Here is a 100055-nt window from a genome sequence, read left to right as displayed (position 1 = left end):
GCCCCGCGGCCTTTCGGGAAAGCCGTTGCCCCCACCCAACCCTCCCCCAGCGGGGCTGGGGGAGGGCTCGAGGAACGTTACCCGACGATCATCTCGGTCCACTTCTGGTTCAGCCAGTCCGACTTGGTCTGGTAGAGGTCGTAGCGCGGGATGATCGGCGGAAGATCCGACGAGACCGACGCGAACTCCTTGTCGGTCAGGTCGGTGGCGGCGCGGTCGATGGTCGGCGCGGTGCCGACCTTGCGCGACAGCAGCGCCTGGATCGACGGCTGGCACATGTAGTCGACGAAGACGTGCGCGAGATCGCCCGCCTTGGACGCCTTGGTCACCGCCCAGCTGCCGGAATCGGTGATGCCGCCCTCCTTGGGGAAGGTGGAGCGCACCGGGTGGCCGTCCGCCGCGGCGAGGCCGGTGACGTCGTGGTAGTACTGGCCCATCGGGATCTCGCCGGACTTCAGCGCCGCCTCGAACTGCGCCTCGTCGCGGTACCAGAGCTTCACGTTCTTCTTCAGCTCCGCCAGCTTCTTGAAGCAGTCGAGCTGGCCCTGCTCGGTGTCCAGGTGCTTGGTGCCGCCGAAGAAGGTCGCCGCCGTCACCTCCAGCAGGAACGAGTTGCTGACCAGCGCCAGCAGGCCCAGCTTGTCCTTGTTGGCGGGATCCCACAGCGCCGCCCAGCTGTCGGGCGCCTGCGGGTAGGCCTTGGTGTTGGTGACCAGCGTGATGTACCAGGACACCGCGCCGACGCCGGCCACCCGGCCGTCCGGGTACTTGTTGATCAGGTGCGGCTTCACCTTGGCGGCGTTCGGCAGCCGGCCCATGTCGAAGGGCGCCCACAGGTCGGCCGCCATGCCCTTGAGGATCGCCACCTGCGACATCATCGAGACGTCGGCCGGCGCCTGCCGGGCGCGCGCAGCCTGCTCCAGCTGCACCAGCCACGCCTCGCCGGTCGGCTCGGCCACCGACTCCACGGCGATGCCCGTCGCCTTGGTGAAGTCGGGAAAGATGTGCTTGTCGAAGGAATCCTTGAAGTAGCCGCCGTACACGCCGACCTTCAGCGACTTCGCCTGGGCCCGGACGATGCCGGGAAAGCCGACCGTCGCCGCCGCCGCCAGGGCGCCGGCCCCCGCCAGCACCGTGCGCCGCCCCACACCCGCGCTGTTCCTCATCGCTCTTCTCCCTCTCCCGAATTGGCCGGCATGGTTCGTCGCGCAAACCGTATGCCCACCCGTGAATTAGAAGACGCTTTGGCGCGCGCAAAAATACCGAAATTCGGTATTTTGCTTCGACGTCTGTCGAAGTAAGGCCTATGACTGCCCCCGCCGGGGGCCCGGGACCGCGCGAGGGGGAGCGTGACCATGAGCCGGATGCAGCTGGAAACCGTCGATCTGCGCCTTCTGCGCATGTTCATGACCATCGTCGAGGCCGGCGGCTTTACTGCGGCGCAGGGCGAACTGAACCTCTCGCTGTCCACCATCTCCACCCATTTCGCCGACCTGGAGGGGCGCCTGGGCGTGCGGCTGTGCCGGCGCGGGCGTTCGGGCTTCCAGCTCACCGCCGAGGGGCAGGCGGTGTACGACGAGCTGCGCCGGGTGTTCGACACGCTGGAGCGATTCGGCGCGCGGGTGCGCGGCCTGCGCGACCGGATGACCGGGACGCTCAGCATCGGGCTGGTGGACAACACGCTGACCGACCCGCAGGCGCCGCTGGAGCGCGTCTTCGCCCGCTTCTCCGACGCGGCGCCCGAGGTGTCGCTGACCATCAACACCCGTCCGCCCAACGAGCTGCTGCGCGACGTCATCGCCGGCCAGCTGCACCTCGCCGTCGCCAGCTTCCCGCGCATCGTGCCCGGCCTGTCGTACCAGGACCTGTACCAGGAGACGAACCACTTCTACGTCGGCCGGGGCCACCCGCTGTTCGCCGTTCCCGATACCGCCATCGACCTGGACGAGGTGCGCCGGCACTGGCTGGTGGCGCGCAGCTACTGGGGCTCGCGCGACCTGAAGATCTTCGCCATCAGCGCGCCGCACGCCACCGTCAGCGACATGGAGGGGGCGGCGCGGCTGATCCTGTCCGGGCGCTACCTCGGCTACCTGCCGGACCATTACGCCGCGCCCTTCGTGCAGGCCGGCCGGATGCGCGCGCTGCTGCCGCGGCAGCTGTCCTACCAGGCGCCGTTCCAGGTCGCCTTCCACGCCGACCGCACCCGCAGCCCGGCCGTGGAGCTGTTCATCACCGTGGTGAAGGAGGAGTTGGCGCGGCCGACACCGTGACGGCGAGGGCCGCGAGCGCCACCACGAGGGGGGCGAACGAGACCTGGAGGACCGTATCCCACCCGTAGGCGGTCAGCAGGCCCCCGGACGCGAAGGAGCCCAAGGCCATGGTCCCGAACACGAGGAAGTCGTTGAGCGACTGCACCCGCGTCCGCTCCTCGGGCCGGTGGCACTCCAGCACGAGGGCCGACGCGCCCAGGAAGCCGAAGTTCCAGCCCACGCCCAGCAGGGTCAGGCTGAGCCAGAAATGCGCCACGTCCACCCCCGCCAGACCGACCGCGGCGGCGGCGGCGATCAGGCCCAGCCCGGCGGCCACCATGCGGCGGGCGCCGAAGCGCGTGATCAGCCGCCCGGTGAAGAAGCTCGGGGCGTACATCGCGATCACGTGCCACTGCAGGCCGAGGTTGGACGCCTCCTGCGACAGGCCGCACAGCCGCATCGCCAGCGGAGCGGCCGTCATGATGAAGTTCATGAGCAGGTAGGACACGATCCCGCAGATCACCGCGGTGAGGAAGCGGGGCTGGCGCGCGACGATGCCGATCGCGCGGCCGCCGGCCAGCTCCGCCGCCGTCGGCATCGGCAGCCGGACGCCGAGCAGGACGAGGGCGGACACGGCGGACACCGCGGCTTGCGCCAGGTAGGTGGCCGCGAACAGGTGGGGCGGCCACAGGCCCATCGTGTGGGTGACGAGCTGCGGGCCGATGACCCCGGCGAACACCCCGCCCGCCATCACGGCGGACATGGCGCGCGCCCGCCGCTCAAGGGGTGCGCAATCGGCGGCGGCGAAGCGGAACGAGAGGACCACCGCGGCGTAGGCCCCTCCGAAGATCATCGCCGCGCAGAACAGCCAGAACGCCCCCAGCACGACGCCCAGGGCGGACAGCAGGCCGACGAGGACGCCGCATGCCGTCCCCGCCAGGAACGCGGCGCGGCGCCCGTGGCGCCGGGCGATGGCCCCGGCCGGCAGGGTGCACGCCGCCATCCCCACGACGAAGATGGAGATCGGCAGGGTCGCCAGCGCCGGGCTGGGTGCCAGCGTGTTGCCGACGATGGCACCCGTCGCGTACACGACCACCGCGTTCGCGCCGGCGAGCGCCTGCGCGACGGCCAGCCGCAGGACATTGCCCAGCTCATGCGCGTACGGGGTGGCGGGCGCGAGTCCGGTCGTGGTGCCGGCTTCGGCTTGGGACATGGGGATCCTCGGCGGTGCGGTCGTCCGGGTGGTGCCGACGGGCGCGGTTGATCCAGGATTAGCGGGCATCCATCATGAACGGAAATGGTTTGTTCTCATGCATGAATGAGCGGGAGTCATGGATGCTTGACCGCCAGCTTCTTGCGATCCTGCGGGAGGTAGAGCGCCTGGGCAGCGTCACCGCCGCCGCCAGCCGGCTGAACGTCAGCCAGTCGGCGCTGAGCCACACCGTCCGCAAGTTCGAGGAGCGCGCCGGCATCGAGATCTGGATGAAGAAGGGGCGCAGCCTCCGCTTCACCCAGGCCGGAGAGCATCTGCTGGCGCTGGCCCAGCGCGTGCTGCCGCAGATCGAGCACGCCGAGCGGGTCCTGGCCGACTTCGCCTCGGGCCGGCGCGGCGCCTTGCGGGTGGGGATGGAATGCCACCCCTGCCAGAAATGGCTGATGCGGATGACGGCCGCCTACCTCGCGCGGTGGCCGGACGTGGATTTCGACGTCCGCACCGCCTTCCGCTTCGACGGTGTCGCCGCGCTGCTGGACAACGAGATCGACCTCCTGATCACCCCCGATCCGATCGAGTCGTCCGAGATTCTCTTCACGCCGGTCTTCGACTACGACCTCGTCCTGGTGGTGCATGAGTCGCATCCGCTGGCCACGCGGGATGTGGCGCTGCCGGATGACCTGCGTGGCGAAGAGCTGATCACCGTTCCCGTCAGCCTTGAGCGGCTCGATGTCTACACCCGCTTCCTCGTGCCGGCCCATTGCCGGCCGCGTCGCCACAGGACGGCGGAGACGACCGATCTGACGCTGCAACTCGTCGCCGCCGGCCGCGGAGTCACCGTCCTGCCGGATTGGCTCGTGCGAGAGGAAGGCACGGACCTGCCCATCCGCACGGTGCGCCTGGGGCCTGACGGGATCGGCAAGAGCATCCACCTGGGCATCCGCCGCGGCGAGGAAGCGGTGGACTACATGGCGGGCTTCCTGGCGCTGGCGCGGGAAACCGGACGGTAGGACGGAGCGTGCCGGCCGGGCGCCGCGACGCCGCCCCACGGGCAAACAAAAACCCGCTGATTTCGCGAGGAAATCAGCGGGTTGATTTGGTAGCAGCGGAGGGATTTGAACCCCCGACCAAGGGATTATGATTCCCCTGCTCTACCACTGAGCTACGCTGCCGTCGGGCCCGGTCGTTTCCGGCCGGGGCCGCTTACATAGGCGATCATTTTCGAGGTGTCAACACCCTGTTTCGTCAGGCTTCGGCACCCGCGATCCAACCGCCGCCGAGCACCCGGTCGCCGCGGTAGACCACGCAGGCCTGCCCCGGCGCAACGCCGTACTGCGGCTCGGCCAGCGTCACCACCGCGCCGCCGCCGTCGGCCAGCCGCAGCGTCGCCGCCGCGGGCGGCTGGGCGGAGCGCAGCTTGACCTCCACCGCCAGCTCCTCGCCCGGCGCCAGGTCGGGGCCAAGCCAGTTCACCTCGCGCACCTGCACCCGCGCGCGCGCCAGCCGGCGCCGCGGGCCGACCACGACGCGGTGGGCCGGCGCGTCGAGTCGGACGACGAACAGCGGCTCGTCCTCGCCCTTGATGCCGCCGATCCCCAGGCCCTTCCGCTGGCCCACCGTGTAGTGGACGATGCCCTCGTGCCGGCCGAGCACGCGGCCATCGACGTGCACGATCTCGCCCGGCTCGATGGCGCCGGGGCGCAGCTTCGCCACCACGTCGGCGTAGGAGCCGTCGGGGACGAAGCAGATGTCCTGGCTGTCCGGCTTCGCCGCCACCTCCAGGCCGTAGCGTTCGGCGAGGTCGCGGGTCTCCGGCTTGGTCAGGCCGCCCAGCGGGAAGCGCAGGAAGTCCAGCTGCTCCTGCGTGGTGGCGAACAGGAAATAGCTCTGGTCGCGCGCCGGATCGACGGCGCGGTGCAGCTCGGCCCCGCGCTCGCCGCCCAGGCGGCGCACGTAGTGGCCGGTCGCCAGCGCCTCGGCGCCGAGGTCGCGGGCGGTGTTCAGCAGGTCGCGGAACTTGACGCGCTGGTTGCAGCGCACGCAGGGAATCGGTGTCTCGCCGCGCAGGTAGCTGTCGGCGAAGTCGTCGATCACGTCCTGGCCGAAACGGCTCTCGTAGTCGAGCACGTAGTGCGGGATGCCGATGCGGTCGGCGACCTGGCGGGCGTCGTAGATGTCCTGCCCGGCGCAGCAGGCGCCCGGCTTCTGCACCGCCAGCCCGTGGTCGTAGAGCTGCAGCGTGACGCCGACCACGTCGTAGCCCTCTTCGCGCAGCAGCGCGGCGGTGACCGACGAATCGACGCCGCCGGACATCGCGACGACGACGCGGGTGTCCTTGGCGGGCTTGGAAAAACCGAGGGAGTTCATGGCGCCCTATATGGGCCGGCGGCGCATTTGGACAACCGCGCCGCCGGAGTCGGCCGTCAGCCCTTCATCGCGTTGCGCGTGCCGCCGGGCAGGCGCACGGTCAGGCCGTCCAGCTCCTCGGTGATGATGATCTGGCAGCCCAGGCGCGAGGTCTTGGTCAGGCCGAAGGCGAGGTCCAGCATGTCCTCCTCGTCCTCGCTCGCCTCGTTCAGCACGTCGAACCATTCCGGCTCGACGACGACGTGGCAGGTCGAGCAGGCCAGCGAGCCCTCGCAGGCGCCCTCCAGGTCCAGGCCGTGCTTGTGCGCGACCTCCAGCACGGACAGGCCGAGCGGCGCGTCCACCTCCTTGCGGGTGCCATCGGGCTGGATGAAGGTCATCTTCGGCATGGAACGGGGACTCCTCAGGCGTTCGTCTCTTACGGGGTCTTGTCGGTGAAGGCGGCGCGGCGCTCGCGCGCGGCCTCGGCGATGGCCTCCAGGTCCTCCAGCCGGGCCAGCACGCGCGCGGCGTTGCCGGTCAGCCCGGTGCGGAAGGCGATGGACAGGTCGCGGATGCACGCCTCGATGCGGTGGACCACGTCCAGCGCCACCCGGTCCACCGCCGCCGCGTCGGGAGCGGCGGCGAGGTCGCCGCGCAGGTCCATGGCGTCGGGGTCGTCGGCGGGCGACGCCGCGACGCGCTCGATGCCCAGCATCTCCAGCAGGTAGCTGGCGCGGCGGACGGGGTCGCGCAGCACCTCGTAGGCGGCGGTCATCGCCTCGGCCTGGGCGCGGGCGTGCGCCTGCTGGCGGGCGCCGCGGGCGACGAAGCGCTCGGGGTCCAGCGCCTTGGTCAGGCCGGTGTGCTGGCGGCCCAGCTGCTCCAGGTCGATGTCGAAGCGGCATTCCAGATTGAGCCGCGCGAAGTGGTCCAGCTCGCGGGGCGGCAGCACGGCGCCGCAGCCGTGGCAGAACAGCGCGCGCGCCGACACCGACCGGCTGCACAGCCAGCACGGCTGCATGTCGCCGGCGATGGTGCCGGCGATGCGAGGACCGTTGCCGTTGTCCGACTGGCTCATGCGGGCTTTCCATTGGACGCACGTGCACGGGCGGACGCCCGTTTCCGGCGCGTCATACCGGCATCGGCGGCGCGACGCAACACCGGGATGCGCCGAACGCGCCACGAAGCCATCATTGCGCAGGCCCCAGACGGCGCGCCATGGCGGTCCAGGCGGCGAGGAAGCGCCCGACATCCTCGTCCGTGCTGCCCCAGCCGAGGCTGATGCGCAGCGCCGAACCGGCCAGCGAATCGTCCGCCCCCATGGCGCGCAGCACGTGCGACGCCTTGACCTTGCCGCTGGAGCAGGCCGAGCCGGCGCTGACCGCGACCCCCGCGAGGTCGAGCGCCATCACCTGCGTCTCGCCGCCCACCCCCGGCAGCGCCAGGCAGGAGACGTTGCCCACCCGCGCCGCCTCCGCCCCCATGACGCGGGCCGCCGGGACCGCCTCCAGCGCGCGCGCCTCCAGGGAGTCGCGCAGCGCGGCGAGGTCCTGCGCCGCGGCCAGATCCTCCGCCGCCAGCGCCGCGGCGGCGCCGAAGCCGGCGATGCCCAGCAGGTTCTCGGTGCCGGCGCGGCGCCGCCGCTCCTGCCCGCCGCCGCGCAGCAGCGGCTCCGGCTCGACGCCCTCGGCCAGCAGCAGCGCGCCGACTCCGGCCGGCCCGCCGATCTTGTGCGCCGACAGCGTCAGCAGGTCGACGCCGAAGTCCGCCAGCGCCAGCGGCAGCCGTCCGGCCGCCTGCACGGCGTCGCAGTGGAGCAGCGCGCCGTGCGCATGGGCGATCCGTGCCGCCTCGGCGACCGGCTGGACGACGCCGGTCTCGTTGTTGACCAGCATCAGCGACACCAGCGCCGGGCCGGTCTCGGCCAGCAGCCGTTCCAGGGCGTCCAGATCGGCGCGCCCCTGCGAATCGACGGGAATGCGGGCGGCGTCGGGCGCGGCGGCGAGCACCGAGTCGTGCTCAATGGCGGACACGACCACCCGCCGACCGGGAAAACCGCGCAACGCCAGATTGTTGGCCTCGGTGCCACCGGCGGTGAACACCACGCGGGTCGGCGCGGCGCCGGCCAGTGCGGCGACCCTGGCCCGGGCGTCCTCGACGGCGCGCCGCACCGCGCGGCCGTGCCCGTGCACCGAGGACGGGTTGCCGGCGAGGTCGAGCGCCGCCGCCACGGCCGCCTTCACCCCCGGCTTCAGCGGCGCGGAGGCGTTGTAGTCGAGATAGACGCGGCCGTCGGAGAACATGGCGGGACTATGAGGTTCCTGTCTAAGCCCCCACGGGAGAGGGGGGAGAGCGTTGCCCGGCCCAGGGCCGAGTCACCACGAAGACTCGAAGACACGAAGGTGAGAAGCGCGAACCTGCCACCTTCGTGTCTTCGAGTCTTCGTGGTGAAAAACGCGGTCAGCGCACTGCTCCGTCCCCGTCCCCTCTCCCGCAGAGGAGAGGGGCTTCAAAGGAACGGGGCGGTCGTCACTCCGCCGCGACGGCCGGGTCGACGCGTTCGGCGCGGGCCATGATGCTGGTGCCGATGACGCGCTTCTCCACCACGTCGGCGATGGTGACCGAGCTGAGGTACATGTGGATCTGGTTGCCCAGCTCTTCCCACAGGTCGTGCGTCAGGCAGCGCGAGCGGTTGGTGCGGCAGCCCTGCGGCGTGATGTTGGCGCAGCGCGTGGTGCGGATCGGCTCGTCCACCGCCAGGATGATGTCGGACACCCGCGTGTTGTCGGCCGTGTAGGCCAGCAGGTAGCCGCCGCCGGGACCGCGCACGCTCTTCACCAGGCCGCCCTTGCGGAGCTTGGCGAACAGCTGCTCGAGGTAGGAGAGCGAGATCTCCTGCCGCTCGGCGATGTCGGCCAGGGCGACGGGGCTGCCGTTGCTGTTGGCCGCGAGGTCGACCATCGCCATCACGGCGTAGCGTCCCTTCGTGCTCAGTCTCATCTCACCACCTCTCCTTATTTCTTGTTCCGGTCCGCCGCCCGCAGCCGCCGGCCGGTTCTCAACAGGGCCCCAGCGGACCGGCGTCCGCCGCCGCGTGCTCGCGCACCCGGACGTCCGGTTCATCCTTCAGGGGCGCCATGGGCGTATCGGAGCGCTCGTGCTCCAGCTCCTCGACCCGCCGGCGCAGCGTGGCGACCTGATCGAGCAGGCCGGACAGCGCGCGCGCCACCGGATCGGGAATGTCCCCGCACGGCGTGCCGTACGGCAGGAACGTGTTGGTCTCGGCCTTGTCGCGCGGCACCACCACGCGGGCGGCGACGCCAACCATGCTGGCGCCCGCCGGCACGTCCTTCACCACCACGGCGTTGGAGCCGATGCGCGCCCCCTTCCCCACCGTGATGCCGCCCAGCACCTTGGCGCCGGCGCCGACGACGACGCCGTCCTCCAGCGTCGGGTGGCGCTTGCCGTGGTGCAGCGCGGTGCCCCCCAGGGTGACGCCGTGGTAGAGCACCACGTCGTCGCCGATCTCCGCCGTCTCGCCGATCACCACGCCCATGCCGTGGTCGATGAAGAAGCGGCGGCCGATGGTGGCGCCGGGGTGGATCTCGATGCCGGTCAGGAAGCGGGCGGCCTGCGAGAGAAAGCGCGCCAGCAGCTTCCACTCGCGGTCCCAGCAGTAATGCGCGATCCGGTGCATCAGCAGCGCGTGGAGGCCGGGATAGCACAGCACGACCTCCAGCCGCGAGCGCGCGGCCGGATCCCGTGCGATGATCCCGTCGATCTCTTCGCGAAGATGCTTGAACACCGTGTCACCCGCCGTGGTATAGTCCGCGCCCTTACCTCTCCACTTCGGTCCGAGCGACGTTCGTGCGGGGCCGATCGCGTGGGTTGCCCCGAACGTACCATCGACGCATATATGATGACCAAGCAAAACGGTCAAGAATTGTGTTGGCGAAAAACGTGGCGCCCCGTGCGAGTCCACATTAGCTTGTCCCGCGCTGGCAGGTCCCGTCCTGGCAGTCGTTCACGTCATTCGAGTTCGCGCCAGGATCGTCGCCCCAATGCCTGAAGTGATCATCAACGGTCCGGCCGGCCGACTGGAAGGTCGCTACACCCATGGCAAGGCGCAGAACGCGCCGGTCGCCCTGCTGCTTCATCCGCACCCGCAGCACGGCGGGACGATGAACAACAAGGTGGTGTTCACCCTCTTCCAGGCGTTCACCAAGCGCGGCTATTCGGCCCTGCGCTTCAATTTCCGCGGCGTCGGCCGCAGCCAGGGCAGCTACGACAAGGGCGAGGGGGAACTGGCGGACGCCGCCGCCGCGCTCGACTGGCTGCAGACCTACAACCCCAACGCGTCGCTGTGCTGGATCGCCGGCGTCTCGTTCGGCGCGTGGATCGGCATGCAGCTGCTGATGCGCCGGCCGGAGATCGACGGCTTCGTCAGCGTGTCGCCGCCGGCCAACCTGTTCGACTTCTCGTTCCTGGCGCCCTGCCCGTCGTCCGGCCTGATCGTCAACGGCGAGAAGGACGAGCACGTGCCGCAGGCCGCGGTGACCAAGCTGGTGACCAAGCTGTCGCACCAGAAGGACATCCGCATCGACCACCGCGTGGTGCCCGGCGCCAATCACTTCTTCGTGAACCGCACGGACGATCTGGCCGTGCAGGTGGACGACTATCTCGACCGCGCGCTCGGCAACCCGCTGGCGGTGGCGGAGGGGTAACGCCCCGTTCGATTTGAACACCCCAATTCCGTCATGCCCGGGCTTGTCCCGGGCATCCACGCGCTCGAACATACACAAGGGTTCGGGTCGTGGATGGCCGGGACAAGCCCGGCCATGACGATGGTGAGAGGACGTGGCCGAGCGGTCAACCGACCTTCTCGACCGTGCCGTCGAGCGCCATGATCAGCAGCTCGACGCCCAGGTCCGGGTGCTTCTCGCGGATCATCATGCCCAGCTTGCCGAGCACCTCGCCGTGCACCGCCGTCTCCTTGGCGCGGTCATCCTTCAGGTCCTGGCCGAGGAAGACCTTGTAGGCACCGCAGTCGCGGTGATCCATGACGATCACCTTCTTGATGTGGTGCAGCGTCTTGGCCACCTCGACGTGCCGCCAGAAGGTCTGGCCCCAGGTCGGCTCCTTCTCGGTGATGGCGCCCAGGCTGGCGCCGGCCAGGATGACGTGGTCGTATTTGTTGGTCATGCCGCGGCCGTCCATGTAGCGCGCGGTGTCGTCGACCAGCCGGTAGTCCATGCAGGACAGCAGCAGCGCCTCGACGTCGCCGGCCGCCGCGGCGTGCCGGATCGGCGTGGCGCTCAGCAGCATGGCGCCGCCGCCCAGCGCGGCGAGCTTCAGGAAGGTGCGGCGGTCGCCGGTGGCCGGGCGGTGGCAGGTGCAGGCGTGGTCGTGGCGGTGCATGGGCATCTCCCCTGGTGAGCAATCAGCACCACGAACGATAGCCGAGCAATCGACCTCCGCATTACCTCTTTTGCGTCAGGGACTGTGACAACGCCCGCCGGTCACCGGCACCGGCACCCCGGTGGTGGTCGGCAGGCTGAGCGGCAGGCCGAGGCGCGAGCGCACCGCCAGATAGGCGAAGGCCTGCGCCTCCAGCGCGTCGCCGTCCCAGCCCACGCTCTCCACCGGATCGACGGGCGCGCGCAGGCGGTCGCGCAGCATCTCCATCAGCGTCGCGTTGTGCCGTCCGCCGCCGGTCACCAGCCAGCGCTTCGGCGGGGCCGGCAGGTGCGGCAGCACGCGTTCCACCGCGAAGGCGGTGAAGGCGGTCAGCGTCGCCGCCCCGTCCTCCGGCGACAGGTCGCGCACCGGCGCCGGGTCGAAGGCGTCGCGGTCCAGCGACTTCGGCGCCGGCCGGTCGAAGTAGGGGTTATCGAGCAGCTCGGTCAGCGCCAGCGCGTGCACGGCGCCGCTGCGGGCCAGCTGCCCGCCCTCGTCGTAGCGCCGGCCGGTCTTCGCCAGCACCCAGTCGTCCACCAGCGCGTTGGCCGGGCCGGTGTCGCAGGCGATCACGTCGTCCTCTCCGTCGCCGATCCAGGTGACGTTGCCGACGCCGCCCAGGTTCAGCACCGCCAGCGGCTTGGGCAGTCCGGAGGCGAGCGCGCGGTGGAACAGCGGCGCCAGCGGCGCACCCTGGCCGCCCGCCCCCACGTCGGCGGTGCGGAAGTCGTGCACCACCGTGATGCCGGTGCGCTGCGCCAGCAGGGCGCCGTTGCCGATCTGCCAGGTCCGGCGCTCGTGCGGCGCGTGCAGGATGGTGTGGCCGTGGAAGCCGATGAGGTCGACGTCGGCCGCGCTCACCCCGGCCTGCGCCAGCAGATCCTTTACTGCCGCGGCGTGCGCCTCGGTCAGGTCGCGCTCGACGTCGGCGACGTCGCCCTTGCCGCCCAGGCAGGCGCGCAGCCGGGCGCGGAAGCCGTCGCCGTAGGGCGTGAAGCGGAAGGCCAGCGGCTCGACCCGGTCGACACCGTCGGTGCGCACCAGCGCCGCGTCGATGCCGTCCATGGACGTGCCGCTCATCAGGCCGACGACGGTCTGCATGCACCCTCTCCTTGCGCTATCGGGCGGCGAGCATAGCCCCCGCCGCCGGAATTGTCCGCACCGGCGTTCCGTGCTAACAGACGCGACCCTTCTCCCCGTCAGACGAAGACCGGCCATGACCACGCTGAAATCGGATTTCCTGCGCACCTTGCAGGAGCGCGGCTACATCCACCAGTGCACCGACATGGAGGGCCTGGACACCAAGGCCCAGGGGGGGCCGATCGTCGCCTATATCGGGTTCGACTGCACGGCCGACAGCCTGCACGTCGGCAGCCTGATGCAGATCATGATCCTGCGCTGGCTGCAGAAGACCGGCCACAAGCCGATCGTGCTGATGGGCGGCGGCACCACCAAGATCGGCGACCCAAGCTTCCGCGACGAGAGCCGTCCGCTGCTCGACGACGCGGCGATTCAGCGCAACATGGACGGCATCAAGAAGGTCTTCGCCAAGTACCTGACCTTCGGGGACGGCCCGACCGACGCGGTGATGGTCAACAACGCCGACTGGCTGGACGCGCTGCACTACATTCCGTTCCTGCGCGACATCGGCCGGCACTTCACCATCAACCGGATGATGAGCTTCGAGTCGGTGAAGATCCGCCTCGACCGCGAGCAGCCGCTGACGTTCCTGGAATTCAACTACATGATCCTCCAGGCCTACGACTTCATGGAGCTGTCGCGGCGCATCGGCTGCGTCCTGCAGATGGGCGGCTCCGACCAGTGGGGCAACATCGTCAACGGCGTCGAGCTGACCCGCCGCGTCGACGGCAAGGAAGTGTTCGGCCTGACCTCGCCGCTGCTGACCACCGCGTCGGGCGCCAAGATGGGCAAGACGGCGGCGGGCGCAGTGTGGCTCAACGCCGACAAGTTCAGCCCCTACGAGTTCTGGCAGTACTGGCGCAACACCGAGGACGCCGACGTCGGCCGCTTCCTGCGGCTGTTCACCGAGCTGCCGCTGGACGAGGTGGCGCGCCTGGAGGCGCTGGAGGGCGCCGGCATCAACGAGGCGAAGAAGGTGCTGGCCACCGAGGTGACCGCGCTCGCCCACGGCCGCGCGGCAGCCGAAGAGGCCGCCGAGACCGCGCGCCGCACCTTCGAGCAGGGCGCCGCGGCCGAGGGCCTGCCGACCGTCGAGGTGCCGCGCGCCGAGCTGGAGGCCGGCGTGGCCCTGGTCGACCTGTTCGTCACCGCCGGCCTGACCGCGTCGAAGGGCGAGACCCGGCGCAAGATCAAGGAAGCCGCGCTGAAGCTGAACGACGCCGCGGTGACCGACGAGGCGGCGAAGGCGACGCTGGCGGACCTGAACGCCGACGGGGCGATCAAGCTGTCGTTCGGCAAGAAGAAGCACGCGCTGGTCAAGGCCGTTTAGGTCTCCGCAGCGGGCCCCCACCCAACCCTCCCCCACTTCGCGGGGGAGGGCTTTTTGCTCCTCCCCCCGCGAAGTGGGGGGAGGCTGGGAGGGGGGCCCAGCGCCCGCACCTCCCCACCCCTCAGTTCCGATGCTCGTCCAGCCCCGGCGTCGCCGGTGCCGGCGTGTCGCCCTTGCCCCGCCCCAGGAAGAACAGGTTGCGCAGGAAGCCCGGCGCCAGCACGGCCAGCGGGTTGACCGACACGGTGGGGTCGGCCATCGGCCCCTCGACGTGCCACGTCGCGGCGAAGATGCCCTGCCCCGCCCCGCCGCTCAGCGCATCGCCCAGCAGCGGGATCTGCCCGATGATGCGGTTGATGCCGTAGACCGGCACGATGGTGCCGCGCAGGTTCGCCACGTCGGTGCCGAGGTCGATGTCGCCCTCCGCGGTCAGGCCCAGCGCGCTGCCCGACGTGCGCAGCTCCTTCAGCGTCAGCAGCCGCCCCTCCTTGCGGAAGTTGCCGGTCAGCCGGCCGAAGTGGATGCCCTTGCCGCCGCCCAGAAGCTCGGCGAAGCCGCTCGGCGAGAGGGTGTTGAGGATGCGCGCCAGCGTCGGAACGTCGACCGCCGTGTAGTCGGTCAGCTCCACCTGCCCCTCGATCACCGCGTCGGCGCGCGGCTCCACCGTGGTGCCGGTGATCTTCAGGGTGCCGCCCTGGATGCGGTCGGTGACGTCGAGCATGCGCAGCACCGTCCCGGCGTCCTGCCCGACGATCGACACCTCGTGCCGCCGCCCGGCCCCCGGCCCGCCGCCCGGCGGCCCGTAGTGCACGGTCAGCGAGCCCCTGTCCCCCGCCTTCCCCTGCGCGTCGAGCCGGTTCCACGCCACCCCGTCGTTGCGCAGGTCGGCCGTCACCTGGGTGAGCTGCCGGCCCTCGCCGAACACCACGCGGCCGAGCCGGGCGTTGATCGCCAGCGGCTTGCGCTTCGGCTCGTCGGTGCTGGAAGCGGCGCGGTTGTGCTTGAGGAAGGCTTCCAGGTCCAGGCTGTCGCCGACCACCGTCACCGCGTAGCCGCCGTCGCGCGGCATCAGCTCGCCGCGCGCGCGGGTGCGGCCGAGCGTCAGCTCGTTCACCAGGATGCGCGACAGCGTGGTGCCGCCCGGGGCCAGCTCGACCACGCCGGTGGCCTTCAGCCCGCCGCCCTCGACGCTGATGCCGTTGACCTTGGAGACCTTGTCCTTCTGGAACTCCAGCGCGAAGCGGCCGGTGCCGGCGGTGCCCGGCGGCTTGGTCCAGCCCAGCTCGGGAATGCTCAGCGTCGTCTTGCCCAGGTCCAGCGTGCCGGTCAGCGCGAGGCGCTTGGAGCGGTCCACCGTGAACACGAGGTCGGTGCCCACCGGCCCCTCGGCGTAACCGGCGGGGTCGGGGATGAAGCGGGTGAAGTCGGCGGCCGACGGCGTCGCCTTGACGGCCACGCGGGTGCGCGGCCCGCGCGCCGTGGAGTCGAAGGACTCCCGCCACTCCACGTTGGCCGGCACGCCGTCCAGCTTGGCGGTGCCCTTCACCGTCATGCCCTTGGTGGTGAGGTTCACCTCCACCGCGCCGTCGGTGGCGTCCAGACCGGCCGCCACCTTCTCGATGCCGACGCCGGTCGCCTTGCCGGTGACGCCGACCTCCACCTGCTCGACCTTCAGGTCGACCAGCAGCGGGAACTGCAGGTGCAGCTTGGCGTCCACCAGACCGGCGGTGCGGCGCGGGTCCATGTCCAGGCGCTTGGGGTATTCCAGCGGCGGGTTGTTCAGCACCGTCAGGATGGTGCGCAGCGGCCCCTGCATCGGCACGTCGATGGCGATGTGCTCCTTGCCGCCGAGGTCGCTGATGACGACGACGCCCTCGCCCAGCTTCACGTCGTCGATGCGGCCGCCCTGGGTGTGGACGGTGAAGGTCTTACCGTCGGTGGTCGCCCGCATCTTGGCGACGCCGAGCACCGGCGGCAGCGGCCGGAAATACTCGACGTCGGTTCCCTCGCCCTCCATCGCCACGTCCACCAGGGTGGGCTTGAACGCGTGGAGGTCGTCGCGCGGGGCGGCCCCGGCGAAGCGCGCCTTCGCCTCGTGCACCACGCCCTTGGACAGGTTGGTCACCACCCACTTGCGGGCGTTCGGCGACACCGGGAGCGGCCACCAGCGGTGCAGGTCGTCGAGCGGCACCCCGCGCGCCGTCGCCTCGGCCGCCACCGTCAGGTCGGGGCCGGACACGCCGACCTGCGCGCTGGCCTGCATGGTCGGTCCGCCGAGGTCGAGGGTCAGCGCCTCCAGCGACAGCCGGTCGGCGACGCGGTCGCCGGACGCACGCAGGGTGAGCGACGCGACCTCCAGCGGCGCCTCGAACACGCCCGGCAGGTCGAGGCGGCCGGCCCCGGCGGCGAGGTCGAGGCGGCCGCGGCCCGGCATGAACCGGCGGTCCAGGTCGAGGTCGACGGTGCCGGAAATCGGCAGCGTCGCCTTCGCCAGCGGCGCGAGGTCCGGCGCCAGCCCGGCCAGCGCCGCCGGCACGAGGTCGCGCAGTTCCGCCACCACGCGCGGCCCGCCGTCGCCGGGGGTGGCGGTGGCGCGCAGCTCGGCGGTGCGCCCGCCGGCCGCCAGCGTCAGCAGCCCGCTGCCGATCGGGCCGTCCGGCTCGTCCATCAGGGTGCCGCTGCCGCCCAGCTGCGCCTCGGCCAGGGCCAGCGCCATGTCCTCGACGGTCAGCTTCTTCGCGGTCAGGTCCAGCTCGCCGCGGGCGCGGGCGGAGCGCACGGCGTACGGCTCCGGCCGCACCGGCAGGCCGAGGCTGCCCGCCCCGGCGGCGAGATCGAAGCGCATCCGCGTCGGACGGAAGTCGGGATCGAGCACCGCCGCCAGCGTGCCGCTGACCGGCACGGCGGCGGCGCGCAGCGGCTCCAGCGCCGGCGCCACCTGCGCCAGCGCGGCGAGGTCGAGGTCGTCCACCCGCAGGGCCGCGGTGGTGGTGCCGTCGCCCGCCCGGTAGCCGCCGGTGGCCTCCACCGTCGTCGGCCGGCCGCCGAGGTCGAGCGTCAGCCGGGCGCGGCCGTCGATGCCGTCGTCGCCCCGGTGCAGCGCGATGTCGGCGCGCGAGGCGTGCCAGGATAGGCCGAACTGCCGGTTCTCCACCCGCAGGTCGGCGCCGACCACGGTCAGCCGGCGCAGCAGGCCCAGCGTGCGGTCTCGCGACGGCGGCCGGCGCAGCGTGTCGAGGAGGTCGGCGGTGACCTCGGTGCCGGCTTCCGGCTGCGGGGCAGCGGCGGCGCCCTCCGGCCCCGCGTCGCGCACGTCGAAGCCGTAGTGGCCGTCCCTGTGGCGGATGACGGTGAGCTGCGGCCCGAACAGATCGAGCCGCGTCGGCGCCAGCCGGCCGAGCAGCAGTTCGCGCAGCGACAGGCCGATGCCCAGCTCCGGCACCGCGGCGATCGGCGCGCCGCCATCGCCGGCGACGCGGACCTGCCGGGCACGCAGGTCGAGGATGGAGGCGCCGGTCTCCGCCTCGCCGGTCCAGCTCAGCACCAGCGAGCCGATGGTGACGTCGACGCGGGCGTCCTCGCCCTCCAGCGCGCGTTCGATGTAGGGCGCCAGCGCGTCCACGGCGACCGGCCCCTGCGCCAGCCGCCACACCAGCGCGCCCGCGCCGGCCAGCACCGCCGCGAGCAGCAGGGTCGCCAGCCAGCCGAGGATCCGGACGGTGCGGCGAATCGTCTTTCCCCTCTCCCCCCTGGGGAGAGGGTCGGGGTGAGGGGGCGCCGCGGTGCGATCGGCTTCGGTCATATTTCCCTCTCCCGTCCCAGGAAAGGGTGGCGCCGGAGGCGCCGGGTGAGGGTAAAGGCAAGGATCCTTGCAGGCACCCTCACCCTCCCGCCCCGCGGGCGGGCCCCTCCCTCTCCCCGGGGGGGAGAGGGACAATCAGCGTTGACCATGGCGGTTGAGATGCGCAGTCTGCCCGTCTGCACAAACAGTGAGCACGCCATGCCCGTCGCGTTCCCCGCCCCGTTGCCGAAGCCCTTCGACCCCGCACAGGCCCAGCTGGGCCGGGAGCGCTGGCGCGAAGAGGCGGCCAAGGGCGGGCCGGAGCTGGCGGCCTGGGCCGAGGCGTTCGCCGCCGACCCGGCCGGTGCGGCGCTGATCGACGCGGTGTGCGGCAACAGCCCGTACCTCGGCCAGTCGCTGACGCGCGAGCTGCCGTTCGTCCGCCGCACGCTGGAGGACGGCTTCGACACCGCCTTCCCCGCGCTGATGGCCGACCTGGAGCGCGACTTCGCGGCCGAGCGCGACATGGACCGGCTGATGACCGGGCTGCGCATCGCCAAGCGGCGCGCGGCGCTGCTGATCGGGTTGGCCGACATCACCGGCTCCTGGACGCTGGAGCAGGTCACCGGTTCCTTGAGCGACACCGCCGAGACAGGGCTCCGCCTCGCCGCCAACCACCTGCTGCGCAGGGCGGCGGAGGCCGGCACGCTGACGTTGCCGGATCCGGAACGTCCGTGGGAGGGGTCTGGCCTGATCGTTCTCGGCATGGGGAAACTGGGCGCGCGCGAACTCAACTATTCCAGCGATATCGACCTGATCGTGCTGTACGACGACGCCGTCGTGAAGACGGCCCAGCCGGACAACCTCGCCCGGACCTTCATCCGACTGGCGCGCGATCTGGTGCGCATTATGGATGAACGCACCCGGGACGGCTACGTCTTCCGCACCGACCTGCGCCTGCGCCCCGACCCCGGCGCCACGCCGCTGGCGGTTTCCGTCACCGCGGCCGAAATTTACTACGGCTCGGTCGGCCAGAACTGGGAGCGCGCGGCCATGATCAAGGCCCGCCCGGTCGCCGGCGACCTGGAGGCGGGCAAGGCCTTCATGCGCTTCCTGGAGCCGTTCGTCTGGCGCCGCCACCTGGACTTCGCTGCGATCCAGGACATCCACTCGATCAAGCGGCAGATCAACGCGCACAAGGGCCACCGCGAGGTGACCGTCAACGGCCACGACATCAAGGTCGGCCGCGGCGGCATCCGCGAGATCGAGTTCTTCGCCCAGACGCAGCAGCTGATCTACGGCGGCCGCGACATCCGCGTGCGCCCCTCCCCCACCCTCAAGGCCATCGAGGCGCTGTGCGAGGTCGGCCGCGTGGTGCCGGCGGCGGTGGAGGAGCTGGACCGCGCCTACCACTATCTGCGCCGGGTCGAGCACCGCATCCAGATGATCGAGGACCGGCAGACCCATCAGGTGCCGCCCGACGACCGCGGGGTCGAGCACCTCGCCCGCTTCCTCGGCTATGACGAGTCCGACGCCTTCCGCGCCGACCTGCTGGCCACCCTCGGCCTCGTCGAGGACCGCTACGCCGAGCTGTTCGAGGAGGCGCCGTCGCTGTCCTCCAACACCGGCAACCTCGTCTTCACCGGCACCGACGACGACCCCGGCACCGTCAAGACGCTGGCCGAGATGGGCTACCAGGACCCCAGCCGGGTCATCAGCGTGGTGGCGGCGTGGCACCGCGGGCGCTACCGCGCCACCCGCTCCGCCCGCGCGCGCGAGCTGCTGACCGAGCTGGTGCCCGGCCTGCTGCAGGCCTTCGCCAAGACGCCGGTGCCGGACACCGCGCTGATGAAGTTCGACGGCTTCCTGGAGAAGCTGCCGGCCGGCGTCGGCCTGTTCTCGCTGTTCTACTCCAACCCGGCGCTGCTGGAGCTGGTGGCCGAGATCATGGGCAACGCGCCGCGCATGGCCGAGGTGCTGTCGCGCAACCCGTCGCTGCTCGACGCGGTGCTGACGCCGGACTTCTTCGACGCCCTGCCCGGCCAGGACGTGCTGGCGCCGGAGTACGCCCGCGTCGTCTCCGCCGCGCGCGACTTCGAGGATTCGCTGGGGCTGGCGCGGCGCTGGACCAACGACCAGCGCTTCCGCGCCGGCATCCACATGCTGCGCAACATCACCGACGGCGACCGCTGCGGCCCGTTCCTCGCCGACCTCGCCGACGTGGTGGTGCCCGACATTGCGGCGCGCGTGCAGGAGGAGTTCGCGCGGCGGCACGGCACCGTCCCTGGCTCCGACTGGGTGATCGTCGCCATGGGCAAGCTGGGCAGCCGGCAGCTGACGCTGACCTCCGACATCGACCTGATCGTCATGTACGACTCGGCGCCCGCCGCCACCATGTCCGACGGCGCCAAGCCGCTGTCGGCCGGCGAGTACTACATCAAGCTGACGCAGCGCCTGACCAACGCCATCACCGCCCCCATGGGCGACGGCCGCCTGTACGAGGTGGACATGCGCCTGCGCCCCAGCGGCAACGCCGGGCCGCTGGCGACCTCGCTGGAGTCCTTCGTCAAGTACCAGCAGCAGGACGCCTGGACGTGGGAGCACATGGCGCTGACCCGCGCCCGCGTGCTCGGCGCCCGCACGCCCTTCGCGGAGAAGGTGGAGGCGGCGATCCGCGCCGCGCTGGTGCGCCCGCGCGACCCGGACAAGCTGCTGTGGGACGTCGCCGACATGCGCCGGCGGATCGACAAGGAGTTCGGCACCGACAACCCCTGGAACGTCAAGTACCACCGCGGCGGCCTGATCGACATCGAGTTCATCGCCCAGTACCTCCAGCTCCGCCACGCCGCGGAACAGCCGGCCGTGCTCAGCATCGGCACCGCCAACGCGCTGAAGGCGGCGGCGGCGAACGGCCTGCTGGACGCGGATGTGGCGAAGGACCTGGAGGCAACGCTGCGCCTGTGGCGCCGGGTGCAGGGGTTCCTGCGGTTGACGACCGACGGCGTGCTCGACCCGCGGCAGGTGTCGGAGACGCTGTTCGCCGGTCTGGCGCGAACCGCCTTCCCCGGAGAGGCGGCGCCGGTTGACTTCGCGGAACTCGACGCCAGAATCCGTGCGGTCGCCGCGCGGGCCCACGCCCACTTCCGCACCCTGGTGGAGGAGCCGGCGGCCAAGCTCACCCCGCCCGCCCATACCGAGGAACCCAACATACCATGACCGTAGAGGCCGGAACTCCCGCCCCCGACTTCACCATGCCGACCGACGGCGGCGGCAGCGTCACGCTGTCCGCGCTGCGCGGCAAGCCGGTGGTGCTGTACTTCTACCCGAAGGACGACACGTCCGGCTGCACCGCGCAGGCCTGCGGCTTCCGCGACCAGCTGCCCGACTTCCAGGGCGTCGACGCCACGGTGATCGGCGTGTCCAAGGACTCGGTCGCCAGCCACGACAAGTTCAAGGCCAAGTACGAGCTGCCCTTCACCCTCGCCTCCGACAAGGAGGCCGGAGTCGCCGAGGCCTACGGCGTCTGGGTCGAGAAGAGCATGTACGGCCGCAAGTACATGGGCATGGAGCGCGCCACCTTCCTGATCGACAAGGACGGCGTGGTCCGCAAGGTCTGGCGCAAGGTCAAGGTGCCGGGCCATGTGAAGGAGGTTCTGGAGGCGGTGAAAGGGCTGTAAGCCCCTCACCAACGGAAGCTTGGCCTCGGCGGGGCGGGGTATTCCCGGGATCGCTCGGACTAAACCCAACGCTTGTTTAGCAAGCAGCTTGGAATCTCTATAAAGTCCGCATGCAATGAAACGTTGGTTCGCTCCAGCGTCCCGGCAAGGAATTACCCCCATGAACGTCGCCAACATCGCCCGGCGTCTGGCTGCCGGTGAACTTCATTATGCGCTCGGCCGGTTCGAGACCGTGCGCCGCGGCTACAGCCTCGTGCGCGGCTTCGGACGCCGCCCACGCGGCGGGCCGCCGTTGGTGCCGACCTTATTCCCCCGGGTGGACGTGGCGGCGGCGGTGGAGGAGGTCCGACGGGAGTCGGTGGCCTTCGGCTTCGACCTGCCCGCCGAGGTGGTGGCCGAGCTGCAGACCTTCGCCCGCACCGCCACGCTGTACGACCGCGGCCTGCCCCGCCCCTTTCGCCACGAGGACGTGACGGACGGGCGGCTGGCCGACGGCACCCCCGCCGTCCTCGGCCTGATCCCCGAGCCCACGCAGAACGCCGCGGTCCGCCGCATCTGCAGCGACCACGTCCTGCTGGACGCCGTGGCCCAGTGCCTCGGCTACCGCCCGAAGAAGCTGATCCCGCGCCTGTTCTGGAGCTTCGCCACCCGGATGGACGAGGATGAGCGGCGCCGCCGCGGCCAGACCATCGACTGGCACTTCGACGTGCACGACTTCAACTTCTGCTCGGCCTGCTTCTACCTCAGCGACGTGACGGAGCGGACCGGGGCGCACGCGCTGGTGCGCGGCTCACACCGCGACAAGCCGCTGCGCTTCCTGGTCGGGTCCGCCAACGCGCCGCAGGACGAGGTCTTCGCCCATTTCGGCGCCGACCGCGCGATGATCATCGAAGGCCCGGCCGGCACCGGCTTCCTCGAGGACACCTCCTGCTTCCACCGCGCCATGCCGCCGCTGGAGGGCGAGCGCCTGATGATGCAGATCTGGTTCAGCTAGGATTTTCCCAAGAAACCGTCATGCCCGGGCTTGTCCCGGGCATCCACGTGCTTGAACGGTCCCAAAAGGTCCGGGTGCGTGGATGGCCGGGACAAGCCCGGCCATGACGATATGCGACGGTCAGAACTGCTCCTCGCTCAGCGCCATCACCGTGCGCTGGGCGCTGAGGATCGGCACCAGCAGGCCCTGCGTGCTCGGCAGGATCTGCTCGGCGTAGAAGCGGGCGGTGACCAGCTTGGCCTCCAGGAACGGCGCGTTGGCGCCCGGCTGGCGCAGGGACTCCAGCGCCTTGGCCGCCGCCTTCGCCATCATCCAGCCGCCGGCCACCGTGCCCCACAACCGCAAATAGTTCACCGCACCGGCCGCGGCGGCGCGGGCGTTGCCCTCCTGCTGGACGCGCACCACCCACTCCGTCGCCTGATCGAGCGTCGCCAGCGCGGTCGACAGGTTGGCGAGGATCGCCTGCATGTCGTCGCCGGGCGCGCCGTCCAACTCGGCCAGGGTGGCGCGGATCTCGGCGATGAAGGCGTTCGCCGCCGCCCCGCCGTCGCGGCCGACCTTGCGGAAGACGAGGTCGTTGGCCTGGATGCCGTTGGTGCCCTCGTAGATCGGCGTGATGCGGGCGTCGCGGTAGTGCTGCGCCGCCCCGGTCTCCTCGATGAAGCCCATGCCGCCATGCACCTGCACGCCCAGCGAGGTGACCTCGCAGCCGATGTCGGTGGACCACGCCTTGACGATCGGCGTCACCAGATCGATGCGCGCCTGCGCCGTCTTCCGCACCTCGGCGTCCTCGTGGCTGCGCGCGAGGTCGAGTTGCGTGCCGGCGTAGAGCGCGAGGGCGCGCGCCGCCTCGGTCTTGGCGCGCATCTCCAGCAGCATGCGGCGGACGTCCGGGTGGTGGATGATCGACACCGCGGGCCCGCGGGCGTCGGCGACGTCCTTGCTCTGCACGCGGGTGCGGGCGTAGTCGCGCGCCTGCTGGTAGGCGCGCTCGGCCAGCGCGATGCCCTGGATGCCGACGCCCAGGCGGGCGTTGTTCATCATGGTGAACATGTACTCCAGGCCGCGGTTCTCCTGGCCGACCAGAGTGCCGATGGCGCCGTCGTGGTCGCCGAAGGCCATGACGCAGGTCGGGCTGGCCTTGATGCCCAGCTTGTGCTCCAGGCTGGCGGCGCGGGCGTCGTTGCGGTCGCCCAGGCTGCCGTCCTCCCTGACCAGGAACTTCGGCACGATGAACAGCGAAATGCCCTTCACCCCGGCCGGAGCGTCCGGCAGGCGCGCCAGCACGAGATGGACGATGTTCTCGGCCATGTCGTGCTCGCCGTAGGTGATGAAGATCTTCTGACCCGAAATGCGATAGGTACCGTCCTCCGCCCGCACCGCGCGCGTGCGCACCGCGGCGAGGTCGGAACCGGCCTGCGGCTCGGTCAGGTTCATGGTGCCGGTCCAGGTGCCGGCGATCAGCTTGGGCAGGTAGGTCGCCTTCTGCTCGGCGCTGCCGTGCTCGGTCAGCAGGTCCACGGCGCCCTGGGTCAGCAGCGGGCACAGGCCGAAGGACAGGTTGGCGGCCTGCCACATCTCCTGCGCCGCGAACTGCACGGTCCACGGCAGTCCCTGGCCGCCGTAGTCCGGCTCGAACGGCAGGCTGCCCCAGCCGGCCTCGACGAACTGGGCGTAGGCCTCCGTCCACCCCGTCGGCGTGCGCACCACGCCGTTCTCCAGCACCGAGCCCTCCTTGTCGCCCACCGTGTTGAGCGGCGCGAGCACGCCGGAGGCGAACTTGCCGCCCTCCTCCAGGATGGCGTCCACGACGTCGGGCGTGGCGGACTCGAAGGCGGGCAGACCGGCCACGCGGTCGAAGCCGACCACCTCGTTCAGCAGGAAGCGGAAGTCGGCGACAGGGGCGGTGTAGGGGATCATGGAACGCGTGGCCCTCCCGAGACCGTGCAGGTGTTGTTCTTGTGGCCCGGCAGAATACCGCGCCGTATGGTGGTTGGCGATACGCCGTTGGCGCAGGGCCGCCAGCCCAGCGCATTACCTTTACGTAAACGTCATCAAGCGCGCAAGGGGCGAGAGAATGGATCCGGCGCTAGCGGAACTCGCAAGGCGCAACAGCTTCCGTGGGGTGATCGCGGCGGACGAGGTGCAGCACCTTGGCCTCGCGCTGCCGGACCTGCTGCCGCTGGCGGCGCGCTACGCCCGGCCGCCGGTGTCGGGCTTCTCCGTCGGCGCGGTCGCGCAGGGTCTGTCGGGCGCGGTGTACCTCGGCGCCAACATCGAGTTCCCCGGCCAGCCGCTCAACGCCTCGGTGCACGCCGAGCAGAGCGCCGTCGCCAACGCCTGGATGCACGGGGAGCGCGGGCTCTCCCTCCTGGCCGTCACCGCCGCGCCCTGCGGCCACTGCCGGCAGTTCCTGCACGAGCTGGCGCACCCGCCCACCCTGCTGCTGCCCGGCCGCGAGCCCAGCCCGCTCTCGACGTTCCTGCCCGACGCCTTCGGCCCGCATGACCTCGGCATCGCCGGCGGGCTGATGGATCCGGCCGACCACCGCCTGACCATCGACTCCGACGACCCGCTGCTGCGCGCCGCGCTGGAGGCCGCCAACGCCAGCCACGCCCCCTACACCCGCGCGTACGCCGGCGCGGCGCTGCGCACCGCGGACGGCGCGGTGGTCACCGGCCGGTACGCCGAGAACGCCGCCTTCAACCCCGGCCTGCCCCCGCTGCAATGCGCCGTGGCGTTGCTGGTGCTTTCCGGGCGCTCGCTGGACGAGGTGACCGCCGCCGCGCTGGTCGAGCACCCGGCGCCCGCCAGCCACGCCGAACCGGCCCGCGCGCTGCTCGCCCCGCTCGGCATTCCTGTCACCGTGGCGCTGGCACGCCCATTGCAAAGCTAGGGGCGAACCCCAGCAGGGATTGCCGCCATGACCTTCGCCTCCGCCATCGCCCAGTCCGCCCAGTCGGCCATCCAGGCCCAGAAGACGCCGCGCGGCCCCGCCGAGGTGGAGGCGGCGGTGCGCAACGCCAGCGCCAAGACCGGGGTCAATTTTGCCTACCTCATGGAAAAAGCTGCCACCGAGAGCGGGTTCCGCACCGACGTGAAGTCGTCCTCGTCCAGCGCCACCGGGCTCTACCAGTTCATCGACTCGACGTGGCTGACCACGCTGAAGGAGCACGGCGGCGACCACGGCCTGGGCCAGTACGCCAACGCCATCCAGACCCGCTCCGACGGCCGCCCCTACGTGTCCGACCCGGAGATGCGCAACAAGATCCTCGAGCTGCGCAAGGACCCGAACGTCTCCGCCCTCATGGCCGCCGAGTTCACCAAGGACAACCAGGACTACCTGAAGGAAAACGTCGATAAGGGCAGCATCGGCTCGACCGAGCTGTACATGGCGCACTTCCTGGGCGCGGCGGGCGCGGCGAAGTTCCTCAACGCCATGCACGACAGCCCGAACCGGCAGGCGCAGGACCTGTTCCCCGAGGCGGCGGCGGCCAACAAGGCGGTGTTCATCGACAAGGACACCGGCCGCGGCAAGACGCTGAAGGAGATTTACGACCGCTTCGCCAAGCGCTTCGACGAGATCGGCGGGTCGCCCGCGGTTTCGGCGACCGAGCGGGTGCGCCGCCAGGACATGCCGGACGGCTTCACCACGCAGATGCCGAGCGTCTCCGCCCGCACCATCGGCGGCACGCCGCTGTCGATGTACCAGATCCTGGCGCTGAACGCGCTGGAGACGCCGGACGAGGCGGAGACCAACACCATGCGCCCCGGCAACCGCAAGTCCGTCTCCCAGCCGGAACGCCACCGCATGCGCGACGAGCCGGTGCGCGGCGACCAGACGCCGGAGACGGGGTTGGGCCTCGGGCTGGGGCGGACGCCGTTCGGGCAGGCGGCGTAACAGTTACGATGGCCCCCTCCCCATCCCTCCCCCGCTTCGCGGGAGAGGGGGCTGCCGACGACGCGGCGGAGTTCCCTCCACCTCGAAGAGGGGGAGGGCTAGGGAGGGGGCAAAACCTGCCTCAGGGCAGCAGCTTCCCCGGATTCATGATCCCCTTGGGATCCACCGCCGCCTTCACCGCGCGCATCAGGTCCAGTTCCACCGGGCTCTTGATGTGCGGCATGTCGTCCTTCTTGAACCGCCCCACCCCGTGCTCGGCCGAGATGGAGCCGTCCAGCTCCAGCACGATCCCGTTGACGATGTGGGTGATCTCCTCCCAGCGGTCCATGTAGGCCGCCGTGTCGGCCCCCGCGGGCTGGCTGAGGTTGAAGTGGATGTTGCCGTCGCCGACATGGCCGAACGGCGTGACGCGGATGCCGGCGCAGGCCGCCTCGACCGCCGCGGTCGCCTTCTCCAGGAACTCGGCGACGCGGCTCACCGGGATCGACACGTCGTTCTTGATCGAGCCGCCCTCGAACTTCTGCGCCTCGACGATCGCCTCGCGGATGAACCACAGCTGGTTGGACTGGCTCTCGCTCGCCGCCAGCGTCGCGTCGGTGGCCAGCCCGGCCTCGAACGCCTCGCCCAGCGCCGCCTCGAAGTTCTCGCGGAACGCATCGGACTGCGTGCCGGCGGTCAGCTCGGTCAGCACGTACCAGGGCGACGGCTCGGACAGCGGGTCCACCGTGCCGGCGACGTGCTTGAGCGCGAATTCCAGGCAGCGGCGCGACATCAGCTCGTACGCCGCCACCGCGTCGCCCGACGCGGCGCGCAGGCGCGCCAGCAGCGCGATGGCGGACTCGGGGTCCGGTACGGCGACGAACGCCGTCTCCACCTGCCGCGGCCGCGGGTAGAGCTTCAGCACCGCGGCGGTGATGATGCCCAGCGTGCCCTCGCCGCCGATGAACAGGTGCTTGAGGTCGTAGCCAGTGTTGTTCTTGCGCAGCCGGCGCAGGCCGTTCCACACCCGCCCGTCCGGCAGCACCACCTCCAGTCCCAGCACGAGGTCGCGCATGTTGCCGTAGCGCAGCACGTTGATGCCGCCGGCGTTGGTGGAGATCAGGCCGCCGACTTGGGCTGTGCCCTCGGCCCCCAGGCTCATGGGCAGCAGGCGGTCCTGCTCCTTGGCGGCCTCCTGCGCGGTCTTCAGCACGACGCCGGCCTCGGCGGTCATGGTGTAGTTCAGCGGGTCGAGGTCGCGGATGCGGTTCATGCGCGACAGGCTCAGCACGATCTCCGTCCCCGCCTCGTAGGGGATGGAGCCGCCGACCAGCGAGGTGTTGCCACCCTGCGGCACGATGGGCTGCCCCGCCTCGGCGCAGGCCTTGACCACCGCCGCCACCTCGTCCGTGCTGGCCGGGCGCACCACCGCCGGGCTGTCGCCCTTGAAGCGCCCGCGCCACTCGGCGAGGTACGGCGCCATGTCCGCCGGCTCGGTGATCAGGCCGTTGGGGCCGACGATGGAACGGATGCGGTCGAGAAGGGCGGAGACGGTCATGGCGCGGTCCGGGATTTCGAATTCGGGCGAGCGGCAACCTACCCTCTCCCTTCCGGCATTTCCAGGCCGAGCGCTATTCGAGCCGCGCACGGTCAAGCCGCGCGCCGTAAAGGTTGCAGTCGGTGAGGTCGGCTCCTTCCAAGCGGGCCTCGCGCAGGTCCGCGTTGCGCAAGTCGGCTCCGGTCAGCGTGGCGCCGCGCAGATCGGCCGGCCAGCGCCGCCCGCTCACCCGGCCCTCGGCGTCCAGAAGTTCCATGGGGCCGAGCACGGCCGACGTGCAGCGTGCGTCCGTCAGATCCGCGGACGACAGGTTCGCTCCCAACAGGCTCGCATGGTCCAGGTCGGCACCGCGCAGGCGCGAGCCGGACAGGTTGGCCAGCGGCAGCGCGCTGTGCCGGAAGCTCGCCTTGGTCAGGCTGCAATTTCTCAGCACCGCCCCCCGCAGGTCGCAGGCATCGAAGCTCAGGCCGTCCAGCGTTTCGCCGTCGAGGCTCAACCGCTCTCCAGCGGCTCCGTTGCTGGTGATCCACAGAACGTGCCGGGTCAGCATCTCCTCGATGCGGTCCGGAAGACGGTCGCCGCTGTCGCGCGTGACGGCGCCGTACAGCTGCGCCCCCTCGAAGTCGCCGTCCGACAGGCGGACGTTCCGCAACTCGGCGTCACGCAGATCGGCGTGCCGGAACACCGCGCCCGCCGTCCGGGCGTTGTCGAGGATGGCGCCTTTCAGCTTGGCGTCGGTGAAGTCCGCACCGGACAGATCAGCGCCGCTGAGATTGGCGGCGAACAGCTTGGCCTCGCGGAAGCTCGCGCCGTGGAGCCTGGCACCGGACAGGTCGACCTGCGACAGGTCGGCTCCCTCGAAATCGGCGTCCGACAGGTCGGCACCCGCCAGCGTCGCCGGTCGGGCGCGGAGGCGGCGCTCCCGGCCCAACCAGAAAACGAGTTGGCCGGGCCGCAGGTCGGCTCCCCGCAGCACGGCGTCCGAAAGCCGTGCTCCCATCAGGTTGGCCCCCCTCAGGTCGGCGCGGCACAGGCTGGCCTGCCTCAGGTCGGCGCCCGTCAGGTTCGAGCCGAAGAGATCCGCAAGGTCGAAGACGCTTCCCGTCAGCTTGGCGGCGCTGAGGTCGGCGCCCACCAGAACGGCCCGCGACAGGGTCAGGTTGCTGAGATCCTTCGCGGACAGAGACACGCCCTTGAACGCGAACAGACGCCCGTTCGGGCGTCCGTCCAGGAACGCCTTGTGGGCAGCCGCGGCTTGCAGAAGCTCGCTGCTGGTCAGCGACGCCCTTTCCTGGACGCCGTCGGGCAGGGGATGCGCTAGATCGTTCGACGACATTGTGGCATGTGCGAGCTTGCGGCGCCGGTCCGGATCACGTCAAACGGTGTACGAACATAGCCGGGCGTCGGATCGCCGCCATGTCTATTATCTCGGCGCCGCCGCCCGCCGGAGCCTGTCGTTGATCGCCACCCCCAATCCCTCCTCCGGGATCGGCATCACGGCGATGGCGCGGACACCCGGCTTGTCGAGCGCCCGCAGGTGGTGGAAGAGGTTGGCCGCCGCCTCGTTGAGGTCGCCTTCCAGCGACAGGTTCAGCTTCTCCCGGCCGCCGCGCACGAAGCGGTCGGGGCCGAAGCTCAGCAGCGCCTCGTCGTCCTCCGCCCCCTGGGCGTTCAGGCGCACCGCGGCCCGCGGGGCGTAGTGGCTGGCCAGCTGGCCCGGCGACTTCGGCGCGTCCGGGTCGCCGGAGGAGACCAGGATCGGCCCGATCAGCCGCTCGATCTCCTCGCGCAGCACGGCGCCGGGGCGCAGCAGCACCGGCGTCTCGCCGGACAGGTCGAGCACCGTGGATTCCAGCCCGACCGGGCAGCGCCCGCCGGCCAGCACCGCGGCAACCTTCTCGCCCAGGCTCTCCACCACGTGCATCGGCGTGGTCGGGCTGACCGCGCCGGAGCGGTTGGCGCTGGGCGCGGCGATGGGCCGGCCGGCGGCCTTCAGCAGCGCCTGGCCGATGGGGTGGTTGGGAACGCGCACCGCCACGGTGTCGAGCCCGGCCGAGACCAGCAGCGACAGCCCGGCCTCGTCCCGGCGCCGCAGGACCAGCGTCAGCGGCCCGGGCCAGAACTGCTCGGCCACCGCCTCGGCGCGCTCGTCGAAGACGGCGACCCTCTCGGCCGACGCCGTGTCCGGCACGTGCACGATCAGCGGGTTGAACTGCGGCCGGCCCTTGGCGGCGAAGATCGCCGCGACGGCGGTCTCGCTGGTGGCGTCGCCGCCCAGGCCGTAGACCGTCTCGGTCGGGAAGGCGACCAGCTCGCCGGCGCGCAGCAGTGCGCCCGCCTTCTGCAGGGCGGCGGCGTTCGGATGGAGGATTTCGGGGCGTTGCGTGCTCACGGTGCGGCTTTTAAGCGGATGGGGCGGGGAAGTCAAAGCGTCCGGTTGCGCGGACTCGCCCCAACGGCTATGAGGGATGCGCGCAATTCAGAACAAAATGATGGGTGCAGGCATGGCGGGCAAGGTCTTCACCGTGGCGCAGCAGAAGGGCGGAGCCGGCAAGACCACGCTGGTGGCACACCTCGCCATCGCCTGGATGCAGTTGGGCTACAAGGTCGCCACGGTGGACATCGACCCGCAGGGCAGCCTGACCCGCTGGTTCGAGGTGCGCAGCGAGGCCACCGGCGGCGAGCCCGGCTTCACCCACGTGCAGATCACCGGCTGGCGCACCCAGGCGGAGGTGGAGAAGCTGGCCCGCGACCATGACGTTGTGGTCATCGACAGCCCGCCGCACGCCCAGACCGAGGCCCGCATCGCGGTGCGCGCCGCCAGCCTCGTCATCGCCCCGGTGCAGCCCAGCCCGATGGACCTGTGGGCGGTGCAGCCGACCCTCGACCTCGCCCGGCAGGAGAAGCGCCGGCTGTTCCTGGTGCTCAACCGCGTGCCGCCGCGCGCCAGGCTGGCCGACGAGCTGATCGCGAAGGTGCGCGACCTGGTGAACCCGCCCGACATCGAGCTGGCCGAGGCGCAGATCGGCAACCGCACCGCCTACGCCGGCACGCTGCTGACCGGCCTGTCGGTCACCGAGGCCGCCAAGCGCACGCAGGCGGCGGCGGAAATGCAGACGCTGGCGACGGAGATCCTGCGGCACGGCGCCTGACCTCAGGCCGCCCCCCGCACCGTCCGCCACGCGCTGAAGCCGATGTAGTACGCCCCTGCCGCCAGCCACACGGCGAAGGGCAGCATCGGGCGTTCCGGGTGGACGGTGACCAGCCACGCCGCCGACACCAGCCACGCCGTGGTGGCCAGCGCGTTCAGCGGCAGCAGCGCGCGCACCCGCAGCGGGTGCAGGAACTTCACCGGGATGAAGGTCAGCACGCCCAGCGTGGCGATCACCGCGGCGTTGACCGTCGGCCCCAGGCCGAGCAGCCACAGGCACAGCACCACCACGTTCCAGATCGCCGGGAAGCCGACGAAATAGTGGTCGGCGCTCTTCATCCCGGTGTTGGCGAAGCAGTACAGCGACGTCACCAGCATCCACGCCGCCCCCGGCATGGCCAGGCTGCGCGGCAGCAGGTCGAACCACACGACGAACACCGCCGGCACCAGCACGTAGGTCAGGTAGTCGATCACCAGGTCGAGCACCGCGCCGTCGATGCCCGGCAGCGCTTCCTTCACCCGCAGCGAGCGGGCGAAGGTGCCGTCGATGCCGTCCACCACCAGCGCCAGCCCGAGGAAGGTGAAGCACGCTGCCGCCTCCCCCTGCCCCGCCGCCATCAGCGCCGCGAAGCCCAGCACCGCGCCGAACGCGGTGAACCCGTGCACCGCCCAGGCGGCGAGCCGCCGGCCGGCTGAAACCGCTCTGCCCGACACCACCCTACTCCGCCGCGCGGGTGTGCGCGGCCGGCGGCCAGCCGGCGAAGGCCTCGCTCTCCTCCAGCGCGCCCGGCAGCGGGCCGCCGGTCGCCCAGTCCAGCAACTCCACCGTGTGCACGATGGGGATGCCGGTGCCGGTGGCGATCTGGGTGATGCAGCCGAGGTTGCCGGCGGCCACCGCGTCGGGCTCGGTGCTCTCGATGTTGCGCACCTTGCGGTCGCGCAGCGCCTCCGACAGCTCGGGCTGCAGCATGTTGTAGGTGCCGGCCGAGCCGCAGCAGATGTGCCCCTCGGGGACCTCGCGCACCTCGAAGCCGGCGGTGCGCAGCAGGGCGCGCGGCGGGTCCTTGATGCGCTGGCCGTGCTGCATGGAGCAGGCGGAATGGTACGCCACCACCTGCCCGGTCGGGCGCGTCGGCCCGGTCAGGCCGATCTCCGCCAGGAACTCGGTGACGTCGCGGGCGAGCGCCGCCACGCGCCTGGCGTCGGCCTCCAGCGCGTGGCCGGCGAACATGTGGCCGTAGTCCTTCACCGTGGTGCCGCAGCCGGACGCGTTGATGATGATGGCGTCCAGCCCGTTCCCGTCGATCTCCTTGACCCAGGCGGCGATGGTCTTCGCGGCGGAGCCGTGCGACAGGTCGGTCTTGCCCATGTGGTGGGTCAGCGCGCCGCAGCAGTCGGCGCCCTTCGCCACCACCACCTCGACGCCGTGGCGGTTCAGCAGGCGGATGGTCGCCTCGTTGATCTGCGGCGCCAGCACCTGCTGGGCGCAGCCGATCAGCAGCGCGACGCGCTTCGTCCGCACGCCCTCGGCCGGATGGACGCCGGGTCGGTCGACGGCGCTCGGCCCCGGCACCGACTTGGGTGCCAAGTGCAGCATGGCGCCGACGCGGCCGGGGATCAGGTTGCGGAACGGCCGCGCCACCCAGGCGCCGAGCAACGCCAGCCGGAACAGCCGCGGGTTCGGCAGCACCTTGGCCAGCAAGTTGCGCAAGTGCCGGTCGACGGGGGGGCGGGTATAGGTCTTCTCGATGTGCTCGCGCCCGCGGTCGACCAGGTGCATATAGTCCACGCCCGACGGGCAGGTGGTCATGCAGGACAGGCACGAGAGGCAGCGGTCGATGTGCTTGACCACCTTGGGCGACGGCGGCCCGCCCTTCTCGAACATGTCCTTGATCTGGTAGATCCGGCCGCGGGGCGAGTCCAACTCGTCGCCCAGCGTGATGTAGGTCGGGCACGTCGCCGTGCAGAAGCCGCAGTGCACGCATTTGCGCAGGATGCGCTCGGCCTCCTGGACTTCGGGCTTGGCGAGCTGGGCGAGGGTGAAGTTGGTCTGCATGCGTCGTTACACCATCCTGCCGAAGCCCCGCTTCCCTCGGCCGTCACTCCCGCGAAGGCGGGGATCCGGACCTTTGGCAGCGGGCCGCTGTGCGAACCCTGGATCCCCGCCTTCGCGGGGATGACGAGAAAAAAGCTACACCCCCGCGTAGATGCGGCCGGGGTTCAACAGGCGTTTGGGATCGAAGCTCTCCTTGACGCGCGCGGCGAGCGTGGCCAGGGGCTCGGGCTGCGGGTGATAGACGGGCACGGAGGCGCGCACGTCGTCCGGTGCCCGGATCAGCGTGGCGTGGCCGCCGGTGCCGTCCAGGCAGGCGCGTATGTCGGCAGCGCCGGGCACCGCCGCAACCCACAGCAGGCCGCCGCCCCAGTCGAAGTACAGGTCAGCCTCCGTGGTCTCGCGGATGGCCGCGGCGACGCGGGGGCCTTCGGTGGGCGGGACGGAGAGCTTCCACACCAGCCGCTCCGCCGGCTGGGCGAAGAACGCCACGTCCCGAATCTCACGCCACAGCGCCAGCGACTCGTCCCGCTCCAGCACCGCGTCGGCGCCCAGCTCGTCCGTCAAGGCCGCGACGCGGGCGGCGACCGACGGCCCGAAGCCTTCCAGGCGGATGCAGGTCGCCGCCCCGCCCAGCCGCGCCACCACGCCCGAGCGCGCCGCCACGGCCGCCGGCAGGTGCGCCGCGCCCGACACCTCGTGCGGGCTCTGCAAGGCCAGGGTCAGCGCACGCACCGCCTCGGAGTCGTCCCTGCCGAGCAGCACCAGCGTCCGCACGTCCTCCGGCGCCGGGAGCACCTTCAGCGTCACCTCGGTCATCGCGGTCAGCGTGCCCATGGAGCCGGCCATCAGCTTGGGCACGTCGTAGCCGGTGACGTTCTTCACCACCTTGCCGCCGCCCTTGTAGACCTCGCCGCGCCCCGACACGCCCTCGACGCCGAGGAAGTGGTCGCGCGCCGACCCCGCCTGGATGCGCCGCGGCCCGGTCAGCCCGGCGGCCAGCATGCCGCCCACCGTGCCGCCACCCGCGGGCAGTCCGTACAGCGGCCCGAGGTCCTGCGGCTCGAAGGCGAAGTGCTGGCGCCGCTCGGCCAGCATCGGCAGCACCTCGGCGAGCGGCGTGCCGGCCTTAACGGTCAGCACCAGCTCTTCCGGTTCGTAGGCCACCACGCCGGAGAGCGCGGAGAGGTCGAGCGCGTAGGCGGCCTGCACCGGGCGGCCGAGTCGGCGCTTGGTTCCGGTGCCCAGCACCTCCAGCGGCTCGCCGTTGGAGAGCGCCCATTGCACCGAGTCGGCCAGCTGGGCGGCGGTGTCAGGCTTGAAGGTCGTGATCGTCATACGGCCTCAGAACCTCGGGATGTCGGGGAACGGCAGCTTGCCGCCGGAGATGTGCAGGCGGCCCAGCTCGGCGCAGCGGTGCAGTTCGGGGAAGACCTTGCCAGGATTGAGCAGGCCGTCCGGGTCGAAGGCGCATTTCAGGCGCTGCTGCTGCTTCAGGTCGGCCTCGGCGAACTGGTGGGTCATCAGGTCGCGCTTCTCGACGCCCACCCCGTGCTCGCCGGTCAGCACGCCGCCGACATCGACGCAGAGCTTCAGGATGTCGTTGCCGAACTCCTCCGCGCGCTCCAGCTCGCCGGGATTGTTGGCGTCGTAGAGGATCAGCGGGTGCAGGTTGCCGTCGCCGGCGTGGAAGACGTTGGCGACTCGCAGCCCGTGCTTCTCCGACAGCTCGCGCATGCGCTGCAGCACCAGCGGCAGCTTCTTGCGCGGGATCGTCCCGTCCATGCAGTAATAGTCGGGGCTGATCCGGCCGACCGCCGGGAAGGCGGCCTTGCGGCCGGCCCAGAACACCAGCCGCTCCTCCTCGCTGTTGGAGACGCGGGCGTAGACCGCGCCCTTGTCCTTGGCGATCGCCTCGACCGTGCCGATCAGGTAGTCCACCTCGGCCGGCGGGCCGTCCAGCTCGACGATCAGCAGCGCCTCGACGTCGAGGGGGTAGTTGGCGTGGACGAAGTCCTCGGCGGCGTGGATGGCCGGCTTGTCCATCATCTCCATGCCGCCGGGGATGATGCCGGCGGCGATGATGGCCGCCACGCAGTCTCCGGCCTGCTCGTTGGTCGGGAAGCCCAGCAGCACGGCGCGCGCGGTGGCCGGCTTCTTCAGGATGCGCACCGTCACCTCGGTGACCACGCCTAGCAGCCCCTCGGAGCCGGTGACGATCCCCATGAGGTCGTAGCCGCCGGCCTCCAGGTGCCTGCCACCGAGGCGCAGGATGGTGCCGTCCATCAGCACCATCTCGACGCCCAGCACGTTGTTGGTGGTCAGCCCGTACTTCAGGCAGTGCACGCCGCCGGAGTTCTCGGCGATGTTGCCGCCGATGGTGCAGGCGATCTGGCTGGACGGGTCGGGCGCGTAATAGAAGCCCTTGTGCGCCACCGCGTTGGAGATGCCGAGGTTGGTCACGCCCGGCTGCGTCACGACGCAGCGGTTGTCGTAGTCGATCTCCAGGATCTTGTTGAACTTGCCCATGCCGAGCAGGATTCCGTCGGCCAGCGGCAGCGCTCCGCCCGACAGCGAGGTCCCCGCCCCGCGCGGCACGACCTTGACGCCCATCTCCTTGCAGGCCTTGAGCACCTGGGAGACCTGTTGGGTGGTGCTGGGCAGCACGACGACGAGCGGTGGCTGGCGGTAGGCGGTGAGGCCGTCGCACTCGTAGGCGCGCAGCTCGTCCTCATCGACGATCACGCCTTCGCCGGGCACGATGGCGCGCAGGCGCTCGACGATCTCGCGGCGGCGGGAAATGATTCCCGCGTCCGGGGTGGGCATCTTCATGCCAGCCCTCTCCTCCCACTTGTTTCATCAAGTGGTAACACCGGCAAAAGCGACCGGGCAAGGAAAGGATTCAGGCAAAAGCAAAGCCGCGCCGGAAACACCGGCGCGGCCTGAACACGCTCTGCTGCAGCGCGGCCGGACGAGCCGGCCGGCGGTATCAGCCCTGACGGGCCTTGAAGCGCGGGTTCTGCTTGTTGATGACGTAGACGCGGCCCTTGCGGCGAATCACGCGGCAAGCCTTGTGGCGCGTCTTCATCGACTTGAGCGAGTTCACGATCTTCATGATACGAATTCCTGGTGCTTGAGATCAGCGGCGTGTTCGTAGGGCGCGGAACATAGTGCGGTGGATCGGGCCTGTCAACGCCCGATGGCACCCGCCGGAGACTCCCCTATTCCGCCGGCTTCAGCGCGTAGAACCGGTAGCAGCGCAGCCCGTTGTCCAGCGCCGACACGCGGCGCGCCCACAGTTCGATCTCGTCCATCACCGCCACTTTGGTCTCGTGCGCCAGGGAGTACTGCTCCAGCACCTGGGTGAAGCCCTGCAGCGCGGTGAGGATCAGGTGGCGATGGGTATCGGTGATGTCCTCGGCGATGCGCAGGTCGAGGTTGCGCTGGGCGAAGGCGTTCTGCATCTGCTCCAGCGACCAGAGGTTGGGCTCCTGCGGCTCGTGTTCGGCCCAGGCGGCGACCATCGCGCGATTCGGCTTGGGGCCGAGGATGTAGTCGGTGATCAGCAGGTGGCCGCGCGGCTTCAGCGCCGCCTCGATGCCGTCGAACATCTGGTCCTTGTCGCGGACGGTGAACAGGCCCTCCTTGTAGACGATGCCGTCGACGCGCTTGGGGAAGCTGAAGCACTCGGGATCGTAGCCCTCGATGGGGGCGCGCTTGTCGAGCCCGGCCATGTGCGAGCGCTCCATCCCCGCCTTGGCGAGCAGCGGCGAGGCCTCCAGTCCGGTCACCCAGCAGCCGAACTGCTGCGCCATGGTGCGGCTGGCGCCGCCCAGCCCGGCCGAGAGGTCGAGCGCGCTCATCGCCGGGTTGAGGCCCATCGGCTTGACCAGATAGGAGATGTGCTCGGTCCCGCCCGGCGTGCTGAAGCCCTTGCCCCACAGCCGTTCCGCCACCTCGATCCGGGTGGCCGACCACAGCGGCTTGCCCCAGCGGTTCTGTCCGGCCTCCGGCGGCTTGCCGGCCGACTTGGCCGCCGAAGCGGGAGCGGACCCGGCCGCGTCCTCACCCTTGCGCCGCTTCAGCCCGGCAAGGTCGTAGCCTTCCCACCACGCGTACAGGCGGGTCTTCAGGTTGAGGGGCGGAGCGTCGCCGGACTCGGGCTTGTCGGTCATCGCACGGCGCGCTCCGGCGCGCTTGGTCAGGGGTGAGTACGATACGATGCTGACGTTACCGTAACGCCCCCGCTCAAGGCTAATCAATAGTTGTCGCACCAACCTTCGTTGCAGGGGCGGAGGCGATGTGGGTTCCGCCCGAGCGCAGCACCGCGTGGCAGGCCGGCGGCAGGTGCGGGTTGCGCGGGCGCGCCCGCTCCGGCGGGGTCTCGGTCACCGGCACCGCACGGCGCAGCCAGCCCTGCAGGTCGTCGCCGCAGCCGTCGCCGTCCGGCCGCTCGCGCTGCTCCTCGCACTGCGGGCTGCCCGGCGGACAGCTCAGCCGGACGTGCATGTGGCCGTCGTGGCCGTGCCAGGGGCGCAGCTTGCCCAGCCAGTCCCGGCTCTTCCACTCCTTGGCGCACAACTCTCGCTTGATGGTCGGGCTGACGAAGATGCGCGACACGCGCGGGTCGCTGGCGGCGATTCGGATCAGCTCCGCCTGCTTCGCCGACCAGTCCTCGGTGACGCGGCGGATGTCGTAATCGACGTACTTGATCTCCTCCAGGTGCTCGCGCGCGGCGCGGCCCATGGGCGGCAGGTCGAGGCGCAGCCAGACGTCGGCGTCCAGACCGATCTGGTGGCTAGCGTGGCCGAAACTCATCGGCCCGCCGCGCGCCTGCGACATGTCGCCGATCAGCGCGGTGCCCAGTCCGGCAACCGCCACCTTCTGGCCGAAACCCTTGAGGAACTCCACCAGCGCCGGGTGGCCGTAGTTGCGCTGCCGCGACAGGCGGATCACCTGGTACCCGGTGCCCTCCCCCGGCAGCGCCACGCCACCCGACAGGCATCCCGCTGCGTAGCCGCCGATGGCCTGCGCCACCCCCTGCGCCGGGCCGCCGGTGCGGCTCCAGGCGATGGGCGTGTAGCCGGCCGGCCCGGTGGGGCGGATCTTGGCTTTTTTCGCTTTCGCCTTGGACGCGGAGACCTTGATCGGGTGGTCGGAACGGCGCTGCTTCGCATCGGCGTCTCCCGCGGCGAGGGCCAGCGCGCACACCACCACAAGCACCCCGCCGAGCATCCGCCGCATCGCTTATCCCCCGCCGAACGCGATGGGCGGATTTAAACTTAACGTTCCTTAATGAAAGATGGAGGACACCCCCGGCGGGCGCATTTGTCACGGGCTCAATCCAGCGTCTGGCGGTAGCGCTTCAGCGCGATCACCGTGACCACCACCAGGAAAGCGGTCAGCGGCCCCAGCTCGCCCAGGATGTCGGACAGGCCGTTGCCCTTCAGCAGGATGCCGCGGACGATGCGCAGGAAGTGCGTCAGCGGCAGCACCTCGCCGATGGCCTGCGCCCACTCCGGCATGCCGCGGAACGGGAACATGAAGCCGGACAGCAGCATCGACGGCAGGAAGAAGAAGAACGACATCTGCATCGCCTGCAGCTGGTTCTTCGCCACCGTCGAGAAGGTGAAGCCGACCGCCAGGTTGGCGGCAATGAACAGGATCATCACCACCGACAGCAGCGCCAGGCTGCCGACGACGGGCACGCCGAACAGCAGCCGCGCCGCCGCCACGATGATCACCACCTGCACGTAGCCGACGCCGATGTAGGGCAGGATCTTGCCCAGCATCACCTCGAACGGGCGGACCGGCATGGCCAGCAGGTTCTCCATGGTGCCGCGCTCGCGCTCGCGCGTGACGGCCAGCGCCGTCATCATCACCATGGTCATGGTGAGGATCGTCCCCATCAGCCCGGGCACCACGTTGTACTGGGTGATGCCCTCCGGGTTGTAGCGGCGGTGGATGCGCAGCTCGACGGGATCGGGGGTGGCGCGCAGGCCGGCCAGCGGCCCGCTGAGGTCGCGGTCGAGCGCGCTGCGGGCGATCTGGGTGAGGGCACCCAGCGCGTTGGAGGTAGCGGCCGGGTCGGTGGCGTCGGCTTCCACCAGCAGCACTGGGCGGGTGCCGCGCTGCAGGTCGCGCCCGAAGCCGGCGGGGATGGTGACGGCGAACTGCACGCGGCCCTCGGACAGCAGCTCGTCCAGTTCGGCCTCGGACCGGACGGCGCGGGTCATGGCGAAGTAGCCGGAGTTGGCCATGGCGGCGACCAGCGTGCGGGCGAAGGGGCTCTCGTCGGCGGCCAGCACCGCGGCCGGCAGGCGCTTCGGGTCGGAGTTGATGGCGAAGCCGAACAGGATCAGCTGCATGATCGGGATGGCGACCATCATGGCGAAGGTCAGCCGGTCCCGCCGCATCTGGATGAACTCCTTCACCATCACCGCGACGAAGCGGCGGAAGGAAAAGCGCCCCATCATCGGCCCCTCGCCTAGCGAAAGTTGTCCGTGCTCTGGTTCATCAGGTGGATGAAGACGTCCTCCAGCGTCGGCTCCACCGCCGCGACCTGCACGCCGGGCGTGCGCTTCCAGGGATCCAGCGCCGCCCGCACCGCGGCTTCGTCGCTGCCGCTGACGTGCAGGCGGGCGCCGAAGACCGCCACCATCTCCACGCCGGGCCTGCCCTCCAGGTCGTCCGCCACGCGGGCGATGTCGGGGGCCGAGACCGCCCAGGTGCGCAGGCGCGAACCGGCGACCACCTCCTCCACCGTGCCGCGGGTCATCAGCTTGCCGTAGGCGATGTAAGCGATGCGGTGGCAGCGCTCGGCCTCGTCCATGTAGTGGGTGCTGACCAGCACGGTCAGGCCGGCGTGCGCCAGGTCGTGGATCTCGTCCCAGAACTCGCGCCTAGCCTTGGGATCGACGCCGGCGGTGGGCTCGTCGAGCAGCAGCAGCTTCGGATCGTGCAGGATGCAGGCGGCCAGCGCCACGCGCTGCTTCCAGCCGCCCGACAGCTCGCCGGCCAGCTGCCCCTTCCGGTTGGTCAGGCCCAGGCGGTCGAGCGCCTCGGCGACGCGGCGCTTGCGGTCCGGCATGCCGTACATGCGGGCGACGAAGTCCAAATTCTCGGCGATGCTGAGGTCCTCCCAGAAGCTGAACTTCTGGGTCATGTAGCCGACCTGCCGCTTGATGGCGGCGCTCTGCGTCCGGATGTCGAGGCCGAGGCAGGTGCCCTCCCCGGCGTCGGGGGTGAGCAGGCCGCACAGCATGCGGATGGTCGTCGTCTTGCCGGAGCCGTTGGGGCCGAGGAAGCCGTAGATCTCGCCGCGCGCCACCTGGATCGAGAAATCGTCCACCACCGTCTTGGCGCCGAAGCGCTTGACGAGGCCGCGGACGTCGATGGCGAGGGAGCCCGCGTCGCTCATCGCCCCACCTCCACGTCCACCGGCAGGCCCGGATTGAGCCCCACCCCTTCCTCCGGCTTCGCCTCGATGCGGAAGACCAGCTTCTCGCGGCTGCCGATGCTGTAGATCACCGGCGGCGTGTACTCGGCGCGCGACGCCACGAAGGTCACCCGCGCCGCCAACCCCGCCGGGCAGCCGTCGCAGCGCAGCCCCACCCGGTCGCCGGGCTTCACCCGCGCCATCAGCGGCTCCGGCACGAAGGCGATCACCTTCACCCGTCCCGGCGGCAGCAGCGACACCACCGGCGAGCCGGCCGGCACCCATTCCCCCGGATTGTACAGCGTGTCGTCCACCAGCGCGTCGGCCGGCGCCGCAGGCGCCATCTCCGCCAGCCGCCGCTCCTGCTGCGCCAGCGCCGCCTCGGCCATGGCGACGGCGCCCTGCGCCGCCTGGATCTGGTCGGGCCGGGCCGGCAGGCGGCTGACGGCAAGCTGCGCGGTCAGCTCGGCCAGACGCGCCCGGTCGCGCTCGTAGGCGCTGCGCGCCGACTCCAGCTTCTCCGGCGAGCTGACGCGGGCGCGCACCAGCTCCTCCTGCCGTTTCATCTCGGATTCGGTGTAGCGCAGGCTGGCTTCGGCCTGATTCTTCTGCGCCTCGACCACCGCCAGTTCCTCGGGCCGCCGGCCAAGCAGCAGGTCGGCCAGCTGCGAGCGCGCCTGCGCCACCGCTGCCGCCAGCCGCGCCCGCTCGGCCAGCGCCGCCGTGCGGTCGAGCGCGAACAGCGGCGCGCCGGCCGTCACCACGTGCCCGCGCGCCACCGCCAGCGTCTCCAGCGTCGCCGCGGCGGGAGCGGCGACGCGCAGGTACTCGCCCTCCACGTAGCCCTGCACCCGGTGCCCGGCCGACGCCGAGGCCAGCCCCAGGGCGACGGCCAGCGCCGCCAGCGTCTCGGCGATCCAGCTCATGCTTCGTCTCCCCTGGGCGGGCCGTCCGGCTGCAAGGCCCGGCGCAGATGGTCGAGGTGCTCGGCAAGCAGGCCGCGGACGTCCAGCGGCCTGCCCTCCACCGGTTCGAAGGAGGAGCGCCAGACGGCGATCATCAGCATCGGCGCGATCACCAGCCGCACCGTGTGGGCGACGTTCACCGGGCGGAACTCGCCGCGGGCGACGCCGCGCTCGATCACCGCGCCGACGACGCGGAAGCCGCGGTTGATCACCTCGTCCAGGTAGAAGCGGGCGAGGTCGGGGAAGTTGCCGGCCTCGGCGATCATCAGCTTGGGGATGCCGCCGACCTTCGAGGCCATGATCCGTCCGCCGATGCCCTCCAGCAGCCGCGCCAGGATTTCCATGGAGGAGCCGGGGAAGTCGTGCAGCAGGTGCTCCGCCATCTCCAGGTTCGGCACGATGGCCGAGCGGACCACCGCCTTGAACAGCTCCTCCTTGTTCGGGAAGTACAGGTACAGCGTGCCCTTGCTGATGCCGGCGCGCGCCGCGATCTCTTCCAGCCTCGTCGCGGCGAAGCCGCGTTCGGTGAAGACGTCCAGCGCGGCGGCGACGATCTCCTGCGGGCGGGCCTCCTTGCGGCGGCGCCAGCGCGGCGGGGTCCCGGGTCCGGGAAGCGGGTCATCGGCCATGGCGGCCTCACTTGATAACTGACCAGTCAGTTATTTATCACACCCGCCGCCCGACCGCCAGACCCGGCGCATGGTTATCTCCTGGTGCACACGAAGGCGGCAGAACGGCGCGTGGGCGGGCAACGCCGTACGCCCGCCACCCGGAACGATGGCAAAAGTCGCAGAAACGTTGCGGGCACTCACCGCGGCACCGTGCTTGCATAGGCCGAAACGGGTAGCGGGTAGTAAAAGGATGCCGACCATGTCCGCACGGCACGCCGCGTCGAACCTGGAACTGCTGGCGATCTACGAGGTGAGCAAGATCCTGGGCTCGTCCCTGGACCTGCAGCAGACCCTGCGCGAGGTGCTGCGGCTGCTCTCCTACCAGCTCCAGATGCACCGCGGCCGGATCTACCTGCTGGGCGAGGACGCGGTCATGCGGCTGGTCGCCGCCAACGGCCTGTCCAACGAACAGGCCGGCCAGGCCGAGTTCCGCGAGGGCGAGGGCATCATCGGCCGCATCCTCAAGACCGCCATGCCGGCGGTGGTGCCGAACCTGGCCGACGAGCCGCTGTTCCTCAACCGCACCGGCGGGCGCGAGGATCTGGAAGAGCAGGTGGCCTCCCTGGTCGGCGTGCCGATCAAGGCGGCCGGCAGCGTCATCGGCGTGCTGACCATCGACCGCATCAGCGACGATGGCCCGACCACGCATTTCGGCACCGACGTGCGGTTCCTGACCATGGTGGCGAACCTGATCGGCCAGACGGTGCGGCTGCACCGCACGGTGGCCGAGGAGCGCCGCTTCATGATGCGCGAGACCTTCCGCGTGCAGAAGGAGCTGCGCGCGGCACCCCCGATCGCCGACGTGGTGTGCACCAGCCCGGCGATGACCGACGTGCTGGCGCAGGTGCACCGCGTGGCGCCCTTTAAATCCACCGTGCTGATCCGCGGCGAGAGCGGCACCGGCAAGGAGCTGATCGCCCGTGCCATCCACAACCTCAGCCCGCGCAAGGACAACCCGTTCATCCGCGTGAACTGCGCGGCCCTGCCCGAGACGCTGCTGGAATCCGAGCTGTTCGGCCACGAGAAGGGCGCCTTCACTGGCGCCCAGAAGGACCACAAGGGCCGCTTCGAGCTGGCCTCCGGCGGCACGCTGTTCCTCGACGAGATCGGCGACATCTCGCCCAACTTCCAGGCCAAGCTGCTGCGCGTGCTGCAGGAGCAGGAGTTCGAGCGGGTCGGCGGATCGCGCACCATCCGCACCGACGTGCGCCTGATCTGCGCCACCAACCTCAACCTCGAGGAGGCGGTCGGCAAGGGCAAGTTCCGCGCCGACCTCTACTTCCGCATCAACGTGGTCAGCATCTTCCTGCCGCCGCTGCGCGAGCGGCGCGACGACATCGGCGCGCTGGCCAAGCACTTCGTCGCCAAGTTCAACAAGGACAACGGGCTGACCCTGGCGCTGGCGAACGAGGCGCAGGACGTGCTGAACCGCTGCCCGTGGCCCGGCAACGTGCGCGAACTGGAGAACTGCATCGAGCGCGCGGCGACGCAGAGTCGCGACGGCATCATCCGCGCCGTCGACCTGTCGTGCGCCATGAACCTGTGCAACTCGTCGATCCTGTTCCAGTACAGCACCATGGGCTCGGCGGTCGGCGGCCTCGCCCCGGCCACCGCGGTGCACGCCGCGCACAGCGCCGCCCCGCCGCCCGCACCGCCCCCGGCGAAGACGGTGTCGGCGGCCGCGCCGGCGCTGCCGCCGATCCTGCCCTCCAACGCACCGTCCGGCTGCGCCGCCTGCCTCAGCGCCCCGTCCGCGCACGCCGCACCCGCGAACGTGCCCATGCCGCCCCCCGGCGAGGCCGCCGACGCCCTGGCGGAGGAGCCGGAGTCAGGCTCGTTGCGCGACCGCCTGCTGTGGGCGATGGAGCGCACCGGCTGGGTGCAGGCCAAGGCGGCCCGCCTGCTCGGCATGACGACCCGGCAGGTAAGCTACGCCCTGCGCAAGTACGACATCGAGATCAAGCGCTTCTAGGCACCGCCCTGCGACGGTATGTCCACCTCCGTGCGATTGCGTTCGGCTCCGCGAGGCTCTTACGCTCGTACCGTCCAAGGTCCGAACGAAGGAGACTGTGCCATGCTGCAACGTCACGACCTGGAAGGCGAATTCCCCGAATATCGCGGCAAGCTGGCGTCGATCCGCGCCGCCAACGAGAACTTCCGCACGCTGGAGGGCGAGTACGCCGCCCTCGACAGGGAGATCCTGACGGCCGAGGAGGACGGCCTGCCGATCACCGACGAGCACTTCGTGGCGCTGAAGCGCCGCCGGCTCGCCATGAAGGAGCAACTGGAGGGCATGCTGAAGGCGTGGCAGCCGGCGTAACCGCCGCCGTCCACCCGCCATTCCCCCTGGGCCGGCGGCCTCGTTCCATGCTATTCAGCGTCCAGGCATGCCACCCGAGGCCGACCGGCGCCCCTGCATGGAAACTCCCCTCGCCATCCTGTTCGTGGACATCGCGGATTCCACGCAGCTCTACGAGCGGATGGGCAACGTCGAGGCCGCCGCGCTGACGCAGAAGATGCTGCGCCACCTGCGCATGGTGATCGAGGGCAAGCGCGGGCAGGTCATCAAGATGCTCGGCGACGGCCTGCTCGGCGCCTTCCCCACCGCCGAGGAGGCCGGCTGGGCCGCCATCACCATGGTGGAGAGCCAAGCGGCCTTCCGCCTGCAACTGCGCGTCGGCCTGCACTTCGGCCCGGTGGTGCAGCGCACCGAGGACCTCTACGGCGACGCCTGCAACGTCTGCGCCCGCGTCGAGGCGCTGGCCAAGCCCAGCGAGATCCTCGCCACCGAGGACTTCGTGCTGCTGGTCTCCGAGGGCCTGAAGCGGCGCACCAAGCCGCTCAACAACATCTCGGTCAAGGGCAAGTCGGCGCCGCTGCGCATCCACCAGCTCTGCCTCGCCGAGGTGGCGGACGAGCCGACCGACAACATGACGGTGGCGGCCTCCTCGCTGCCCGAGCTGTCGGCGCAGAGCCGGCTGACCCTGCACCTCGCCTACAAGGGCGCCGTCTTCACGGTGGACGCCGAGCAGGGCCGCCTGCGCATCGGTCGCGAGGAGAGCAGCGCGCTGCGCATCCTGTCGCGCCGCACCTCGCGCCAGCACGCGGTGATCGACTTCAGCCGCGAGAGCTTCATCCTCACCGACCACTCGACCAATGGCACCTTCGTCCGCAGCGGCGACTCGCTGCCCGTCGCGCTGAAACGCGATTCCACCAAGCTGGTCGGCGCCGGCCTCATCGGCTTCGGCGCCGAGCCGGAGCACGACGGCCAGGACCACGTCGCGGCGTTCCGCTGCGAGCTGGCGTAGTCAGCGCCAGAACGGCTTCCGGCTTTCCTCCGCCGCGTCCTCGGCGCTCAACCCAACGTCCTTGAGCAGCCGCTCGTCGAGCATCGCCAGGGCGCGGCGCTGCCGCCGACGCCCGGCCCAGGCCTTCAGGGTGGCGACCGCCGCCGCGATCCACACGGGGGTGACCGGGGCGCTTGCCTTGGAAAACGAACGGGTGCTCGTCATGGCCTCCTCCTGTCTGTCGAGGGGAAGGTTGCCAAGCCGTAGCCCATAAGGCAAATTTGGACTTCTTTGATATTCTCAAAGAAATTCTTCTGGTTCACGCCATGCGCAGCCTCAACCCGGACCAGCTCCGCACCTTCCTGGCGGTGGTCGAAACCGGCAGCCTGTCGGCGGCGGCGCGGCGGCTCAACCTGACGCAGCCGGCGATCAGCCTGCAGATCCGCGAACTGGAGGCGCGCACCGGCGTGCCGCTGCTGGAACGCCTCGGCCGCCGCACCGCGCCAACGGCGGCTGGGGAGACGCTGGTGGTGCACGCCCGCCGCATCGCCGCGGAGATCGACGCCGCGCTGGAGGCGATGCGCCGCCACCGCGACGGCGCGCTCGGCCGGGTGCGGCTGGGGGCGGGCCTGTCGTTCGCCACCTATCTGCTGCCGGTGGTGTTGAAGCGCCTGCGCGCCACCCGCCCGGACCTGGAGGTCACCGTCGCCGTCGGCACCGCGGAGGACATCGCACGCCGCCTGCTGGCCAACGACTTCGATCTGGCGGTGGTCACCCTTCCGGTGGACGACCGCGGGCTGGACGTCGAGCTGCTGCGCCAGGACTCCGCCCTCGCCGTCTTTCCGGCGGGCACGCCGCTTCCCGACGCGGTCACGCCGCAGGACGTCGCCCGGTTCCCGCTCATCCTCGACGAACGGCGCAGCCGGGTGGCGCTGTCCACCACGGCGTGGTTCGAGGCCGGCGGCGTCCGGCCGAAGCCGATCATGGAACTCGGCAGCTTCACTGCCATCCGCTCCATGGTGGAGGCCGGGCTGGGAGCCTCCATCATGATGCCCGACCTCGTCGCCGACAGCGCCGGCCGCCTGGAAACCCGGCCGCTGGACCCGCCCCTGGTCATCCGCCTCGCCATCATCCAGCGCCAGGGCCAGCCGCACGACCCGGTGCTGGATCTCGCGCGTGCGGCGCTGCGGACGCTGGCGACGGCCTGACACCCGTGTCGCAACCCCGACAACATCGCCGCTTTGTCGCATAGCCGACACGCGTCAAAATCCAGCAACCCGCTGAATTTTCACGACGTTCCAATCTGGCCCACTCCTTGCTTTTCCCACTGCGTCCGACACGGACCGCAGGAACGAGGAGCTGGTCATGAGCAACGTGGTTTCGCTGGACGGCATCCTGGGCGTGGGCGAGCTGAAGTCCGCCGCGAAGGCGGCCGGGTGTGCGTCGTCGTCCTGCGGCTCGTCGTCGGGGCCGAGCGACCTGCCCGCCGACGTCTGGGAGAAGGTGAAGAACCATCCCTGCTACAGCGAGGAGGCGCACCACTACTTCGCCCGCATGCACGTCGCCGTGGCACCGGCCTGCAACATCCAGTGCAACTACTGCAACCGCAAATACGACTGCTCGAACGAGAGTCGCCCCGGCGTGGTGTCCGAGAAGCTCACGCCCGAGCAGGCCGCCAAAAAGGTGCTGGCGGTGGCACAGGAGGTGCCGCAGCTCTCCGTCGTCGGCATCGCCGGCCCGGGCGACAGCTTGGCCGCCAACGGCACGAACACCTTCCGCACCTTCGACCTGATCGCCAAGTCGGCGCCGGACATCAAGCTCTGCCTGTCCACCAACGGCCTGGCGCTGCCCGACCACGTCGAGCGCATCAAGGGCATGAACATCGACCACGTGACGATCACCATCAACATGGTCGATCCGGACGTCGGCGAGCGCATCTACCCCTGGATCTTCTTCGACCACAGGCGCTGGACCGGCCGCGACGCCGCGACGATCCTGCACGAGCGCCAGATGATGGGCCTGGAGGCGCTGACCTCGGCCGGCATCCTGGTGAAGGTCAACTCGGTGATGATCCCCGGCGTCAACGACCAGCACCTCGTCGAGGTCAACAAGGCGGTGCGTGAGCGCGGCGCCTTCCTGCACAACATCATGCCGCTGATCTCCGACCCGGCGCACGGCACCCACTTCGGCCTGACCGGCCAGCGCGGCCCGACCGCGCAGGAGCTGAAGGCGTTGCAGGACCAGTGCGAGGGCGACCTGAAGCTGATGCGCCACTGCCGCCAGTGCCGCGCCGACGCGGTCGGCCTGCTGGGCGAGGACCGCGGCGCCGAGTTCACCGCCGACAAGGTCGAGGCCATCGCCGTCAACACCGACGACGACGCCCGCCGCCTGTACCGCGAGCACGTCGAGGCCGAGCGCGCCGAGCGCCACGCCTCCAAGGCCGCCGCCCGCGAGGAGGTGGCGGAGAGCGTCGCCGCCGGCGTGGCGCCGATCCTCATCGCCGTCGCCACCAAGAGCGGCGAGCGAATCAACGAGCACTTCGGCCACGCCACCGAATTCCAGATCTACGAGGTCGGCACCTCCGGCGCCATGTTCGTCGGCCACCGCCGCGTCGATACCTACTGCGAGGGCGGCTCCGGCGACGAGGACGCGCTGGAGATGGTGCTCGACGCCATCGGCGACTGCACCGCGGTGTTCGTCGCCAAGATCGGCGCCTGCCCCAAGGAGAAGCTGCTGAAGGCCGGCATCGAGCCGGTGGACGCCTTCGCCTTCGACTACATCGAGGAGTCGGCGTTGACCTACTTCAAGGCGCACGCCGAGCGCGCGGCGCAAGGTGCGGTGCAAACCCGTACCGGCCGCGACGCCGTCCTCCGCCCGGCCGAGCCGCTCGCCCGACGGGCCTGACCACCCTCACCCGCACCACGACCACACGAGAGGAGACCCCGACCATGGCCTACAAGATCAAGGGTGCCGAATGCACCGCCTGCGGCGCCTGCGAGGCCGAGTGCCCCAACAACGCCATCAGCTTCAAGAAGGGCGCCTACGTGATCGACGCGGCCACGTGCACCGAGTGCCAGGGCCAGTTCGGCAGCCCGCAGTGCGCCTCGGTCTGCCCGGCCGACTGCTGCGTCCCGGCCTGATCCCCTGCCCCCGCGCCCTCCCGCACCCGCGGGAGGGCCGGAGGACCCCATCACCCCCGACCCGGGGACGTCCATGCTGGCGGAGCTGGATGACACTTGGCTGTCGCGCCGATACTACGGCGGCGACCTGCCCGCGGAGGCGGAACGCTGCCTGCACCTGGCGGCCGCGCACTTCGCCGACACCGCGACGGCCGAAGGGTTCCTCGCCCACGCGGCGCTCGTCGCCCCCGGCCACCGCTTGGTCGATCTCGGCTTCTACAAGTTTCACTTCTACAAGGCCAATCTGGCCGAGGCGCTGGAGTACGCCCAGCGCATGGTCGTCCACGCGCTGGCCGGCCTCGGCCTGAACACGCCGGACTGGCGCGACGTGACGCCGGCGCACGCCGACTTCGGCTCGCTGGAGCCGCCGCCCCGCCTCTTCCTCTTCGCGTTGACCGCCGTCGGCTACCTGCAACTGCGCCTGCGCCGCTTCGAGGAGGCGCGCGAGTCCCTCGGCAAGGTGCGCGATCTCGACAGCGCCGACCGCATGGCCGCTGGCCGCCTGCTCGACCTCGTCGGCCGCATCGGCCGGCTGGAGGAGGACGAGGAATGAGCGACGACATCGACGACGCCGTCGACTGGCTCGGCCGCCCGGTGGACTGCGCCGCCTGCCCGCACGCCGATCTGCTGTCCCAGGGGCGCTGCGAACCGTTGCGCGCCTGCATCCGGGACCGCTACGCCAAGCGCATCCAGCGCTTCTTCGAGTGGAACCACGACCGCGCGGCGGAATTCCTCGACCACCCCTACTTCGAGGTGCGCGCCATCGCGGCGCGGGTGGCGCCGATCTTCCTGATCACCCGGCTGATGGACGATCTCGACGAAACGGTGCGCACCAGCGTCGCCCGCCGCCTGCCGCGCCGGCTGCTGCTGCGGATGCGCGGCGACTCCGACCGCGAGGTGCGCATCGCCGCCGCCTCGCGGCTGGAGGAGGCCGACCTCGCCCCGATGATGCGCGACCCCGACTACGGCGTGCGCCTGCGCGTCGCCCGCCGCGTGCCGGAGGGCATGCTGCCGGCCATGATGCACGACGAGGATTCCGAGGTGCGGCTGGAGGTGGCGCGCCGCGTCGGCCTCGACTGGCTGATGAGCATGGCCTGGGACGACAGCGCCCGCGTGCGCATCGCCGTCGCCCAGCGCCTGCCCCCCGAGAAGCTGGCCGCCCTGGCGCGCGACCCCGACTGGTGCGTGCGCTACGCCGTCGCCAGCCGCATCGCTCCCGACGACCTGGAGCCGCTGACCCACGACCCGGTGGACGAGGTGCGCACCGTCGCCCTCGAACGCCTCGCCGCCGTGGCAGCCTCCGCCATCCCCACCGAGACAGGTGAGCCATGACCATGACCGCGCTGCGCGCCTCCTCCCGCCGCTGCCACGACGACGTGGTCGAGCTGATCGAGCCCCCGGAGTTCGAGCTGGGCGACAAGGTCGTGGCGCTGCGCGACGTGCGCAACGACGGCACCTACCCCGGCCGCCCGACCGGCGAGGTGCTGATCCACGCCGGCGACGTCGGCTACGTGCAGTCGGTCGGGACCTACCTTCAGATGTACTACATCTACGGGATCGACTTCTACGAGCGGCGCATGATCGTCGGCATGCGCGCCAGGGAACTCGCCCTCGTCGATGGCTCCCTCAACGCCCCGAAGTGAATACCGGAGGCGCTTTGCAATGGGTCCAGTCATTTGGCCGTCATCCTCGCCTTCGCGGGGATGACGGGAAAAGAGGACGTTTCAGCACCTTGCCGCACCACGTGAACGGAGAGCCCGCCATGACCGAAGCCGCCACGCCCGCCTTCCTGCCGCCGCGCGAGCCGGTCTTCGACTGGGGCATGCGCATCACCGCCGCCGCGGACCTCTACAACGACGGCAGCCATCCGCACGCGGCGGAGGGCGCGCTCCTCGCCCCGAAGGGCACGCCGGGCGAGGTCGTCCGCGTCGGCCACGCCGGCGAGCCGCCGGTGCCGGTCTACCTCGTGGAATTCCCCGGCGGCGTGCTGGTCGGCTGCCTGGAGGAGGAGCTGGCCGCCACCCACGCGACGCGCCTGCCGAAACCGGGGGTGATGGGCTGATGGCCTACCTCGACCACAACGCCACCACGCCGCTGGCGCCCGAGGCGCTGGAGGCGATGCTGCCCTTCCTCGGCCCCCGCTTCGCCAACCCGTCCAGCCCGCATGCGGCCGGCATGGCGGCAAAGCAGGCGGTGGGGGAAGCGCGCGGCGCGGTGGCGGGGCTGGTCGGGGCCAAGGCTGCGGAGATCGTCTTCACCGCCTCGGCCACCGAGGCGAACCATCTGGCGATCCTCGGCACGCTGCGCGCCGTCGCCGAGGGCGACCCGGCGCGCAGCCACGTCGTCACCACGGCGGTCGAGCACCCGGCCAGCCTGCTGCTGTTCGCCGACCTGGAGCGCCAGGGCTGGCGGGTCAGCGTGCTGCCGGTGGACGGCGCCGGGCGGGTGTCGCTAAACGACCTGCGCGCGGTGGTGGACGGCACCACCGCCCTGGTCTCCATGATGTGGGCGAACAACGAGACCGGCGTGCTGATGCCGGTGGCGCCGGCCGCCGACATCGCCCAGGCGCGCGGCGCGCTGTTCCACACCGACGCGGTGCAGGCCGCCGGGCGGGTGCCGGTGGACGTGGTCGCGGCCGGCGTCGATCTGCTGACGCTGTCCGCCCACAAGCTGCACGGGCCGAAGGGCGCCGCCGCGCTGTACGCCCGCAAGGGCACGCCGCTGGCACCGCTGCTGCACGGCAGCCAGGAGCGCGGCCGGCGCGGCGGCACCGAGAACGTGCCGGCCATCGTCGGCTTCGGCGTCGCCGCCCTGCTGGCCCAGCAGGCGATCGCCGCCTGCGCGCCGGCGTCCATGGCGGTGCTGCGCAACGCGCTGGAGCGCGGCATCCTGGAGCGCTGGCCCGGCAGCCGCGTCAACGGCGCCGCCGCCGAGCGCCTGCCCAACACCACCAACATCCGCTTCGCCGGCCCGGACGGGCGCCCGATGGACGCCGAGGAGCTGCTGATGCGCCTGGACGCCGCCGGGATCCAGGTCTCCATGGGCGCCGCCTGCGCGGCCGGCGGCGCCAAGCCGAGCCATGTGCTGACGGCCATGGGCCTGTCGGCGGCGGAGGCGGCGGCCTCCCTGCGCTTTTCCCTGGGCCGCGAGACGGCGGCGGCGGAGGTGGAGGCGGTGCTGGCCGCCCTGCCGCCGCTGCTCGCCCGCGCCGCCGCATAACGACAACGAACACGAACAGGAGTGCGTCCGATGAAGGTGATGGTCCGCAAGTCCGGCGAGCAGTACACGATCTACGTCGCCAAGAAGGACCTGGAAGAGCCGATCGTCGCCATGGAGAAGCCGACTCTGTGGGGCGGCTGGGCGAAGATCGCCAACGGCTGGACGCTGGAACTGCCGGACCTGCCGCCGGACACCCGCCTCCCCATCACCGTCGACGCCAAGAAGCTGGGATCGGAGTGACGCCATGGCCCTGTCGTCGGAGCGCATCGAGGAGGTGGTCGCCATCGCCAGCCGCGGCTTCGCCGCCGGGCAACCGATGAAGGCGGTGGTGCAGGCGGTCAAGGAGGCCAGCCCGGGCCTGTCGGTCACCGGCACCTTCGCCTCCATCATGGCCGAGGACCCGTACCGCGAGGAGGCGCGCTTCGACCTCTTCCTGGTGGACGGCTCCGGCCACTGCTGGACCATCACCGAAAAGCCGGAGAGCGCCACCGGCGTCGTCATCGCCGAGCACGACGAGGAGTAGCCGCATGCCAGACGGTTCCCAGGACACCGGCTTCATCCCGCTTGTCAATCCCGACATCTCCGCCGCCGAGGTGGCGGTGCTCGGCAAGGTTCTCACGGCCGGCCCGCTCAACGACGGCCGGATGATTGAGGCGTTCGAGCGCGCCTTCGCCGCCTCCGTCGGCCGCGCGCACGCGGTGGCGGTGGCGAGCGGCACGCTGGCCCTGCTGCTGGCGCTGCGCGCCCACGGCATCGGGCCGGGCGACGAGGTGCTGTGCTCCCCCTACGGCTGGCATCAGGTGCAGCAGGCGGTGGCCTTGTCGGGCGCGACGCCGGTGTTCGTCGACATCGACTACTGGCAGCACACGCTGAACCCGGAGAAGGCGGCGGCCAAGGTCACGCCCGCCAGCAGGGCCATCGTCGCCGGCAACGTCAACGGCCACCCGGCGCACTGGGACGAGCTGACCGCGCTCGCCGCCAAACACGGCCTGATCCTCATCGAGGATTCCAGCGAGGCCATCGGCTCCACCTACAAGGGCCGTCCGGTGGGCAGCTTCGGCGCCTGCTCGATCTTCGACTTCTCGGAGCCCGGCGTGCTGCTGGCCGGCGGCGGCGGCATGGTGGTCACCGACGACGGGGCGCTGGCGCACGAACTGCGCTACCTGCGCACCCGCGAGGCGGAGCACCGCTACACCGTCGGCATCACCCGCCGCCTGCCCTGGCAGGCCGGGATGAGCAACCTGAACGCCGCGCTCGGCCTCGTGCAGCTGGAACGCCTGCCGGAAATCCTGGAGCGCCGCGCCGCCGTGGTCGCCCTGTACGAGGCCGCCATGGCGTCGTTCGAGGGCATCAAGCCGCCCTACAAGGGGCCGGGGGCGGAGACGGTGCACCCCATGGTGTACGCCGTGCACCTGGGCACCCGCTTCACCGCCAGCGGCCGCAAGGCGATCCTGGAGGACCTCGACCAGCACGACATCGAGGCGTCCGACTACGGCCAGCCGCTGTACAGCCAGCAATACTATGCCGAGCGCGGCTACAGCCGGGCCGACTGCCCGGTCTGCCAGAAGACCGCCGACCGCGCGCTGGCGCTGCCGCTGCACCGGAGCATCACCGCCGACCAGATCGCCTTCATGGTCGACACGCTGAAGGACGCCACCGTCAACACCGGCGCGGGTGCTGCGATCTATTGATCCTGTGCCGGACACTTTTTCAGCCGTCATCCCCGCGAAGGCGGGGATGACGTCAAAGGGGGAAAATGGGAACGATGACCACGACCACCGCCGACGCCCTCGCCGACATCGCCGCAGCACTCCAGGCGCGCACGGTCGTCCCCTACGTCGGCCCGGGCTGCTTCGCGTTGCTGCCGGACTGCCCGATCCCGCGCAACTCGGAGGAGCTGGTGCAGCGCCTGAACGCCAAGGTGGCGGCCCCGGGCCGCATCCGTTCCAACCTGACGGCGGTCGCGCAGTACATCGAGAGCCGCCGGCACCGCAAGACGCTGGAATCCATCCTCACCGAGATCTTCCGCGCCGAGGTCGCTCCCACCCCGGTCCACGCGTGGCTGGCGACGCTGCCGGCGCCGGAGCTGATCGTCGACGTCTGGTACGACGGCGTCCTGGAGGCGCTGCTGTCCGACCGGGCCGAGCGCACCTGGGGGCAGATCCAGGGCCTGTCGCACCCGCAGTCGACCGGCGAGTGGGTCAGGCACTACGCACCGGACGGCAGCGAGGTCAGGGCCGAGGCCGCCGCCGGCTGGCAGACCATCCTCTACAAGCCGTCGGGCAGCGTGTCGCCGGCCGGCAACTACCTGATCTCGGATTCCGACTTCGTCGAGGTGCTGACCGAGATCGACATCCAGTCGCCGATCCCGCCGGTGGTGCAGCAGCGCCGGACGGCCAAGCACTTCCTCTACCTCGGCTGCCGCTTCGACGCGGAGATCCAGCGCACCTTCGCCCGGCAGATCGCCAAGCGCTCCTCCGACCGGCACTGGGCGGTGATCGAGGGCGCGCTGTCGAAGAACGAGGCGCGTTTCCTGGAACTGCACAACATCGCGCGGGTCGATCTGCCGCTGGGTGAGGCGGTGGCGCGGCTGGGCGCGGCGGCGGGGTGAGCCACCGCACCGGGTCCCCACGCAAACCCTCCCCCACTTCGCGGGGGAGGGCTTTTACTCCTCCCCCCGCGAAGTGGGGGGAGGCTGGGAGGGGGGCCCGAAGCGAGCACCTACCCCACCCTCACCCCATCGCGGAACACCACCATCTCCCCCGGCTTCATCACGGTCCACGCCTCGTCGCGGGTCAGCGGCCGGGTGGCGATCACGGTGACGACGTCGTTGGGCGTCGTCTCCTTCTCGAAGTCCACCGTCATGTCCTCGTCCAGCAGGGTCGCCGGACCGAACGGCGCCTTGCGGGTCAGCCACGCCAGGTTGGTGGAGCAGTGGCACCACAGGTGCCCGCCGTCCGACAGCAGCATGTTGAACACGCCCAGCCCGTTCAGCTCCCCCGCCAGCTCGCGCACCAGCGCCGACAGCGCCGACGCGCGCTTCGGCGGCTCCGGGAATGCCTCGCGGATGCGGCCGAGCAGCCAGCAGAAGGCGTGCTCGCTGTCCGTGGTGCCGACCGGGCGGTAGAAGGACAGCGGGAACCTCTTGATGCCCTTGAGCTGGCCGTTGTGCGCGAAGGTCCAGACGCGGCCCCACAGCTCGCGGGTGTAGGGGTGGGTGTTCTCCAGCGCCACCCGGCCGCGGTTGGCGCGGCGGATGTGCGAGATCACCACGCAGGACTTGATGGGGTACTCGCGCAGCAGCCGGGCGATCTCGGACTCGCAGCTCGGCGCGGGGTCGTGGAAGGTGCGGCAGCCCTTGCCCTCGTAGAAGGCGATGCCCCAGCCGTCGCGGTGCGGCCCGGTGCGGCCGCCGCGGTTCATCAGCCCGGCGAAGCTGAAGCAGATATCCGTGGGCACGTTGGCGCTCATGCCCAGGAGTTCGCACATGGTGTCGCCTGCCGTTGGGTTCGTGTCGTTGACGCGAGCCCAACGTACGACGAACCCTATGGTGCCGTCACCCCCTGAGGGGAACCGGACAGGGCGCCATGCCGGGTTTCGGACAGCCCTCGATGTCGCCCGCCGGCCTACGCGCCAACCCGATCCAGTCGTCGACCATGTCGGCGTCGAAACCGCAGACGCTCTGGTCGCCGACGCGCATCAGCGGGCGGCGGATCAGCAGCGGGTCGGCGAGCAGCAGGGCCAGCGCCTCGTCCTCGCCCAGCGCGTCGGGGTCCACCGCCCCCGACTTCACCGCCGGAGCGGAGCGGTTGAACCATTCGGCCACCGGCCGCGCGCCGAAGAAGGGGCGCAGCGTCTGGTCGGTCCACACCGTGCTCAGCAGATCGCGGACGATCAGCCGGTGCCCGGCCTCCTCCAGCAGCTTCTTCTGCCGCGCGTTGCCGGCGCAGCCGGGCTTTTCGTAGAAGACGACTTCAGCCATGGACGTTCCCCCGGTTTTTGCAGAACGGCGAGCGCGCCAGCAGCGCGTCGGTCTGGTGGGCGATCTCCTCCTGAACCGCGAGGTCGAGCTTCTTCAGCCAGCGCGACGGGATCTGCTCGACCCCGTAGGTGGCGCCGGCCAGCATACCGGCGATGGCGCCGGTGGTGTCGGCGTCGCCGCCCTGGTTGACGGTCTCGACGATGCAGGATTCGACGGTGTCGGTCTGGAAGTAGTGGTGCAGCACGGTCTGCACGGTATCGACGATGTAGGCGGTGGACAGTCCGCGGTACGGCATGAACTTGAACTGCCGGTGCTGGGCGACCAGCGCGTTGGCCTCGTCGCGCACGTCCTTGACGCCGCCGCCCAGGACCAGCCGGCGCACCATCATGCCCAGCGACAGGATCGCCGCGTCGGCCAGCGGGTTGGCGTGGGTGATGTGCGCCTGCTCCAGCGTCCAGGTGCGGAACGCCCCGTCGTCGCCCAGCGTCGCCAGCACCACCGGCAGGTTGCGCATGGCGGCACCATTGCCGGCGTGGTACTCGGCCGGCGGCTCGCTCAGCGTGCCGTGCATGATGTAGCGGCGGATGCCGCGGCGCGTCGTGTCCCCGACATCGATCGGCTTGCCCTTCAGCCAGGTCGCGAACTCCTCGGCGACGCGGCGCGCGTCCCAGGCGGAGCCGGACAGGATGGCGCGGCCGAGGTGCAAGCTCATCTGCGTGTCGTCGGTGACTTGGCCGGGCCTCAGCTTCAGCCAGCCGCCGCCCTTGATGTGCTTGTGCACGCCGTGCTGGCTGGCGATCTCCGACTTTGTCAGGAACTCGACGGTGGCGCCCAGCGCGTCGCCGCAGGCGAGGCCGAGATAGGCGCCCAGGGCGCGCGAGCGCAGTGTCGGGCCTTGTGTCATAACAGCGACACTCCCACCCGGTAGTCGCCGCCAACCACCAAGTACTCGCCCTCGCCCTTGAAGGGATAATGCGGCAGAATGTCGCGGAAGAACACGATCTTCACCACGGGCACCCAGGCCTCCAGAATGTAGTCGCCGAACTGGCCGGCGATGTCGCGGTCGATGGAAAAGGAGCACAGGTTGTTCAGCCGCAGCACCGCGGTGCGCCTGTCCGGGCGCTCGACGACGTGGTGCTCGTCGAAGTCGTTGACCCCGCGGCACAACTTCACCGCCCGCGCCCAGGCCGGCATCGGTGAGTCCGGCCAGCCGCGGCGGATCCACCATTGGCAGTATTCGTACAGCAGGTCTATTTGCAGGTTGATGTTGTTGTTGTGGAAGCGCGTCGAGAATTTCTCCTCGCCATAGCGGTTCCACGCCTCCGAGGCGAAGCGCCGGATCGGCTCCTTGTGGTAGGTGGGCAGCAAACCGAAGCGGCTTTCTGCCCAGCCCTTGAGCACCGCGCCCTCGGCGTTGTTGCTGTCGAACATCCAGCCCTTCAGCAGGCGCAGGTAGCTGGCGCGGTAGCGCCGCCGGCCGTCCGCGCCCTCGGACCCGGAGAAGTCCGGGTTGAGGTCGAAGGTCCGTGCGATATAGCTCTGGAACACCTCGGCCGCCGCCTCGGCCGTCGGCACCTCGTCCAGCGCCTCGAACAGCGCCGCGTGCATGCCGCGCGTGCCGTGGATGCGCAGCGCCCGCGGCTGCTCGTTGAAGGCCGCGGTGGCGATCACATCCGCCGGGATGCCGACCATGTTGGTGCGGTGGCCGCGCAGCGCCAGCGGCGCACCGGTGCCGGTCTCTGCTCCCGTTGCCTCGTCCACGCCGTCCGCCATGCCCCGCGCACCCCGCTGCTCGTCCGGCGGGAGAATTTGCAAACCGCGGGCCACTTCGAATTTGGAAACGTCTTCGCGGCACTTCCGCAAGATGAGAAAAGATTAGCGAAAGGTTAATCAGATTCCGTTTGCCGCGCCCTCCCCGGCTCCTCATAATCCCCGCAGCGGTGTGGCAAGAACACGCCTGGAAAAACGGCGCAGAAGGACTTGGCCGGAATACGATGGACGGCATACGACAGCGCGAGGACGGCAAACGGACCGACGGTGCGCCGCGCCGCGCGGCGCCGCGCCGGATCCGCGGCACGCGCGAGGCCGCGGACGCCGTCAAGGTCGCCGACCATCTGGCCGAGCAGCAGACGCCGGAGCGGGCGGCGGTGCTGCTCACTCTGCTGACGCCGTACCGCCGCCGGCTGTTCCACGCCGACGGCAGCAACCCGCTGGCCGGCCTGGACGGGCTGCCGCCGGCGCGCCAGCACGAGCTGGCGATGCGGCAGGCGGCGCCGATGCTGCTCGACGTGCTGCTGCCGGCCTGCCGCGACCACCTGATCGACCGCCTGATCACGCCCGCCCCTGCCGACGGCGACACGCCGGAGGACGACGAGGGCCTGCCCAGCATCGTCGACGTGGCGGCGGCGATGCGCACCCTCATCGCGGCGCTGCGCGGCGGCGGACGCCAGCACGCCACCGCGGTGATCGGCGCCGTGGAGGAGGCGAGCCGCGCCATGGTGCAGCAGGTCGCGTCCGCCGAAACGCCGGCCGGCACCGCGCGCGGCGTCACCCTGCTGTCGCACACACTGCTGCGGCTGGAGGCGTTGCGTCTGGTGCTGGAGACGCTGGGGGCGCGCGGCGCGGCGTTGGGCGAGGTCGCCTACCAGTCGCGTCGGGTGGCGCGCCTGGCGCTGCGCCACGCCGCCAACACGCTGAACGCCTATGTCGGCAACCACGACCTGATCGCGCTGCACGGCAGCCTGCAGGTGATCGGCGCGGTGGACAGCCTGATCGTGGTGGCACTGCGGATCCTCGACGCGCTGGAGGGCCAGGAGGAGGAGGAGACCCCCTTCGTCAAGGTCGCCGACGAGGTGGCGCTCGACACCTATGTCGAGTCCGCGACGCGGCTGGCCCAGGTGCTGGTCGTGCTGGTCGGCAAGGCGCTGCCCAACGACGAGCTGGACAGCCTGCTGTTCGCCGCCATGGTCCGCAAGATCAAGTGGCTGCACCGCTTCTGCGCCCGCCTCGGCACCGACCACAGCCGCCGCCCGGCAGCGCTGGACGAACTGGGCGACTACCTCGTCCTGCAGAGCGCCATGCTGGCGCGCCGCGCCGGCGAGTGGCTGACCGACACGCTGGGCAGCGGGCTGGACCCCGCCGTCACCCGCCGCCGCATCGAGCGCGCCGAGGCGGTCGCCGACCTGCTGACCGATATGAACCGCCGGCATGTCCAGGAGGCGCTGGAGGTGCGCATCGCCGCGATGCGGCTGGCGGTGGGGTAAAAGTCCCTCTCCCGCCCCGCGAGAGCGGACTAATTCCGTCCTGTTTTTAAGGCGACATAGACCGGACAAAAAATAAGGGTTTGTCGTGTATCTCACAGATCCCGCAGCCCTCAACACGAAACCGACAAACCTGAATAACCTCTACGGATCAGCGCTTTAACCTCATGTGATGCACTTGGCACGCTCCCTGCAAATACCCGATCGGCAGCGGCAAAGGCGCCGCGACGGAACAACGCAAAGGAGCGACCAACATGACGAAGCCCGGTCTGCGCCAGATCGCCTTCTACGGCAAGGGTGGCATCGGCAAGTCCACGACCTCGCAGAACACGCTCGCCGCTCTCGTCGAGCTTGAGCAGAAGATCCTGATCGTCGGCTGCGACCCGAAGGCGGACTCGACCCGCCTGATCCTGCACGCCAAGGCGCAGGACACCGTTCTGCACCTCGCGGCCGAGGCCGGCTCGGTCGAGGACCTGGAGCTCGAGGACGTCGTCAAGATCGGCTACAAGAACATCAAGTGCGTCGAGTCCGGCGGTCCGGAGCCGGGTGTCGGCTGCGCCGGCCGCGGCGTCATCACCGCCATCAACTTCCTCGAGGAGAACGGCGCGTACGAGGACGTGGACTACGTGTCCTACGACGTGCTGGGCGACGTGGTGTGCGGCGGCTTCGCGATGCCGATCCGCGAGAACAAGGCCCAGGAGATCTACATCGTCATGTCCGGCGAGATGATGGCGCTGTACGCCGCCAACAACATCTCCAAGGGCATCCTGAAGTACGCAAACTCCGGCGGCGTGCGCCTGGGCGGCCTGATCTGCAACGAGCGTCAGACGGACAAGGAGGTCGATCTGGCCGACGCCCTGGCCAAGCGCCTGGGCACCAAGCTGATCCACTTCGTGCCGCGCGACAACATTGTGCAGCACGCCGAGCTGCGCCGCATGACGGTGATCGAGTACGCGCCGGACAGCAAGCAGGCCGACGAGTACCGCCAGCTCGCCAACAAGATCCACCTGAACAAGGGCCAGGGCGTCATCCCGACCCCGATCAGCATGGAAGAGCTGGAAGAGATGCTCATGGACTTCGGCATCATGAAGTCCGACGAGCAGGCTCTCGCCGAGCTCGAGGCCAAGGAAGCCGCCAAGGCCGCCGCTGCCGGCGCCTGATCTCGGCATCCTCAACTGGCCCCCTCCCCAGCCCGCCCCCGCGCACGTGGTGGCGGGAGAGAGGGGGCCGGTCCCCGCGCCGCAGGGCGCGATGAAGCACACGAGCAGGAGGCCGGCTATGAGCTTGGCAGTGAACACGGACATCGACGTCAAGGGTATCGTCGAGAAGGTCCTGGAAGCCTATCCCGAGAAGTCGCGCAAGCGCCGCCAGAAGCACATCAACGTGCTTGAGGCCGAGGCGAAGGACTGCGGCGTCAAGTCGAACATCAAGTCCATCCCGGGCGTCATGACCATCCGCGGCTGCGCCTACGCCGGGTCGAAGGGCGTGGTGTGGGGCCCGATCAAGGACATGATCCACATCTCGCACGGCCCGGTGGGCTGCGGCTACTATTCCTGGTCCGGCCGCCGCAACTACTACATCGGCGACACCGGCGTGGATGCCTTCGGCACCATGCACTTCACCACCGACTTCCAGGAGAAGGACATCGTCTTCGGCGGCGACAAGAAGCTGCACAAGGCGATCGAGGAGATCAACGAGCTGTTCCCGCTCGCCAATGGCATCTCCGTCCAGTCCGAGTGCCCGATCGGCCTGATCGGCGACGACATCGAGGCGGTGTCGCGCGCCAAGGCCGCGGAAATCGGCAAGCCGGTCATCCCGGCCCGCTGCGAGGGCTTCCGCGGCGTGTCCCAGTCCCTGGGCCACCACATCGCCAACGACGTCATCCGCGACTGGGTGTTCGAGAAGACCGAGCCGAAGGCCGAGTTCGTCTCGACCCCGTACGACGTCACCGTGATCGGCGACTACAACATCGGCGGCGACGCCTGGGCGTCGCGCATCCTGCTCGAGGAGATCGGCCTGCGCGTGATCGCCCAGTGGTCGGGCGACGGCACGCTGGCCGAACTGGAGAACACCCCGAAGGCCAAGGTCAATCTCATCCACTGCTACCGCTCGATGAACTACATCGCGCGCCACATGGAAGAGAAGTACAACATTCCTTGGATGGAATATAACTTCTTCGGTCCGTCGCAGATCGCCGCATCGCTGCGCAAGATCGCCGCGCTCTTCGACCACACGATCCAGGAGAAGGCCGAGGCCGTCATCGCCAAGTACCAGCCGATGGTCGATGCGGTGATCGCCAAGTACCAGCCGCGCCTGGAAGGCAAGAAGGTCATGCTGTACGTCGGCGGCCTGCGCCCGCGCCACGTGGCCGACGCCTACACCGACCTCGGCATGGAGATCGTCGGCACGGGCTATGAATTCGCGCACAACGACGACTATCAGCGCACGACGCACTACGTGAAGGAAGGCACGCTGATCTACGACGACGTCACGGCCTACGAGCTGGAGAAGTTCGTCGAGGAGATCCGCCCCGACCTCGTCGGCTCGGGCATCAAGGAGAAGTACGTCTTCCAGAAGATGGGCCTGCCGTTCCGGCAGCTCCACAGCTGGGACTACTCGGGTCCGTACCACGGCTATGACGGTTTCGCGATCTTCGCGCGGGACATGGACATGGCGATCAGCAACCCGGTCTGGGGCCTCCAGAAGGCTCCCTGGTAACCGCGGCACGGACACAGGAGTACACGAACATGTCTCAGAGCGCTGACAAGGTCCTGGACCACTTCACGCTGTTCCACCAGCCCGAGTACCAGGCGCTGTTCGAGCGGAAGAAGAAGGACTTCGAGTTCGGTCACTCGGACGAGAAGGTCGCCGAGGTCTCCGAATGGACCAAGTCCAAGGAGTACCTGGAGAAGAACTTCGCCCGCGAAGCCATCACCATCAACCCGACGAAGGCCTGCCAGCCGATCGGGGCGATGTACGCGGCGCAGGGCTTCGAGGGCACGCTGCCCTTCGTGCACGGTTCGCAGGGTTGCGTCGCCTACTTCCGCACGCACCTCACCCGCCACTTCAAGGAGCCGAACAACGCGGTCTCCTCGTCGATGACGGAAGACGCGGCGGTGTTCGGCGGCCTCAACAACATGATCGACGGTCTGGCCAACGCCTACGCGCTGTACAAGCCGAAGATGATCGCCGTGATGACCACCTGCATGGCGGAAGTCATCGGCGACGATCTTGGCGGCTTCATCACCAACGCCAAGAACAAGGAGAGCGTGCCGCAGGAGTTCCCGGTCCCGTACGCCCACACCCCGTCGTTCGTCGGCAGCCACATCGTCGGCTACGACAACATGATGAAGGGCATCCTGTCCTACTTCTGGGACAAGGCCGAGGACTACAGCGTCGAGAAGACCCAGGCGATCAACATCATCCCGGGCTTCGACGGCTACGCGGTCGGCAACAACCGCGAGCTGAAGCGCATCGCCGCCCAGTTCGGCATCGACGTGACGATCCTCTCGGACGTCTCGGACGTGTTCGACACCCCAGGCGACGGCGAGTACCGCATGTACGACGGCGGCACCACGCTGGAGGCCACCAAGCAGGCCCTCCACGCCAAGGCCACCATCTCCATGCAGGAGTACAACACCAACCAGACCCTTCAGTTCGTCAAGGAGAAGGGCCAGGAAGTCGCCAAGTTCAACTACCCGCTGGGCGTGACGGCCACCGACGACCTGCTGCTGAAGCTCGCCGAGCTGAGCGGCAAGGCGATCCCGGACAGCCTGAAGCTGGAGCGCGGCCGTCTGGTGGACGCCATCGCCGACAGCCACGCCCACCTGCACGGCAAGCGCTTCGCCGTCTACGGCGACCCGGACTTCTGCCTGGGCATGACGCGCTTCCTGCTGGAGCTGGGTGCGGAGCCGGTGCACATCCTGTCCACCTCCGGCTCGAAGAAGTGGGAGAAGCAGGTCGCCAAGGCGGTCGAGGGCTCGCCCTTCGGCACCGCGTCGAAGGCCTACGGCGGCAAGGACCTCTGGCACCTGCGCTCGCTGCTGTTCAACGAGCCGGTGGACTACGTCATCGGCAACAGCTACGGCAAGTACCTGGAGCGCGACACCAAGATCCCGCTCATCCGCCTGACCTACCCGATCTTCGATCGGCACCACCACCACCGTTACCCGACCTGGGGCTACCAGGGCGCGCTGAACGTGCTGGTCCGCATCCTCGACCGCATCTTCGAGGACATGGACGCCAACACGAGCGTCGTCGGCGTGACGGACATCTCGTTCGACCTGGTCCGCTGATCCGCCTCAGAGGATCGTGACGAAAACGGCCGGCCCCCGTCCATCCACGGGGGCCGGTTGTTTTTTGGAACGGCCCCGCGCCATCACCACTCCCGCCGCCGGCGGAGGCCGTCCACGCTGTAGCGCCCGGCCCCGGCGGCCAGCAGCGCCAGCAGGCCGCCGACGATCGCCACGTTCTTCATGAACTGGATGTTCTGCATCATCCGCTGCTCGGGCGGCGCATCCCAGAAGCGGTGGGCGAGGAACGTCGCGACGACCGTGAAGCCGGCCACCAGGATCGCCGCCAGCCACGTCCACGCGCCCAGCACGATGGCCAGCCCGCCGAAGAACTCGACGCAGGCCCCGACCAGTCCCGCCACGGAGGGCACGGGCACCCCCATCTTCGCCAGCCCTTCGGTGAAGCCTGCGAGGTTGGTCAGCTTGCCGAAGCCGCTTTGAACGAAGATCGCGCCGAGCATCACGCGGGCGACGAGCAGCGCCGCGTCCTGCCAGCCGGCGCCGGCTCGGTGGTCCCAGGACGCCGCTCCGGACGAGCGGCTGCCGTATGTCGCCATGTTGTCCTCCCGTGGCCGTTCGGAAATGAGCTTTGGACTGGAAGCCGGCCCGAACAGTGCGCCCCCCGAAAACAATGGGCGTATGCCGGCCGTGTGCGACATCCGACAAGGATCGGCGATTGTCAGCTTCCGGACATCCGCTGCGCGCGCGTCACTGCAATAAAATCAAACGATTAGCCTCTGGCACAGGCCGTGCAAATCCCTCTCCGCCCGTAGCGAGGAGGCCTGCATGTCCGTCGCCGACAAGGTCCAGGACGTCTTCAACGAACCCGGTTGCACGACCAACCAGGCGAAGTCCGACAAGGAGCGCAAGAAGGGCTGCTCCAAGGCGCTGAAGCCCGGCGCCGCGGCTGGCGGCTGCGCCTACGACGGCGCGATGATCGCGCTGCAGCCGATCGCCGACGCCGCGCACCTCGTGCACGGGCCGATCGCCTGCCTGGGCAACTCGTGGGACAACCGCGGCACGCGCTCCTCGCACTCGCAGCTCTACCGCACCGGCCTGACCACCGACCTGTCCGAACTGGACATCATCCACGGCGGCGAGAAGAAGCTCTACAAGGCGATCAAGGAGGTCGTGCAGCAGCACAAGCCGCCGGCCGTCTTCGTCTACCAGACCTGCGTCCCCGCCATGATCGGCGATGACGTCGAGGCGGTGTGCAAGCACGCCGCCGCCAAGCTGGGCGTTCCGGTGATCCCGGTGAACGTGCCGGGCTTCGTCGGGTCGAAGAACCTCGGTAACAAGCTGGCCGGCGAGACGCTGCTCGACCACGTCATCGGCACGCAGGAGCCGGCCTTCACCACCCCCACCGACGTCTGCGTGATCAGCGAGTACAACCTCGCCGGCGAGTTGTGGCAGGTGAAGCCGCTGCTGGAGGAGATCGGTATCCGCCTGCTCTCCAACATCTCCGGCGACGCCAAGTACCACGAGGTCGCCCGCGCCCACCGCGCCCGCGTCACCATGGTGGTGTGCTCGCAAGCGCTGGTGAACGTCGGCCGCAAGATGCAGGAGCGCTGGGGGATCCCCTATTTCGAGGGCTCCTTCTACGGCGTGTCGGACATGACCGACACCCTGCGCACCATGACCCGCATGCTGGTCGAGCGCGGCGCCGACCCCGACCTGATGGACCGTGCCGAAGGCGTCATCGCCCGCGAGGAGGCCCGTGCCCAGCGCCGCCTGCAGGCCTACCGCCCGCGCTTCGACGGCAAGCGGGTGCTGCTCTTCACCGGCGGCGTCAAGAGCTGGTCGATGGTCACGGCGCTGGAGGAGGCCGGCCTCACCATCGTCGGCACCTCGACCAAGAAGTCGACCGCCGAGGACAAGGAGCGCATCCGCAAGAAGAAGGGTCAGGAGTTCCACATGTGGGACGACCTGAAGCCGCGCGAGATGTACCGCATGCTGCGCGAAAGCGAGGCGGACATCATGCTGTCCGGCGGGCGCAGCCAGTTCATCTCGCTGAAGGCCAAGGTCCCCTGGCTCGACATCAACCAGGAGCGGCACCACCCCTACGCCGGCTACGACGGCATCATCACGCTGTGCGAGGAGATCGACAAGACGCTCTCCAGCCCGATCTGGCGGCAGGTGCGCGCGCCCGCGCCGTGGGAGGTCTGAGCATGGCGACGTCGCTTTTGCCCCCTCCCCATCCCTCCCCCGCGTTGCGGTGGAGGGGGTCTGCCGACGATGCGGCGGAGTTCCCTCTCCCGCGCAGCGGGGGAGGGTTAGGGAGGGGGCTCACGTCCCTTCACGCGTCCACATTCCAGGAGGCGTAACGTCATGGGCCACATCCAGCGCTTCCCCACCGCCACCAAGTCCGTCGCCACCAACCCGCTGAAGATGAGCCAGCCGATCGGCGCCGCGCTCGCCTTCCTGGGCATGGACCGCTCGCTGCCGCTGTTCCACGGCAGCCAGGGCTGCACCGCCTTCGGCCTCGTGCTGTTGGTGCGGCACTTCCGCGAAGCGATCCCGCTGCAGACCACCGCGATGGATCAGGTCTCGACCATCCTCGGCGGCTACGAGAACCTGGAAGAGGCGCTCAAGACCATCGACGAGCGCATGAAGCCCGCCCTGATCGGCGTCGCCACCACCGGCGTCACGGAGACCAAGGGCGAGGACTTGGCCGGCCACCTCGCCACCTTCCGCCAGCGCAACCCGACCCTCGCGCACCTGAATCTGGTGTTCGTCAACACGCCGGACTTCGCCGGCGGCTTCGAGGACGGCTTCGCCGCCGCGGTCACCGGCATCGTCGAGGCGTTCGCCGAGCCCTCGCGCTCCAAGGTGAAGGGTCAGGTCAACATCCTGGCCGGCTGCCACCTGACGCCGGGCGACGTCGAGGAGATCCGCGACATCGTCGAGAGCTTCGGCCTGACGCCGATCATCCTGCCCGACCTGTCGCTGTCCATGTCCGGCCGCCAGCCCGACGACTTCACCCCGACCTCGCTGGGCGGCACCACCATCGACCAGGTCCGCGCCATGGGCCAGTCGGAAGCGACGCTGGTGCTGGGCGAGCAGATGCGCACCGCCGCCGCGGCGCTGGAGCTGAAGACCGACGTGCGCTCGCTGTTCTTCGACCGGCTGACCGGGCTGGAAGTGAGCGACCGCTTCGTCAAGGCGCTGGCCGAGATCTCCGGCCGCCCGGTTCCCGCCCGCCTGCGCCGCCAGCGCGAGAGCCTGGTCGACGCCATGCTCGACGGGCACTTCTACACCGCGCGCAAGCGCGTGGTGGTGGCGCTGGAGCCCGACCTGCTGCACGCGGTCACCGGCTTCCTGGCCGACCTCGGCGTGCAGGTGGTCGGCGCGGTATCGCCGACCCAGGCGCCGGTGCTGGAGAAGCTGCGCGCCGGCACCGTCCTGGTCGGCGATCACGCCGACGCCGAGGCGCTGGCCGAGGGCTGCGACCTGATCATCTCGAACTCGCACGGCCGCCAGGGGGCGGCGCGGGCCGGGGTGGAGCTGTTCCGCATGGGCCTGCCGCAGTTCGACCGCCTGGGCGCCGGGCTGACGGTCAGCATCGGCTACCGCGGCAGCCGCGACCTGCTGTTCGCCCTCGCCAACCGCTTCCTGGCGCAGGAGACGGAACACCACGCGGGCGACGCGCACGATTGCCATGGAGGCGGCGGATGCGGATGCAGCGCCGGCTGAAACTGGTCGATGAGAACGGGCCCCAAGGGGGCAGAGGAGGTTCCATGAAGGTGGCGTTCTGCACCCAGGACATGCAGCACGTGGATGCGCATTTCGGCTGGGCCAAGAACATCGCGATCTACGAGGTGGCCAAGGACGGCTACCGCATGGTGGAGACCTGCCAGTTCGGCGGCTCGATGTTCGAGGACGGCAACGAGGACAAGCTGATCCCGAAGATCGAGGCGATCGGCGACTGCGCCATCGTCTACCTCTCGGCCATCGGCGCCTCGGCGGCGGCGCGCATCGTGGCGAAGAAGATCCACCCGGTGAAGGTCGATGCCACCGCCTCCATCACCGGCCAGCTCGACCGCCTGGTCGAGACCATCAACGGCAACCCGCCGCCCTGGCTGCGCAAGGCGATGGGCGAGGTGCCCGAACTGGCCTTCGCCGACGACGAGGAGGATTGACCCATGACCGACGTCACCCTAGCCGAAGACATCGACGGCGCCTTCCTGAAGACGCTCGTCCTGCTGTTCCGCGCCGAGGACACCTACGGCGCCTGGGAGGGCAAGAGCGACGAGCAGATCCTCGCCCCCTTCATCCTCGACAAGGAGGCCCGCGCGGCGATCCCGATCATCGGCGACCCCGACCCGGACACGCTGTGGCGGCTGGAGCTGTTCTACAAGGCCGTCGGCATCACGGTGGAGAAGCTGACCGGTGTCATGGCCTCGACCATGATGAAGATGAGCCACGAGGGCTTCGGCCGCATCGTGCTGATCGCCGGGCGCTTGGTGGTGGTGTCGAAGCACCTGCGCGACGTGCACCGCTTCGGCTTCCCGTCGCTGGAGAAGCTGACGGCCGACGGCGGCAAGCTGGTCCGCGAGGCGGTCGGGCTGGTCGAGAAGCACCCCGACGTGGCGCAGCTGTGAGGGCCGCCGCATGACCGATGCCGCGACCCTCAAGGACGAGATCAAGAAGCTGAATGCCCGCGCCACGGCGAAGAAGATGGACCTGCACGACCTCTCCGAGGAGCTGCCGGTGAGCTGGGAGCGCATCCCGGAGGTGGCGCAGGAGACCTATGAAGCCTTCAAGCTGCTGGCCGAGAAGCGCGCCCGGCTGAAGGCGCTCGAGACCGCTTGAGAAGGAGCCTAAGGACCATGAGCGCATTCGTCACCGGCCTGACCCGCGGCGGGGCCGCCTGGACGCCGAAGTTCGTCGAGAGCATCGACCGCAAGCAGTGCATCGGCTGCGGCCGCTGCTTCAAGGTTTGCGGCCGCGACGTGCTGGAGCTGATCGGCATCACCGAGGACGGCGACATCGTCGACGCCTTCGACGATGAGGCCGAGAAGAAGGTCATGAGCATCAAGACGGCCGGCAACTGCGTCGGCTGCGAGAGCTGCTCCAAGGTCTGCTCGAAGAGCTGCATCACCAACCTGCCGCTGGCGGCGTAACCGTTCCGGCCTCACCCGTCTCTCCCGGGGCCCGGAGGTGGGGTGGGGAAGCATGATTCAGGCCGAAACCCTGCTTCCCCACCCGCGTCTCCTTACATTTCCCGCACCCATTGCCCCCACCCCCGCCTCCCCCGCTTCGCAGGGGAGGGTGCCTTTTTTCCCCCTCCCCTGCGAAGCGGGGGAGGGGTCAGGGGTGGGGGCAAGCGTTCCGTCATTGTCGCTGTCGCAAACCCGACAATCGTCGCGAATCCCCCACCCCCGAAAACCTGACAATCCTTCCATATCAGCGCCTTACCATTTGGCACGCCGCATGCTTCTTGTCTCCCCAGACAGGCTTCACGAGCCGAAAGGAGACGAAGACATGGTGACCCTCACGCAGACGGCGGTGGCCACGTTGGAGACGGTCCTGGCGAAGTCCGGATCGATGGTGCAGGGGCTGCGCATCGCCGTCACCGACGGCGGCTGTGCCGGGCTGAAGTACCAGATGGGCCTGGAGGCCGAGGCGGCCGACGACGACGAAGTGATCGCGTTCGGCGGCGTGCGCGTCTTCGTCGATCCCCACAGCGCCCCGCTGCTCGACGGCGTCGTCGTCGACTTCGTGGAAGGCATCGAGGGCGCCGGCTTCACGTTCGACAACCCGAAGGCCAGCAGCTGCGGCTGCGGCAAGTCCTTCTCCGTCGGCGGCTCCTGCTCGTCGGCAACGGCTGGGGCGGCCGCGTCGTCCTGCGGCACCTCCACGCACTGATCCCCTGAAGAAGGCATCCGCCCATGTGGAACTACACCGACAAGGTCAAGGAGCACTTCTTCAACCCGAAGAACGCCGGCGTGCTCGACGGCGCCAACGCGGTCGGCGAGGTCGGCTCGATCACCTGCGGCGACGCGCTGAAGCTGATGATGAACGTGAACCCGGCCACCAACGTGATCGAGGACGCGCGTTTCCAGACCTTCGGCTGCGGCTCGGCCATCGCCTCCTCTTCGGCGCTGACCGAGATGATCATCGGCAAGACCGTCGATGAGGCCCTCCGGCTCACCAACCGCGACATCGCCGAGTACCTGGGCGGCCTGCCGCCGGAGAAGATGCACTGCTCGGTCATGGGCGCCGAGGCGCTGCGCGCCGCCATCGCCGCCTACAAGGGCGAGGCGTGGGACGACGACCACGAGGAAGGTGACCTGGTCTGCAAGTGCTTCGGCATCGACGCCGCGATGATCGAGCGCGCCGTCACCGTCAACGGCCTGACCACGCTGGAGGAGGTCACCCACTACACCAAGGCCGGCGGCTCCTGCCAGACCTGCCACGAGAAGATCGAGGACGTGCTGGAGGCGGTGCTCGCCAAGACCGGCGCTTTGAAACCCGCCAAGGCGCACGCCCCGGGCACCGTCGGCCTCGACGCCATCCTGCCGCTGAAGCCGAAGGAAGCCGCCCCGCCGCCGAAGCTGACCAACGTGCAGCGCATGCAGGCGATCATGATGGCCATCGAGGAGATCCGCCCGCAGATCCGCAAGGACGGCGGCGACGTCGAGCTGGTCGATATCGACGGCAAGGACATCTACGTGCGGCTCTCCGGCGCCTGCTCCGGCTGCTCGCAGTCGGCCGGCACCATGATGGGCGTGCAGATGAAGCTGGTCGAGAAGCTGGGCGAGTTCGTCCGCGTCAAGCCGGCCTCCCTCATGCCGGCGGGGGCGTGACCATGGCGGGGATCTACCTGGATAACAACGCCACCACCCGCGTCGACGCGGAAGTGCTGGCCGAGATGCTGCCGCTGTTCACCCAGGACTTCGGCAACCCCTCCTCCATGCACGGCTTCGGCGCCGCCGTCGGCGGCAAGATCGAGTGGGCGCGCCAGCAGGTGCAGGCGCTGCTGGGCGCCGCGCACGACAGCGAGGTCGTCTTCACTTCCGGTGGCACCGAGAGCGACAACACGGCGATCCTCTCCGCGCTGGAGGCCTACCCGAAGAAGAAGAGCATCGTCACCAGCGTGGTCGAGCACCCCGCCGTGCTGGCGCTGTGCGAGCACCTGGAGAAGAAGCGCGGCTACACCGTCCACCGCATCGGCGTGGACGGCAAGGGCAACCTCGACATGGACGCCTACAAGGCGGCGCTGTCGGAGGACGTCGCCATCGTCTCCATCATGTGGGCCAACAACGAGACCGGGACGATCTTCCCCATCGAGGAACTGGCGACGCTGGCGAAGGCCGTCGGCGCGGTGTTCCACACCGACGCGGTGCAGGCGGTCGGCAAGATCTCGATGAAGCTAGCGGACAGCGCGGTCGACATGCTGTCGCTGTCCGGCCACAAGCTGCACGCGCCGAAGGGCATCGGGGCGCTGTACGTCAAGCGCGGCCTGCGCTTCCGCCCGATGCTGCGCGGCGGCCACCAGGAGCGCTCGCGCCGCGCCGGCACCGAGAACGCGCCGGGCATCGTCGGCCTGGGGGCGGCGGCGCAGCTGGCGCTGGTCCACATGCAGGACGAGAACACCCGCGTGAAGGCGCTCCGCGACAGGCTGGAGGCGGCGATCCTGGAGGCGGTGCCGAACTGCTTCGTCACCGGCAACCCGGCCAACCGCCTGCCCAACACCTGCAACGTCGCCTTCGAGTACATCGAGGGCGAGGCGATCCTGCTGCTGCTGAACGAGCACGGCATCGCCGCCTCGTCGGGCTCCGCCTGCACGTCGGGCTCGCTGGAGCCCAGCCACGTCATGCGGGCGATGGGCGTGCCGTATACGGCCGCGCACGGCGCCACCCGCTTCTCGCTGTCGCGCGAGACGACGGACGCCGAGATCGACCAGGTGATCGCCGTGGTGCCCGGCATTATCGAGCGGCTGCGCAGCCTGTCGCCCTACTGGGCAGGGGCCGGCGCGGCGCCGAAGGCGTTCGCGCCGACCTACGCGTAACCGCGGCTGCCCCCTCCCCATCCCTCCCCCGCTGCCGCGGTGGAGGGGGCAGAACGGAGGAGTTCCCTCTCCCGCGACAGCGGGGGAGGGTTAGGGAGGGGGCTTCGTTCTGGGAGACACCGATGCACACGCCCGGTTTCGTCACCATCAACGACACCACGTTGCGCGACGGCGAGCAGACGGCCGGCGTCGCCTTCACGCTCGCCGAGAAGATCGCCATCGCCCGCGCCCTCGACGACGTCGGCGTGCCGGAGCTGGAGATCGGCATCCCCGCCATGGGCGCGGAGGAGCGCGAGGGCATCCGCGCCGTCGCCGCGCTCGGCCTGCACGCGCGACTGATGGTCTGGTGCCGGATGACCGACACCGACCTGGAGGCGGCGCTGAGCTGCGGCGTGGACTTCGTCAACCTCTCCATGCCGGTCTCCGACATCCACATCACGAAGAAGCTGCGCCGCTCGCGCACCTGGGCGCTGGGGCAGATCGACCGCATGGTGCGCATGGCGCGCGACGCCGGGGTGGACGTCAGCCTGGGCGGCGAGGACTCGTCCCGCGCCGACATGGACTTCCTGATCCAGGCGGCGATCACCGCACAGATCGCCGGCGCCCGGCGCTTCCGCTTCGCCGACACGCTGGGCGTGCTCGACCCGTTCCAGACCTACGCGGCCATCGCCCGCATTCGCGCCGCCACCGATCTGGAGATCGAGATCCACTCCCACGACGACCTCGGCCTCGCCACGGCGAACTCCCTGGCCGCGGTGCAGGGCGGCGCCACCCACGTCAACACCACGGTCAACGGCCTGGGCGAGCGCGCCGGCAACGCGCCGCTGGAGGAGGTGGTGATGGCGCTGAAGGTGCTGCACCGCCGCGAGACCGGCGTCGACACCCGCTCCTTCGGCGCGATCTCGCAGCTGGTCGAGGCGGCGTCGAACCGGCCGGTGGCGGTCAACAAGTCGATCGTCGGCTCGGCGGTGTTCACGCACGAGGCCGGCATCCATGTGGACGGCCTGCTGCGCGACCGCCAGACCTACCAGAACTTCGACCCAGCCGAGGTCGGGCGCGAGCACCGCATCGTGCTCGGCAAGCACTCGGGCACCGCCGCCGTAAAGCTGGCCTACGCCCAGATGGGCGTCACACTGGAGGACGCCGAGGCGCAGGCGATCCTGCCCCGGGTGCGCAGCCTCGCCACCACCGCCAAGCGCGCGCCGACTCCCGACGAGCTGCGCGCCTTCCGGGAGGGGGTGCCGGCATGACGGCCATCGCTGACACGACTCCCCTGCCCGCCCCCGGCCTGCTGCGGCTGCTGAAGGAGGACGTGACCTGCGTGTTCGGCCGCGACCCGGCAGCGCGCAACGGCTGGGACGTGCTGACCTGCTACCCCGGCGTCCACGCGCTGATGGCGCATCGGCTGGCGCACGCGCTGTGGCGGCGGGGCCTGCGCTGGCCGGCGCGCTTCCTGTCCTACCTGTCGCGGGCGGTGACGGCCATCGACATCCACCCGGGCGCCCGGATCGGCCGGCGTTTCTTCATCGACCACGGCGCCGGCGTGGTGATCGGCGAGACGGCGGAGATCGGCGACGACGTGACGCTCTACCATGGCGTCACCCTGGGCGGCACCACCTGGAACCGGGGGAAGCGCCACCCGACGCTGGAGGACGGCGTGCTGGTCGGCGCCGGGGCGAAGATCCTCGGCCCCATCACGGTCGGCCGCAACGCGCGGGTCGGCGCCAACTCGGTGGTCACCAAGGAGGTGCCGGACGGCATGACCGTGGTCGGCATCCCCGGCCGCGTGGTGCGCCCGGCGACGGCGCGGCGCCTGACGGACGCCGGCATCGACCTCGACCACCACCTGATGCCCGACCCGGTCGGCAAGGCCATCGCCTGCCTGATCGACCACATCAACCGCCTGGAGGCCCGGCTGGATATGGCCGACACCGCGTCCGCCGGGGCGGTGTGCGCGTCGTGCGGCGACCTCTGCGACCAGCGCGCCTGCGGCGCGGACCCCGTGAAAGGACTGGACATATGAGCTTCAAGGACGACTTCGAGGACCTGGAGAGCGCCGAGGACTTCCTGACCTTCCTGGGCGTGACCTACGAGCGCCGCGTGGTGGACGTGAACCGCCTGCACATCCTGCAGCGTTTCCACGACTACCTCGCCGCCGACACCGGCCTGGAGAGCCTGACCGACGACGCCGACCTCGCCGCCCGCCACCGCGCCCACCTGGAACGCGCCTATCGCGACTTCATGGCCAGCACCGGCGTGGCCGAGAAGACCTTCAAGGTCCACCAGCAGCAGGCCGAGCGGATGAGCGACCGGTTCGTGTTGCTGGATTCGCTCATGTCTTGAGCTGCGCCCTTATCGCCCGCAGTCGCCCAATTCGTCATGGCCGGGCTTATCCCCATAGGCGCTCAGTTTAGCGGTTGGCGGCCGGCTTCGGCGACCGATCACTGTCCCAAACCGTCATCCCCGCGAAGGCGGGGATCCATAACTCCCAAGGCAAGAGGCTGTGGAACGTATGGATCCCCGCCTTCGCGGGGATGACGGCCAAATAATGTCTGGAGCGATGCCCAGGACGCTAACTCAGCGCCCATGAGGACAAGCCCGGGCATGACGGTTCATGCAAAGCCGCCCTGCTGAGCTTCGGAAAAGCCACCGCCCATTTGCACAGGTCTGTATTTTTCCTGTCGGGCGATGCCCCGCTCCGGTCCATAGTCCGCTCCAGGCTGATGCTGCAGTCCATCCTGCGCCATCGCTCGATCAAGCAGCAAGGCGCCTCGCGGCGGGCCGAGTGGTCCTACCACCGCTGTTTAGAATCCGACAAAGCACCCGTCATGTCATGAACGCGACACAGTGGCAGGCGCTCGCTAAAACCGTAGAATCCAAGCTCTTTCAGCGCCTTAAAGGCTAAACTGAAACGCTGGCACGCTCCTTGCTCAACCCTGTGCACGGCCCAAAACGGCCGTACGAGCCTCGCGGCGCATCGCGCACCATTGCCATAACGGCAAATTGGTACCATAATGCGATTATCCGTACGGCCAGCAACTTCCCGCGGTGCAGCAGGAGACCGGCATGCACATCGTCGTCTGTATCAAGCAGGTCCCGGACAGCGCGCAGATCCGCATCCATCCGGTGACCAACACCATCATGCGGCAGGGTGTGCCGGCGATCATCAATCCCTTCGACCTCTTCTCGCTGGAGGAGGCGTTGCGCATCAAGGACCGCACCGGCGCCAAGGTCACCGTGCTGACCATGGGCCCGCCGATGGCCGAGGCCTCGCTGCGCAAGGCGCTGTCCTTCGGCGCCGACGCCGCAGTGCTGCTGACCGACCGCAAGTTCGCCGGCTCGGACACGCTGGCCACGTCCTACGCGCTGACCTCGGCCATCAAGAAGCTGCACGAGGAGGACCCGGTCGACCTCGTGTTCTGCGGCAAGCAGACGGTGGACGGCGACACCGCCCAGGTCGGCCCCGGCATCGCCACGCGCCTGGGCCTCCAGCAGCTCACCTACATCGCGAAGATCGAGGACGTGGACGCGGAAAAGCGCGAGATCACGGTGCATCGCCGCTCCGAAGGCGGCGTGCAGGTGCTGAAGACGGCGCTGCCCTGCATGATCACCATGCTGGAGGGCACCAACACCATCCGCTTCGGCACCATGGACGACCTGTTCCGCGCCGCGCGCACGCCGCTGCGCCAGTGGGGCAAGGACGACTGCGTCGAGGACGAGACCAAGGTCGGCCTCAAGGGCTCGCCCACCGTGGTCTCCAAGGTCTTCGTGCCGAAGCCGCGCGCCCAGAAGGCCAACATCATCGAGGGCGACGGCCCCGCCGCGCAGGCGGCGGCGGCCATCGACACCATCTTCGCCGCCCAGCCCAAGCTCGCCTCCGAGCTGCTCGCCCGATAAGGAGACCCGCACATGAGCGAAGCACCCTCCAAGGGGCCGCAGGGCCGCCGCTTCCAGCTGCCCGAGCACCTCAAGGCCTACCAGGGCGTCTGGGTCATCGTCGAGCAGGAGCGCGGCCAGGCCCACTCTGTCTCGTGGGAGCTGGTGGGCGAGGCCCGCAAGCTGGCCGACAAGCTGGGTACGGACGTCGGCGCCGTGGTGCTGGGCGCCGAGAGCCCGGACCTCGACCGCATCTGCGGCGAGGCGTTCGGCTTTGGGGCCGACGTGGTCTACAAGGTGACCGATCCGGTCCTGGCCGACTACCGCACCGAGCCGTACGCCCGCGTCATGACCGAGGTGGTCAACGCCCACAAGCCGGAGATCGTGCTGCTGGGCGCCACCACGCTGGGCCGCGACCTCGCCGGCGCCATCGCCACCACGCTGCAGACCGGCCTGACCGCCGACTGCACCGAGCTGGACATCTACGCCGAGAACCGCAGCCTCGCCGCCACCCGGCCGACCTTCGGCGGCACGCTGCTCTGCACCATCCAGACGTTGGCCTTCCGCCCGCAGATGGCGACCGTCCGCCCGCGCGTCATGGCGATGCCCGACCGCGACGAGAGCCGCGTCGGCCGCGTGATCGAGATCACGCCGGCCCTGGCGGAGGAGGACGTCGTCACCAAGGTGCTGCGCTTCATCCCCGACAGCGCGCAGAACGAGGCGCAGCTCGCCTTCGCCGACATCATCGTCGCCGCCGGCAAGGGCCTGGGCAAGCCGGAGAACCTCGGTCTGGTCTGGGACCTTGCCAAGGTGCTGGGCGCCGAGGTCGGCGTGACGCGCCCGCTGGTGCAGGCCGGCTGGGCAACCTTCGACCGCCAGGTCGGGCAGACCGGCAAGACGGTGCGCCCGAAGCTCTACATCGCCGCCGGCATCTCGGGCGCCATCCAGCACCGGGTGGGCATGGAGAAGGCCGACCTGATCCTGGCGATCAACACCGACAGACAAGCGCCGATCTTCGACTTCGCGCACCACGCGATTGTCGGCGACGCCTTGCAGGTGCTCCCCGCCCTGACGGAGGCCTTCGCCAAACGCCTTCAGGTCAACCGGCTGGCGAGCTGAGGAGGGACAGGACCATGGTGGAAAAGTTCGATGCCATCGTCGTCGGCGCCGGACCGTCCGGCAACGCTGCGGCCTACACGCTGGCCAAGTCCGGCCTGAGCGTGCTTCAGCTGGAGCGCGGCGAGTACCCCGGCGCCAAGAACGTCCAGGGCGGCATCATGTACGCCGCGGAGCTGGAGAAGCTCATCCCGGACTTCCGCGAGGATTGCCCGACCGAGCGCCACGTCATCGAGCAGCGCATCTGGTTGCTGGGCGACGACAGCTACATCGGCACCAACTACCGCTCGGACGGCTACAACACCGAGACGCCGAACCGCTACACGATCATCCGGGCCAACATTGACAAGTGGTTCTCCGAGAAGATCCGCGGCGCCGGCGCCCTGCAGATCTGCGAGACCACGGTGACCGAGCTGCTGCGCGACGCGTCCGGCAAGGTGTACGGCGTGCGCACCGACCGGGTGGGGGGCGAGATCCACGCTGACGTGGTGGTGATGGCCGACGGCGTCAACGCGCTGCTGGCCAAGCGCGCCGGCCTCCAGAAGGAGCTGGAGCCGCAGAACGTCGCACTGGCGGTGAAGGAGATCCTGTTCATCGATCCCGACCTGATCAACCAGCGCTTCGGCCTGAAGGGCGAGGAAGGCGTGGTCATCGAGATCATGGGCAAGGTGACCAAGGGGATGGTCGGCACCGCCTTCCTCTACACCAACAAGGAATCGCTGACGATCGGCATTGGCTGCCTGATCTCCGACTTCAAGAAGGCCGCGATTCCTCCGTACAAGATGCTGGAGGACCTGAAGCGCCACCCCGTCATCGCCCCCCTGATCGAGGGCGCGGAGATGAAGGAGTACGCCGCGCACATGATCCCCGAGGGCGGCTTCAACGCGGTGCCGGAGCTGTACGGCGACGGCTGGGTGGTGGCGGGCGACGCCGCGCACTTCAACAACGCCGCGCACCGCGAGGGCTCCAACCTCGCCATGGCCTCGGGGCGCATGGCGGCGGAGACGATCATCGCGCTCAAGAAGGCGGGCAAGCCGTTCACGGCAGCAAACCTCGCCGCCTACAAGAAGGCGCTGGACGACTCCTTCGTCATGAAGGACCTGAAGAAGTACAAGGATCTGCCGGGGATCATGCACGGGAACAAACAGTTCTTCGGCGCCTACCCCGACCTCCTCAACGCCGCCGCGCACAACCTCTTCACCGTGGACAGCGTCGACAAGCTGACCAAGGAGAAGGAGATCCTGCGCTCCTTCGTGAAGAAGCGCTCCGTGTTCGGGCTGGTTGGCGACGCGATCAAGCTGGCGAGGGCATTCCGATGAGCCACATTTCCGCCGTCTCTGGACCCAAGGTCGAAGAGAAGCTGTACCAGAACCGCTACATCGTCGACGAAAGCCATCCGCACATCGCGATCAGGGACCGGACGGTGTGCACCGACTGCGACAGCAAGGCGTGCACCTGGTGCTGCCCGGCGGCGTGCTACACCGCCGACGCCTCGGGCGCGGTGACGCTGGCCACCGACGGCTGCCTGGAGTGCGGCACCTGCCGCGTGGTCTGCCAGGACAAACAAAACATCGCCTGGGACTACCCGCGCGGCGGATACGGCATAAGTTACAAGTTCGGTTGAGGCCTGGGCGCACGCTATCCCGGCGCCCGGATCCCTCTCCTATCCGCCAGGACTTGCAAGCCCCTCCCCGCACCGCGTGGGGAGGGGTTTCTTCGTTGCGGCGTCAGTGCGCCAACTGGAACAGACCGGCCCAGATGACGACGAGCATGAGCGCCCCGCCGATCGCCACCGCGCCCGCGAAGGCCGCGCGGGAGAGGACCCGTTCGCCGAGCGCGGTCCAAGCGACCGCGAGCGAGATGGGAAAATAGAGCAGCACCGCCGTCATCAGCCCCGGCGAGAAGCGGTCGTACAGGAACGTGGTGGCCAGATGGAACACGAAGTTCCAGAACAGGTTGCCGCTCGCCCAGGACAGCAGCACGAAGGCGGACAGCGGCGACGGGCGGAACGCGGCCCAGGCGGTCAGGCTGAGCAGGATCGCCATGAACACCGCGTTGTTCAGCAGGAACGCCCCGCCGGTCATCGAACTGCCGAGCGTGTGGGTGACCCAGTCGGGAAAGCCCGTCCCGTACTCCTCGACGATGTGCGGCGCGAACGCCGCCGGCATCAGCCAGATCAGCCGGTGGAAGCGAAGGCGCGGCACCGGAAGGGCAATGGCGGACATACGCAACTCCTGACAATCGCCGGGAATCATACGCACACAGCGTATCCGTCCGGCGACCGGGCGCGCAAGCACCACCATCGCAAGTGGCAGGCCCAGGGAAGCGCCGCTTCGCGTCAACGTTCAGCCGGTGGCGCAACTCACCTCGTCCCAGGCCTGCACCGTCAGGTGCCGGGCGATCCGCCCACCGCGCAGGTCGAGCGTCATCGCCGACATCACGTGGCATCCATCGGGGTACGCGCACTCCTCAACGAAGGCGGCGCGCTCCGCCCCGACGACTTCGTGGCCGACGCGGTGCGACATGTCGCGCGAGCAGACGTCGCGCCAGAACGCCGCGATGGCCTCGCGCCCCTTCAGCGTCATGGGCGAACTTGGAGGCCGGTTGCGGTCGACGATGACCATCTCGGCGTCATCGGCGTAGAGCCGGACCAGCGTGTCGGCGTCGCTCTGCTCGAGTGCCCGCTTGAGGTCGCCGAAATCGAAGGAGTCGGAAGCCGCTGTCGCCATGGCGCACCCCCTGTTGATTCCCCGCGTGGATGCGCCAGGATACGCCGCCGGAGGCCGCCCGTCCCCGGCGCGGACGGATCTACGCCGCACGCGCCCTCATCATCCCCCGCAACGGCCTTGAAGGTCGAGCAGGCGGGCCATCTCGTCCGGTGCCGCGACCACGTCGGCCAGCGTGTAGCGCGACAGCACGCCGACGAAGGCCCGCAGCGCCTCGCCCAGGATGCCCCTCAGGCGGCAGGCCGCGGTGATGCGGCAGGCGTTGCCGGCCTCGAAGCACTCGACCAGCTCCATGTCCTCCATCTGCCGCACCAGATCTCCGAGGTTGACGGCCTCGGGCGGGCGGGCGAGACGGATGCCGCCGCCCTTGCCGCGCACCGCCTCGAGATAGCCGAGCCGGCTCAACTCCTGCACCACCTTGACCAGATGGTTGCCCGAGACGCCGTAGCGGTCGGCGATCTCCTGTGTCGTCGCCAGTGCGTCGCGCTTCAGCGCGCAATAGGCCAGGACGCGGATGCTGTAGTCGGTGTAGCGCGTGATCTGCATTCCAAACCCCTGGACGCGGCAAGGCATCTCCAAAATGGCGAATTATGCCATTTCAAAGCACTCTTTGATTGCATAGCGGCTCTGCTGGATTTGCACACCAGCCCGCTCCCGATAATATGCATTATAAATACATATTAAGCAAGGAGGCACGGCGATGTCGGATCTGGTTCGCACCCTGAAGAACGAGCACAACCAGCTGAAGGAGCTTCTCGACCGCGTGAAGGTGCTGGGCATCGGCACGGCGGAGGGGCAGCGGACGCTGCGCGGCGCCCGGCAGGTGTTCGTCGAACATCTTGCGCACGAGGACCGGGACTTCTATCCGGCCTTCCTGGCCGCCTCGGCCAGACGGCCCGACGCCGAGCGCATGGCGATGCAGTTCGCCGCCGAGATGACGGCGATCAGCAAGGACATCCTGGGCTTCTTCGACAAGTACAAGGACGGCGGTTCCGGCTTGGAGTACGCCCGCGACTTCGGCCGCCTGTCGGCCGCGCTGTTCCTGCGCTGGCACAAGGAGGAAAGCATCCTCTACACCCGCTACGCCGAACTCGCCGCGACGAAGGCGGCGTAACGGGTGCGCCGGGCGCGGAGGTGGCGACGGCCGCCCGCGCCCGGCTTCAGGTTCCCGAGGTCCCCACCGGGGCCCGTCCCCTCGCCTCCGCGGAAGGGGCGCTAGGACACCGCCCCATCCGGATGACCGACCAGAACGGACGCCCTGGCCTGCGCCAGCGCTTTGGCCTTGCGGATTTCATGTGCGGCCACGTCCAGCCAATGCCGGGCCTCCGCCACACGGCCGTCGCGACAGGCCTCGTCCAAGGCTCGACAGGCCTCGAGCATGGACGTGAAGTCGAGGGTTGCCGAGGTGCCCGAGAGGCGGTGGGCCACCGCCCGGAGTTCACGGAGGTTGTCGCGGCACCCCTCGAGTTCCTCCACCCAGCCGTCCGCCTGCTCGACGAACAGGTCGAGCATCTGCACCAGCACCGAGGGCGACACGTCCGCGAAATCCGCCGCCCGCACCGCGTCGCCGGTCCCCGACGGCGCTTGGACGGTCTCCAGAAAGCCGTCGATCGTCCTCAGCAACTCCGGCCAGACGACCGGCTTCCTGACACAGCCATTCATGCCGGCGGCTTGCAACGCCTCGGCCTCGTGCGATCCGTCCGCGGTCATGGCGATGATGGGAATGGCGGACACCCCGCCCGGCAGGTCGCGGATGATCCTGGTCGTCTCGATGCCGTCGAGCACCGGCATCATCACATCCATGAGGATGAGGTCGAACGGGCGCTTCTGGACCGCGGCGACGGCCTCCGCCCCATTCTCGACCGCCTCGACCCGATGTCCCGCCCTTTCCAGCATGGAGCGCGCCAGGATCCGGTTCAGGTCGACGTCGTCAACCAGCAGGATCGCGCCGCGGCGGGCGGTCTCCCGCGGCGGCGGTACGGGTGAGGTTTCGCCTCCGGCGGGCTTCTCGCCCATGGCCAAGCGGATCGTGACGTGAAAGGCGCTGCCTTCGCCGACCACGCTTTCGACCCGGATCGTTCCCCCCATCATCTCGACCAGCGCCTTGCAGATCGCCAGCCCCAGGCCGGTGCCGCCGTACCGGCGCGTCGTCGAGGTCTCGGCTTGGCTGAAGCGCTGGAACAGCCGCCCCATGTGATCCGCGGAAATGCCAACGCCGGTGTCCCGGACGACGAACCGGAGGTCGCAGGATCCGTCATCCCGCGTGCGGTGGCCGACCGACACGGTTACGGCGCCGTGGGCGGTGAACTTCACGCCGTTGCCGAGCAGGTTGATGAGGATCTGCTGCAGGCGCACCGGATCCCCGCGGACGAAGCGCGGCACATCGGGCTCCGCCACCATCCCGATCTCAAGACCCTTGGCCTGCGCCATGGGCCGGACGAGGGCGACGCATTCGCCGACCAGTTCCGGCAGATCGAACGACACCGATTCCAGTTCGAGGCGGCCCGCCTCGATCTTCGAGTAATCGAGGATGTCGTCGATCAGCCGAAGCAGCGAACGGGCGGCGCGCTGCTGGTGCTCGATGTACCGCGTCTGCTCGTCGGTAAGACCGGACTGCACCAGCGCCTCGGCAAAGCCGAGGATGCCGTTGAGCGGTGTGCGCAGCTCGTGGCTCATCATCGCCAGGAACACCGACTTTTCACGGTTCTCCTGGTCGGCGCGATCCCGCTGCCCCTTGACTTCGGCGATGTGCCGTTCGGCAACCCGCGTGCCGCGCCGGGTCAGGGAGATGGACAAGCCCCCCGCGGCGACGATCGCCACGGCGGCGCCGAGGACGAGCAACCACATGATCGTGCGGTACTCGGCCTCCACCACGGCGATCGGTGCGGCGATGGCCACGTGCCACGGCGCTCCGGCGATCGGCATGGTGAACGCGTAGACCCGGTCACCTTCCTTGACGGTCCCCTGAAAGACCCCCGACGCGCCCGAACCGAACCGTGCCCGAAGGTCCTCGGTGGCCGGCACCCCGACGAACCGCTCGGCCGCCTTGTTGCGGCCGAGGATGATGCCGTTGGCATCAACGACGGCGCCGACCCATTGCTCCGGGAGGCCATAGGCCTGCAGCAGATCGGAGAGCGCCTCGGGGTTCAGAGCCGCCACCACCGAATAGCGCACCGCCCCGTCGCGGATGGCCGGGAAACGCACCGCGATCGTGCCCGCGACAAGATTGCTGACGGCTGGAGCCCCGGTCTCCCAGGTCCGCTTGAGGGACTCGGGATCCCGTACGGGCGGCAACGGCTCTCCGGCGGCATAGCCGAGATTCATCAACTGCCGCTCGGCGTCGGTGAGGAGGACGGTGCGCCAATCCGCCCGTTGCTCGAAAACACGCTGCGCTTCCGTCCGGAAGCTCTCGATGTCGCCCCGGTCGAGCGCGGTGGACTGCGCGAGGGCGGCCAGGTGGCCCAGTTCGTCCGTCAGCATGCGCGCGACGGCGTTGGATACGCCCTGCGCCGCCCTTTCAAGGGTCTCGGCCACCGCATCCTGTTGTTGGCTTCGTATCATGCCGAACAAAAGCAGCATGTAAGCCAGCAGCGGGAGCAGACCAAGGACAATGAACCAATGGAGGCGCCTGACCCTTTGCATCAATATCTGCATCGGCTTTGTGATCGCTCGAACCCTACATTAGCAATCCGCGAAATTGCCATAGCAAATAAGCGCTGAGGTCAGAGCCTCCTCCAAAGCCAGCGGAACAGGGACATATCCTGACGGTCATTCACCCACGGAAGACAGGCTGTCGGCGGTCACAGCGCCCCGATGTACACCGCGACCCGGTCCAGTTCCTCGGACACCCTGACCGCCAGCGGCTCCAGCCCCTCCGTGCGGCCTTCCACCACGGCGGTCTCCAGCGCGTCGCCGGCCGCCGCCAGCGCTGCGGCGCCCACGGTGCGGGACGAGCCGGCCAGCTTGTGCGCCGCCTGCCGCACCTCCTCCCACGCCTGGGTTTCCAGCGCCTTGAACAGGCGCTCGCGGGTGGCGAGATTGGACGCCAGGAACTCCTGGAGGAGTTGGCGCAGGAACTCCTCGTCGCCGTCGAACAGCGCGGCCAGCGCGCTGGTGTCTAGCGGCGACATGGCGTCGCGCGCGGCCGGCGCGGCGGCGCCCGGCTGCGGACCCGCGGAGACGGAGGGCAGGTAGCGCTCGACGATGCGCTTCAACTCGCCGACCTCCACCGGCTTGGAGACGCTGTCGTCCATGCCGGCGGCCAAGCACTTCTGCGCCTCGCCCTCCATGGCGTTGGCTGTGATGGCGACGATCGGCAGATGAGCGCCGGAATCCACCTCGGCCTCGCGGATCGCGCGGGTCAGGTCGAAGCCGTCCATCTCCGGCATCTGGCAGTCGGTCAGCAGCAGCGCGTAGCGCCCGCTGCGCCACTTCGCCAGCGCCTCGCGCCCGTCCGCGGCCACCTCGGCGGCGTGGCCGAGCAGGGCCAACTGCCGCAGCACCACCTGCCGGTTGGTCGGATGGTCCTCGGCCACCAGGATCAGCCGGCCCTCGGCCAACGCCTCGTCCACCGAGGGGCTGTGGCGCGCCGGCGCCGGCACGATGGCGTCGCCGTACGCCTCGCCATCGGTCTCCGCCGCCTGCCGCCCGGACGCCACCAGCGCGCCGCGCACCAACGCGCTGCGCCGCACCGGGCGCGGGATCACGGTCGGCCCGCCCGGCCCGCCGGGGGTCGGCGCCTGCGCCACCACCACCATGCCGGCGTCCATCAGCCTGCGCTCGCAGCGCAGCCCGTCGAGGTCCGCCTCCTCGGCCGCCACGACCACGTCGCACACCGCCCCGGCGTCCAGCTCGCGCAGCGCCGGCAGCGCGTCCGGCGCCTCGATGACCCGCGCGCCCTCGGCGCTCAGGTACCGGGCGATGAAGCGGCGCTCGTCGCCCTCGGGATCGACGACCAGCACGCGCAGGCCGGCCAGCGGCGCGCTCTCCGGCTGCGCCGCCTCGGGCACCACGTCGGCGGTGAAGGTGAACCAGAAGGTGGCGCCGACGCCGGGCTCGCTCTCCACGCCGATCTCGCCGCCCATCAGCTCGGCGATGCGGCGGCAGATCGACAGGCCGAGCCCGGTGCCGCCGAAGCGGCGGGTGGTCGAGGCCTCGGCCTGGGTGAAGGGGCGGAACAGGCGGGCCTGCACGTCCTTGGCGATGCCGATGCCGGTGTCGATGACGGTGATGCCCACCGTCACCTTGCCGTCGCGCAGCGAGATCAGCTCGGCGCGGATCTTGACCGAGCCGGAGGGGGTGAACTTCACCGCGTTGCCGGCGATGTTGAACAGCACCTGCCGCACCCGCACCGGATCGCCCAGCACGGCCGCCGGCAGCTCCGGATCCACGTAGCTGATCAGCGCCAGCCCCTTCTTGCGGGCGCTGGGGGCCAGCGTGTCGGCGACGCCCTCCACCACCTGGGTCAGCGACACGGGCACCCGCTCGAGGTCCAGCTTGCCGGCCTCGATCTTCGAGAAGTCGAGGATGTCGTTGATGATGGTCAGCAGCGCGCCGGCGCTGTCGCGCACCACCGCCACCAGCTCGCGCTGCTCCGGCGTCAGCGGCGTGTATTCCAGCAGCTCCAGCATGCCCTGCACGCCGTTCATCGGCGTGCGGATCTCGTGGCTCATGGTGGCGAGGAACAGGGACTTCGCCTGGTTGGCCGCCTCCGCCTCGGCGCGCGCCGCCTCGGCGGCGCCCGACGCGGCGACCAGCGCGCGGGTGCGCTCCGCCACCTGGCCTTCCAGGGTGCGGTTCAGCTCGCTCAGCTCCTCGTAGAGGTGCACGTTGTCGAAGCCGACCGCGACCTTGGAGCAGAACACCTCGAGCAGCCGCCGCTCGTCCTCGTCCGGCGCGTGGCGGTGGCGGACGAAGACCACCGTGTCGTGATGCCGCGAGGTGGAGCGGAACACCAGCACGCTGCGCTCGCCCTCGCAGCGGTGGCGCATGTCGTCGAGCGCGCCGACCACCAGCGGCGCGTCCGCCTCCGGGAGTGCCGAACCGACACGCCGCCCCTCCAGCCCGGCGAGCGTGCCGCCGCCGCCGAACACCAGCGGCTCCCCCGCCGCCCCGGCCGCGCGGATGGCGAGCAGCGCCCCGGTGCAGGACGGAAAGATGGTGAGGATCTGCTGCACCGAGCCGCCGACGTAGTCGGCGATGGAGCGCTTGTCGAGCAGCGCCGAGGAGGCGTTGAGGATGCGCTCCAGCCCCTGGCGGTGGTGCTCGATGGCGGTGATGTCCTGGTAGCCGCGCAGCGCCGCCACCACCGAGGTGAACAGCTTCTGCGCCGTCAGCTCGGTCTTCGACTTGTAGTCGTTGATGTCGTAGTTGAGGATGACGTCGCGTTCCGGCGCCTGACCGGGCTGCCCCGTGCGCAGGATGATGCGCACACGGCGGTTGCGCAGGTCCGAGCGGATGAAGTGCACCAGCCGGAGGCCGGCGTCGTCCGACTCCATCACCACGTCGAGCAGCACCACGGCGATCTGCGGGTGCGCCGCCAGGACGCCGCGCGCCTCCGCCGCCGTGGCGGCCGAGAGGAACTGCGCCGGCCGCCCTTCGAAGGTGAAGCCGCGCAGCACCATCTTGGTGGTGGCGTGGATGGCCGGATCGTCGTCGACGATGAGGATCAGCCAGGGTTCGGCCGGTTCCGGCGCGGACTCCTTCGCCGACACCGCCTCGGCCTCAGAGCCCGGCTCCTCATCGGCAAACAGAAACTCGTCGCTCATCCGGCCCAGCCTTGCTCCGCACACATGCGATTTTCGACAACGGCCCGAATCTTTTCAATCGTCATCCCCGCGAAGGCGGGGATCCAGTGCTCGCGTCCGCGAGCCTCATGACTCAGATCGCCGCCATCGCGGCTCACGCTGGATCCCCGCCTTCGCGGGGATGACGGGAGAGAAAGACCCCCAACCCTGCTCCACCCAAAAGCGGAGCACGATATCACAAGCCCCGGTCGTATGACCAGCCGGCCTCCCTCGCCTATTCCTCGTCGCCCTCGTCGGGCTCGACCTGGCAGAAGCGGCGGAGTTCGTCGAGGTCCCCGACGGATATGGTGGAGCCGTGCGCCTCCACCCCCACGGCGCGCAGCTTGGCCAGCGCGCGCGAGAAGGTCTCCGGCTGCATCCCTAGGCGGCGCGCGATCAGCGCCTTGTCGAAGGGCAGCGCGAACACCGCCGAGCCCGGCCCCTCCGGGCAGAAGCGCAGGAGGAAGGTGCCGACCCGCTGGGGCGTCGGCTGCACCTGCAGCTGCTCGATGGCCTGGACAAGGTGACGCAGGCGCAGCGACAGCGAGCCCAGCATGGCGAAGGCGATCTGGTCGTCCTCGCGCAGGCAGCGGGCGAAACCCTCGGCCGTCAGGGTCATCAGGCGCGAATCGGACACCGCCTCGGCGCACACCGGGAACTTGCCGCTGGCGAACATGGCGGCCTCGGCGAAGGTCTCGCCCGGCGCCACGACGTTCACCACCGCCTCCGCGCCGTCGCGGGTGACGCGGTACAGCTTCACCCAGCCCTCCAGCAGCACGAAGAAGCGGTCGGCCGTCTCGTCCTGCACGAACAGCGTGGTGCCGCGCGGCACCGGGCGCACCTGGGCGGTGCCCACCAGCATGGCGAGCGCGCGGTCGGGCAGCCGCTGGAAGAGCGGGATGGTGCGTACCGTCGCCGCATCCTGCGGCCGCAATCCCGGAATGTCGGTCTTCATGCTCTGCGCTCTCCCCCTGGGCGCGGCCATTCTATCCAGTGCCGGTTCCAGCCGGTCAAGCGCGTTCGATCGATCACGAAGCGTTGCCGCTCAGGGCACGGTCTCCACCGCCGGCCGGCGCGGGCGGACCAGCATGGCGAGGTTGAGCGTCATCCCCACGACGTCGGACAGCATGCCGGGGACCGAGCCGACCAGCAGGTTGTGGCCGAACCAGCACGGCAGCGCCACCGCCATGATCAGGCGGAACGGCCGCACCGCGGTCTGGTAGCGCGCCACGCTGACGACGCCGAAGCCCAGCGCGGCGAACAGCGACGGCAGGCCGTTCCACGTCAGCGCCACGCCGGCGGCGATGAAGGGCAGCACCCCCAGATAGACCAGCCGGAACCCCGGCCGCGTGCCCAGCGGCACCGCCGCCGCCACCTGGGCGGCGGCCAGCAGGTTCATGGCGCAGCCGGTCTCCGCCCCCAGCAGCGCGAAATGCAGCGCGAAGAGCAGGTTGGTGGCCAGCTGGACGAGCAGCATGCCGATCCGGCTGCGGAACAGCGGCCAGGACATGCCGCAGGCGGTGCCGGCGAGGCCGATGCCCTGGGCAAGCGGAGCGGCGAGGAAAGCGTCGATCATGGTTCGGCTGGAAAACAGCGCCTGTGGGGTCCGCAGGTTGCGCTTCCCAGACAAGCGTTGACACGGATTACACGGATCGAGGCACGGATTGCACGGATTTCTTTGGGGCTTGGTGGAGCCCGGCCGACCCGGCAAACCGGGCGCGTCGGCGGCGCGGATTCCCTGAAATCCGTGCCCAAATCCGTGCAATCCGTGTGTCTGTTGCCCGAGGCGCCACGCCTCGCCGTTCAGGCCCGCGCCACGTCTTTGAGGTGCTTGGCCAGCACGCCGATCACCAGGTCCGGCGCGGTCAGCTGCGGCAGGTGGCTGGACACCGCCAACACCTCGCTCTCGGCGAACGGCCACAGGAAGCGCAGGTGCTCGGCGGCCTCGGGCGGGACCAGGGGGTCGCCTTCGCCGTGCACCAGCACCGCCGGCACCTCGAAGTCGTCGATCCAGCCGCGCAGGTCGGACTGGAAGGCCATCGCCGCCAGCCGGAAGGCGACGTCCGGCCGCACGGCGGCGAGGCAGGAGGCCACCTCCGCCGTCTCCGGGCTGGCCGGGGGCGCGTCCACCGCCAGCGCGGCGAACTCGCGCGACCACGCGGCATAGTTGATGGTCATGCAGGCGATCATGCGGCGCATGGTCGCCGCGTCGATGCCGCTGCGGTAGCGGCCGCGGTCGACGCCGCAGGCGCTGGGGGCGAGCAGCACCATGCGCTCGAACCGCTTGGGCTCCAGGATGCCGGCCAGCACCCCGGCCATGGCGCCGGAGCCGTGCCCGACATAGGCGCAGCGTTCGACGCCGAAGGCGTCGAGGATGGCCAGCAGGTCCTCGGCGAAGCCGGCCAGCGAACCGTGCCGGAACCCGTCGTAGCCGGCGCCGTCGCGGCCGCTGCCGGCGAAGTCGAAGCTGACGGTCAGGAAGTGGCGTTCGGCCCAGGGGCGGATGCGGCGCCAGGCGCGCTGGTCGGTGCCGAAGCCGTGGCCGAGGAGGAGCGCCTTGTGGCCGCAGCCGCCCACCGTCACGTTGTGCCGCCGCAGGACGTCCACCATCGCCGCGCTCCCCGCCGGTGCCTGTGGGGAGAGCAACATGCCGCCCCCCGCCCTCGTTCCAGAGGCGGCGGCCCGGCGTGCGGGGTACCTCCCTTCCCTGCCGGTCAGCAGCCGCTCAGCGATCGGATCCGTTCGATCAGCGCCCGGCCGTCGATGCGGCGCACGGTGACATCGGCGACCCCGTCGCAATGCCGGCCGCTCTGGTGGGTGTAGGCGTAGCGCACCCGCACCACCTCGGGATCCAGCCGCCCGACGCCGATCAGTTGCAGCGGCTCGCGCATCGCCGCGTAGAAACGGGTCATCGCGGCGACCTCGTAGGCGCCCTGGTTGCGCTTCTCGGGCACCAGGAACTCGTTGGCGCGCTGCCCGTCGCCGCGCGCCAGCGCACCGTAGAAGCCCTCGACCGCCGCCAATACGGCGTCGTTCGGTGCCATCGGGGGCGCCGTCGTCGGGGATGGCGGTGCGGGCTGGACCGCGGCGGGGGTTTGGGGTGCGGGGACGGTGGGCGGCAGCGGCGCCACCGCGATGCCCCTGGGCGACGCGGGCCGCGGTTCGGAAGGCACGGCCAGCGGCGGCGCCATGGGCTCGGGGGGTGGCGGTGCGGGAGGCGCCACCGGGCGTGCCGGTTCCGGGGCGGGCGCCGGCGCGCCGGGGGTGGCGCGCGGGTAGAGCTGGACCGGCGCCTGCGCGAACGCCGGGGCCGCCAGCGCGCCCGCCATCAGAAATACCAGGAGCCGTCCCGTCATCGTCCCGTCCCACCGTTGCGTGTGGATGAGACTTTAGTGTCGTTCATGCCGGGACGGGAATGCGTTTGCCGGTGGGCCGTCCCTTGGCGGACGCAGACGTGCCTGTCCGGCCCCCCACCCTGACCCTCCCCCACTGCGCGGGGGAGGGAACTCCGCGATTCCGCCCCCTCCCCCGCGAAGTGGGCGAGGGTCAGGGTGGGGACCGACACGGAAACGTCTGCCTACCGCTCCCCACCGCCCTTGTCGCGGAAGGCCTCGGCCTGGCGGCGGTCGGCCTCCAGTTCGCGATTCATCTCCTCGGCGATCTTCGGGTCGGTCTGCTTGGCCTGATCCGCCAGCGTCTTCGCCTTGGTCGTGTCGCCGCCCATGGCGGCGTCCAGCGCCTTGTCGGCGAGATCGTGCGCCTTCTTGTGCTCGGGGCTCTGCTCGTGCTTGCCGGCCATGCGGTCCTCCTCGGCTGGATGGTCGTCCGCGGACAACCGGATCCGGCCGCAGGGGTTCCCGGCCCCAGCCCCAAGACGGAAGGGTCAGCCCCGCGCGCGGTCGTACAGCGCGGCGTAGCCGCCGACCATCACCGCCAGCCCGACCAGCGTCTCCAGGCCGCGCAGGGGCGGCAGGTACACGCTGAGAAACGACGCCGCGGCGCCGGCCAGCAGCATCAGCCAGGCGAGCGTGTCGCGTTGCAGCGTGGAGCGGCGGGGCGGCTTCGGACGCCGCAGCTGGTGGATGTTCGACATCGGCGCGAGATCCTGGGGCGCGAGATCCTGGTGGCGGACCCCATGTATGGGGCCGCCGCGCGGCCCGCGCAAGAGCGCACGAAAGCGGCCGGGAACCGCACGGCTCCCGGCCGGAGTGTCCTGACGTCAGGAGGGGAACGTCGGGGTCAGAAGAAACCCAGCGCCTTCGGGCTGTAGCTGACCAGCAGGTTCTTGGTCTGCTGGTAGTGGTCGAGCATCATCTTGTGCGTCTCGCGCCCGATGCCCGACTGCTTGTAGCCGCCGAACGCCGCGTGCGCCGGGTAGAGGTGGTAGCAGTTGGTCCACACGCGCCCGGCCTGGATGCCGCGGCCCATGCGGAAGGCGCGGTTGCCGTCGCGGCTCCACACGCCGGCGCCCAGGCCGAAGCTGGTGTCGTTGGCGATGGCCAGCGCCTCCTCCTCGGTCTTGAAGGTGGTCACCGACACCACCGGGCCGAAGATCTCCTCCTGGAAGACGCGCATCTTGTTGTGCCCTTCCAGCACCGTCGGGGTGACGTAGTAGCCGCTCTCCAGCTCGCCGCCGAGGTGCGCCCGTCCGCCGCCGGTGAGCACCTTGGCGCCCTCCTGCTTGCCGATCTCGATGTAGCCGAGGATCTTCTCCAGCTGTTCGCTGGAAGCCTGGGCGCCGATCATGGTGCCGGCGTCGAGCGGATGGCCCTGCTTCACCGCCTGCACGCGGGCGACGGCCTTCTCGATGAAGCGGTCGTAGATCGATTCCTGCACCAGCACGCGGCTCGGGCAGGTGCACACCTCGCCCTGGTTGAGGGCGAACATGGCGAAGCCCTCCAGCGCCTTGTCGAGGAAATCATCCTCCTCGGCCAGCACGTCGGCGAAGAAGATGTTCGGCGACTTGCCGCCCAGCTCCAGCGTCACCGGGATCAGGTTCTCCGACGCGTACTGCATGATCAGCCGGCCGGTCGAGGTCTCGCCGGTGAACGCCACCTTGGAGATGCGCTTGGAGGTGGCGAGCGGCTTGCCCGCCTCGATGCCGAAGCCGTTGACCACGTTCAGCACGCCCGGCGGCAGCAGGTCGGCGATCAGGTCCATCAGCACCATGATGCCCATCGGCGTCTGCTCCGCCGGCTTCAGCACCACGCAGTTGCCGGCGGCCAGCGCCGGGGCGAGCTTCCACGCCGCCATCAGGATCGGGAAGTTCCAGGGGATGATCTGGGCGACGACGCCCAGCGGCTCGTGCAGATGGTAGGCGAAAGTCGTATGGTCGATCTCGGCGATCGAGCCTTCCTGGGCGCGGATGCAGGCGGCGAAGTAGCGGAAGTGGTCGATGGCCAGCGGGATGTCGGCGGCGCGCGTCTCGCGGATCGGCTTGCCGTTGTCCAGCGTCTCGGCCAGCGCCAGAACCTCCAGACGCTCCTCCATGCGGTCGGCGATCCGGTTGAGGACCAACGCGCGCTCAGCCGGCGAGGTGCGGCCCCAGGCGTCCTTGGCCTTGTGCGCGGCGGTCAGCGCCAGCTCGACGTCCTCGGCCTGGGACCGCGCCACCTCGCACAGCGGCTTGCCGGTGATCGGCGTCAGGTTGGTGAAGGTCTGCCCGTTCAGCGGCGGCACCCACTGGCCGCCGATGAAGTTGTCGTACTTCGGCCGGATGGCGACCGACTTGCTCAGCGTCTCAAGAGCCTGGTGCAGCATGGAGCGTTTCCCCGATTGCGTTATGCGCGACTGGTCATAACGACCGGGTTTATGGTTCCCGGATCGGGGCCTCCATCACAATTATACTATCGAAGCAGACGCGGGACGGCCACAGCGGCCGTCCTCCCTTGGTCCAATGGCGGCGCGGGCGCCGCGCCCCACGCGGGCTCTCACGCGAACAGGGCGTCGATGTCCGCCTGGGAGATGTTGCCGGACTGCGCCTCTTCCGACGGGCCGTGCAGCTCCAGCTCGCCGTCCATCTTGGTGACCGACGGGGGCAGCGGCATCGCCTCGAACTCGCGGCGGTTCCACAGGTTCATCATCGACTCGATGCGCTCCTCGATGAAGGAAAGCGCGCGCACCACCTTGGTGATGCGCTGGCCGGTCAGATCCTGGAAGTTGCAGGCCTCGTAGATGCGGACGACGACCTCATGCATGTCGCCCAGGCGATCCTTCTGGTAGCCGTCGGAGGTCGAGGCCTTCAGTTCGTTGACGATCTCCTCCAGCTCCTCGGCGCAGCCCATGATGGTGTTGGTCGCCGCCTCGGTGGAGGAGACCACCGCGCTCAGCTCCTGCGAGGCCTGGATGAAGCGGTCCTCGCCGGCCAGCGGGTGGCGCAGCGCCGCCATCTCGACCTTGGTGGCCTTGATGCGGCCGGAGATGTCGGCGACCTCGGTCTGGATCTGCTCGATCTGCTGGACGTCCATGGTCAGGAAGCGGTCGAGCTTGGCGCCCACCTCCTGGATGGCCTTCAGCACTTCGGAATTATCGACGCTGACCGGCCCCGCCAGGGCGGCGGGGACCGTTGCGGCGGACGCGGTGGCGGCGGTGTAGGGGTTGCCGTTGCTGCGCTTGGATTTCTGCAGCTCGGCCATGAACGGCTTCTGGGTGTGCTTCATGAGGCCCCCCGCCTCTCCTGCCGTCGGCCCGGTCGCTGCGCTCCGGCCGGTGGTGGTGTCGATGCGCCGGCACAGCGACGGCGCGAAAATCTATCAAATGCAACGCAATTCTGCGCAACACCTTTTTGCGGTTCCTGGCGATCCGTCATCCGAACAGCGCGTCGATGGCCGACTGGTCCAGCGCCGGCGCGGCGGCCGGGGCGGGATCGGGTGCCGGAGCCGGCTTGGCAGCCGGAGCGGGCTTGGCGGCCGGGGCAGGCTTGGCCGCGGCGGCCGGCTTGGCGGCGGGCAGCGGCTTGGCCGCCGGCTTCGGGGCCGGCTTGGGCTTCGGCGCGGCCGGAGCGGACGCCGGGGCCGGCGAATCGAACATGCTGTCGATGTCGGCTTGGCTCGCCTTGACCGGGGCAGCGGGCGGCGGGCTGTCGAACATGCTGTCGATGTCCGCCTGACTCGCCTGGACCGGCGCCGCAGGAGCGGCCGGAGCCGGAGAATCGAACATGCTGTCGATGTCGGATTGGCTCGCCTGCACGGGCGCCGCAGCCGCGGGAGGCGGCGGAGCCGGGCTGTCGAACATGCTGTCGATGTCGGACTGGCTGGCCCGCGCGTCGGAGACCGGGACGGGATCGGGCGCCGGAGCCGCCGGCGCGGGAGCCGGGGCGGCGGCGTGGCCGTCGAACATGCTGTCGACGTCGGCCTGGCTGACGCCATGCCCGTCCATCTGCGGGCCGTTCAGCAGGTGCGCGTCCGGCCGCTTGTCGGCGGACTCGTGGTGGACGTGGATGGCCGCCAGGGCCTCCTCGCCGAAGATGTTGATCATGGCGTTGACGCGCTGCTCGATGTAGCGGAGCGCGTTGACCACCTTGCTGGTGCGCTGGCCGGTCAGGTCCTGGAACGAGCAGGCGGTGAAGATGTTGGTCACCTCCGCCTCGATCTCGTTGCACAGCCCGGCGTTGGCGCCGTCGGCGCGGAGCTTGTTGGACAGCTCCATGAGCTTCTCGGCCGCGTTCAGGATCTCGAACGAGGCGCGCTCGGTGGAGATGACGATGGCGTCCAGCTCGTTGGTGGCGGTGAGGATCTTGTCGCTCGCCCCGTCGGGCGGGCGGAGCGCCGCCACCTCGCGCCGCGCCGTCTCGATGGAGGCGGCCATCTCGATCAGCTCGCGGCGCAGGACGTCCACGTGCTTGGCGGATTCGGCGACCGCGCTCTGCTGGCTCCAGGAGTTGCGGAACTCCGCCAGCATGCCGCGGATCTCCTCCGCCGCGGCGCCCATGGCGCGGCGATGGTAGCGGCGCAGGAACGCGCGCCCCTTCGCCGTCCGGGCGACCGCCTCTTCGATCTGGTCGAACTCTTCGTCGCTGAGCTGCGGCAGGCTGTCCACCGGGTGCTCCTTGCCCGAAGGGGGCGGTTAGCCGCCGATGACCGACTGGATCTTCTGCTTCAGCGTGTCGGCGTTGAAGGGCTTGACGATGTAGTTGTTCACACCGGCCTGCTTGGCGGCGATCACGTTCTCGGTCTTGCTCTCGGCGGTGACCATGATGAACGGGGTGCCGGCCAGCTTGGAATCGGCGCGGATCTCCTTGAGGAGCTGGAGGCCGGTCATCGGCTCCATGTTCCAGTCGGAGATGATCAGGCCGAACTTGCTCTCGCGCAGCTTGGCCAGCGCCGAGACGCCGTCGCCCGCTTCGTCGATGTCGGTGTAGCCGATCTGGGTCAGCAGGTTGCGAACGATGCGCCGCATGGTGGCGTAATCATCGACGACGAGGATCTTCATCTAGGCGTCTCCGCGATTTTCCGTTAGCTCGACCCGCCCCCGCATCCCGCGCGCGTGCCGGCCGGTCTGTATTGCCTCAAATCTCGGGAATTGTCATCCCTTTGGCGACACTGTGCAGCAGGCGGGTAAACAACGGGTTAGCTCGATGGAGAGTTTTGCCCGATCACGGAGAAATCACACGCCCGCCTCACCGCGCCAGCGGTTCCGTCGCCGCGGCCAGCCACGCCGCGGCCGGCCCGTCCAGCAGGGGCGACAACGCGCCGCGGACGCGCGCGTGGTAGGCGTCCACCCAGTCCAGCTCGGCCGCGCTCATCAGGCCCGGCGCGATCAGCGCCCGGTCGATGGGGACCAGCGTCAGCACCTCGAAGCCCAGCATCGGCCGCTCCGCTCCCGGCACTTCGTCCGGCTGCACGACGATCAGGTTCTCGATGCGGATGCCGTAGCCGCCGGTCTTGTAGTAGCCCGGCTCGTTGGACAGGATCATGCCCGGCAGCAGGGCCACCGTGTTCGGCACCTTTGAGATGCGCTGCGGCCCCTCGTGCACCGACAGGTAGCTGCCCACCCCGTGCCCGGTGCCATGGTCGTAGTCCAGCCCGGCCTGCCACAGCGGCAGCCGCGCCAGCGCGTCCAGCTGCGAGCCGGTGGTGCCGCGCGGGAAGCGCGCGGTGGACACCGCGATGTGGCCCTTCAGCACCAGGGTGAAGCGCTCGCGCATCTCCTCCGTCGGCGTGCCGATGGCAACGGTGCGGGTGACGTCGGTGGTGCCGTCCAGGTATTGGGCACCGCTGTCTATAAGATAGAGTGAGCCCGTCTCCAGCCGCCGGTTGGTCTCCGGCGACACGCGGTAGTGCACGATGGCGCCGTTCGGCCCGGCGCCGGAGATCGTCTCGAAGCTGACGTCGCGGAACCGCTCGCCCTCCTGGCGGAAGGCCAGCAGCCGCTCGGCCGCTTCCAGCTCGCTGACCGCGCCCGTCGGCGCGGCGCCGGACAGCCACGTCAGGAAGCGCACCATGGCCACGCCGTCACGGCGGTGGGCACGCCGGGTGCCGTCCAGCTCGACCGCGTTCTTGCACGCCTTGGGCAGCGCGCAAGGGTCGGCATCGCGGGCGACGCGGGCGCCGGCCGCGGCCAGCCGGTCGGTGATCCACGCCGCGGTGGTCGCCGGATCGGCCAGCACCTTGCGCCCGCCGCGGCCCAGCTCGTCGAGCGCCGCCCCGAACTCCTCCGGCGCGCGCACCGCGACCTGGTTGCCGAGGTGCGCCTCGACGCCGGGGGCCAGCTTGCGGCGGTCGATGAAGAGGTCGACCGCGCCGTCGTCCCGGATGGTGGCGAAGGACAGCGGCAGCGGCGTGCAGGCGACGTCGCCGCCGCGCAGGTTGAGCAGCCACGCGATGGAGTCCGGCTGCGTCAGCACCGCGGCGCCGACGCCGTCGCGCTCCAGCTTGGCCGCCACCTGGGCGCGCTTGTCCGCCGCGGTGGCGCCGGCGAAGGCGAGGTCGTGCGCGGTCACCGGGGCGAGCGGTGCCGGCGGCTGGCCGCGCCACACCGTGTCCACCGGGTTGGCGGACGCCGCCACCAGTTCGATCCCGGCGCGCTCCAGCCCGGCACGGGTCTTCTCCACCCAGCCGACGGTGTGCAGCCAGGGATCATAGCCGAGCCGGCCGCCGGCCGGCAGCGCCTCCGCCACCCAGTCGGCCAGCGGGTCGTCCACCAGATGCTTGTAGGCGTACAGCGTCTCCGGCACCTCGTGGCGGACCTGGAGGGTGTAGCGGCCGTCCACGAACATGGCGGCGCGGTCCGTCGTCACCACCGCCAGCCCGGCCGAACCGGTGAAGCCGGTCAGCCACGCCAGTCTCTGCGCGCGCGGCGGCACGTACTCGCCCTGGTGCTCATCAGCGCGCGGCACGACGAAGCCATCGAGCCCCAGCCGCGCCATGGCTCCGCGCACAGCGGCGAGGCGGCCGGCGTGGTCCGGCCCGGCGGCCGGGCGACGGTCGGCGAGGTCCGCCCTGAGCGCCTGCAGCTGCGCCGCCAGTTCGGCCGGCAGGCCCTCGCCCACCAGCACCAGCCACGCCTCGGGATCGACCGCCGGCGGCGCGGCCAGCACGCCCGCCACCAGGGCACGCACCTCGTCGACCGTACGCGCCACGCCCGCCTGCGCCAGCAGGTCCGCCAGATGCCCGTCACCACGATAGCCGCGCGGAGTGTCCGTCACCGTTCTGTCCCCAGCCCTTTGTTTCCTGCCGGGAAGGCTAGAGCCGGCCCGGTTCCGGGACAAGTCCTATCCCCGGCCCACCACCTTTGGCGAGGGGGCGGTCAGTAATGATACCGGCAGGCCGCGATCTCCATGACCTGCGCATCTCCGGCGCCGACCACACGATAGACGAGGCGGTGCTCCAGCGTGATGCGCCGGGACCACCATCCCTTCAGGTTTTCCCTCAGCGGTTCGGGCTTGCCGATACCCTTGAACGGGTCACGGGCGGTGGCGCGGATCAGCTCGTTGACCCGCCGCAGCGCCTCGCGGTCGTGCTCTTGCCAATACAGGTAATCGCCCCAGCCGTCAGGCGTGAAGGCGATCTTCACGGTGCGTCGGCGTCCGGGTCGATCAGGCCGTGCTCAACCACGCGGCCGGCGTCGGCGTCGGCGATCGAGCGCAGCAGGCGGGCGGCATTGGCGGGGCTCCGGAGCAGATGGAACGTCTCCATGATGCTCTCGTATTCCGCCTCCGACATCACGACGACGGAACGCCCTTTCTGCCGGGTGACAGTGAGCGGCGCACGCGTGTCGCACACCTCGTCCATGTAGGAGGCAAGCCCCTGCCGGAACTCGGTGTAGTTGACGTGACCCATGGCGTGCACCCCCCACGTTTGACGTACAGATTTATGTACGAAGAGCGACGCTGTCAATTCGAACGCCGCATCACCAGCGTCGTCCACTCGCCCATGGGAATGCGGGCGACGAGGCGCAAGCCCTGAGTGCGGTGGGCCTGGATGACGTGGCGCGCCTGCCGGGCCAGCAGGCCGGCGAGCACGGCATAGCCGCCCGGCGCCAGCTCGTGCTTCAGCCGCGGCGCCATGCGGGCCAGCGGGCGGGCCAGGATGTTGGCGGTGATCAGGCGGTACGGCCCGTGCCGGCGGACGATCGGCGTGTCGTAGCCGTCGCCGCCCTCCGCGTGGATCAGGCCGTGCACCTGGTTGATGCGGGCGTTCTCACGGGTGACGCGCACCGCCTCCGGATCGATGTCCACGGCGACCACCGGCACGTGCCACGTCTTCGCCACCGCCAGCGCCAGGATGCCGGAGCCGCAGCCCATGTCGAGCGCCGCGCCCATCCCCTGCCCCAGCGTCAGCCGCCGCGCCAGCCGGTCGAGCGCCAGCAGACAGCCCTTGGTCGAGCCGTGCTCGCCGGTGCCGAAGGCGGTGGCGGCGTCCACCTGCAGGCCGATGGCGCCCGGCGGCACCCCGCCCTCGTGGTGCGAACCGTGCACGAAGTAGCGCCCGGCGCGGATCGGCGGGAAGCCCTGGTAGCTGTGCGAGACCCAGTCGATGGCCGGCACCTCCTCGATCTCCAGCTTCGGCTCGGGCAGGCCCAGCGCCTCGGCCAGCACGGCGACGCGGGCGGTCAGGCGGGGGCGGTCGGGCTCGCCGTAGACCGTCGCCTCGACCAGCCAGGTGACGTTCTCCTCCAGCTCGAAGGTGGCCACCGCGTCGGCGTGGTCGCCCACCGCCTCGGCGAAGGCCGGGGCGTGGATCTCGGGAACGGCGAGCGCGATGCGCCAGAGCGTGGGGGCGGGCATGGACAATCCGGTCGGATGCGGGGACGATGGCGGCTTTTACCACCAAGACACCGCCCGGCGAAGAAAATCACGCCGCCCGCCGGCCCCACCCGCGCGCTCACACCGCCGTAGCGGCGACCCACGCACTCCACTGCTCGGGGCTCATCACCTGCACGGAGTGGAAGGCGGTGGCCTGCAACCTGGTCATCGACCGGATGTTGGCGGGCGTCAATACCGCGATCTGCGCGTTGGTCAGGCTGGCGATCTGCGTCGGCGACAGCACGGAGATCTGCAGGCTGCCCAGCCCGGCGATGGCCTCGGCGCTCAGCGCCGACACCTGCTTGGTACCGAGCGTGGCGAGCTGCCCAAATGGCAGCGCGTTCACCTGCGTGGAGGACAGCGCCGCCGCCTGGTTGCCACTCAGCGCGGCGAGCTGCTCCGACGACAGCGCGGCGACGGTGGCCGTGTTCAGCCCGCGCATCGCGGCCGTGCTCAGGACCGCAATCTGGGCGGTGCTCAACGTGCCGACCTGCGTGGCGTCGAGCCCGGCCGCCTGCGTCGCGGTCAGCCCGCCGAGCTGCCCGACGGACAGCGACGCCGGGCCGAGGATGGAGAGCTGCGCCGTGGTCAGCCCGCCGATCTGCGTCGCACCAAGCACGCCGATCTGCGTCGCGCTCAACGCCGCCACCGCGCCGGTGGACAGGCCGGACAGCGCCCCGGCGCTCAGCACCGCAATCTGGCTGGTGGTCAGCGCGCCGATCTGCTCCGTGCTCAGCGCCCCGGTCTGGGCCGAGGTCAGGCCGCCCAGTTGCGTCGTGCTCAGCCGGCCGGGGCCGAGCACCGCGACCTGCGCTGCCGTCATGCCGCCCATCTGCGACGCCGTCAGCGCGCCGGTCTGCGCCGTGCTCAACGCCGCCACCGCGGTGGTGGTCAACCCGGCCAGCGCCGGCGCCGCGAGCGCGCCGATCTGCGTCGCCGTCATCTCGCCCATGTCGGCGGTGGACAGCCCGGTCAGCTGCGCCGAGGTCAGGCCGCCCAGCTGCGCGGCGGACAGCGTCGCCACCTGCGCCGACGACAGCGCCGACAGGCCGGCCGCGTTCAGCGCGCCCAGCTGACCGGCGCTCAGCGCGGCGATCTGGCTGGTGGACAGCTCGCCGACGTCGGCGGTGGTCAGCGCCGCCATCTGCGTCGTGCTCAGGCCCCGGATCTGCGTCGCCGTCAGCACCGCCATCTGCCCGGCCGACAGCCGCGACAGGTTGTCCGCCCCCAGCCCCGCCACCTGCGCCGCGCTCAGCGCGCCGAGCTGCGACGTGGTCAGCGCGGCGAGCTGATCGGTGGACAGTGCCGACAGCTGCGTCGCCGTCAGCCCCTTCACCTGCGTGGCCGACAGCGCCGCCACCTCGCCCGCGTCGAACAGGGCGAGGTGCGCCGTGGTCAGCCCGCCGATCTGCGTGGCGCTCAACGCGGCGACCTGCGTCGGCGTCAGGGCGCCGACCTGGCTGCTGCTCAGGGTCGCGATCTGGGTGGCGGTCAGCCCGGCCAACTGCGCCGTGCTCAACCGGCTGATCGCGGGGGCGTCCAGCACCACCAGCTGGCCGGTGGACAGCCCGCCGATCTGCGTGGCGGTCAGCACCGCCGACTGGGCGTCGGACAGCGCGGAGAGGCTGCCGATGGACAGCGCGCCGATCTGCGCCGGAGTCAGCGCGGCGATCTGGGCGGTGGACAGCTCCGCCATGTCCGCGGTGGTCAGCGCCGCCATCTGCGCCGTGCCCAGCCCCTTGATCTGCGTCGCCGACAGCGCCGCCATCTGGCCGGCGCTCAGGCCCGACAGGGCGGCAGCACTCAGCCCCGCGAGCTGCGCCGCGCTCAACGCGGCGAGCTGGCCGGTGGTGAGGCCACCCGCCTGGGTGACGCTCAACGCCGCGAGCTGGATCGTGGTCAGGCCCTTCACCTGGGTTGTCGTCAGCGCGACGACCCCGTCGTCGAGCGCGGCGACCTGCGCCGTGCTCAGCCGGCCGAGCTGCGTGGCGCTCAGCGCGGCAACCTGCGCCGACGAGAGGGCGGCGACCTGGCTGGTGGACAGCGCCGCCACCTGCGCGGTGGTCAGCCCGGCCAGCTGCGCCGTGCTCATCCGGGCGACGCCGGTGGTGTCCAGCGCCGCCAGCTGCGTGGTGCTCAGCCCGCCGATCTGCGTGGCCGACAGCGCCG

General features: G+C 70.1%; 98 protein-coding genes and 1 tRNA gene. 46 read left to right on the top strand and 53 right to left on the bottom strand.

Annotation, left to right across the window (positions count from 1 at the left end; translation table 11 throughout):
* Positions 1-77 precede the first annotated feature (77 nt).
* A complete protein-coding gene (locus ACRWK7_RS05490; protein ID WP_431855189.1) occupies positions 78-1166 on the bottom strand; it encodes an ABC transporter substrate-binding protein in 1089 nt (362 codons plus the stop codon).
* A 189-nt stretch (positions 1167-1355) separates the two neighbouring features.
* On the opposite strand from ACRWK7_RS05490, the gene ACRWK7_RS05485 reads away from it, so the two are divergent.
* Positions 1356-2270: a LysR family transcriptional regulator gene (locus tag ACRWK7_RS05485; protein WP_431855188.1), complete on the top strand. Its 915-nt coding sequence runs from the start codon at positions 1356-1358 to the stop codon at positions 2268-2270.
* Here the strand turns inward: ACRWK7_RS05485 and ACRWK7_RS05480 are convergent.
* Positions 2230-3462 carry an MFS transporter gene (locus ACRWK7_RS05480; protein ID WP_431855187.1) on the bottom strand — a complete coding sequence of 411 codons (1233 nt, stop codon included), beginning with the start codon at positions 3460-3462 and terminating at the stop codon, positions 2230-2232. The two genes, ACRWK7_RS05485 and ACRWK7_RS05480, sit on opposite strands and share 41 nt — an antisense overlap.
* A 122-nt stretch (positions 3463-3584) precedes the next feature.
* Here ACRWK7_RS05480 and ACRWK7_RS05475 point away from each other — a divergent pair, with 122 nt between their 5' ends.
* Positions 3585-4472 (top strand): LysR family transcriptional regulator, encoded by an 888-nt coding sequence (locus ACRWK7_RS05475; protein ID WP_431855186.1) that lies wholly within the window; start codon positions 3585-3587, stop codon positions 4470-4472.
* 87 nt (positions 4473-4559) lie between these two features.
* Here the strand turns inward: ACRWK7_RS05475 and ACRWK7_RS05470 are convergent.
* The 7 genes from ACRWK7_RS05470 to cysE (ACRWK7_RS05440) form a co-directional block, all read right to left on the bottom strand.
* Positions 4560-4634: transfer RNA gene (locus ACRWK7_RS05470), tRNA-Met, on the bottom strand.
* Between the two features lie 73 nt (positions 4635-4707).
* Positions 4708-5829 carry a tRNA 2-thiouridine(34) synthase MnmA gene (mnmA, locus tag ACRWK7_RS05465; RefSeq protein WP_431855185.1) on the bottom strand — a complete coding sequence of 374 codons (1122 nt, stop codon included), beginning with the start codon at positions 5827-5829 and terminating at the stop codon, positions 4708-4710.
* A 56-nt stretch (positions 5830-5885) separates the two neighbouring features.
* Positions 5886-6218, bottom strand: a complete 333-nt coding sequence (locus tag ACRWK7_RS05460; RefSeq protein WP_431855184.1) for a ferredoxin family 2Fe-2S iron-sulfur cluster binding protein — start codon at positions 6216-6218, stop codon at positions 5886-5888.
* Between the two features lie 29 nt (positions 6219-6247).
* Positions 6248-6889 carry a molecular chaperone DnaJ gene (locus tag ACRWK7_RS05455; protein WP_431855183.1) on the bottom strand — a complete coding sequence of 214 codons (642 nt, stop codon included), beginning with the start codon at positions 6887-6889 and terminating at the stop codon, positions 6248-6250.
* Between the two features lie 112 nt (positions 6890-7001).
* Complete coding sequence (locus ACRWK7_RS05450; RefSeq protein WP_431855182.1) at positions 7002-8114, bottom strand: cysteine desulfurase family protein; 1113 nt, start codon at positions 8112-8114, stop codon at positions 7002-7004.
* 226 nt (positions 8115-8340) lie between these two features.
* Positions 8341-8811 carry an Rrf2 family transcriptional regulator gene (locus tag ACRWK7_RS05445; protein WP_109118029.1) on the bottom strand — a complete coding sequence of 157 codons (471 nt, stop codon included), beginning with the start codon at positions 8809-8811 and terminating at the stop codon, positions 8341-8343.
* Between the two features lie 58 nt (positions 8812-8869).
* Positions 8870-9616: a serine O-acetyltransferase gene (gene cysE, locus ACRWK7_RS05440; RefSeq protein WP_431855181.1), complete on the bottom strand. Its 747-nt coding sequence runs from the start codon at positions 9614-9616 to the stop codon at positions 8870-8872.
* 256 nt (positions 9617-9872) lie between these two features.
* Between cysE (ACRWK7_RS05440) and ACRWK7_RS05435 the strand changes: the two genes are divergently transcribed.
* Entirely contained in the window at positions 9873-10535 is a 663-nt protein-coding gene (locus tag ACRWK7_RS05435; protein WP_431855180.1) for an alpha/beta hydrolase, read from the top strand.
* A gap of 145 nt (positions 10536-10680) precedes the next feature.
* Here ACRWK7_RS05435 and ACRWK7_RS05430 read toward each other — a convergent pair whose 3' ends face one another.
* Positions 10681-11229 carry a carbonic anhydrase gene (locus tag ACRWK7_RS05430; RefSeq protein ID WP_431855179.1) on the bottom strand — a complete coding sequence of 183 codons (549 nt, stop codon included), beginning with the start codon at positions 11227-11229 and terminating at the stop codon, positions 10681-10683.
* Positions 11230-11304: 75 nt separating this feature from the next.
* A complete protein-coding gene (locus ACRWK7_RS05425; RefSeq protein ID WP_431855178.1) occupies positions 11305-12369 on the bottom strand; it encodes an anhydro-N-acetylmuramic acid kinase in 1065 nt (354 codons plus the stop codon).
* A gap of 115 nt (positions 12370-12484) precedes the next feature.
* Between ACRWK7_RS05425 and tyrS the strand changes: the two genes are divergently transcribed.
* The gene (gene tyrS, locus ACRWK7_RS05420; RefSeq protein ID WP_431855177.1) at positions 12485-13738 is read left to right on the top strand and encodes a tyrosine--tRNA ligase; all 1254 of its coding nucleotides are present in this window, start codon (positions 12485-12487) and stop codon (positions 13736-13738) included.
* A gap of 121 nt (positions 13739-13859) precedes the next feature.
* Here tyrS and ACRWK7_RS05415 read toward each other — a convergent pair whose 3' ends face one another.
* On the bottom strand, positions 13860-17540 hold the full coding sequence (locus tag ACRWK7_RS05415) for a DUF3971 domain-containing protein (RefSeq protein ID WP_431855176.1): 3681 nt from the start codon (positions 17538-17540) through the stop codon (positions 13860-13862).
* Positions 17541-17738: 198 nt separating this feature from the next.
* Here ACRWK7_RS05415 and ACRWK7_RS05410 point away from each other — a divergent pair, with 198 nt between their 5' ends.
* The 3 genes from ACRWK7_RS05410 (at position 17739) to ACRWK7_RS05400 (ending at position 22190) form a co-directional block, all read left to right on the top strand.
* Positions 17739-20735, top strand: a complete 2997-nt coding sequence (locus ACRWK7_RS05410) for a bifunctional [glutamine synthetase] adenylyltransferase/[glutamine synthetase]-adenylyl-L-tyrosine phosphorylase (RefSeq protein ID WP_431855175.1) — start codon at positions 17739-17741, stop codon at positions 20733-20735.
* Positions 20732-21196: a thioredoxin-dependent thiol peroxidase gene (gene bcp / locus ACRWK7_RS05405; protein ID WP_431855174.1), complete on the top strand. Its 465-nt coding sequence runs from the start codon at positions 20732-20734 to the stop codon at positions 21194-21196. The genes ACRWK7_RS05410 and bcp overlap by 4 nt, the downstream gene beginning before the upstream one ends.
* A 160-nt stretch (positions 21197-21356) precedes the next feature.
* Entirely contained in the window at positions 21357-22190 is an 834-nt protein-coding gene (locus ACRWK7_RS05400) for a hypothetical protein (protein ID WP_431855173.1), read from the top strand.
* Between the two features lie 120 nt (positions 22191-22310).
* On the opposite strand, the gene ACRWK7_RS05395 is transcribed toward ACRWK7_RS05400, so the two are convergent.
* On the bottom strand, positions 22311-24110 hold the full coding sequence (locus tag ACRWK7_RS05395; RefSeq protein ID WP_431855172.1) for an acyl-CoA dehydrogenase: 1800 nt from the start codon (positions 24108-24110) through the stop codon (positions 22311-22313).
* 157 nt (positions 24111-24267) lie between these two features.
* Between ACRWK7_RS05395 and cdd the strand changes: the two genes are divergently transcribed.
* Positions 24268-25086: a cytidine deaminase gene (gene cdd / locus ACRWK7_RS05390; RefSeq protein WP_431855171.1), complete on the top strand. Its 819-nt coding sequence runs from the start codon at positions 24268-24270 to the stop codon at positions 25084-25086.
* Positions 25087-25113: 27 nt separating this feature from the next.
* Entirely contained in the window at positions 25114-26091 is a 978-nt protein-coding gene (locus ACRWK7_RS05385; RefSeq protein WP_431855170.1) for a hypothetical protein, read from the top strand.
* Positions 26092-26212: 121 nt separating this feature from the next.
* Here ACRWK7_RS05385 and ACRWK7_RS05380 read toward each other — a convergent pair whose 3' ends face one another.
* The 3 genes from ACRWK7_RS05380 to ACRWK7_RS05370 all read right to left on the bottom strand — a co-directional run bounded on the left by ACRWK7_RS05380 (position 26213) and on the right by ACRWK7_RS05370 (position 30020).
* Positions 26213-27628: an FAD-binding oxidoreductase gene (locus ACRWK7_RS05380; RefSeq protein ID WP_431855169.1), complete on the bottom strand. Its 1416-nt coding sequence runs from the start codon at positions 27626-27628 to the stop codon at positions 26213-26215.
* A gap of 73 nt (positions 27629-27701) precedes the next feature.
* The gene (locus ACRWK7_RS05375) at positions 27702-28964 is read right to left on the bottom strand and encodes a pentapeptide repeat-containing protein (RefSeq protein ID WP_431855168.1); all 1263 of its coding nucleotides are present in this window, start codon (positions 28962-28964) and stop codon (positions 27702-27704) included.
* 87 nt (positions 28965-29051) lie between these two features.
* Complete coding sequence (locus ACRWK7_RS05370; protein ID WP_431855167.1) at positions 29052-30020, bottom strand: L-threonylcarbamoyladenylate synthase; 969 nt, start codon at positions 30018-30020, stop codon at positions 29052-29054.
* Positions 30021-30132: 112 nt separating this feature from the next.
* On the opposite strand from ACRWK7_RS05370, the gene parA reads away from it, so the two are divergent.
* Complete coding sequence (parA, locus tag ACRWK7_RS05365; RefSeq protein ID WP_431855166.1) at positions 30133-30780, top strand: ParA family partition ATPase; 648 nt, start codon at positions 30133-30135, stop codon at positions 30778-30780.
* A gap of 2 nt (positions 30781-30782) precedes the next feature.
* On the opposite strand, the gene ACRWK7_RS05360 is transcribed toward parA, so the two are convergent.
* The 11 genes from ACRWK7_RS05360 to ACRWK7_RS05310 form a co-directional block, all read right to left on the bottom strand.
* Positions 30783-31493 (bottom strand): CDP-alcohol phosphatidyltransferase family protein, encoded by a 711-nt coding sequence (locus ACRWK7_RS05360; protein WP_431855165.1) that lies wholly within the window; start codon positions 31491-31493, stop codon positions 30783-30785.
* Positions 31494-31497: 4 nt separating this feature from the next.
* A complete protein-coding gene (glcF, locus tag ACRWK7_RS05355; protein ID WP_431855164.1) occupies positions 31498-32835 on the bottom strand; it encodes a glycolate oxidase subunit GlcF in 1338 nt (445 codons plus the stop codon).
* Positions 32836-32970: 135 nt separating this feature from the next.
* Entirely contained in the window at positions 32971-34170 is a 1200-nt protein-coding gene (glcE, locus tag ACRWK7_RS05350) for a glycolate oxidase subunit GlcE (protein WP_431855163.1), read from the bottom strand.
* A gap of 6 nt (positions 34171-34176) precedes the next feature.
* Positions 34177-35664: an FAD-linked oxidase C-terminal domain-containing protein gene (locus ACRWK7_RS05345; RefSeq protein ID WP_431855162.1), complete on the bottom strand. Its 1488-nt coding sequence runs from the start codon at positions 35662-35664 to the stop codon at positions 34177-34179.
* A 157-nt stretch (positions 35665-35821) separates the two neighbouring features.
* Positions 35822-35947, bottom strand: a complete 126-nt coding sequence (gene ykgO / locus ACRWK7_RS05340) for a type B 50S ribosomal protein L36 (protein ID WP_012973122.1) — start codon at positions 35945-35947, stop codon at positions 35822-35824.
* Positions 35948-36053: 106 nt separating this feature from the next.
* Complete coding sequence (locus ACRWK7_RS05335) at positions 36054-37007, bottom strand: methyltransferase domain-containing protein (protein WP_431855161.1); 954 nt, start codon at positions 37005-37007, stop codon at positions 36054-36056.
* Between the two features lie 79 nt (positions 37008-37086).
* Positions 37087-38076, bottom strand: a complete 990-nt coding sequence (gene mepA, locus ACRWK7_RS05330; protein WP_431855159.1) for a penicillin-insensitive murein endopeptidase — start codon at positions 38074-38076, stop codon at positions 37087-37089.
* Between the two features lie 95 nt (positions 38077-38171).
* A complete protein-coding gene (locus ACRWK7_RS05325) occupies positions 38172-39305 on the bottom strand; it encodes an ABC transporter permease (protein ID WP_431855190.1) in 1134 nt (377 codons plus the stop codon).
* Positions 39306-39319: 14 nt separating this feature from the next.
* Entirely contained in the window at positions 39320-40252 is a 933-nt protein-coding gene (locus ACRWK7_RS05320; RefSeq protein ID WP_431855158.1) for an ABC transporter ATP-binding protein, read from the bottom strand.
* Complete coding sequence (locus tag ACRWK7_RS05315; RefSeq protein WP_431855157.1) at positions 40249-41196, bottom strand: HlyD family secretion protein; 948 nt, start codon at positions 41194-41196, stop codon at positions 40249-40251. The genes ACRWK7_RS05320 and ACRWK7_RS05315 overlap by 4 nt, the downstream gene beginning before the upstream one ends.
* Positions 41193-41864 carry a TetR/AcrR family transcriptional regulator gene (locus ACRWK7_RS05310; RefSeq protein ID WP_431855156.1) on the bottom strand — a complete coding sequence of 224 codons (672 nt, stop codon included), beginning with the start codon at positions 41862-41864 and terminating at the stop codon, positions 41193-41195. Before ACRWK7_RS05310 ends, ACRWK7_RS05315 begins: the two co-directional genes overlap by 4 nt.
* Positions 41865-42096: 232 nt before the next feature.
* Between ACRWK7_RS05310 and nifA the strand changes: the two genes are divergently transcribed.
* From nifA to ACRWK7_RS05295, 3 genes are all read left to right on the top strand, one after another.
* On the top strand, positions 42097-43878 hold the full coding sequence (nifA, locus tag ACRWK7_RS05305) for a nif-specific transcriptional activator NifA (RefSeq protein WP_431855155.1): 1782 nt from the start codon (positions 42097-42099) through the stop codon (positions 43876-43878).
* 102 nt (positions 43879-43980) lie between these two features.
* A complete protein-coding gene (locus ACRWK7_RS05300; RefSeq protein ID WP_431855154.1) occupies positions 43981-44226 on the top strand; it encodes a YdcH family protein in 246 nt (81 codons plus the stop codon).
* 97 nt (positions 44227-44323) lie between these two features.
* Complete coding sequence (locus tag ACRWK7_RS05295; RefSeq protein WP_431855153.1) at positions 44324-45214, top strand: adenylate/guanylate cyclase domain-containing protein; 891 nt, start codon at positions 44324-44326, stop codon at positions 45212-45214.
* Here the strand turns inward: ACRWK7_RS05295 and ACRWK7_RS05290 are convergent, their stop codons facing one another.
* Complete coding sequence (locus ACRWK7_RS05290; protein ID WP_431855152.1) at positions 45215-45418, bottom strand: DUF1127 domain-containing protein; 204 nt, start codon at positions 45416-45418, stop codon at positions 45215-45217.
* A gap of 101 nt (positions 45419-45519) precedes the next feature.
* Between ACRWK7_RS05290 and ACRWK7_RS05285 the strand changes: the two genes are divergently transcribed.
* The 12 genes from ACRWK7_RS05285 (at position 45520) to ACRWK7_RS05230 (ending at position 54202) form a co-directional block, all read left to right on the top strand.
* Positions 45520-46401, top strand: a complete 882-nt coding sequence (locus tag ACRWK7_RS05285) for a LysR family transcriptional regulator (RefSeq protein ID WP_431855151.1) — start codon at positions 45520-45522, stop codon at positions 46399-46401.
* Positions 46402-46558: 157 nt separating this feature from the next.
* Positions 46559-48097: a nitrogenase cofactor biosynthesis protein NifB gene (nifB, locus tag ACRWK7_RS05280; protein ID WP_431855150.1), complete on the top strand. Its 1539-nt coding sequence runs from the start codon at positions 46559-46561 to the stop codon at positions 48095-48097.
* Positions 48098-48141: 44 nt separating this feature from the next.
* The gene (locus ACRWK7_RS05275) at positions 48142-48333 is read left to right on the top strand and encodes a 4Fe-4S dicluster domain-containing protein (protein ID WP_431855149.1); all 192 of its coding nucleotides are present in this window, start codon (positions 48142-48144) and stop codon (positions 48331-48333) included.
* A 73-nt stretch (positions 48334-48406) separates the two neighbouring features.
* On the top strand, positions 48407-48925 hold the full coding sequence (locus ACRWK7_RS05270; protein ID WP_431855148.1) for a hypothetical protein: 519 nt from the start codon (positions 48407-48409) through the stop codon (positions 48923-48925).
* Positions 48922-49704, top strand: coding sequence for a 4Fe4S-binding leucine-rich repeat protein (locus ACRWK7_RS05265; protein WP_431855147.1), 783 nt, complete (start codon positions 48922-48924; stop codon positions 49702-49704). The genes ACRWK7_RS05270 and ACRWK7_RS05265 overlap by 4 nt, the downstream gene beginning before the upstream one ends.
* Positions 49701-50015 carry a nitrogen fixation protein NifZ gene (locus ACRWK7_RS05260; protein ID WP_431855146.1) on the top strand — a complete coding sequence of 105 codons (315 nt, stop codon included), beginning with the start codon at positions 49701-49703 and terminating at the stop codon, positions 50013-50015. Before ACRWK7_RS05265 ends, ACRWK7_RS05260 begins: the two co-directional genes overlap by 4 nt.
* Before the next feature lie 119 nt (positions 50016-50134).
* The gene (locus tag ACRWK7_RS05255; protein ID WP_431855145.1) at positions 50135-50434 is read left to right on the top strand and encodes a nitrogen fixation protein NifZ; all 300 of its coding nucleotides are present in this window, start codon (positions 50135-50137) and stop codon (positions 50432-50434) included.
* Positions 50434-51591: a cysteine desulfurase family protein gene (locus tag ACRWK7_RS05250; protein ID WP_431855144.1), complete on the top strand. Its 1158-nt coding sequence runs from the start codon at positions 50434-50436 to the stop codon at positions 51589-51591. Before ACRWK7_RS05255 ends, ACRWK7_RS05250 begins: the two co-directional genes overlap by 1 nt.
* Positions 51592-51621: 30 nt before the next feature.
* On the top strand, positions 51622-51831 hold the full coding sequence (gene nifT / locus ACRWK7_RS05245; protein ID WP_431855143.1) for a putative nitrogen fixation protein NifT: 210 nt from the start codon (positions 51622-51624) through the stop codon (positions 51829-51831).
* A 4-nt stretch (positions 51832-51835) separates the two neighbouring features.
* Positions 51836-52114, top strand: a complete 279-nt coding sequence (locus tag ACRWK7_RS05240; RefSeq protein ID WP_431855142.1) for a hypothetical protein — start codon at positions 51836-51838, stop codon at positions 52112-52114.
* 4 nt (positions 52115-52118) lie between these two features.
* Positions 52119-53282, top strand: coding sequence for a DegT/DnrJ/EryC1/StrS family aminotransferase (locus tag ACRWK7_RS05235; protein ID WP_431855141.1), 1164 nt, complete (start codon positions 52119-52121; stop codon positions 53280-53282).
* A gap of 74 nt (positions 53283-53356) precedes the next feature.
* The gene (locus ACRWK7_RS05230) at positions 53357-54202 is read left to right on the top strand and encodes an SIR2 family protein (RefSeq protein ID WP_431855140.1); all 846 of its coding nucleotides are present in this window, start codon (positions 53357-53359) and stop codon (positions 54200-54202) included.
* A gap of 110 nt (positions 54203-54312) precedes the next feature.
* Here the strand turns inward: ACRWK7_RS05230 and ACRWK7_RS05225 are convergent, their stop codons facing one another.
* From ACRWK7_RS05225 to ACRWK7_RS05210, 4 genes are all read right to left on the bottom strand, one after another.
* Positions 54313-55080, bottom strand: a complete 768-nt coding sequence (locus ACRWK7_RS05225) for a class II glutamine amidotransferase (protein WP_431855139.1) — start codon at positions 55078-55080, stop codon at positions 54313-54315.
* Positions 55081-55147: 67 nt separating this feature from the next.
* A complete protein-coding gene (locus tag ACRWK7_RS05220; RefSeq protein WP_431855138.1) occupies positions 55148-55573 on the bottom strand; it encodes an ArsC/Spx/MgsR family protein in 426 nt (141 codons plus the stop codon).
* Positions 55566-56477: an ADP-ribosyl-[dinitrogen reductase] hydrolase gene (gene draG, locus ACRWK7_RS05215; RefSeq protein WP_431855137.1), complete on the bottom strand. Its 912-nt coding sequence runs from the start codon at positions 56475-56477 to the stop codon at positions 55566-55568. The genes ACRWK7_RS05220 and draG overlap by 8 nt, the downstream gene beginning before the upstream one ends.
* Positions 56474-57346, bottom strand: coding sequence for an NAD(+)--dinitrogen-reductase ADP-D-ribosyltransferase (locus ACRWK7_RS05210; RefSeq protein ID WP_431855136.1), 873 nt, complete (start codon positions 57344-57346; stop codon positions 56474-56476). The genes draG and ACRWK7_RS05210 overlap by 4 nt, the downstream gene beginning before the upstream one ends.
* 221 nt (positions 57347-57567) lie before the next feature.
* On the opposite strand from ACRWK7_RS05210, the gene ACRWK7_RS05205 reads away from it, so the two are divergent.
* The 4 genes from ACRWK7_RS05205 to nifK all read left to right on the top strand — a co-directional run bounded on the left by ACRWK7_RS05205 (position 57568) and on the right by nifK (position 63128).
* Complete coding sequence (locus tag ACRWK7_RS05205) at positions 57568-58836, top strand: hypothetical protein (RefSeq protein WP_431855135.1); 1269 nt, start codon at positions 57568-57570, stop codon at positions 58834-58836.
* A gap of 251 nt (positions 58837-59087) precedes the next feature.
* Positions 59088-59993, top strand: coding sequence for a nitrogenase iron protein (gene nifH / locus ACRWK7_RS05200; RefSeq protein WP_431855134.1), 906 nt, complete (start codon positions 59088-59090; stop codon positions 59991-59993).
* A 118-nt stretch (positions 59994-60111) separates the two neighbouring features.
* On the top strand, positions 60112-61551 hold the full coding sequence (gene nifD / locus ACRWK7_RS05195; RefSeq protein WP_431855133.1) for a nitrogenase molybdenum-iron protein alpha chain: 1440 nt from the start codon (positions 60112-60114) through the stop codon (positions 61549-61551).
* 29 nt (positions 61552-61580) lie between these two features.
* Entirely contained in the window at positions 61581-63128 is a 1548-nt protein-coding gene (gene nifK / locus ACRWK7_RS05190) for a nitrogenase molybdenum-iron protein subunit beta (protein ID WP_431855132.1), read from the top strand.
* A gap of 83 nt (positions 63129-63211) precedes the next feature.
* Here the strand turns inward: nifK and ACRWK7_RS05185 are convergent, their stop codons facing one another.
* The gene (locus tag ACRWK7_RS05185; protein ID WP_431855131.1) at positions 63212-63682 is read right to left on the bottom strand and encodes a DoxX family protein; all 471 of its coding nucleotides are present in this window, start codon (positions 63680-63682) and stop codon (positions 63212-63214) included.
* A 229-nt stretch (positions 63683-63911) separates the two neighbouring features.
* Between ACRWK7_RS05185 and nifE the strand changes: the two genes are divergently transcribed.
* The 16 genes from nifE (at position 63912) to ACRWK7_RS05105 (ending at position 77755) form a co-directional block, all read left to right on the top strand.
* The gene (gene nifE, locus ACRWK7_RS05180) at positions 63912-65291 is read left to right on the top strand and encodes a nitrogenase iron-molybdenum cofactor biosynthesis protein NifE (protein WP_431855130.1); all 1380 of its coding nucleotides are present in this window, start codon (positions 63912-63914) and stop codon (positions 65289-65291) included.
* A gap of 162 nt (positions 65292-65453) precedes the next feature.
* Positions 65454-66818, top strand: coding sequence for a nitrogenase iron-molybdenum cofactor biosynthesis protein NifN (gene nifN, locus ACRWK7_RS05175; RefSeq protein WP_431855129.1), 1365 nt, complete (start codon positions 65454-65456; stop codon positions 66816-66818).
* A 44-nt stretch (positions 66819-66862) separates the two neighbouring features.
* Positions 66863-67264: a nitrogen fixation protein NifX gene (nifX, locus tag ACRWK7_RS05170; protein ID WP_431855128.1), complete on the top strand. Its 402-nt coding sequence runs from the start codon at positions 66863-66865 to the stop codon at positions 67262-67264.
* A 3-nt stretch (positions 67265-67267) separates the two neighbouring features.
* The gene (locus tag ACRWK7_RS05165) at positions 67268-67726 is read left to right on the top strand and encodes a NifX-associated nitrogen fixation protein (RefSeq protein WP_431855127.1); all 459 of its coding nucleotides are present in this window, start codon (positions 67268-67270) and stop codon (positions 67724-67726) included.
* A gap of 10 nt (positions 67727-67736) precedes the next feature.
* A complete protein-coding gene (locus ACRWK7_RS05160) occupies positions 67737-67937 on the top strand; it encodes a CCE_0567 family metalloprotein (RefSeq protein WP_431855126.1) in 201 nt (66 codons plus the stop codon).
* A gap of 17 nt (positions 67938-67954) precedes the next feature.
* Entirely contained in the window at positions 67955-68248 is a 294-nt protein-coding gene (gene fdxB / locus ACRWK7_RS05155; protein ID WP_431855125.1) for a ferredoxin III, nif-specific, read from the top strand.
* Between the two features lie 361 nt (positions 68249-68609).
* Complete coding sequence (locus ACRWK7_RS05150) at positions 68610-68993, top strand: HesB/IscA family protein (RefSeq protein ID WP_431855124.1); 384 nt, start codon at positions 68610-68612, stop codon at positions 68991-68993.
* A 23-nt stretch (positions 68994-69016) separates the two neighbouring features.
* Positions 69017-69934: a Fe-S cluster assembly protein NifU gene (gene nifU, locus ACRWK7_RS05145; protein ID WP_431855123.1), complete on the top strand. Its 918-nt coding sequence runs from the start codon at positions 69017-69019 to the stop codon at positions 69932-69934.
* A gap of 2 nt (positions 69935-69936) precedes the next feature.
* Positions 69937-71139 (top strand): cysteine desulfurase NifS, encoded by a 1203-nt coding sequence (gene nifS, locus ACRWK7_RS05140; protein ID WP_431855122.1) that lies wholly within the window; start codon positions 69937-69939, stop codon positions 71137-71139.
* Between the two features lie 122 nt (positions 71140-71261).
* Positions 71262-72389: a homocitrate synthase gene (gene nifV, locus ACRWK7_RS05135; protein ID WP_431855121.1), complete on the top strand. Its 1128-nt coding sequence runs from the start codon at positions 71262-71264 to the stop codon at positions 72387-72389.
* Positions 72386-73162, top strand: a complete 777-nt coding sequence (gene cysE / locus ACRWK7_RS05130; RefSeq protein WP_431855120.1) for a serine O-acetyltransferase — start codon at positions 72386-72388, stop codon at positions 73160-73162. The genes nifV and cysE (ACRWK7_RS05130) overlap by 4 nt, the downstream gene beginning before the upstream one ends.
* On the top strand, positions 73159-73482 hold the full coding sequence (gene nifW, locus ACRWK7_RS05125; protein WP_431855119.1) for a nitrogenase-stabilizing/protective protein NifW: 324 nt from the start codon (positions 73159-73161) through the stop codon (positions 73480-73482). The genes cysE (ACRWK7_RS05130) and nifW overlap by 4 nt, the downstream gene beginning before the upstream one ends.
* 723 nt (positions 73483-74205) lie before the next feature.
* Complete coding sequence (locus ACRWK7_RS05120; RefSeq protein ID WP_431855118.1) at positions 74206-75036, top strand: electron transfer flavoprotein subunit beta/FixA family protein; 831 nt, start codon at positions 74206-74208, stop codon at positions 75034-75036.
* Between the two features lie 12 nt (positions 75037-75048).
* Positions 75049-76134 carry an electron transfer flavoprotein subunit alpha/FixB family protein gene (locus ACRWK7_RS05115; protein ID WP_431855117.1) on the top strand — a complete coding sequence of 362 codons (1086 nt, stop codon included), beginning with the start codon at positions 75049-75051 and terminating at the stop codon, positions 76132-76134.
* 14 nt (positions 76135-76148) lie between these two features.
* On the top strand, positions 76149-77450 hold the full coding sequence (locus ACRWK7_RS05110) for an FAD-dependent monooxygenase (protein WP_431855116.1): 1302 nt from the start codon (positions 76149-76151) through the stop codon (positions 77448-77450).
* Positions 77447-77755, top strand: coding sequence for a ferredoxin family protein (locus ACRWK7_RS05105; protein WP_431855115.1), 309 nt, complete (start codon positions 77447-77449; stop codon positions 77753-77755). The genes ACRWK7_RS05110 and ACRWK7_RS05105 overlap by 4 nt, the downstream gene beginning before the upstream one ends.
* Positions 77756-77858: 103 nt before the next feature.
* On the opposite strand, the gene ACRWK7_RS05100 is transcribed toward ACRWK7_RS05105, so the two are convergent.
* The 3 genes from ACRWK7_RS05100 to ACRWK7_RS05090 all read right to left on the bottom strand — a co-directional run bounded on the left by ACRWK7_RS05100 (position 77859) and on the right by ACRWK7_RS05090 (position 79403).
* A complete protein-coding gene (locus ACRWK7_RS05100) occupies positions 77859-78356 on the bottom strand; it encodes an HXXEE domain-containing protein (RefSeq protein ID WP_431855114.1) in 498 nt (165 codons plus the stop codon).
* Between the two features lie 120 nt (positions 78357-78476).
* Positions 78477-78860 (bottom strand): nuclear transport factor 2 family protein, encoded by a 384-nt coding sequence (locus ACRWK7_RS05095; protein WP_431855113.1) that lies wholly within the window; start codon positions 78858-78860, stop codon positions 78477-78479.
* Between the two features lie 99 nt (positions 78861-78959).
* Positions 78960-79403 (bottom strand): Rrf2 family transcriptional regulator, encoded by a 444-nt coding sequence (locus ACRWK7_RS05090; protein ID WP_431855112.1) that lies wholly within the window; start codon positions 79401-79403, stop codon positions 78960-78962.
* Positions 79404-79557: 154 nt separating this feature from the next.
* Between ACRWK7_RS05090 and ACRWK7_RS05085 the strand changes: the two genes are divergently transcribed.
* Complete coding sequence (locus ACRWK7_RS05085; protein ID WP_431855111.1) at positions 79558-79971, top strand: hemerythrin domain-containing protein; 414 nt, start codon at positions 79558-79560, stop codon at positions 79969-79971.
* A gap of 101 nt (positions 79972-80072) precedes the next feature.
* Here the strand turns inward: ACRWK7_RS05085 and ACRWK7_RS05080 are convergent, their stop codons facing one another.
* From ACRWK7_RS05080 to ACRWK7_RS05000, 17 genes are all read right to left on the bottom strand, one after another.
* Positions 80073-82511, bottom strand: a complete 2439-nt coding sequence (locus tag ACRWK7_RS05080) for an ATP-binding protein (RefSeq protein WP_431855110.1) — start codon at positions 82509-82511, stop codon at positions 80073-80075.
* 146 nt (positions 82512-82657) lie between these two features.
* Positions 82658-85624, bottom strand: coding sequence for a response regulator (locus ACRWK7_RS05075; RefSeq protein WP_431855109.1), 2967 nt, complete (start codon positions 85622-85624; stop codon positions 82658-82660).
* A 253-nt stretch (positions 85625-85877) separates the two neighbouring features.
* Positions 85878-86597, bottom strand: coding sequence for a Crp/Fnr family transcriptional regulator (locus ACRWK7_RS05070; protein ID WP_431855108.1), 720 nt, complete (start codon positions 86595-86597; stop codon positions 85878-85880).
* A gap of 90 nt (positions 86598-86687) precedes the next feature.
* Positions 86688-87218: a YgjV family protein gene (locus ACRWK7_RS05065; RefSeq protein WP_431855107.1), complete on the bottom strand. Its 531-nt coding sequence runs from the start codon at positions 87216-87218 to the stop codon at positions 86688-86690.
* Between the two features lie 227 nt (positions 87219-87445).
* Entirely contained in the window at positions 87446-88252 is an 807-nt protein-coding gene (locus ACRWK7_RS05060) for an alpha/beta fold hydrolase (protein ID WP_431855106.1), read from the bottom strand.
* 104 nt (positions 88253-88356) lie between these two features.
* Complete coding sequence (locus tag ACRWK7_RS05055) at positions 88357-88998, bottom strand: hypothetical protein (protein ID WP_431855105.1); 642 nt, start codon at positions 88996-88998, stop codon at positions 88357-88359.
* A 221-nt stretch (positions 88999-89219) separates the two neighbouring features.
* Entirely contained in the window at positions 89220-89441 is a 222-nt protein-coding gene (locus tag ACRWK7_RS05050; RefSeq protein WP_431855104.1) for a hypothetical protein, read from the bottom strand.
* Between the two features lie 84 nt (positions 89442-89525).
* Positions 89526-89735, bottom strand: coding sequence for a hypothetical protein (locus ACRWK7_RS05045; protein ID WP_431855103.1), 210 nt, complete (start codon positions 89733-89735; stop codon positions 89526-89528).
* A 146-nt stretch (positions 89736-89881) separates the two neighbouring features.
* Entirely contained in the window at positions 89882-91402 is a 1521-nt protein-coding gene (gene adh, locus ACRWK7_RS05040) for an aldehyde dehydrogenase (protein ID WP_431855102.1), read from the bottom strand.
* Between the two features lie 170 nt (positions 91403-91572).
* Positions 91573-92301 carry a protein phosphatase CheZ gene (locus ACRWK7_RS05035; protein ID WP_431855101.1) on the bottom strand — a complete coding sequence of 243 codons (729 nt, stop codon included), beginning with the start codon at positions 92299-92301 and terminating at the stop codon, positions 91573-91575.
* A 145-nt stretch (positions 92302-92446) separates the two neighbouring features.
* On the bottom strand, positions 92447-93679 hold the full coding sequence (locus ACRWK7_RS05030) for a protein phosphatase CheZ (RefSeq protein WP_431855100.1): 1233 nt from the start codon (positions 93677-93679) through the stop codon (positions 92447-92449).
* 27 nt (positions 93680-93706) lie between these two features.
* Positions 93707-94072 (bottom strand): chemotaxis response regulator CheY, encoded by a 366-nt coding sequence (locus ACRWK7_RS05025; RefSeq protein ID WP_109117950.1) that lies wholly within the window; start codon positions 94070-94072, stop codon positions 93707-93709.
* A 187-nt stretch (positions 94073-94259) separates the two neighbouring features.
* Positions 94260-96287 carry an aminopeptidase P family protein gene (locus ACRWK7_RS05020; protein WP_431855099.1) on the bottom strand — a complete coding sequence of 676 codons (2028 nt, stop codon included), beginning with the start codon at positions 96285-96287 and terminating at the stop codon, positions 94260-94262.
* 101 nt (positions 96288-96388) lie between these two features.
* Entirely contained in the window at positions 96389-96655 is a 267-nt protein-coding gene (locus ACRWK7_RS05015) for a Txe/YoeB family addiction module toxin (protein WP_431855098.1), read from the bottom strand.
* Positions 96652-96921, bottom strand: coding sequence for a type II toxin-antitoxin system Phd/YefM family antitoxin (locus tag ACRWK7_RS05010; RefSeq protein ID WP_109117947.1), 270 nt, complete (start codon positions 96919-96921; stop codon positions 96652-96654). Before ACRWK7_RS05010 ends, ACRWK7_RS05015 begins: the two co-directional genes overlap by 4 nt.
* Positions 96922-96974: 53 nt before the next feature.
* Positions 96975-97868 carry a 50S ribosomal protein L11 methyltransferase gene (locus ACRWK7_RS05005; protein ID WP_431855097.1) on the bottom strand — a complete coding sequence of 298 codons (894 nt, stop codon included), beginning with the start codon at positions 97866-97868 and terminating at the stop codon, positions 96975-96977.
* A 97-nt stretch (positions 97869-97965) separates the two neighbouring features.
* Positions 97966-100055, bottom strand: a 2090-nt coding sequence (locus ACRWK7_RS05000) for a beta strand repeat-containing protein (protein ID WP_431855096.1), incomplete at its 5' end; no start/stop codon positions are given.

The organism is Azospirillum sp., from assembly GCF_050789165.1.
This window is presented reverse-complemented; position numbering and strand designations above follow the sequence as displayed.

Bases quoted from the DNA above. Each gene is read 5' to 3' on its own strand.
- parA (WP_431855166.1), top strand. From the start codon at position 30,133: ATGGCGGGCAAGGTCTTCACCGTGGCGCAGCAGAAGGGCGGAGCCGGC.
- fdxB (WP_431855125.1), top strand. From the start codon at position 67,955: ATGAGCGCATTCGTCACCGGCCTGACCCGCGGCGGGGCCGCCTGGACG.
- nifD (WP_431855133.1), top strand. From the start codon at position 60,112: ATGAGCTTGGCAGTGAACACGGACATCGACGTCAAGGGTATCGTCGAG.
- ACRWK7_RS05210 (WP_431855136.1), bottom strand. From the start codon at position 57,346: ATGGCGGACGGCGTGGACGAGGCAACGGGAGCAGAGACCGGCACCGGT.
- ACRWK7_RS05385 (WP_431855170.1), top strand. From the start codon at position 25,114: ATGACCTTCGCCTCCGCCATCGCCCAGTCCGCCCAGTCGGCCATCCAG.
- nifS (WP_431855122.1), top strand. From the start codon at position 69,937: ATGGCGGGGATCTACCTGGATAACAACGCCACCACCCGCGTCGACGCG.
- ACRWK7_RS05185 (WP_431855131.1), bottom strand. From the start codon at position 63,682: ATGGCGACATACGGCAGCCGCTCGTCCGGAGCGGCGTCCTGGGACCAC.
- ACRWK7_RS05150 (WP_431855124.1), top strand. From the start codon at position 68,610: ATGGTGACCCTCACGCAGACGGCGGTGGCCACGTTGGAGACGGTCCTG.
- ACRWK7_RS05295 (WP_431855153.1), top strand. From the start codon at position 44,324: ATGGAAACTCCCCTCGCCATCCTGTTCGTGGACATCGCGGATTCCACG.
- ACRWK7_RS05110 (WP_431855116.1), top strand. From the start codon at position 76,149: ATGGTGGAAAAGTTCGATGCCATCGTCGTCGGCGCCGGACCGTCCGGC.
- ACRWK7_RS05430 (WP_431855179.1), bottom strand. From the start codon at position 11,229: ATGCACCGCCACGACCACGCCTGCACCTGCCACCGCCCGGCCACCGGC.
- ACRWK7_RS05035 (WP_431855101.1), bottom strand. From the start codon at position 92,301: ATGAAGCACACCCAGAAGCCGTTCATGGCCGAGCTGCAGAAATCCAAG.
- ACRWK7_RS05455 (WP_431855183.1), bottom strand. From the start codon at position 6,889: ATGAGCCAGTCGGACAACGGCAACGGTCCTCGCATCGCCGGCACCATC.
- ACRWK7_RS05480 (WP_431855187.1), bottom strand. From the start codon at position 3,462: ATGTCCCAAGCCGAAGCCGGCACCACGACCGGACTCGCGCCCGCCACC.
- ACRWK7_RS05005 (WP_431855097.1), bottom strand. From the start codon at position 97,868: ATGCCCGCCCCCACGCTCTGGCGCATCGCGCTCGCCGTTCCCGAGATC.
- ACRWK7_RS05410 (WP_431855175.1), top strand. From the start codon at position 17,739: ATGCCCGTCGCGTTCCCCGCCCCGTTGCCGAAGCCCTTCGACCCCGCA.
- nifN (WP_431855129.1), top strand. From the start codon at position 65,454: ATGGGCCACATCCAGCGCTTCCCCACCGCCACCAAGTCCGTCGCCACC.
- ACRWK7_RS05090 (WP_431855112.1), bottom strand. From the start codon at position 79,403: ATGCAGATCACGCGCTACACCGACTACAGCATCCGCGTCCTGGCCTAT.
- ACRWK7_RS05380 (WP_431855169.1), bottom strand. From the start codon at position 27,628: ATGACCGTCTCCGCCCTTCTCGACCGCATCCGTTCCATCGTCGGCCCC.
- nifA (WP_431855155.1), top strand. From the start codon at position 42,097: ATGCCGACCATGTCCGCACGGCACGCCGCGTCGAACCTGGAACTGCTG.
- ACRWK7_RS05435 (WP_431855180.1), top strand. From the start codon at position 9,873: ATGCCTGAAGTGATCATCAACGGTCCGGCCGGCCGACTGGAAGGTCGC.
- ACRWK7_RS05075 (WP_431855109.1), bottom strand. From the start codon at position 85,624: ATGAGCGACGAGTTTCTGTTTGCCGATGAGGAGCCGGGCTCTGAGGCC.
- ACRWK7_RS05205 (WP_431855135.1), top strand. From the start codon at position 57,568: ATGGACGGCATACGACAGCGCGAGGACGGCAAACGGACCGACGGTGCG.
- ACRWK7_RS05490 (WP_431855189.1), bottom strand. From the start codon at position 1,166: ATGAGGAACAGCGCGGGTGTGGGGCGGCGCACGGTGCTGGCGGGGGCC.
- ACRWK7_RS05300 (WP_431855154.1), top strand. From the start codon at position 43,981: ATGCTGCAACGTCACGACCTGGAAGGCGAATTCCCCGAATATCGCGGC.
- ACRWK7_RS05425 (WP_431855178.1), bottom strand. From the start codon at position 12,369: ATGCAGACCGTCGTCGGCCTGATGAGCGGCACGTCCATGGACGGCATC.
- draG (WP_431855137.1), bottom strand. From the start codon at position 56,477: ATGACACAAGGCCCGACACTGCGCTCGCGCGCCCTGGGCGCCTATCTC.
- nifX (WP_431855128.1), top strand. From the start codon at position 66,863: ATGAAGGTGGCGTTCTGCACCCAGGACATGCAGCACGTGGATGCGCAT.
- ACRWK7_RS05415 (WP_431855176.1), bottom strand. From the start codon at position 17,540: ATGACCGAAGCCGATCGCACCGCGGCGCCCCCTCACCCCGACCCTCTC.
- ACRWK7_RS05115 (WP_431855117.1), top strand. From the start codon at position 75,049: ATGAGCGAAGCACCCTCCAAGGGGCCGCAGGGCCGCCGCTTCCAGCTG.
- cysE (WP_431855120.1), top strand. From the start codon at position 72,386: ATGACGGCCATCGCTGACACGACTCCCCTGCCCGCCCCCGGCCTGCTG.
- ACRWK7_RS05255 (WP_431855145.1), top strand. From the start codon at position 50,135: ATGACCGAAGCCGCCACGCCCGCCTTCCTGCCGCCGCGCGAGCCGGTC.
- ACRWK7_RS05065 (WP_431855107.1), bottom strand. From the start codon at position 87,218: ATGATCGACGCTTTCCTCGCCGCTCCGCTTGCCCAGGGCATCGGCCTC.
- ACRWK7_RS05450 (WP_431855182.1), bottom strand. From the start codon at position 8,114: ATGTTCTCCGACGGCCGCGTCTATCTCGACTACAACGCCTCCGCGCCG.
- ACRWK7_RS05265 (WP_431855147.1), top strand. From the start codon at position 48,922: ATGAGCGACGACATCGACGACGCCGTCGACTGGCTCGGCCGCCCGGTG.
- ACRWK7_RS05055 (WP_431855105.1), bottom strand. From the start codon at position 88,998: ATGACGGGACGGCTCCTGGTATTTCTGATGGCGGGCGCGCTGGCGGCC.
- ACRWK7_RS05310 (WP_431855156.1), bottom strand. From the start codon at position 41,864: ATGGCCGATGACCCGCTTCCCGGACCCGGGACCCCGCCGCGCTGGCGC.
- ACRWK7_RS05285 (WP_431855151.1), top strand. From the start codon at position 45,520: ATGCGCAGCCTCAACCCGGACCAGCTCCGCACCTTCCTGGCGGTGGTC.
- ACRWK7_RS05445 (WP_109118029.1), bottom strand. From the start codon at position 8,811: ATGAGACTGAGCACGAAGGGACGCTACGCCGTGATGGCGATGGTCGAC.
- ACRWK7_RS05225 (WP_431855139.1), bottom strand. From the start codon at position 55,080: ATGTGCGAACTCCTGGGCATGAGCGCCAACGTGCCCACGGATATCTGC.
- adh (WP_431855102.1), bottom strand. From the start codon at position 91,402: ATGCTGCACCAGGCTCTTGAGACGCTGAGCAAGTCGGTCGCCATCCGG.
- tyrS (WP_431855177.1), top strand. From the start codon at position 12,485: ATGACCACGCTGAAATCGGATTTCCTGCGCACCTTGCAGGAGCGCGGC.
- nifV (WP_431855121.1), top strand. From the start codon at position 71,262: ATGCACACGCCCGGTTTCGTCACCATCAACGACACCACGTTGCGCGAC.
- nifW (WP_431855119.1), top strand. From the start codon at position 73,159: ATGAGCTTCAAGGACGACTTCGAGGACCTGGAGAGCGCCGAGGACTTC.
- ACRWK7_RS05320 (WP_431855158.1), bottom strand. From the start codon at position 40,252: ATGAGCGACGCGGGCTCCCTCGCCATCGACGTCCGCGGCCTCGTCAAG.
- ACRWK7_RS05395 (WP_431855172.1), bottom strand. From the start codon at position 24,110: ATGATCCCCTACACCGCCCCTGTCGCCGACTTCCGCTTCCTGCTGAAC.
- mnmA (WP_431855185.1), bottom strand. From the start codon at position 5,829: ATGAACTCCCTCGGTTTTTCCAAGCCCGCCAAGGACACCCGCGTCGTC.
- ACRWK7_RS05345 (WP_431855162.1), bottom strand. From the start codon at position 35,664: ATGAAGATGCCCACCCCGGACGCGGGAATCATTTCCCGCCGCCGCGAG.
- ACRWK7_RS05400 (WP_431855173.1), top strand. From the start codon at position 21,357: ATGAACGTCGCCAACATCGCCCGGCGTCTGGCTGCCGGTGAACTTCAT.
- ACRWK7_RS05230 (WP_431855140.1), top strand. From the start codon at position 53,357: ATGACCACGACCACCGCCGACGCCCTCGCCGACATCGCCGCAGCACTC.
- ACRWK7_RS05235 (WP_431855141.1), top strand. From the start codon at position 52,119: ATGCCAGACGGTTCCCAGGACACCGGCTTCATCCCGCTTGTCAATCCC.
- ACRWK7_RS05070 (WP_431855108.1), bottom strand. From the start codon at position 86,597: ATGAAGACCGACATTCCGGGATTGCGGCCGCAGGATGCGGCGACGGTA.
- ACRWK7_RS05275 (WP_431855149.1), top strand. From the start codon at position 48,142: ATGGCCTACAAGATCAAGGGTGCCGAATGCACCGCCTGCGGCGCCTGC.
- cdd (WP_431855171.1), top strand. From the start codon at position 24,268: ATGGATCCGGCGCTAGCGGAACTCGCAAGGCGCAACAGCTTCCGTGGG.
- ACRWK7_RS05270 (WP_431855148.1), top strand. From the start codon at position 48,407: ATGCTGGCGGAGCTGGATGACACTTGGCTGTCGCGCCGATACTACGGC.
- ACRWK7_RS05080 (WP_431855110.1), bottom strand. From the start codon at position 82,511: ATGCAGATATTGATGCAAAGGGTCAGGCGCCTCCATTGGTTCATTGTC.
- nifT (WP_431855143.1), top strand. From the start codon at position 51,622: ATGAAGGTGATGGTCCGCAAGTCCGGCGAGCAGTACACGATCTACGTC.
- nifU (WP_431855123.1), top strand. From the start codon at position 69,017: ATGTGGAACTACACCGACAAGGTCAAGGAGCACTTCTTCAACCCGAAG.
- ACRWK7_RS05045 (WP_431855103.1), bottom strand. From the start codon at position 89,735: ATGTCGAACATCCACCAGCTGCGGCGTCCGAAGCCGCCCCGCCGCTCC.
- nifK (WP_431855132.1), top strand. From the start codon at position 61,581: ATGTCTCAGAGCGCTGACAAGGTCCTGGACCACTTCACGCTGTTCCAC.
- ACRWK7_RS05100 (WP_431855114.1), bottom strand. From the start codon at position 78,356: ATGTCCGCCATTGCCCTTCCGGTGCCGCGCCTTCGCTTCCACCGGCTG.
- ACRWK7_RS05250 (WP_431855144.1), top strand. From the start codon at position 50,434: ATGGCCTACCTCGACCACAACGCCACCACGCCGCTGGCGCCCGAGGCG.
- glcF (WP_431855164.1), bottom strand. From the start codon at position 32,835: ATGCAGACCAACTTCACCCTCGCCCAGCTCGCCAAGCCCGAAGTCCAG.
- nifE (WP_431855130.1), top strand. From the start codon at position 63,912: ATGTCCGTCGCCGACAAGGTCCAGGACGTCTTCAACGAACCCGGTTGC.
- ACRWK7_RS05095 (WP_431855113.1), bottom strand. From the start codon at position 78,860: ATGGCGACAGCGGCTTCCGACTCCTTCGATTTCGGCGACCTCAAGCGG.
- ACRWK7_RS05060 (WP_431855106.1), bottom strand. From the start codon at position 88,252: ATGGTGGACGTCCTGCGGCGGCACAACGTGACGGTGGGCGGCTGCGGC.
- bcp (WP_431855174.1), top strand. From the start codon at position 20,732: ATGACCGTAGAGGCCGGAACTCCCGCCCCCGACTTCACCATGCCGACC.
- ACRWK7_RS05260 (WP_431855146.1), top strand. From the start codon at position 49,701: ATGACCATGACCGCGCTGCGCGCCTCCTCCCGCCGCTGCCACGACGAC.
- ACRWK7_RS05025 (WP_109117950.1), bottom strand. From the start codon at position 94,072: ATGAAGATCCTCGTCGTCGATGATTACGCCACCATGCGGCGCATCGTT.
- ACRWK7_RS05220 (WP_431855138.1), bottom strand. From the start codon at position 55,573: ATGGCTGAAGTCGTCTTCTACGAAAAGCCCGGCTGCGCCGGCAACGCG.
- nifH (WP_431855134.1), top strand. From the start codon at position 59,088: ATGACGAAGCCCGGTCTGCGCCAGATCGCCTTCTACGGCAAGGGTGGC.
- ACRWK7_RS05475 (WP_431855186.1), top strand. From the start codon at position 3,585: ATGCTTGACCGCCAGCTTCTTGCGATCCTGCGGGAGGTAGAGCGCCTG.
- ACRWK7_RS05315 (WP_431855157.1), bottom strand. From the start codon at position 41,196: ATGAGCTGGATCGCCGAGACGCTGGCGGCGCTGGCCGTCGCCCTGGGG.
- ACRWK7_RS05290 (WP_431855152.1), bottom strand. From the start codon at position 45,418: ATGACGAGCACCCGTTCGTTTTCCAAGGCAAGCGCCCCGGTCACCCCC.
- ACRWK7_RS05165 (WP_431855127.1), top strand. From the start codon at position 67,268: ATGACCGACGTCACCCTAGCCGAAGACATCGACGGCGCCTTCCTGAAG.
- ACRWK7_RS05010 (WP_109117947.1), bottom strand. From the start codon at position 96,921: ATGGGTCACGTCAACTACACCGAGTTCCGGCAGGGGCTTGCCTCCTAC.
- ACRWK7_RS05240 (WP_431855142.1), top strand. From the start codon at position 51,836: ATGGCCCTGTCGTCGGAGCGCATCGAGGAGGTGGTCGCCATCGCCAGC.
- ACRWK7_RS05085 (WP_431855111.1), top strand. From the start codon at position 79,558: ATGTCGGATCTGGTTCGCACCCTGAAGAACGAGCACAACCAGCTGAAG.
- ACRWK7_RS05120 (WP_431855118.1), top strand. From the start codon at position 74,206: ATGCACATCGTCGTCTGTATCAAGCAGGTCCCGGACAGCGCGCAGATC.
- ACRWK7_RS05325 (WP_431855190.1), bottom strand. From the start codon at position 39,305: ATGGGGCGCTTTTCCTTCCGCCGCTTCGTCGCGGTGATGGTGAAGGAG.
- ACRWK7_RS05105 (WP_431855115.1), top strand. From the start codon at position 77,447: ATGAGCCACATTTCCGCCGTCTCTGGACCCAAGGTCGAAGAGAAGCTG.
- ykgO (WP_012973122.1), bottom strand. From the start codon at position 35,947: ATGAAGATCGTGAACTCGCTCAAGTCGATGAAGACGCGCCACAAGGCT.
- mepA (WP_431855159.1), bottom strand. From the start codon at position 38,076: ATGCGGCGGATGCTCGGCGGGGTGCTTGTGGTGGTGTGCGCGCTGGCC.
- ACRWK7_RS05050 (WP_431855104.1), bottom strand. From the start codon at position 89,441: ATGGCCGGCAAGCACGAGCAGAGCCCCGAGCACAAGAAGGCGCACGAT.
- ACRWK7_RS05160 (WP_431855126.1), top strand. From the start codon at position 67,737: ATGACCGATGCCGCGACCCTCAAGGACGAGATCAAGAAGCTGAATGCC.
- nifB (WP_431855150.1), top strand. From the start codon at position 46,559: ATGAGCAACGTGGTTTCGCTGGACGGCATCCTGGGCGTGGGCGAGCTG.
- ACRWK7_RS05375 (WP_431855168.1), bottom strand. From the start codon at position 28,964: ATGTCGTCGAACGATCTAGCGCATCCCCTGCCCGACGGCGTCCAGGAA.
- ACRWK7_RS05460 (WP_431855184.1), bottom strand. From the start codon at position 6,218: ATGCCGAAGATGACCTTCATCCAGCCCGATGGCACCCGCAAGGAGGTG.
- ACRWK7_RS05485 (WP_431855188.1), top strand. From the start codon at position 1,356: ATGAGCCGGATGCAGCTGGAAACCGTCGATCTGCGCCTTCTGCGCATG.
- glcE (WP_431855163.1), bottom strand. From the start codon at position 34,170: ATGACGATCACGACCTTCAAGCCTGACACCGCCGCCCAGCTGGCCGAC.
- ACRWK7_RS05335 (WP_431855161.1), bottom strand. From the start codon at position 37,007: ATGACCGACAAGCCCGAGTCCGGCGACGCTCCGCCCCTCAACCTGAAG.